Here is an 87,864-nt window from a genome sequence, read left to right as displayed (position 1 = left end):
CATCGCTGTTGGCGGCCAGTACGGAACCCGGCACATTGACACTCCAGGTTTTACCGTCGGCATTCACCGTCGTCTGGTAGGTCTCGCTGCCGACTTTGACCGTCACCGCGTCGCCCGCGTTGACGTCATTGCCCACCTGACCGGTAACCGCAATCATTTGTCCGGATTCACTGGCATTAATCACGTTGTCGCTGGTGACATTATCGACAGTAATCGAGGCCGTTGGTGCCTCGGTGTCGACACTGTAAGCGTGAGTCGTGTTCGCAGTCGTAACGTTACCCGCCGCATCGCGGGTGGTGACCGTGGCAGAGATATCGCTGTTGGCGGCCAGCACCGAACCGGGAACATTGACGCTCCAGGTCTTACCGTCGGCATTCACCGTGGTCTGGTAGGTCTCAGTACCAACAGTCACGGTCACGGCATCGCCCGCGTTGACGTCATCACCCACCTTGCCAGTGACGGCAATCGTCTGCCCGGACTCGGCGGCATTAATCACATTATCCGATGTGACGTTATCGATAGCGATCGACGCTACCGGTGCAACGGTATCGACACCGTAAGCATGGGAAGTACTGGCGGTGGTGACATTGCCTGCCGCATCGCGGGTGGTGACCGTGGCACTTACATCGCTGTTGGCGGCCAGCACCGAACCGGGAACATTGACGCTCCAGGTTTTGCCATCGGCATTCACCGTGGTCTGGTAAGTCTCGGTGCCGACGGTTACGGTAACTGAATCACCCGCTTTAACTTCATTGCCGACTTTACCGGTGACGGCAATCGTCTGGCCGGATTCACTGGCATTAATCACGTTGTCGCTGGTGACATTATCGACAGTAATCGAGGCCGTTGGTGCCTCGGTGTCGACACTGTAAACGTGAGTCGTGTTCGCAGTCGTAACGTTACCCGCCGCATCGCGGGTGGTGACCGTGGCAGAGATATCGCTGTTGGCAGCCAGTACCGAACCCGGCACATTGACACTCCAGGTTTTACCGTCGGCATTCACCGTGGTCTGATAGGTCTCGGTGCCGACGGTCACGGTAAGGGCATCGCCCGCGTTGACGTCATCACCCACCTTGCCGGTGACGGCAATCGTCTGGCCGGATTCACTGGCATTAATCACGTTGTCGCTGGTGACATTATCGACAGTAATCGAGGCCGTTGGTGCCTCGGTGTCGACACTGTAAACGTGAGTCGTGTTCGCAGTCGTAACGTTACCCGCCACATCGCGTGTGGTGACCGTCGCGGAGATATCCCCATTGGCGGCCAGTACCGAACCCGACACATTGACGCTCCAGGTTTTGCCATCGGCATTCACCGTCGTCTGGTAGGTCTCGGTACCAACAGTCACGGTCACGGCATCGCCCGCGTTGACGTCATTACCTACCTGACCGGTAACCGCAATCATCTGACCGGACTCGGCAGCGTTAATCACGTTATCTGACGTGACATCGTCAATAGAGACAGAAGCCGTTGGTGCCACCGTATCGACACCGTAAGTGTGAGAGGTATTGGCTGTCGTGACATTGCCTGCCGCATCGCGTGTGGTGACCGTGGCACTCACCTCACCATTGGCGGCCAGTACCGAACCCGGCACATTGACGCTCCAGGTTTTACCGTCGGCATTCACCGTGGTCTGATAGGTCTCGGTGCCGACGGTCACGGTGACGGCATCACCGGCTTTCACGTCGTTATCGACGTTACCCGTCACGGCAATCATCTGGCCGGATTCACTGGCATTGATGACGTTATCCGCTGTCACATCGTCAATGGAGATGGATGCCGTTGGTGCCACCGTATCGACGCTGTAAGCATGAGTGGTATTGGCTGTCGTGACATTGCCTGCCGCATCGCGGGTGGTCACCGTGGCAGAGATATCACCGTTGGCAGCCAGTACCGAACCCGGCACCTGCACGCTCCAGGTTTTACCGTCGGCATTCACCGTGGTCTGATAGGTCTCGGTGCCGACGGTCACGGTGACGGCATCGCCCGCGTTGACGTCATTCCCAACCTGACCGGTCACCGCTACCGTCTGGCCAGACTCCGCCGCATTAATCACATTATCCGATGTCACATCGTCAATGGAGACAGAGGCCGTTGGTGCAACGGTATCGACACCGTAAGCATGAGTCGTATTAGCGGTGGTGGCATTGCCTGCGGTGTCGCGGGTGGTTACCGTGGCAGAGATATCACCGTTGGCAGCCAGTACCGAACCCGGCACCTGCACGCTCCAGGTTTTACCGTCGGCATTCACCGTGGTCTGATAGGTCTCGGTGCCGACGGTCACGGTAACGGCATCGCCCGCGTTGACGTCATTCCCAACCTGACCGGTCACCGCGATAGTCTGGTCGGACTCGGCGGCATTAATCACGTTATCTGACGTGACATCGTCAATAGAGATGGATGCCGTTGGCGCAACGGTATCGACACCGTAAGCGTGAGAGGTATTGGCCGTGGTGACATTGCCTGCGGTGTCGCGGGTGGTCACTGTAGCGGAGATATCGCCGTTTGCAGCAAGAACAGCGCCCGGCACCTTCACGCTCCAGGTTTTACCGTCCGCATTCACCGTGGTCTGGTAGGTCTCGCTACCGACGGTCACGGTAACGGCATCGCCCGCGTTGACGTCATTCCCAACCTGACCGGTCACCGCGATAGTCTGGCCAGACTCAGCCGCATTAATCACGTTATCGCTGGTAACGTTATCGACAGTAATTGAGGCCGTTGGTGCAAGGGTATCGACGCTGTAAGCATGAGAAGTACTGGCGGTGGTGACATTGCCTGCGGTGTCACGGGTGGTGACCGTGGCACTCACCTCGCTATTTGCTGCAAGAACAGCGCCCGGCACATTCACACTCCAGGCTTTACCATCGGCATTCACCGTGGTCTGGTACGTTTCCGTACCGACTTTAACGATAACTGAATCACCCGCTTTAACTTCATTGCCGACTTTACCGGTGACCGCAATCGTCTGGCCGGACTCGCTGGCATTGATCACGTTATCGGACGTGACATCATCAATAGAGATAGACGCGGTTGGCGCGACAGTATCCACGCCATAAGTGTGACTGGTGTTCGCGATAGTGACATTGCCTGCCGCATCACGGGTGGTGACCGTGGCAGAGATATCGCTGTTGGAGGCCAGCACCGAACCCGGCACATTGACGCTCCAGGTTTTACCGTCGGCATTCACCGTCGTCTGGTAGGTCTCACTGCCGACGGTCACCGTCACCGCATCGCCGGCTTTCACGTCGTTATCGACGTTACCGGTGACGGCAATCATCTGGCCGGATTCACTGGCATTGATGACGTTATCCGCTGTCACATCGTCAATGGAGATGGATGCCGTTGGTGCCACCGTATCGACGCTGTAAGCATGAGTGGTATTGGCTGTCGTGACATTGCCTGCCGCATCGCGGGTGGTGACCGTAGCAGAGATATCACCATTGGCAGCAAGAACAGCGCCCGGCACGTTGACGCTCCAGGTTTTGCCATCGGCATTCACCGTCGTCTGGTAGGTCTCGGTGCCGACGGTCACCGTCACCGCATCACCGGCGTTGACGTCATTCCCAACCTGACCAGTAACCGCTACCGCCTGGCCAGACTCCGCCGCATTAATCACATTATCCGCTGTCACATCGTCAATAGCGATGGATGCCGTTGGTGCAACCGTATCGACACCGTAAGTGTGAGAGGTATTGGCGGTGGTGACATTGCCTGCCGCATCGCGTGTGGTGACCGTGGCACTCACCTCACCATTGGCGGCCAGTACCGAACCCGGCACATTGACGCTCCAGGTTTTACCGTCGGCATTCACCGTGGTCTGATAGGTCTCGGTGCCGACGGTCACGGTAACGGCATCGCCCGCGTTGACGTCATTCCCAACCTGACCGGTCACCGCTACCGTCTGACCGGACTCGACCGCATTAATCACGTTATCGGATGTGACATCATCGACAGTAATCGAGGCCACCGGTGCCACCGTATCCACACCGTAAGTGTGAGAGGTATTGGCCGTGGTGATATTGCCTGCTGGATCGCGGGTGGTCACGCTGGCGCTCACATCACTATTCGCCGCTAACACCGAACCGGGAACATTGACGCTCCAGGTTTTGCCGTCCGCATTCACGGTAGTCTGGTAGGTCTCGGTGCCGACGGTCACGGTAACGGCATCACCGGCTTTGACGTCATTACCCACCTGACCGGTCACCGCTACCGTCTGACCGGACTCGACCGCATTAATCACGTTATCGGATGTGACATCGTCAATCGAAATTGACGCCAGCGGAGGTAAAGTATCGACCGTGACCGAATCACTCCCACCGATACCAGGAATCCCCGCAGCATCGGTGTAGCTGCCATCCGGGATGCTGACGCTGACTTCGCCCTCAAAATTGTCGGCAGGCGTCAGTGTCGCCGTCCAGCGTGTAGGATCGTTAGGATCCTGCACCAAATTCGTTACAGAGCCATTAACTACGGTGATATCGCTGAGATCAAAACCAACAGGCGGTTTTGTAAAAATGAAGCTGATTGTGCCATCACTATTAATAACAAGGGTGACAGAAGGCGGTGTGGTATCAGTGGTGTTCGTCGTCGTAACAAGCAACGGGGATGCATCTGCCCCTTCCAGTACAGATAAGGCTCTATCAGTAAAGGAGATGCCAGCGGTATCGTAACCAATCGGAGCTGTCACGACATCAGCCGTTAAATCCAATATTACCGTTGAATCGAAATGTCCGCCGCCGCCATCTCCCGCTTCTCCGACGTCATCATTACCTGCGGCAGTGGCTTCTAACACTTGCGTTGGGTCGGCGCCCTGAGCGATCGCATCTTGGATAGCCGCAACATCATCGGCAACATCCGCGTTGTTCTGAGAAGATGCGCTGCTTACATCACTCCAGCGGCTATCACGCCCTATATCTAATGTTTTACCATCCGGTAATGTGATTGAAACTGCGCCATTGGCACCAGTCACCACTTCCTCACCGCTGTAAACACGGTCACCAGCGACCAGCAGCCTTTGGCTCCCATCAAGCGCGACGATAAACACTTGTCCGATAACGAATTTAATGATGCCAATCACACCGTTCAAGATTCTTTCTCCTTGATATCTATAATTATTTTTATAATGAGGCGATATTGCGGCTATAGCTTTTTGCTATCATCCTGATAGGGTTGATTTGCTGTGTGTCGTCCTGACATGTTATTAAAAAAGCGTTACGATAGTGTTGTGATGCGTCAAACGCTTGACTCAATGGCCGATATAATAAAAAATTCGGAATATTCTTTCCAGAACTTTACTCATTTAGAGTAACTCTTATTTTTCTCGTATTGGCGCTCTTCTGGAATGAAATTAACATATTGATATTAAATTAATAAAATAAAATAAATTCGCTAAGCGTTTATATAACACTCAAACACTTTAATAGGAATAATCACAAATAAAGTTTTTGTGAAGGAAAACTGCTGATGATGCGTAGATACCATTTTGCTTTATTACCTTTTATTACCCTTTTTTCCACAGCGACACATGCCGAGACGATCCAGGATGCGATAAAAAGCACGCTCTATACGCATCCTGAAGTGAGTGCATCCATTAATAGTCGTTTTTCTGCCGAACATGATTTACGTGCAGCAGAAGGGGGATATCTTCCTTCCATAACCCTAAGTGCAGGCGTAGGCCGCGAAGAAACCGATAGCCCCTCAACGCGTGCCAGCGCGAATAAACGCGTTGAACTCAGCCGTCAGGAATCGAGTATTAATCTAAGCCAGACGGTGTTCGATGGTTTCGCCACCTCAAGTGAGGTCGGCAGACAACGCGCCACCGTCAATTCACGCGCCTATAAAGTATTAAATACCAGTGAGTCGACGGCGTTAGATACGGTTCAGGTCTATCTCAATGTTCTGCAACGTCAGGAATTTGTCCGTCTGGCACAAGCCAATCTGGCAAGCCATGAACGCATTTACGATCAAATTAGGTTGCGCAGCGAACAGGGCGTTGGCCGATTGGCCGATTTGGATCAGGCCGAAGCACGTCTTGCGCAGGCTCGTAACAATGTACTGACAGAACAAACCAATCTGGACGATGCCAAAATCAACTACATGAGCATTGTGGGCAAAGTACCGGAAAATTTGGTGATGCCTGATGCTTCTGTGATAAAGCTCCCCGCTTCATTGGAGGAAGCGCAGCGTATCATGCTGGCTAACAGCCCGGCGCTGAAATCCGCAGAGTCAGATATTGAAGCCACACAGCAGCAATATGAGGCTTCAAAATCAACGTTTTATCCACGCATCAACATTGAACTCTCTCGTACGATGGATAACAACGTTGACGGGACGCGCGGCCAGAACAATGAATGGCAGGCGATGTTGCGGATGCGCTACAACCTGTATGAAGGCGGTAGCAGCAAGGCCAATATGGAATCAAAAGCCTATCAGGTAAAAGAAGCGCAGGATGTGCGAAATAATGCCCTACGCCTGCTGAGCGAAGAGCTAAAACTAGCCTGGTCAGCGTTAAATAACTCGCGCCAACAGTTGCCGATCGCCGCAGAGTATGCCGACCGCAGTATGAAAGTGCGTACCGCCTATCAGAAGCAATTTGGCCTGGGGGAAAGGACGCTGTTGGACTTGCTGGACAGTGAAAACGAGTTATTCACCGCACAACGCCGTCTGGTCGAGGTTCGCTTCACTTCGCTCTACACCGAATACCGGATCGCATCACGCATGGGAGAGCTATTAAACCGTTTGGCAATCCCTGCGCCTGATGCTGGTACCAGCTTGACAAACGTAACCCCCCACACAGAGTTGCCGAGCCTTAATTAATATATTTCATTGGTCAGACGGCGATAAATTATGGTTTATATGCGAGGGAATTACGTTGCGTAAGGGAACGTTCCGTTAAATGAAGTTGCATTCAGTACAAGAGACTCAGGGTTTTGATAAATCAGTTGCCCAGGAGCCTATCGCCCATGAGTCTACTGTTGCTCATGAATCAACGATCGTTCATGAAGCGACTACCTCGCATGAAACCATCGTTCATGAAAATAATAGTGACCCTCGCAGCCGTCATGACGACCCGTTATTGGATAGTTTGCTGATCCTCTGTGCCTTGCAAGGGAAATCGGTCAGCCGTACCACCCTCACCGCAGGGCTGCCGTTAGCTAACCAACGGTTATCCGTCGCGTTGCTTCCAAGAGCGGCTGCGCGTGCGGGATTGCAAGGACGCGTTCTCAAACGTTCTCTGAATAAAATCTCTGAGATGTCACTCCCGGCAATGTTGCTGTTGCGGGAAGGACGAGCGGCGATTTTGTTAGGCTGGAACGCTGACGGCAGTGCACGCCTGATGCCGAGTGAAACGGAAGGCGGGGAAATTTCCGTCGAGCACAATACGCTGCAACAAAATTATCTGGGTCTGGTGATGTTCGCCCAGCCTCGTCACCAGTTCGATCTGCAAAATCCATCGCTGATCCCCCGTACAAAATCCTGGTTCAAGGATACGCTTAAGCTTTCACATTCGCTCTATCTTGATGCCATCCTCGCCACGCTGCTGGTGAACATTATCGCGCTTGCGACGCCACTGTTCGTGATGAATGTCTATGATCGAGTTGTACCGAATCAGGCAACGGCGACCTTGTGGGTGCTAGCGATTGGCGTTACCGGTGCTTTTGTTTTCGATTTGATACTCAAAACGCTGCGTGGCATTTGCCTTGATATGGCGGGCAAAAAAACCGATCTGATTATTTCCGCCACGCTATTCGAACGCATTACCGGTATGTCGATGAAGGCCCGACCACCGAGGGTCGGTAGCTTTGCGCAGAATATTCATGAATTTCAATCGCTCAGAGATTTCCTTTCCTCGCTGACGCTGACGACGCTGATCGACTTTCCTTTTACGCTACTTCTGCTGTTGGTTATCGGCATCATCGGCGGTCCGCTGGTCTGGGTTTCTATCCTCGCTTACCCTATCGCCCTGTTGGCGAGTTGGGCAATGCAAAAGCCCCTGTCCGACACCATTGAAAAAACGATGCACCTTGCCAGTGAGCGGCAGGCTACGCTGATCGAAACGTTGAGCTGTCTGGATGCAATCAAGGTCAATAATGCGGAAAGTGAACGTCAGCACCAATGGGAACAGACCATTGGCAGCCTGAGCAAGCTGGAAATGCGGGCCAAGGCGCTGTCTTCATTGGCGGTAAACCTGACGCAGTGGTTCCAGCAATTTGCTGGCGTTGCCATGATCATTGTCGGCGTCTACATGCTGATTAACGGTAAACTCAGTATGGGTGGGCTGATTGCCTGCTACATGCTGAACGGCAGAGCGCTTATGCCGCTGGGCCAACTGTCTGGTCTGGTCAGCCGTTACCAGCAGGCGCGTTTGACAATGCAAACCACCGAACAAATGATGCAATTACCGCAAGAGCGTAGCGATAACGAACGCCCACTGAAGCGTGAGAGCATCCGAGGTGGTATCGAATTTCGCGATGTGACGTTCAACTACCCGGAACAAAAAACCAGTTCGTTGCAAGGCATCAGTCTGACCATCGCTCCTGGCGAGAAAGTCGGCGTTATTGGCCGTAGCGGTTCCGGCAAAAGCTCGCTGCAAAAACTGATTGTTAACCTCTATCAGCCTAACACCGGCAATATTCTGATCGACGGCGTCGATGCCCGTCAGTTGGATGTCAGCGATTTACGCCACAATATCGGCTATGTTCCTCAAGATATTCAGCTATTTAGTGGTTCACTGCGCAATAACCTGATTAGCGGCGCACGCTATGTCGAAGACGAAGCGATGCTGCGCGCCGCAGAAATTTCAGGGGTGAATGAGTTTGCTCGTCTGCACCCAGATGGCTATAACCTTCAGGTTGGCGAACGCGGTCAACAACTCTCCGGCGGGCAGCGTCAGGCTGTCGCGATAGCCAGAGCGCTATTGCTCGATCCGCCGATTTTGGTGCTGGATGAACCCACCAGTTCGATGGATAACACCAGTGAAGATCGGTTAAAGCAGGCTCTGGTTCCCGTCATTGCGGAGAAAACACTTTTGTTGGTTACCCATCGGGTTTCCATGTTGGCACTGGTCGAGCGTTTAGTGATTGTCGATAAAGGAAAAATTATCGCGGATGGGCCGAAAGCAATCGTGATGGATGCGTTGAAGAAGGGGCAGATCAATGCATCTCGGTAAATATATCAAACGAATCAAACGGTATTTCGTTGGCGGAGATGAAGAAAGCCTGCAAACGATGCCTGAAGTGAGCCGGGCAATGGCTGAGGATTCGCCACGCTCTATTCGCTTTACGCTATGGGCTATCGGCGCTTTTTTCCTATTTTTCATCCTGTGGGCCGGACTGGCGGATATTGATGAAGTCACCCGGGGTGACGGTAAAGCCATCCCCTCTTCCCGATTGCAAAAAATCCAAAATCTGGAAGGTGGCATCGTCACGGAAGTGTTCGTTCGTGAAGGGCAGGTCGTTAATGCAGGCGATCCTTTACTGCGCCTTGATGATACACGCTTTTCTTCCAACGTTGGAGAAACCGAGGCCGACCGGCTTGCTCTGCTCTCGCGCATTGAACGTCTGAACGCTGAAATCAACGATAGAGAACTCGTGCTTTCGGAAGAAATTACGACGCAAGCGCCCAAAATCGCGGCAGGAGAAAAAGCGCTTTATAACAGCCGCCGCCAGCAGTTCCACAATGAGGTGTCTGGTCTGGAAGAGCAATTGATCCAGCGTCGCCAGGAGTTGAGAGATTTCTCTGCCAAGGAAATTCAGTTCCGCAATAGCCTGAGCCTGCTCCAGCAAGAAATTAAAATGTCAGAACCGCTGATCGCGGAAGGCGCCATTTCTAAAGTAGAAGTGTTACGCCTGCGCCGCGCAGAGGTCGAAACTCGGGGCCAGCTTGATTCGATCAAACTCTCGATTCCTCGGGCAGAGTCTGCGATTAAAGAGAGCGAGAATAAAATAGAGGAAACGCGCAGTCGTTATAAAAGCGAGGCGTTATCTCAGCTGAGTGAAGCACAAACCAACCTGAACAAAATTGAAGCCACGGGCAAAGCACTCGAAGACCGGGTAAACCGAACGCTGGTCGTCTCCCCCGTTCGCGGTATCGTGCAGCAGGTTTTGGTGAATACGATCGGCGGAGTGATTCAGCCGGGTAGCGACCTGGTTGAAATTGTCCCACTGGACGATAACCTGTTGGTGGAAGCTAGGATTCGTCCACAGGATATTGCGTTTTTGCACCCAGGTCAGGATGCCGTAATAAAATTAACGGCCTACGACTACACTATTTATGGTGGTTTAAAGGGCCAGTTGGAGCAAATCAGCCCAGACACCGTAACCGATAAAGAAGGGAACAGCTTTTATATTATTCGTTTACGGACTGATAAGAATTATTTAGGCTCAGCCGATAAACCACTTCTTATCATTCCGGGTATGGTGGCCTCTGTTGATATAATAACGGGAAAGAAAACGATTCTCAGCTATTTGTTAAAGCCGATTATTCGAGCAAAAGCAGAAGCACTACGGGAAAGATAATAAAAAAGGCGCTCAATAGAGCGCCTTTTTTATACTCGATCCATCAATGATCGTTCATATTGTGATAAATCTGAGTTTGACTGCGTCCTATGGCTTTAGCCTGATACATGGCAGAATCGGCATTAATTGCCAATGTCAGCGAGTCAGTGCCGTGCTCTGGATACAACGCAATACCGATACTGCATGATATATCCAGCGTTTTCCCATTGATATCGAAAGGCTTGTTCAACGCGTTATGGATTTTATCTGCAACATAAAGCGTATTGTCAATTTCCTTAATTCCCTGAAGCAAAATAATAAATTCATCACCGCTACGGCGATATACCGTATCCGAATCACGGACCGCACCGCGCATACGCGCCGCCGCTTCTTTCAATAACAAATCGCCAACAGCATGTCCGAACGAATCATTTATCTGTTTGAATTTATCGAGATCCAGGAACATCAGCGCGATTTTCCTGCCCGTTTGTTTGGATAACAGAATCGCCTGTTCCATTTGTTCGGCAAATGTCAGGCCATTAGCCAATGACGTTAATGAGTCATAGTGCGCCAGTTGACGGTAGTGTTCCTCACTACGCCGCAACATATCAATGGCATGATACCGCTCTATAGCGATCGCAATCAGCTGTGCTGATTTCTCAATAGAGAAAATTTCCTCTTCGGTCGGCACATATACTTTGCGATGGTAAACGCTCAAAACACCTAATATTTCTTTGTTCTGCCCGATAATAGGTTCAGACCAGCAGGAACGCAGCCCGGCATATAATGCGAGCCCTTTATATAACGACCAATGCGGATGGACAGAAATATCGTCAGCAATGACGCGCTTTCCGGTATAAGCCGCGGTACCAAAAGAAGCCACGCCATCGGCAATTTTCACGTTGTGAATGGCATTCTTATAGAAGCCAGGCAGGCTCGGCGCGGATCCCAGCGTCAGACATTTTTTGTCTTTATCAACCAGTAGAACCGAGCAAACGATACGACCTGGATTTTTTTCCTCAACGCTGAAAATGATCGCATCCAGGATATCTTTCAGCGGCGCGCCGCTTGATAACAACTCCAGTGCACGATTGTATGAATTATCATGATGTTCCTGCGATTTTCGTTCCGTGATATCTAACTTAATGCCGACATACTGAGTTGTATTACTCGCTTTATTATATATTTTAACGATATTGGCTTTTTCCCAATATAGTTGTCCATCTTTACGCCGGTTAACGAACTCGCCACTCCAAACATTACCCTTATTGATGGTAGACCACAGATCTTCATAGACGCTGGCGTTAGTCATACCAGAATTTAATATATTCGTTTTTTTGCCGATAACCTCATCTGGCATATAGCCTGACATGGTAATAAACTGACGGTTGACGTAAATGATTTCACAATTTTCATCTGCGATCATTATTGAAGCAGGACTATATTCCATCGCAAAGAAAGTCATGTTGAGAAAATCTTGTTTTTTCTGCTCATTTTTAGACTTTTGTTTAATTTTTCTATTTTTCACAGAAGAAAACAATAACATCATCAAAAGTAAGGTTATTATAATTTCATACACAATAACACTCTCCTCAGGCCCGAGTGGTCCTGATCGTACAAATCACAACGCTGATGACGAAAAATCCCGGTAACAAACCCCTATCCCATCGATTTTCGGGACTGGCGCACTTCCGGAGAGCAGAAAGGATGAAAGAAAAAACGCTGCATGAAGCAGAAGTATTTAGAAACATAGCAACGTCAGCATAAAGCCCTCGCATATGACTGTGCGCAGATAAAAACAACAAATTCAAAAGAGTATCTTAATTTAAGAGTAGTATTTGTTCGGCTTATAAGTTTCTCTAATGGAATAAAAGAATATCCCTAAGGTACATGGCAATATATTCTTAACATCAATTTTTTGTAAGCAAATCAATTATACCAATAAGTATCATTGTTTTAATCAGAAAAATCTATCACAAAATGATTTTCGATCGTTAACAGTAAACATTATATTTTTTTACCATTAAAAATCAAATAATTAAAATAAAAAATAAAATCATTAACGCAAATGTTTGATTATATAAGTCATAATTTGATGCAAAATCAGCAGATTCCCTTCTTATCATTTTATTGAAATTAAACATCGCCATAACAAATAAAATAAGAATAAAATAAGAAAATAAAAACAAAATACAGCACTATACGTTGCAATATAAAGCAGATGCTGAGCACGAAAGAGACAACATTTTTGTACGACAACAAAACATTAGGAAATATAATGAATGAATATGGCGGAGAAGAATGGAAGGATATATAGCAGTACGTTAATACAAAAGTGACAGCTTAAACAATATGTTACCATCTACAGTTCAAGCTTCAGCGCCTCAAAACGCTCAAATGGTTGAGGGCGTGAGAGGTAGTACCCTTGGGCGGCGTAAGCATGCGATGCCTGAACAATTGCCCACTCCTCCTTGGTTTCAATCCCTTCAATCACGACATAATTGCAAAAACGCGACAGCAAAGCGATCAAGGCAGGAAATACGGTCCGCCCTTCATCACTCTGTTGCAGGAGAATAAAGAGCTCGCGCGCCACTTTAATGCAATCATACTGGGCCAGTATAAGTGATGAAAAATTCGCCATACCGCAGCCAAAATCATCCAACCATAGTGTTTGCGCTTCAGGGAGTTTGGTTAATATTTCTTTTGGTAATCCTCCCTGATTTTCGACCATTTCAAAACGAATCCAGGGCATTGCAGCGATCAGGCGTTTGGCTTCAAGATTATTTTGCAGAGCCAGTAGCGTCATACCATCAATATTGACGGAGGCAAAAAGATCGTCGCGAATAAATCGAAAACTCCACTGAGATAAAAGTTGCAGTTGTTCTACAATAATTAACAGACGGGTTTCAACATCAATATTCGCGAAGTATTTTTCAGGAGAGATGAATTTTTGCGGCAGGGTAGGAGAAAAAACGGAAGTCAGTAACTCAATAGCCATTAATTTACCTGATGTTCGATAAATTGGCTGAAAAGTATACCGCCGTTGACATTGATGCCAATAATCAGCGCTTAATGACTCCTCGCTTCCCTGTTGGAAAAATCCTGCCCCAACCTGATTAAGATGACCTTCCTGCTGCACTATGAGTTCCGCCATTAAACTGACACTATTAGTTATGAAATTATATCATACGGACATGCATCGTCATCGACTCTTCAGATGCAAACTTCATCGGCAATATCGGTTAAATCAATGTCCATGATTTTACAAAAATACCTGCTTCAATATCACAACTAAATTTATTTAAACTGTAAATCAATAAATTAAAATCCAAGAAACACAGCCACACTGGCTGATTTATACAGTCTAAAGCATGCGTATGAAACCAATTTAACGAACAGATGGTAATTTTACCCTGTAACCTCACTATTTATGCAGCCAATCGATAACATGCTGAGGATGCCCGAAAACACGTAAACCACCACAGTAAACTGTCCGGAAAAAGGGTAGGTCAAAAACAACCAGAACCGATTAGCCAGTATATTCTGCATCCATGACAGTTACGCGTGTTTAAACTCGCCTCAACGGGTATAATCTGCGCCCTGTTTGTAAGGTAGAAGAACATCATGGCGTTACTCATCACCCATAAATGCATCAACTGTGACATGTGCGAGCCCGAGTGTCCTAATCAGGCCATTTCCATGGGCATGGATATTTATGAAATTGATACCACTCGCTGCACTGAGTGCGTTGGCCACTATGACACACCGACGTGTCAGAAAGTCTGTCCGATCGACAACACGATCATCAAAGATCCAAACCACGTTGAAGGCAATGAGCAGTTGTGGGAAAAATATGTGCTCATGCACCATGCCTACAGGATTTAAACATCCATTTGTAGGTAATCAGCTTTCGACAATCACCGTCGCACAGGCATAGCGTCTTTCGTCAGCCAGCGTCACATGGACGTGTCTGACGCCCATCTGTTCAGCCAGCTCTGCCGCTTTAGCAAAAAATCGCAAACAGGGTTTTCCCAGTTCGTCATTAAAAACTTCAAACTGGTTAAACGCGAGCCCGTTGCGAATTCCGGTTCCGAAAGCTTTTGCCGCCGCCTCTTTCACGGCAAAACGCTTGGCAAGGAAACGGACAGGTTGCTGATGCTGCTGATAATGTTCCCATTCATCATCCGTCAGAACGCGGCGAGCTAATCGCTCGCCTGAACGTTCAATCACCGCTTCAATACGGGCGATTTCGACAATATCCGTTCCGAGCCCAAGAATCGCCATCAGCGACGCGCTTCCCGCATCAAACTCTTCATTTCGGCAACAGCATCCTTCAACCCGCTCATCACCGCACGTCCGATAATCGCATGCCCGATATTTAATTCGTGCATTTCCGGCAACGCTGCAATCGGCAGAACGTTATGGTACGTCAAACCGTGGCCGGCATTGACTTTCAGCCCTTTCGCCGCAGCGTAAGTCGCCGCATCACGAATGCGCTCGAACTCATGTTGACGCGCTTCATCATCTGGCGCATCGGCATATGCCCCGGTATGAATTTCGATATAAGGTGCACCGCTAGCCACGGCGGCATCAATTTGCCGTTTATCCGCATCAATAAAGAGTGAAACCAATATGTTAGCCTGGCTAAGTCTGGCAACCGCGTTATTGATTTTTTCCTGCTGCCCTGCGACATCCAGCCCACCTTCTGTTGTCACTTCCTGACGTTTTTCCGGCACCAGACAACAAAAATGCGGCTTTACCTCACAGGCAATGTTCAGCATTTCTTCCGTAACCGCCATTTCAAGGTTCATGCGAGTTTGGAGCGTTTCTCTCAGGATCCGCACATCACGATCCGTAATATGGCGACGATCTTCACGTAAGTGCACCGTGATGCCGTCCGCTCCCGCCTGCTCAGCGATAAAAGCCGCCTGAACGGGGTCGGGATACGCCGTTCCACGCGCATTGCGCAGCGTTGCAATATGATCGATGTTAACGCCAAGCAGCAGTTCAGCCATGATAAATCCTCGGTAAAGTCATGCACGATATGTGGCAGTTTACACCGATGTCACAGCGTCAGGGTACTGAGGAGACGGGATTATTTATCAGAAGACGTGGGTTTGGACAAATTAGCAGCAGGAATAAACTGGCGGAACAGTTCACGACTTTTCAGCGGTTTTCCCCCCAGATAGGGCTTTAACGCGATGCGGGTGAAACGCTTTGCCGCCTTCAGTGTGCCACTGTCAGGAAATTCACGCGATGCCAGCGAACGTAACTCATGCCCGGTAAAACTTTTATTATCGACCACCAGGCTGGCAATAAACCCCTTTTCCTCTCGATATTGATAGGTCATGGTATCTGCCACAGGTTCACCACTACCGGCACAATGCAGGAAATCCACACCGTATCCCAGATAGCCAAGCAGTGCTAACTCAAAGCGTCTTAATGCCGGTTCAGGGGAGGCATCCTGTGCAGCAAGATGTTGTAAACAATGGAGATAATCGAAGAAAAGAGCGGAGTAGTTGGTTTCATGCTCCAGCACGCGAGCCAGCAGTTCGTTAACGTATAAACCGCTATAAAGCAACGTGCCAGTCAGTGGTAGCGAAAGCGAAACAGGCTCGGCGCTACGTAACGTTTTCACTTCACCCCGGCCGCTCCAGCGCACCAGCAGCGGGGTGAAAGGCTGTAAACAGCCTTTCAGGCTAGAGCGACGGGCTCGCGCGCCTTTGGCAAGCACGCGAACGCGGCCATCGCTTTCGCTAAACAGGTCCAGCAATAAGCTGGTTTCACTATAAGGTCGCCCATGTAAGACAAATGCGCGCTGCCAGCCTTCCATCGGCGTGAACCTTACAGGTCTTCGCTATAACCCAGGCTGCGCAGGGCACGTTCGTCATCTGCCCAGCCGGATTTCACTTTAACCCACAGCTCAAGGTGCACCTTGGCCTCGAACATCTCTTCCATATCCTGACGAGACTCGATACCAATGGTTTTAATTTTGGCACCTTTATTGCCAATGACCATCTTCTTCTGGCCTTCACGCTCAACCAGAATCAGGCCGTTGATATCATAACCGCCACGTTCGTTCGTCACGAAGCGCTCGATTTCGACCGTTACGGAATACGGTAATTCTTCACCCAGGAAGCGCATCAGTTTTTCACGGATAATTTCCGATGCCATAAAGCGCTGTGAACGATCGGTAATGTAATCTTCCGGGAAGTGGTGCGTTGCCTGCGGTAAGTGTTTACGCACAATGCTGGCAATCGTATCGACATTCGTGCCCTTCTCGGCAGAGATCGGAACGACATCAAGGAAATCCATCTGCTGACTGAGGAACTGGATATGCGGCAGCAGCTTGGTTTTATCCGTGACGTTATCGACTTTATTGATCGCTAACAGTACGGGGAGTTTTTGATCGCGCAGTTTATTCAATACCATTTCATCGTCGTCGTTCCAGTGTGTCCCTTCAACAACGAAAATGATCAGCTCAACGTCACCAATTGAACTGCTGGCAGCACGGTTCATCAGGCGGTTAATCGCCCGTTTTTCTTCAATGTGCAGTCCCGGCGTATCCACATAAATAGCCTGATACGGCTCTTCAGTGTGAATGCCCATGATGCGGTGCCGTGTCGTCTGGGGCTTACGTGACGTAATGGAGATCTTCTGCCCCAGTAATTGATTCAATAACGTCGATTTACCGACGTTTGGCCGACCAACAATCGCGATAAAACCGCAGTATGTCTGTACTTCGCTCATTCAAGCTCCAGTTTTTTCAACGCTTGTTCAGCCGCAGCCTGTTCGGCTTTACGACGGCTCGATCCTGTACCAATGAGCGACTCGCTAAAGCCGCTCACCTGACAGTGGATAGTAAACTCCTGATCGTGTGCTTCCCCACGAACCTGCACCACCAGATAGGTCGGCAGAGGTAAGTGACGTCCTTGCAGAAATTCCTGCAACCGCGTTTTCGGATCTTTTTGCTTATCGCCGGGACTGATTTCATCCAGACGCGTTTGATACCAGTTCAGAATCAAACGTTCGATGGTCTGAATATCGCTGTCGAGGAAAATGCCGCCGATCAGCGCTTCGACCGTATCAGCCAGAATCGATTCACGGCGGAAACCACCGCTCTTTAATTCACCAGGGCCGAGACGCAGGCACTCTCCTAGTTCGAATTCACGTGCGATTTCCGCCAGCGTATTTCCCCGAACCAGCGTCGCCCGCATCCGACTCATATCCCCTTCATCAACTTTGGGAAAACGATGATACAGCGCATTGGCGATCACAAAACTCAGGATAGAGTCACCCAGGAATTCGAGTCTTTCATTGTGTTTGCTGCTGGCGCTACGATGCGTCAACGCCTGTAACAAAAGCTCGTACTGCTGAAAAGTATAGCCCAGCTTTCTTTGTAAACGATTTATCAGGATGGGATTCATGTGTTACCAATAGATCAACGATGCGTCAAAAACAGCAGCATACGGAACAGCCCTGCTTACCAACTCGGTCAAAACTGTTTCGTTTGCATTGGCTCCCGTAAGGGAGCCTGCCTTTCTGCCCATCATACTTTGCGTTGCCTGTGCGTTAGCGTTGTGCGAACGGACACGTTTTTTTCTGCAACTCGCATTATTTAGGGCATGTTCTTTTAAAAAGTGCGCTTCATAAAATATTCTACACCGGACAGCATCAGAATGCTGCCTGTATCTTATTTTGGTGAATGCTTACTTCGATTAATGCTTACTTTGGTTAATGGATAGCACCGATGCGACTCAAACGTACGCCGGTAGGCCATTCACCTTCCTGTTTCTCAAAACTCATCCAGATAGCGGTGGCTTTACCGACCAGATTTCTTTCCGGCACAAAGCCCCAATAGCGGCTATCCAGACTGTTGTCACGGTTATCTCCCATCATGAAGTAGTGCCCTGCGGGAACCACCCATGTTGCAAGCTGCTGTTGCGATTGCTGGTAATAACCACCTAGCTGATCCTGTTGGCCCGGCACCAGAAGAATATTATGCGTTACGTTGCCCAGTGACTCTTTGCGCGTACCCATACGGACGCCCTCGACGCTGTTGTCGTTGGCAGGAACCTGATAAAAACCACTACGCGACTCCAATCCAGGCTGATTGAAGGTCTGAACAAAATCACTAGGCTGTACATTACTGTATGTAACCGCCAGCGCCATATCGCACGCCTGTTGTCCCTGACAGGATGGACGAATCGTCACCTGCTTGGTCATCGGGTTATAACTGACGCGATCGCCCGGTACGCCCACCACACGTTTGATGAAGTCCACTTTAGGATCGGACGGATATTTAAACACCACCACGTCGCCACGCTTCGGGTGCCCCGTTTCGATCAGCGTTTTTTGCGTGAAGGGTTCTTTAATGCCATAGGCAAATTTTTCCACCAGAATAAAATCACCGATCAACAGCGTCGGCATCATCGAACCAGATGGAATTTGAAACGGCTCGTAAATGAAGGAGCGCACAACCAATACCAACGCTACGACCGGGAATACGGACGCGATCGTTTCAATCCAGCCAGGTTGTTGAATGACTTTCGATGAAACCTCACCATCAGCCAGATCGGCACCGCTCATGGTGGCAAACTTTTTCCGGCGAGCAGGTGCCCAGACAAAGCGCTCTAAACACCAGACAATCCCCGTGACCAGCGTCACCAATGCCAGAATTACGGCAAACATATTGGCCATGCCAACTCCTCAGAATTTATTTACTGTCTTTGCCGACGTGCAGAATTGCCAGAAACGCTTCTTGCGGCAGCTCGACGTTACCAACCTGCTTCATACGTTTCTTACCATCTTTCTGTTTCTGCAACAGTTTCTTCTTACGGCTGACGTCACCACCATAACACTTGGCCAGTACGTTTTTACGCAATTGCTTAACCGTAGAACGCGCAATAATATGGTTACCAATCGCAGCCTGAATCGCGATATCAAACTGCTGACGCGGAATCAGATCTTTCATTTTCTCGACCAGTTCACGGCCACGATATTGTGAATTATCGCGGTGCGTGATCAGAGCCAACGCATCTACACGTTCGTTGTTGATCAGCACATCAACACGCACCATGTCTGATGCCTGGAAGCGTTTGAAGCTGTAATCCAGCGATGCATAACCACGAGACGTTGATTTCAGACGGTCAAAGAAATCGAGCACTACTTCCGCCATCGGAATTTCATAGGTCAGCGCAACCTGATTACCGTGGTACACCATGTTCGTCTGTACGCCGCGCTTCTCGATACACAGCGTAATCACGTTGCCCAGATATTCCTGAGGCAGCAGCATGTGACATTCGGCAATCGGTTCGCGCAGTTCCTGAATGTTATTCAGAGGCGGCAGCTTGGATGGGCTATCGACATAAACGGTTTCTTTAGCCGTCGTCTCAACTTCATACACCACCGTCGGTGCCGTGGTGATCAGATCAAGATCGTATTCACGTTCCAGACGTTCCTGAATGATCTCCATGTGCAGCAGACCCAGGAAGCCGCAGCGGAAGCCAAAGCCCAGTGCGGTAGAACTTTCTGGCTCATAGAACAGAGAGGCATCATTGAGGCTCAGTTTGCCCAGCGCATCGCGGAACGACTCATAGTCATCGGAACTAATCGGGAACAGGCCGGCGTAAACCTGCGGTTTGACTTTCTTGAAGCCTGGCAACGCTTTTTCAGCTGGTTGACGAGCCAGCGTCAGGGTATCCCCTACCGGAGCACCCAAAATATCTTTGATAGCGCACACCAGCCAGCCTACTTCGCCACAGTTTAAGACATCGCGGTCAATCTGCTTCGGTGTAAAAATGCCAAGACGGTCAGCGTTATAAACCTGCCCCGTACTCATCACCTTAATTTTGTCGCCTTTGCGCATCGTGCCGTTTTTGATACGAACCAGCGACACAACGCCAAGGTAGTTATCAAACCAGGAGTCAATAATCAGCGCCTGTAGCGACTCATCCGGGCTACCTTCCGGCGGAGGAATATCACGCACCAGACGATCCAGAACGTCCGGCACGCCAATCCCCGTTTTCGCAGAACAGCGCACGGCGTCGGTCGCATCAATGCCGACAATGTCTTCAATTTCCTGAGCGACACGATCAGGGTCAGCGGCGGGCAAGTCGATTTTGTTCAGAATCGGCACCACTTCCAGATTCATATCCAACGCGGTATAGCAGTTAGCCAACGTTTGTGCCTCAACGCCCTGCCCGGCGTCAACGACAAGCAGTGCGCCTTCACAGGCAGCAAGCGAGCGAGAAACTTCATAAGAGAAGTCAACGTGCCCAGGGGTATCGATAAAATTTAACTGGTAGGTTTGGCCATCCTGCGCTTTATAATCCAGCGTTACGCTTTGCGCTTTAATCGTTATTCCACGTTCACGTTCCAGATCCATGGAATCCAGAACTTGCGCAGCCATTTCACGTTCGGTCAAACCGCCGCAAATCTGGATAATACGGTCAGATAACGTTGATTTACCGTGGTCGATATGGGCAATAATGGAGAAATTTCGTATGTGCTTCATTATAAAAATTTTTCTACCTTGATATTCCTGAAATTCTTGCCGATGGGCATGCGCATAGGTGAAAACAGCAGCGATGTTATTCCACCTGAATCGCAGCATTCTACATGCGAGAAGCGTGAAAACCTAGTCATGTCCGGTGCATTCCCCTTGATTATGACGGTTTTATTTGGAATAGCAGAACAACAAGAGGAAAGCAGGAAGTAAAGTGTCATTACGTGGCAACATCGTGTCGAAAAATCACAAACGTGTGAACAATGTTTCCGCACCGTGCGCCATTTACGCCCGGTTAAGCGGGTCAATTTTGTAAGAGAGTGCCAGGTAACGCAATTTGCAGGATTACGGGCTCATAACGTTTATTTTTACCCAACTGCTTCGCCCAGCGTTTCACGCCGATAAACGCCAGCCCTCCCCCCAGCAGCGCGCCAATGACAGCGGCCAGATCGGTACCGAATAACGTTTGACAGATCGCCGCACCAATAAGCAACCCAACCAGCGGAACGAAGTAAACCAGAGCAGCAGAGAACAACAATCGCCCCTCAGAAATCCCCAATTCGACTTTTTGCCCGACTTCTAAAGGCCGATTGTAAGGGACATACAGCGTATTTTCGGCAGAAAGCCCAAGCTGACTTAATAAGCCTGTTCCACACGACGAGCGGGATTTACAACTGCCGCACCCCGCGCTCGGTTCACAGCGCAGCTCTGCGACGCCATCCTGCCATGAAACCACTGTCGCCCACTCTTTGATCACGGTTGTCCCTTCAAAATAATGCTGTCAGCCACCCGGTTAGCCGTAGAAAGTGGAATGTCACCGACGACGGTGATCTCGCGGTTACCTTTCATGACAGTGTGAATGGAGCGTCGCCCCGTAAGCAGCGACTGTTCTTCACTCACATCAGAAGACGGGCTAATGTTAATGGAGAAACTGAATAAGCCATCGCTATAAAGACGAGTCTCGATCGGAATGGACGAACCTGGCAATATTTTTTTGTTGCGTGAACGTTCTTTCATCCCGGCAGGCAGCCATTCCGGCTCCCAGGAAAAATCACCTTTTTCCGCGGCAGGCGTGGGTAAAACGGGAGGCAGTTTGATCCCTTCCAGCGGACGCATCACGCTCACCACATCATCATCAACAATCAGCGATGTCGTTAAGAACTGTTCCAACCGCTTGTCACCATTGCGATCCTGTAAATCAATACGCAATGGAAGTTTCGATTCCGCATCAATCCACACCATATAACTGTAGCGTGTACCATCGCGTGAAATGACCCGAATGCCTGATGCCAGACGATCGGCAATGCGCACACGTCCATCCGCAGGGATAAAATCATAATAAGGCGATAGTTTCTGAAAATCGGCAAAAACCAGAGCAGGGAGAGAGTCTACGATATGATCGCTGGTGAGCGTAAATGGTTCAAAACCGGGATCGAAGTAGCTGACTTCATTACCACGCAGTACGATTTCGCGTCGCGGTCCGTCCATAAACAACAGCTGCGCCAAGGAACGGTTGTTGAGTACGGCATGACGATACCGTACCGACTCGAATCCTTGCAGGGTAATGTTGATAAAGGAAATTTCGTAATTCAGAGAACGAACGGCGTTATTCATCTGTTGCAGCAACGCGCTCGGCTCAACATTGTGAGCCGGGGCAAAAGTAGAATAAAACAGACTGCCAATCAGAAAACAGGCGGCGGACCAAACACGCTTCATTACCGGGGCTGCGTTCCTAATGATTGAGTGCCGGGAACCTGAATGGCCGCTTGCTGATCGTCCTGCGGCAGAGCGTGTTCGGCATGCAACCGACGCTGTAATTCGTAGTCCTGCAAAATAGCGTTAAGACGATTGCGCTGCATATCGGATTTCTGCTGGCCGTTGTGAGGGGCAACATTTTCTGACGGCACGCCCAGACTCACAGGAGAGGCGGTGCCCATCGCAGGTAAGGTGCTAAACACGCCGGATTCCACCCCGTGTTCGGATGCATTGCCTTGCTGGTAATTTTGTACGCCGACAATCACCGCTAAAGATACGCAGGCAGCAACACCGACTTGCGTCAGTTGGCTGCCCCACGGGCGGATTTTGTGCCAGAACGGCATCTTCGTCCATTCGACAGGTTGTGGCTGAGATTCAGGCTGCGCTTGTGGAACCAGACGAACAGGTTCTTTCTCGATTGCAGCGGCAACACGAGAAGCAATGTCCAAATGAATCACGTTTTCACTGACATCACCACGCAACGTATCACGAATTAGATGATAACTTTGCCAACTTTGCTGTAACGCATCATCCCGTGACAATGCGCTTAGCAGTTCGGAATCTACTGCTTCGCCATCCATTAAAGCGGAAAGTTTCTCTTTCTGCATACCGACACCCTTATCTTGTCAAATCCATCATTAGTCATGCGGATAGCTGAAATGCTCGCTAACGCTGAATAAGCGGTTGTACTTTATTATCAATCGCTTCCCGCGCCCGGAAAATACGAGAACGAACAGTGCCGACGGGACAATCCATAATCACGGCAATCTCTTCGTAGCTTAAACCGTCCAATTCGCGCAACGTAATCGCTAAACGTAAATCTTCCGGCAAAGACTCGATAGTGCGGAAAACAATGCTTCGTAATTCTTCTGACAACATTAAATTCTCTGGGTTCGATATTTCTTTCAGTGCACCCGCATTTTCATAGTTTTCCGCGTCATTCGCATCAATGTCGCTGGAAGGCGGACGGCGCCCCTGAGCCACCAGATAATTCTTGGCCGTATTCACTGCAATACGATACAGCCACGTATAGAACGCACTATCGCCGCGGAATGACTCTAACGCGCGATAGGCTTTAATAAACGACTCCTGTACCACGTCTGGCACGTCTCCCTGGGGAACATACCGCGATACCAGGTTCGCTACCTTATGCTGATAACGAACGACCAACAAGTTAAACGATTTTTGATCGCCTTTTTGGACTCGCTCGACCAGAACCTGATCTGCCAGTTGCTCGCTCATCCGAGGTAATCTCTACTCAAACCGTTCTCCACACGTAAAATAGTACTGCCAGCTATATAAATCATGTTTAGAGCAAGCTCCTCATTAGAACCAAGACATCCAATAAAGTTCCGGGTCATCATTTTTCTTTTGTTTAGCGCCGTTACTTATCTTTGCGATGCGCATCATGACGCATTCTCTTCATCAAAAAGGGTCTTCATTTGAGGCTCAACGCACTTCTGGGGGATAATACGATAAATTGGAGGTATTCGCACGATTCACCCTGCTCCGTCATGCGCTTAATTTATAGCGTAAAGAGGGAGCTAAAAACCAATACAGCAATCAACCATTGGTGCTAACATCGGATTTCCTCTTCTTTTTGCATCCACGACACGACCATGCAAACGACCACTGAATACGTCTGTGATGTTTTAATCATTGGCAGCGGCGCTGCCGGGCTTTCACTGGCGCTGCGTCTGGCTTCTCAGGCCAACGTGACGGTACTAAGCAAAGGCCCACTCAACGAAGGCGCGACGTTTTATGCTCAGGGCGGCATCGCAGCCGTTTTCGATGAAACTGACACGGTTGACTCCCATATTGAAGATACCCTGATCGCTGGCGATGGCCTGTGCGAGCGAGAAGCCGTTGAGTTTATCGCCAGCAATGCCAAACATTGCGTGCAATGGCTTATCGAACAAGGCGTGCTATTCGATACCGAAACCAGCACCAGCGGTGAAGAACGCTATCACCTCACGCGCGAAGGCGGGCATAGCCATCGTCGAATTCTGCACGCGGCGGATGCAACCGGAAAAGAAGTGGAAAACACGCTGGTGCAGAAAGCACTCTCCCATCCGAATATTCGGATTATGGAACGCTGCAACGCCGTCGATTTGATTACCTCAAATAAGCTGGGTTTGCCCGGTACACGTCGTATTGTCGGTGCTTATATCTGGAACCGTGAACGAGAGCGCGTAGAATCTTGCCGGGCAAAAACGGTGGTACTGGCGACGGGTGGGGCGTCCAAAGTTTATCAATACACCACGAATCCTGATATTTCCTCTGGCGATGGCATAGCCATGGCCTGGCGCGCGGGTTGCCGCGTAGCGAATCTGGAATTCAATCAGTTTCACCCGACCTGTCTGTTCCACCCACAGGCGCGAAATTTCCTGCTGACGGAAGCGCTGCGCGGTGAAGGCGCATACCTTAAACGTCCCGACGGCACGCGTTTTATGCCCGATTTCGACGCCAGAGGCGAACTGGCTCCGCGCGACGTCGTCGCCCGTGCGATTGACCATGAGATGAAACGGCTTGGCGCAGACTGCATGTATCTGGATATCAGCCACAAGCCAGAAGCGTTCATCAAACAGCACTTTCCAACCATTGATGAAAAGCTACAGTCTCTCGGCATCGATCTGACGCGTGAACCGATCCCCATCGTCCCTGCGGCACACTACACCTGCGGTGGCGTGATGGTCGATCAACATGGCCGTACCGATCTTGACGGCCTGTATGCGATTGGCGAAGTCAGCTACACCGGATTGCACGGTGCGAACCGTATGGCGTCCAACTCATTACTGGAGTGTCTGGTTTACGGCTGGTCCGCCGCGGAGGATATCTTGCAGCGCTTACCGCAAATCAAAGCGGTGAAAAAATTACCGGATTGGGATGAAAGCCAGGTCGACAACTCCGACGAACAGGTGGTGATCCAGCATAACTGGCATGAACTGCGTCTGTTTATGTGGGATTACGTTGGGATCGTGCGGACGACGAAGCGGTTGGAGCGAGCACAGCGCCGTATCCATCTGCTTCAGCAGGAAATCAATGAGTACTACGCCCACTTCCGTATTTCCAACAATTTACTGGAACTGCGTAATCTGGTGCAGGTCGCCGAACTCATCGTCCGCTGTGCACTGGAAAGAAAAGAAAGCCGCGGGCTGCACTATACCCTGGACTATCCAGAGCAGTTCGACGCACCAACGCCCACCATTCTGGTGCCGTAGTTTATAAAAATAAGTAGTTTATAAAAAAAGTAGTTTATAAAAATAATTTGCTCAGCAAAGGCAGACGCAGCAACAAGGCGTCTGCCATCTACATAAAGAGATAAAAATCTTTTGTCAGTTGTTGGAAAGCCGTCGAGTAACGTCTTTCTCCATCACGAATTGCCAGCGAAGCATTCACACATTCTCTTTCCTGCCGAGACAGCACCAGCAAAACGCGGTGAGCGGGTTTATCTTCCTGTTCCGATACGCGAAGCTGCTGGTGAACGTACCAGTTATGCTGCTGTGCCAGTGGAATAAACGTCTCCGCAACATGAACGGGCAGCACCACGCAAAAAAGCCCTTCAGGCATCAGCAGTTGATGCGCACAGCGCAGCAGTGCTTCATGGGTTAACAAAGTGGTATAACGCGCCCGCTCACGCTCGGCCGAGCCACACGCGTTACCCGGTGGGAAATAAGGCGGATTGCTAATAATTAACGAATAGTCGGCGATTCGTGTCTCCGCAAACCCCACAATATCCTCAGCATAGACCGTAATTCTGTCGGCCCATGGCGAGGCGGCAACGTTTTCTTTCGCCTGATCGCTGGCGGCGCTATCCAGTTCGACGGCATCAATCTGAACATGTGGTTCGGAACGTTGCGCCAGCATCAGCGCGAGCAGACCGGAACCACTGCCGATATCCAGAATCCGCGTGACTGAGAGCACTGGCGTCCAGGCTCCCAGCAAAATACCGTCGGTTCCCACCTTCATGGCACAGCGATCGTGCGCCACAAAGAATTGCTTGAAGGTAAATCCATTCCGACGCAATGTCAGTTTATTATCAGCCTGATGACTCATGAAAATAAGATTCCAAATACAAACCGCAGTAGCATAGGTGAAACGTCAGTACAGGAAAAGCGCCGTTGTCTGCTTAAACAGGTGAAGAAGCCGGCCAATGCGTCTATAATCGGCGCCCCAAACAGAGGTAGACCATGACTGTAACCAATTTTTCCGAGCTCGATCTTGATGAAAGCCTGTTAGACGCCCTGCGTGACATGGGCTACGAACGCCCGACCGCGATTCAGGCTGCGGCAATCCCATCGGCGATGGAAGGCCGCGACGTACTGGGTTCTGCGCCGACAGGAACCGGTAAAACTGCCGCCTATCTGCTGCCGATTTTGCAGCATCTTATCGATTTTCCTCGTAAAAAATCAGGTCCGCCTCGTATTTTGATCCTCACGCCAACTCGTGAACTCGCCATGCAGGTGGCCGATCAGGCGCGCGCGTTTGCGGCGCATACACATTTGGATGTGGCCACAATCACTGGCGGCGTGGCCTACATGAACCACGCTGAAATCTTTAGTGAAAATCAAGATGTCGTTGTCGCGACGACCGGCCGTCTACTGCAATATATTAAAGAAGAAAACTTCGATTGCCGCGCGGTAGAAACACTGATTCTGGATGAAGCGGACAGAATGCTAGACATGGGGTTCGCTCAGGACATTGAACACATCGCTGGGGAAACCCGCTGGCGTAAGCAAACGCTGCTGTTTTCTGCGACGCTGGAAGGGGACGCGATCAAAGATTTCGCCGAGCGTCTGCTCAACGATCCGGTTGAAATCGAATCCGATCCATCTCGTCGGGAACGCAAAAAAATTCTGCAATGGTATTACCGCGCCGACGACGTCAAACACAAAACCGCCCTGCTCTGCCATCAGCTAAAACAGCCTGACGTAACGCGTTCTATTATCTTTGTGCGTAAACGTGAGCGAGTGCATGAGCTGGTTGCTTGGCTGCGTGAAGCGGGCATTACTGCTTGCTATCTCGAAGGCGAAATGGTGCAGGCCAAACGCAATGAAGCGATCAAACGCCTGAGCGACGGGCGCGTCAACGTGCTGGTGGCTACGGACGTGGCGGCACGCGGCATCGATATTAACGATGTCAGCCACGTCTTTAACTTCGATTTACCACGCACATCGGACACCTACCTACACCGTATCGGCCGCACTGGTCGCGCGGGTCGTAAAGGCTGTGCTATTTCTTTCGTCGAAGCGCACGATCATCTGCTGCTGGGAAAAATCAGCCGCTACCTGAATGAACCGCTAAAACCGCGCGTTATTGATGAGCTCCGCCCAACGACCAAAGCACCAAGCCCTAAAACCACGGGCAAACCATCGAAAAAAGTGCTGGCTCAGAGAAAAGAGAAGAAAGCAAAGGAAAAAGAAAAAGTTAAGGTGAAAATTCGCCATCGCGATAGCAAAAATATCGGTAAGCGTCGTCAGCCAACGCAGAAAACCGATGAGCCGTCTGGCGAATAATATTGTCGATATAAGATGTTATAAAACAGAGATGTAAAAAAGGGAGCCTTAGCTCCCTTTCTGTTAATGCTTATACAACAGTTACAGACTTTCGGTAAACGTACGGGCGATAACATCGCGCTGCTGTTCTGGCGTCAGTGAATTGAAACGCACAGCGTAACCAGATACACGGATGGTCAACTGTGGATATTTCTCTGGATGCTTAACGGCATCTTCCAGCGTCTCACGGCGCAGAACGTTCACATTCAGGTGCTGACCGCCCTCCACGCGCACTTCAGGTTTGATTTCCAGCGGAATTTCACGATACTCGATCTGACCCAGATCGCTCACTGAAACGATTTGATCTTCGCTATAACCTGATTTAGCACACACGCAACGCGCCTGCGATTTTTCTTCGTCCAGCAACCAGAAAGAATTGATCAGCGCGCTGTCGTTAGCCTTGGTGATTTGAATACCAGTAACCATAATTGCCTCCGTAAAACGGCGTGTTATTGTCTTAATTAAAAACAGACTTAAGTTAAAAACAAACTTAGTAAGCATCGCTATCGGCAAAAAAATGCCACATTTCGTCACGATCGTATAAAACCGTTTGTATCTACCCTCTTATATACCAGCCTGATAACCAGACATCCTTGACTTAAATCAATTTTAAAATCCCACACCCTCATCAGATGAAGGCAATTTATTGTTTTATATCAATTTTACCAGAACACCAAATTGCAAATATTTTTGTAAATTTTCAATTTTTTTTCAAAATAAGCCCTTTTCATCCAAAGAACAACGGTTACGGTTTTACCTCGGCACGATAGATCGGTAAGCTATCCACAACACCATTAAATCTGTAAAAAAGAGTGCATGATGGCGACCTCTCTCACCTGGCATGACGTGCTGGCACAAGAAAAGCAGCAGCCTTACTTTATCAATACCCTTGAATTCGTTGGGAAAGAACGAGCGGCAGGTAAGACGATATATCCTCCACAAAAGGATGTGTTCAACGCATTCCGCTTTACCGAACTGTATCAGGTCAAAGTCGTCATTCTGGGGCAAGACCCCTATCACGGCCCAAATCAGGCGCATGGGCTGTCATTTTCTGTCCGCCCGGGCGTACCCGCACCGCCTTCTCTGGCCAATATTTATAAAGAATTGGCGAGCGACATACCTGGATTTGAAATTCCACGACACGGTTTTCTGCAAAGCTGGGCAGAGCAAGGCGTTTTACTGCTCAATACGGTATTAACCGTTGAAGCCGGACAGGCGCATTCGCACGCCAATCTGGGCTGGGAAACGTTTACCGATCGCGTCATTACGGCACTCAATGAACAACGGGAGGGTCTGGTCTTTCTCCTGTGGGGTTCGCATGCCCAGAAGAAAGGCAACATCATTGATCAACGGCGCCATCATATTCTGAAATCGCCGCACCCTTCCCCGCTGTCTGCACACCGTGGTTTTTTGGGCTGCAAACATTTTTCACGGGCTAACCAGCTTCTTGAGCAGCAAGGGCTATCGCCAATAGACTGGACGCCAAGACTCCCGGAAGAAGCCTAAGCCGTAACGGTTTGGTTGCCTTCAAAGCGCGAGGGCAGCCAGCGATCTTTTACAAAGCACCATTTACAAGCAATCGTTGACGAGCGTATTGAGCCCAAAAATGTTGATTGGATAATGAATAAATATCGACAGAAAAAATAAGAAGTACTGCGATGATCTGGTGGAGCTAAGCGGGATCGAACCGCTGACCTCTTGCATGCCATGCAAGCGCTCTCCCAGCTGAGCTATAGCCCCACAACGTGTGGAATGTTCGTGACAATCAACCAAACAGAGGGAGTGTTTGGTGGAGCTAAGCGGGATCGAACCGCTGACCTCTTGCATGCCATGCAAGCGCTCTCCCAGCTGAGCTATAGCCCCGTATCTTACAGCATCGCCGTTAAGGCAAGTACCGTGCGAACGGGTCGCATAATATGAAACCCAATTAACAGTGTCAACGGCTAAATCTGGTTATCCGATTAACCGCTGAAAAAGACGCCAAAGGTAAGCAAAAACAGGCGACAATTTCGATATTGTTCCATCACAAGCACAATAAAAAGCTGCCAACGATAACGCGATTTATTATCATCACTCTACGTTACGCTTGCCTCCTAATATAAGCCCCATCACATGCGCTATTTTCCTATGATTATATTTTCTCTGATGGTATCTGCATCTGGTATTTTACCCGTTCGGGCACAGCCAACCATTCCTGATATAACCGAGCAAGCAAAAGCTCAATTTGAGATCAGGCAAGTCGAGATGAAAAGCAATGCACAGCATGCTTATCGGCTTTTCATCGCACTTCCCCGCCACCCCACACCAGAAGGCGGTTATCCGGTTCTGTATATGCTAGATGGCAATGCCCAGTTTCCTATTGCCGTAAATCGCTATAACGCCAAAAACGGCACAGCACCGCTGATTGTCGCCGTCGGTTATCCGATCGATAAACCTTACGATGTCCCCGCCCGCACGCGCGACTACACGCCGCCAACCACCGTTACCGACCCGGATTTTGCGGCAGGCGGCGAAGCGGAGGCGTTTTATCAATTCCTGCAATCCACATTAAAACCGTGGGTTGAGGCAAATTACGCCGTAAATAAGCAAAAACAAACGCTTGCCGGGCACTCTTTCGGTGGTCTGTTTACGCTCTATACGCTTTTTAACCACACCGAGTCCTTCCAGCGTTATGTTGCCGCCAGCCCATCAATCTGGTGGGGAAATGGGGTTGTGATTCCAGCCAGAACACCGCTGTTCAATATCCTGCCGCAATCAATTACCGTCACCGCAGGGGGAAATGAGGATGATCCCGTCAAAACGCAGGAGGGTAAACCTGTCGATGAAAAGCGGGCAGAACGACTCAGCCAAAGAAAAATGGTGGAAAGAGCAAAAACACTAGTCGCACAGCTCAACGAACAAGGCGCCAACGCCAACTTTATTCTGTTCCCCGGCAAAGGGCACGGTGACGTGATCCCCGATGCCATCGGTAAAGCCGTCGCTATCGCCGGCCAATAAGCTTTATTCCATATAATAAAAAACCCCGACATGTTGCCGGGGTTCATTTTATAACATACGGTAATTACTGCTGCGCTTCACGTTCGCCGATGAATGCAAGTGCTTTATCAATACGCGTCAGCGAACGCTGCTGACCAATTGCATGCACCGTAACATCAACACCTGGAGACTGACCTGCGCCCGTGACCGCAACGCGCAACGGCATACCAACTTTCCCCATGCCTTGACCCAGTTCGTCCGCGGTGCCCTGAATGGCGTGGTGGATGTTCTCCGCCGTCCAATCGGCAATCGCTGCCAGCTTCTCACGTACCAGCTCAAGCGGTTGACGTGCAACCGGACGCAGATGTTTCTTCGCAGCATCAGCATCAAACTCAGCAAAATCTTCATAGAAATAACGGCAAGAATCCGCCATTTCTTTCAGCGTTTTGCAACGTTCGCCCAACAAGCCAACCAGTTCGCTCAGTTGCGGTCCGGTACGGGTATCAATTCCAGCCTGCTCAATATGCCATGACAAGTGCGTTGCCACGTATTCTTCTGGTAAGTGATTGATATAGTGATGGTTCAACCATTGCAGCTTCTCAGTATTGAACGCGCTCGCGGACTTGCTAACGGCATCCAGCGAGAACAGAGACTTCATCTCATCAATAGAGAAGATTTCCTGATCGCCAGATGACCAGCCTAAACGCACCAGATAGTTCAGCAGTGCTTCTGGCAGATAGCCGTCATCACGATATTGCATCACCCCAACCGCGCCATGGCGTTTGGACAATTTCTTACCATCATCACCCAGAATCATCGACACATGCGCATATTCCGGCACTGGTGCCCCCAGCGCTTTCAGAATGTTGATCTGGCGCGGCGTGTTATTGATATGGTCTTCACCACGGATAACATGCGTGATTTCCATATCCCAGTCATCGATAACGACACAGAAATTGTAGGTTGGTGAACCGTCGGTGCGGCGGATAATCAGATCGTCGAGTTCCTGATTGCTGAATTCGATCGGCCCACGAATGCGATCATTGAAGATGACCGAACCTTCCTGCGGGTTAAGAAAGCGTACAACGTGCGGCTCATTATCAGCATGATGTTCGTGAGAACCACGGCAATGGCCGTCATAGCGCGGCTTTTCGCCATTTTCCATCTGCTGTTCACGCAGCGCTTCCAGACGCTCTTTAGAACAGTAGCATTTATATGCCGTGCCGTTTTCCAGCATCTGGTCAATAACAGCATTGTAACGATCAAAACGTTTAGTCTGGTAGTACGGGCCTTCATCCCAGTTCAGGCTCAGCCAGTTCATACCATCCATAATGGCATCAATCGCGTCCTGAGTTGAACGCTCCAGATCGGTATCTTCAATACGCAGTACGAATTCGCCGTTCTGATGACGGGCAAACAGCCAAGAGTAAAGCGCGGTACGTGCGCCGCCGACGTGAAGATAGCCAGTAGGACTAGGGGCAAAACGGGTTTTGATTTTCATTTGGGATTACAGCCTTATTACGCAACGGCTGTCGGCATAAACCGACATAAGCTCAGAGAACAAAAGTGGGCAACATTCTATCACTCTGCTTCGATTCCTCAACGCCGTAACATGCCACCCGAGATTTTATTGTGGCGGAAATAACAAGATAGCAGGCTAAATTGTGCAAGGATGCAGCACCAACGGCGATAAATACGACGCCTTGCCTAATTTTGCAACGAACAATCATTTTAGTTTTAAAAAGCGTTGACTCACATTCAAGTATCCCTATAATGCGACTCCACACAGCGGGGGTGATTAGCTCAGCTGGGAGAGCACCTCCCTTACAAGGAGGGGGTCGGCGGTTCGATCCCGTCATCACCCACCACGCCTTACGAAGGTTAAGTAAGAGTTGCTCGCTGTGTAGAGTAAGAAGATTTGAGATTGGGTGATTAGCTCAGCTGGGAGAGCACCTCCCTTACAAGGAGGGGGTCGGCGGTTCGATCCCGTCATCACCCACCACTCTCACACCAGCTGGTCTTCTTATTAGAAGTTGAAATAAACCTAAGCGTTGAAATAAACGTAGTACAGAAGTGGGTGATTAGCTCAGCTGGGAGAGCACCTCCCTTACAAGGAGGGGGTCGGCGGTTCGATCCCGTCATCACCCACCACTTCTGCGGGTCGTTAGCTCAGTCGGTAGAGCAGTTGACTTTTAATCAATTGGTCGCAGGTTCGAATCCTGCACGACCCACCACTTCCGCAAAGTGTGCATCTCTGAAATAAACCCACCAAATTTTATCTATTGTACGTGTCGTGCAGGTGAGACAAAACCATTTATAATGTTTTTGAACAACGCTTACATTGGCTCTGCAAGGGTGCAACTTGGCGCATTGCTCACGCAGGCACCATCGCGGAACTGCGCAGCTGTACAAAATCAAAGCGATTTCATGGGGAACACTGCACGATTAAATCGCCGCTACCCGCTTCACGTAATTTTTTGACAGAAAATATCAAATTTATTGGTTTTCTATTCTGCCTCTAAATCGACAACACTGCCGCACTATGTAAAGCATTTTCAATAAGCTCTTTTTGCTCACTTATGAGGTTGTCTATTATGATTTCTCAGTTGAATCAGTGGGTCACGCGTTTAACCGATCATCCTGATGTCGGTAAACTTTTACTGCGCTTAACCATGGGTATTCTGCTGCTGTTTCACGGCGTAGCAAAAATTGAGCACGGTGTGGGTTGGATCGTACAAATGCTGCAAGGCGCTGGTCTGCCAGGTTTTATCGCTTATGGCGTTTATGTCGGCGAAGTCGTTGCCCCGATTCTGATTATTCTGGGCGTATTTACCCGCCTTTCCGGCCTGATTGCCGCGCTGACGCTGGTTGTGGCTACGCTGATGGCTGGCACGGGTAAATTCTTCACCCTGACGGAAGTAGGTGCCTGGGCACTCGAAGTGGAAGCGTTCTATTTCTTCGCTGGCATTATCATCATGCTGGTGGGCAGCGGTCGCTACTCTGTTGCTTCTAACCCCGCTTACCGCTAATCCGTGCCATCCGGCAGGCATTTCCACAAAAGCAAAAACCCGCGAAACTCGCGGGTTTTTTGTTTCAATCCACTACCGTTCAGATTTCCCAATCGTGGTTGTAACGTTTGGGTTTGAACTGAATCACATCACCTTTCTGTAGCCCTTGCAGGCTTGCATCATCTTTTACGACTTCCGCTTCGATCAATTCAGACTGTTCACCCAGCTTCAGCGACAGGCGCGTTAAGGCACCAAGTGGGCGAATATCACGCACCGTCACCGCCTGATAACCTTCCTGCGCCTGAACAGATAGCGACACTTCATGCGGACGGAACAAAATCGTCTCTTCCGTCTGCGCCACTTTCAACCTGTTGCTGTCGCCAAGGAAATGGTAAACAAATTCGCTGGCCGGGTTGTTATACACTTCCGCTGGCGTGCCGATTTGTTCTATTACCCCTTTGTTCATCAGCACAATGCGGTCAGCCACTTCCATCGCTTCTTCCTGATCGTGCGTCACAAATACCGACGTCAGATCGATATCTTCATGCAACTGAGACAGCCAGCGGCGCAGCTCTTTACGCACCTTAGCATCCAACGCGCCAAAGGGTTCATCCAGCAGCAAAATACTCGGCTCGACGATCAGTGCACGCGCCAGCGCAATACGCTGCCGCTGACCGCCGGAAAGCTGCTCAGGATAGCGATCCCCCAGCCAGTCCAGTTGCACCAGATTCAGTAGCTCATGCACTTTCTTTTCGATATCACTCTTTGATGGCCGGATATTTTTCGGCTTCATGCGTAGCCCAAACGCCACGTTATCGAACACCGTCATGTGACGAAACAGCGCGTAGTGCTGGAATACAAACCCTACGTTACGTTTGCGCACATCGTGGACGGACACATCCTGACCGTGGAAGATAATGCTGCCACTATCGGGCTGTTCCAGCCCGGCGATAATACGCAGCAGCGTGGTCTTACCGCAGCCAGATGGCCCCAACAGCGCAACCAACTCACCGCTGTGGATCGACAAATTAATCTCGTTCAGCGCCCGAAACTGGCCAAATTGTTTATTAATATTGCGAATCTCAATGCTCATTTTTGGCCAACTCCTGTTGTTTCTGTATTTGCTTCGTCAATCGACCTTCACTCCACTGGCGCAGTAACAGCACCACCAGCGACATCACCAGCAGCAGAATCGCCACGCTGAAGGCCGCAACGATGTTGTACTCGTTATAAAGAATTTCGATATGCAGCGGCAGCGTGTTCGTCAAGCCGCGAATATGGCCGGAAATGACGGAAACGGCGCCAAACTCCCCCATCGCGCGCGCGGTACACAGCACTACGCCGTAGATCAGCGCCCACTTCACATTCGGCAGCGTGATGTGCCAGAACATTTGCCAACCGTTCGCCCCCAGCAGACGCGCGGCTTCCTCTTCCTGCGAACCCTGTTCTTCCATCAGCGGAATCAGCTCACGGGCAACATAAGGCAGCGTGACGAAAATCGTCGCCAGCACGATACCCGGCACGGCGTAAACAATTTGCAGATCGTGTTCAAGCAAGAAGGGATAAATCTTGCTTTGCGCCCCAAACAGCAGCACATACACCAACCCCGCCACAACAGGGGAAACAGAAAATGGCAGATCGATCAGCGCCAGTAGGAAGCTCTTGCCACGAAATTCGAATTTCGTCACACACCACGCCGTCGCCAGCCCGAACACCACGTTTAATGGCACGGAAATGACAGTCGCAAGCAGCGTCAGCTTAAGTGCGGAGATCGCATCCGGTTCGGTAATTGCGTCCCAAAATGCATCGATACCCTTATCCAGCCCCTGAGTCACCACCATCATCAGCGGCAGTACCAGAATCAGAAAAAAGACGATCCACGCCAGTGAAACCAGAATGTAATAGGCTGCGGGCTGCTTTTTTCTTTTAGCCGCGCTGGCCTGAGCGGAAATAACCTGTTCCATGACGACCAGCCCTTACAGTTTCGGTTGAATGCGGCGCTGCAACACGTTAATCAGCAGCAGCATAATGAAAGAAACCAGCAGCATGAACACGCCGATCTCAGTGGCTCCTTTATAGTCATACTGATCGAGTTTGGAGACGATCAGCAGCGGCAGGATTTCAGTTTTAAACGGAATGTTCCCCGCGATAAACACCACGGAGCCATATTCCCCGACACCGCGGGCAAAAGCCAGCGCAAAGCCCGTCAGCCACGCCGGCAACAACGCAGGCAGCAAAACATGGCGAAAGACCTGTAGCGGACGCGCGCCCAGACAGGCGGCGGCCTCTTCGACTTCTTTAGGAATATCCGCGAGCACCGGTTGCAGCGTTCTGACCACAAAAGGCAGCGTAACGAACATAAGCGCCAGCGTGATGCCAATGCCGGTGTAGGCAATTTTGAACGGAAACAGCGAGCCAATCAGGCCATTCGGTGCATACAACGCCGTCAAGGCAATCCCCGCCACCGCCGTCGGCAGCGCGAAGGGCATGTCGATCATGGCATCGATCACTTTACGGCCGGGAAAGGTATAACGCACGAGCACCCAGGCCAGCAGCGTCCCGAGAATACCGTTAATAAAAGCCGCCGCCAGCGCCGTACCAAACGAAAGCCGCAGGGAGAAAAGCACCTGACGGCTGGTTATCAAATCCCAAAACTGACCGAACGTTAGTTGGCTGGCATATAAAAACATCCCCGCCAACGGAATAAGGACAATTAATCCTAAATAGCTCAGGCTAAACCCTAACGTTAGCCCGAAACCGGGAATCACTGAGGAAGAACGCTGTGACATACCGTGCCTTTAATTTTCATACTCACTACCCAGCCAACAACTGCTTGCCGACGCGCGCTACCTGACGGAAGGTTTCAGGCTGCTATCAGCTAATGCCGATCATTTAAGCATCAAGATACATTGGGGCGACCACAGGAGTGAGGCCTCCCTGCGGGAACCTCCCCCCTGTATTTCCCCTAATAACGGGCTTAAGTGACCAGTATTACGCTGTCGCCAGCCTTTTAACCTGAAAAAAGCCGCTAGGTGATAGCGGCCTTAATCCGTCAGACGTTAAAACTTACTTATTGATCTCTTTAAAGATTGCGTCGAACACGCCGCCATCGTTAAAGAATTTTTCCTGTGCCGCTTTCCAGCCGCCGAAGTCCTTATCGATTGTCACCAGATTCACTGGCGCAAACTGATCTTTAAACTCTTCGGCAATCTTGGCATTACGTGGGCGGTAGAAATTTTTACCAATGATGCGCTGTGCTTCATCGCTGTAGAGGTATTGCAGATAGGCTTCAGCCTGTTTCTGCGTTCCCTTGCGCTCAACGACCTTGTCGACAACGGCAATCGGCGGTTCAGCCAGAATCGACAGAGACGGTGTAACGATCTCCAGTTGATCGCCGCCCTGCTCTTGCAGAGACAGGTACGCTTCGTTTTCCCACGCCAGTAGCACATCGCCTAACTGACGCTGTACAAAACTAATGGTTGCCCCACGCGCCCCGGTATCCAGAACCGGCGCATGACGATACAGTTCAGTCACAAATTTCAGTGCGGTTTCATCATTGCCGCTCGGTTGCGCTTTCGCATAAGCCCAGGCCGCCAGGAAGTTCCAACGCGCGCCGCCAGAGGTTTTCGGGTTTGGCGTGATCACCTCAACGCCCGGCTTCACCAGATCGTTCCAGTCTTTAATTTGCTTTGGATTACCTTTGCGTACCAGAAAAACGATGGTGGAAGTGTAAGGGGTGCTGTTGTCAGGCAGACGCGCCTGCCACTTAGGATCGATCAGCTGTTGATTCAGATTTAATGCATCAATATCACCAGCCAGCGCCAGCGTCACCACGTCAGCCTGCAAGCCGTCAATCACTGAACGCGCCTGCTTTCCAGAGCCGCCGTGCGAGTTTTTGATAGTAATATCTTCACCAGTGGTCGCTTTCCAATGCTTAATAAATGCCGCATTGTATTGCTGATACAGTTCACGCGTCGGATCGTAAGACACGTTTAATAATTCAGTAGCCGCCGAGGCCACACCGGAAAACAACAGTGCTGCCGTAGCAACAGATAACCCCAGACGACGTATTGACATTCTTATCACTCCCTAATGCTCGAAAGTATCAGATAAAATCATGACGGATGTGACTGATTAATAAATTAAATAATTCGGTTTGCAGGACAAGACGTTATCGTTTTGCACCGCGAGCATGCAGCTTGAAATAGGATGGATATATCAGGCTGACAACATGGAAGTGACAATAGTGGATATAAGGAGGGGGCAAAAATATTGTTTCGCGATAATTTATGCTATCGCGTTATATTGTTAATGGTTATGTAATAGTTTTCAATCTAAGCAATTTTGTCGCCGTTGGCGTCGTTTGGCGAGGGAAGATGAGATAACCCCGATGCCTTGCGGCATCAGGTGATGTGCGGTGGAAAACCAGCTTGAGTCACGGTAGACGTAAGCGACGTTTCTTTCCGCCCTACTCTTCTTCATCGAGTTGCAAAGCCACGTACAGCAGCAAACGATCGTCGAAATTCCCCAGATCTAACCCCGTCAGTTCAGAGATACGGTTGAGACGATACTCCAGTGTATTACGGTGAATAAACAGCGCTTTCGCCGTCGCACCGGGCTGAACGTTATTACGGAACCAGGCCCCCAGCGTCCGACGCAACAAACCATTTCCGTCCATTGCTTTCAGCTTCGAGAGCGGCCGCACCAGCTCGTTTGCCTGCCAACCGCCACGCAGACTGTCCAACAAGACGGGCAACATCAGATCCTGATAGTAATAACAGCGCTGAGCGGGCATACGCTGCTTGCCCACGCTCATAGTCGTACGCGCCGTGCGATAAGAACGCGCAATACTGCCAGGGCCAGCAAAATAGTTCCCCAGCGCCAACCGTACCCGCAGCCGACTGCTTTCCGCCATGCGCGACATCAGCGTATCCACCCGACGCCGGTGATCTTCTGCATCCCAGCGCCCGTGGCTGTTCAACGCCGGTTTTAACACCACCATTTCCGTCAGCGAAACGATAGCGATCAGGTTGTCACGTTCCGGCGTGGTCAGCAACGTCTGCAACTGCTGTAGTTCCGCCATGGCCGAATCCACCCCAAGCTGCCCGCTGTCCACTTCAATCACCGCCGCGACGCGGGGCTTATTCAGATCAATGCCCAAGCGCTGCGCCCACTCCATGAGGGCGGGAGAAAGATCGTCGGTGCGAATCAGGTTCAGTACCAGCTCTTCGCGCAGGCGACTATCCTGCGCCAGCATATGCAACAGCCTCGCCTGTTCCAGCATCATTTCCGCCGTCATGCAGACCAGTTCGCCGTATTGCCGTAGCTGACTGGGGTTACCCGTCAGGCCGATAACGCCAACGATTTCACCGTCGATGCGCAAGGGTAAATTGATGCCCGGACGAACGCCGTGCAGATGGCGCGCCACGGCATCATCAATATCGACAACCCGTCCTTGCGAGAGCGCCAACAGCGCCCCTTCGTGTAACTCCCCCAAACGTTCCTGATCGCCACTGCCGATAATCTTACCGCGAGCATCCATCACGTTGATATTGCTATCAATGATCTGCATAGTTCGCGCGACAATATCCTGTGCCATCTTGGCATTGAGATGATACGACGCCATTTTTACCTCTGAGAGGAACATTGACAATTGCACCAGCATACCGCCACACAGTGCGCCACACATTGTGCAAATTAACAAAGAAACGGGAATTAGATTAAATCTGTGGAAGAACTCACAAAAGCACGTTCATGAAAAAGCGAGAAATGGTTGGGCACCTAAGTGCCCAACCAATCAATCAACGTAACAAATTGTCTTGAAAGGTAATTATCAGCCTACATGCTGAACGGTTCGGTTATTGGGCCAGCAGATAAATCGTGCTGTCACCACGACGCACATTCAGCGCCAAGACTGCCGGTTTGCTGTCCAGAATTTTACGCAACTCGCCAATATTCTGAACCGCCTGCTGGTTAACACCGAGAATAATGTCGTCTTTCTTCAGACCAATTTTTGCTGCGGCGGAACCAGGTTTGACGTTATCCACCTTGACGCCTTTTTCGCCGTCCACCTGCGTGTTACTCAGCTCGGCGCCTTCAATACCAGAGTAGAGATTGCCAGAAGCCACCTGAGCCTGATTGCTCTGTTGCAGCGTTACACTGACCGTCAGCGGTTTGCCCTCGCGCAACAGCCCCAGTGCTACTTTGCTGCCCACCGGTAGCGATCCGACCTGAGCCCGAAGTGCGGAAAAACTACTAATCGCTTTACCATTCAGCATCACGATCACATCGCCCGCCTTGATGCCCGCTTCATCGGCTGCCGATTTCGGTCTAACCTGACTCACAAACGCGCCACGCTGGGCATCCACCTTCATCGCCTGCGCCAGTTCAGAATTCAGCTCCGTTCCGGTAATGCCCAGCTCGCCGCGTTTCACTTCGCCAAATTCGACAATCTGTGCCACGACGCTTTTCACCATATTGCTGGGGATAGCGAAACCAATCCCGATATTACCGCCATCTGGGGCAAGAATCGCAGTATTCAGACCAACCAGTTCTCCATGCAGATTCACCAGTGCCCCACCGGAATTCCCCCGATTGATCGCCGCATCGGTCTGAATAAAGTTCTCGTAGTTTTCAATATTCAACCCACTGCGTCCCAGTGCGGACACAATGCCCGAGGTCGCCGTTTCGCCCAGACCATACGGGTTACCAATCGCCACCGTATAGTCACCGACCCGCAACTGGTCAGAATCCGCGACCTTGATTGCCGTCAGATTTTTGAAATCTTTCAACTGCACCAGTGCGATATCTGAACGCGGATCTTTACCTAACATCTTGGCGTCATACTTGCGGCCATCGCTGAGTCGAATCTGAATCTTGTCGGCGTTCTCCACCACGTGGCTGTTGGTCACCACATAGCCTTTCTCTGCATTAATCACGACACCTGCACCCAGCGCCTGAAAATTTTCTTGCTGCGGCGCGTCGCCGTCATCGTCGCCTTCTCCCTGACACACCGGCGATGACTGGAACGGCGATCCTTCCTGACAGAAAGGCGAGTTTTCACCAAAAAATGGCTGAAGTTGCGGTGGGATACCTTCTTTTCCCGCATTGGTGGTATGCCCTTCCACATAGATGCTCACCACGGAAGGCATGACCTTTTCCAGCATTGGGGCCAGGCTAGGAAGTTGACCCGATGACGCGGCAGACGCCGCTGACTCAGTTGCATTCGCCGTGGTAGAGCCCATTGCCATCGCCAGACTTAACGCCAGCGCACTCAGAACCAGTGATTTTCTTTTCATAGGAATCTATCTCATAGTAACCAACACGCAAGTCTTACGGCCCGTGTACCCGACACCGGGTACACTTAGTGGTCGTGCTGTATGAGATAAATATGAACCAACAATGTTCCTAAGGGGAAGATCGTGAAGCGTAAGGAAATATTGAACGGCTTTACAAAACTCGCGATTTCCATTGCCGTCTGTTCGTCGTTAATCTGCCGCCATCAGCTTGCGGTATTCGTCGTAGGCGTATAAATCCGTCATGCCGCTGATGTAATCCTGAATCAGACGCGCTCGATAATAGTATTCACAGACGATTCGCTCGCTTTCGGGTAATCCTTCCAACTCAGTAACTGCTTCACAATAGGCTAAGCAATACTTCCTGGATAACTTGTGATAAAGCCGCGTTTCAATCGGATAGCGTCTGTGTGTATCTTCGCGAACAAGCTGGCTGAAATCCTGATAGGGCATTTCGAGCAGCGGGCTATAAATATCCAGCAGACCTCGAATCACACGATCCCCCTGTAACTCCAGTTGCTCAACTTCATGATGATTAAAAACGTGTTTTAAGGCGACGCGTTTGAAAATCCCTAGCAGGCGATTCTGTGGACTATCGTCTTCAAGCAACGCCTGATTGAACGATCCGGCATAGACCTCCGGCAGATTGTCAATAAAACGCAGCGCGGCATGCGGCACCATCTGCCCCACGGTATAAACGCGGAGATTCATGAAGAACTGATCGTCGTGGCTACGCCATTGAAAGCGCTCACGCTCTTTGTAGGCCCGTTCAATCGTTTTCGCGAAGATGTCTTTCTCTGCCCCTTCGCCCCAATTCTCACGCAGACGATCGTAAAGTTCTTCGATCGTGAGAATCTCTTTCTCGACGGCATCTTCCAGATCCGCGATGCAGTAGGAGACATCATCCGCCGCTTCCATAATGTAGCTCAGCGGATGGCGATGAAACTCCCCCATATCGAGCTCTTCACGCAGTCTGGCGACAAACGCTTCTTCTGCCAGATAGTAGCCGGGCTTCTTCATCAAATAATGGTAATCCGCCGGCAGCTCGCCGTGCCAATACGCTGGGCGAGTATATTTCAGGATACAAGCTACCTGTCCGTAGGTCAGATTGAGCTTCAGCAACGTATGCACTAGACGAATCGCCTGCGCGTTACCTTCAAAGTGGCTCAGATCCTGCCGAATCTGCCCACGCAATTCGTCCAACCCGTCCCGCTGCATCCGCAGCACAGGGACGTTACAGTTATCGACACGTTCCGAGGGCTCACTGTCCAGATAATGGCTATCCAACAATGTTCTGAACCATTGGTTAATCGCGGATTCGCCAAAATGCCCAAACGGCGGATTGCCGATGTCATGCATCAGGCACGCCATTTCGACCATGCTTTCAAACGGCGTTTGTCTGTCGTCCAGACCCAGCGATGCCAGCCGTCCATCCGTTTGCAGGCGGTGCAAAATCTCTTTGGCGATATAGCGCCCCACCTGCTGAACTTCCATCGAATGGGTCAGGCGGGAACGGACGGCCGCATTGCGTTCCAAGGGGAAGACCTGCGTTTTTTGCTGTAACCGGCGGATGGCGGCGGAGTTAATAATACGACCACGATCGCTCTCAAATTGGCGCACAATCGCATAAGCATCATCAGCCGTTTTAGGCCGACTGAAATGTCGCTGAAAGCTCATTTTTTTGGCGAAATTGATATCAGACATACGGTTCTCCATGTCATCCCGCTACAGCACAATGATGGACACTCCATCTCATCCTGCTAGCCATGATAGACTAACGTCCGCGATATACACCTTCCATTTATAACAGAATTTGCGGGGAACCTTATGAAAGTCGGTATTATCGGCGCGATGGAACAAGAAGTAACGCTGCTGCGCGATCGGATTGAAAACCGTCAAACCTTCCAGCGCGCGGGTTGCGAAATTTACACTGGACACATCAACAGCGTGGATGTCGCGCTGCTGAAATCCGGTATCGGCAAAGTTTCCGCCGCGCTGGGCACCACGCTGCTACTGGAGCACAGCAAGCCGGACGTCGTGATTAACACTGGTTCCGCTGGCGGATTGGCGCCCACCTTGAACGTGGGTGATATCGTGGTGTCTGATGAAGTACGTTACCACGATGCCGACGTCACGGCCTTTGGCTATGAGCCCGGCCAGATGGCGGGCTGCCCTGCCGCTTTCCTCGCCGATGAAAAACTCATCGCGCTGGCACAGGAAACCATTGCCGACTTACAACTGAACGCCGTGCGCGGTCTGGTTGTCAGCGGTGATGCCTTCATTAACGGCGCAGAACCATTAGCCCGTATCCGCACGACCTTCCCGAACGCCATTGCCGTGGAAATGGAAGCGACGGCAATCGCGCATGTCTGCCACCAGTTCACCGTCCCGTTTGTGGTGGTGCGTGCAATCTCAGATGTAGCCGATAAAGCATCACACCTGAGTTTCGATGAATTCCTGAACGTTGCCGCACAGCAATCCACGCGGATGGTGGAAGCGATTCTGGCCAAACTGGCCGCACGCTAATCGTGACACTCAGGTTCTTCTGCTGGCTGACCGGGCTACTGCTCTGTACCGCCGCTTATGCCATTCCGCAGCGCGTCATTAGTCTCGCACCACACGCGACGGAAATGGCCTATGCGGCAGGCATGGGAGAACAGCTGATTGCGGTCAGCGCCTGGTCAGATTACCCGCCAGAAGCAAAGAAACTGGAGCAGGTCGCTTCCTGGCAGGGAATCAATCTGGAGCGGATCCTCGCCCTTAAGCCCGATCTGATTCTGGCTTGGCGCGAGGGTAACGCACAGCGACCGCTGGAGCAGCTTGCCAACTTCTCGATACCCATCATTTATCTGGATGCGAAAACGCTGAAAGATATCCCATCATCATTGCGACAACTGGCAGTATACAGCCGCCATCCTGAGCAAGCCGAACGGGCCGCGACAGATTTTCAGCAGCAAATAAGTCGTCTCCAGCATGCTGGCAAGAGGCAGAAGGTAACGCCACTACGGGTGTTCATTCAATTCGGCACTCAGCCGCTGTTTACCTCTTCGCAAACGACGCTGCAAAGCCAGATCGTTTCACTGTGTGGCGCAGAAAATATCTTTAGCGATAGCCCCGTGCCCTGGCCGCAAGTAAGCCGAGAACAGGTATTAAGGCGGCAGCCACAGGCCATAATTATTTCAGGAGCGCCAGATAACGTATCCAGCGTGCAGGCGTTTTGGCAACCGCAGCTAGCCGTGCCAGTGGTGACCGTTAATGAAGACTGGTTTAGCCGCAGTGGCCCACGTTTGTTACTGGCAGCACAGCAAATTTGTTCTCAATTAGAGGAATTACGATCCACATCTTCGTCAACGAAGTGATTGTTAATTAACACTGTGAAATCATTCAGATAACAATAGATTCATTAATATACAAGTTGTAACACTAGTAGACTTTTATTTCGCCAATACCTGCCGATAATCTGAGCGTGACGGTGGAATCATAGACACCAATAAAAGGTGTTGCTACCGCTCGGCAATAAAGCCAAAGCAGTACGAAATGAGAACATTTTTGAACCGATATCGGTTCCTTTAACACCAGGTAAAATAAACATGAAAAGTGCGTTGCTTTGCGCAAGCCTGCTGATCGCAGCTTGTGGGACTGCGTATGCAGGAAGTAGCGGCGGGCAAATTAATGCCCAATTGACGATATTGCCGTCGTGTGGCGTAACACCACAATCCGGTCAATATCAAATGACATGTAACGTAGCCTCTGTACCTCAACCTAACATTACTGAGTCACGTATTCTGGTCGATCAGGCAAAATATTCTACCGCTGCGGCAAAAACGACGCAGGGTACGGAAACGCGTTTGATTACAGTCGAATGGTAATCACAGTAAAAACACGAAGCGTATTCTTTTAATTAACGCTTATTGTGGCAGGTTACTTGCTCACTATGCCCTAAATAATTCGAGTTGCATGAAGGCGGCAACTGAGCGACAAATTCGTCGGGAACGAATTTGACCAGCCAACGGCTGGCCTTCGGTGAGAGACAGGATGTCTCTCATTTCATTCCCAGTCACTTGCCTGAGTAAGGACAAATTGGCTAAGCCCATTTGAACGCCGTTTATGGCGGCCCTTCAGGGCGAGGCTCAGAGATGAGCCGGGTATTGCCAACGCACAAGCAGCTTGAAGTATGACGGGCATATAAAAAAACCGTGTCTTGTTATCAGGACACGGTTTTTATTTTTTAGTTGGTCAATAACCGCAACGCAGGATTAAATGCTGAAAGAGGAACCACAACCACAGGTGGATTTCGCATTCGGATTCGTCACGACAAAGCGAGAACCTTCCAGCCCTTCGGTATAATCCACCGCACCGCCAACCAGATATTGCAGGCTCATTGGGTCAACCACCAGCGACACCCCTTGTTTCTCAATGGTCATATCGCCGTCGTTGATTTGATCATCAAAGGTAAAACCGTACTGGAAACCGCTACAGCCGCCACCCGTGATGTACACACGCAGTTTCAGCTCTGGGTTTTCTTCATCAGCAATCAGGTTTTTCACCTTGGTTGCCGCTGCATCGGTAAATTGCAGAGGCAATGCTGCTATATCGTCGCTCATATTTTTACTCCCAACTCAGGGCTTATCAGGTGATAAACCCACATTCATACGCTTATTATCCGGCAGGATGAGAAAACGTTCAAGATTTGACAGTGGTTGTTGAATTCATCGCCGCCTCAGCCTGTAACTGGCGCTGTAACGTTCTGGCTAAAATGGACGAATACAACGGCTTGCCCCCCAAGAACTGAGCTAACAGCGTTGCCCCCAGACAGGTCACTATCATCGGTAAAATCAGTTGATAATTATCCGTCATTTCCAGCACCAGCACGATCCCAGTCAATGGCGCACGTACGGAGGCCGCGAACAGCACCCCCATTCCCGCAATCGCAAAGGTACTCGCATCAATCGCATAATCAGGAAACAGCAACGCTGACGTCATACCGAATGCCGCCCCTAATAGCGTTCCCAATGCTAACATGGGGGCAAAGATGCCGCCGGGAGCTCCGGAGCAAAAACACAGTAATGTCATCAGCACACGTACAGCAAAAATAACGAGCAGCATGCCAATGCTATAATGCGCGGCCGCCGCAGAAGGAATTAACGCAAAACCACCGCCGGTTGCCTCATTGAATACCAGAGACAGTACGCCATAGACGCCGCCAGCCAGCGCGCCAACCAGTAAAAATCGAGATAAATGCTGACCGTGAAAGCGTAAAAAAACAGCCTGAGCCCGCAGCACGAGTTGGTTAAAGACCACGCCGACCACACCAAAGATCATGCCGAGCAGCAAATAGAGCCACAGCGTATTCAGCGGCGCAGAAGCAAGCTGCCCAACATCGATCACCGCCCGCTCGCCGTTAAACACGCGGAAGACAATGCTCGACATAATCACACCGATAAAGACAGCTTTGATCGAGATGGGGTTATAACGAAACTGAGGACGCATTTCCTCAATAATAAAAAGAATGCCCGCCAGAGGCGCATTAAACGCGGCGGATAACCCCGCCTCCGCTCCTGTGGCCAAAAGCGTATGCCGCCCTTCCTGTCGTTTTCGGAGAAATAAATCGGCAATCATTCCCCCAACATTACCGCCGAGCTGAACCGTTGGCCCCTCTCTGCCCAGCACCATGCCCGAGCCGAGCGTTCCAATGCCGCCAAAGAATTTTACCGGAATCACGCGCCACCATCGCACAGGACGCAGCTCTTCAAGCGCCCCTTCAATTTCAGGAATCCCCGAACCGCCTGCTTCCGGCGCAAAGTAACGCACCAGAAAGTAACCGAATAGCGCCAACAGCGCTGAAATCCCAAACGCCAGCACCCAGATAAAACTTCGGTCCGAGAATTCAGCAAGCGCAGTCATACGGAGCGTCATAACCCCATTAACTGCTTTTTCAAACGCGACCCCGAGTAATCCCACCAGAGAACCGACAGCGGCAGCTAGCAGTAAAATCAATACGGGCGTTTTATCCTGCCGCATAAACTGTTTTATTGCGGCTTTGCGCGTTGCAGAGAAAGAAGACGGGGAAGCGGTAGATAATTTAACCACAGGTCGTACTGCCACATCAGAATGAGAGAGAAGTAAATCTTACTCCTTTTCAGGTCATGGTGCCCATGATCGCCCAGAGTAAGACAAAGAAAGTTCGGTGGTATTCGCACAGTGATTTCATAACGACGGTCAGTTCATTAGAATACCCCTACATTTTACGACCAAGACCAGTCAGGACTGCGTAATGAACAAATCTGAAAGCCTGTATGCTGCTGCACAGCAACTTATTCCCGGCGGAGTGAATTCACCCGTTCGTGCTTTTAACGGCGTCGGCGGTACCCCGCTGTTCATCGAACGAGCTGATGGCGCTTATCTCTACGATGCTGACGAGCAGGCGTACATTGATTACGTGGGATCATGGGGCCCGATGGTGCTGGGGCACAATCACCCAGCGATTCGTGATGCGGTGATCGCCGCCGCAGAACGCGGCTTGAGCTTTGGCGCCCCGACAGAGATGGAAGTGCAAATGGCGCGTCTGGTGACCTCGTTGGTACCCAGTATGGATATGGTACGAATGGTCAACTCCGGTACGGAAGCCACCATGAGCGCAATCCGTCTGGCACGGGGTTACACTGGCCGCGATAAGATCATCAAATTTGAAGGCTGTTACCACGGTCACGCCGACTGCCTGCTGGTGAAAGCCGGTTCCGGCGCGCTGACGCTGGGCCAGCCGAACTCTCCCGGCGTTCCGGCTGATTTCGCCCGTCATACGCTGACCTGCGTCTATAACGATCTGTCACCTGTACGCGCCGCATTTGAACAATATCCCGACGACATCGCTGCGATCATTGTCGAACCCGTCGCCGGTAATATGAACTGCGTCCCGCCGCTGCCTAATTTCCTTCCCGGCCTGCGCGCCCTGTGCGACGAGTTTGGCGCCTTGTTCATCATCGATGAAGTGATGACCGGCTTCCGTGTCGCGCTGGCAGGTGCACAGTCGCACTACGGCGTGGTACCGGATCTGACCTGTCTGGGAAAAATCATCGGCGGCGGTATGCCGGTCGGCGCATTTGGCGGCAAGCGTGAAATCATGCAGGCGCTGGCACCAACTGGCCCGGTTTATCAGGCAGGAACGCTGTCCGGCAACCCCATCGCGATGGCCGCAGGCTTTGCCTGTTTGACAGAAGTCGCAAAACCCGGCGTACATGAAAAGCTGACCGCATTGACCAATCAACTGGCTGAAGGTTTGCTAGCCGCCGCAAAAGCCGAAAATATTCCGCTGGTCGTGAATCAGGCGGGCGGGATGTTCGGCCTGTTCTTTACCGATGCCGAGAGCGTCACCTGCTATCAGGATGTGATGAAGTGCGACGTCGAGCGCTTTAAATTGTTCTTCCACATGATGCTGGAAGAAGGGATTTATCTCGCGCCGTCCGCATTTGAAGCAGGCTTTATGTCAGTGGCACATACGCCGCAGGATATTGACCGCACGATCGAAGCCGCACAGCTCTGCTTCTCTCGTCTGTAAAAACCGGCCTAATACACGATGGCTTCTATCAATTGATATTTTCAGGGACGAAATGGCACGCCATAAGCTATGTTCCTATAAGACTAGGTTGTGCTACCCGGTCCGATACCGCTCATTTCACACGCCAGCGCCCCCGCGCGCTTAAGCGCATACGTGTAGCGTTCATCAAACGGGTAGCAGCACGATAGCCGCAGCGCATGCTTACAGCGTCCACTCAAGGTATAAAGCTCGCCGGGCGTGACGCAAATTCGCTCTTGCAGCAGGCGATGGAATAACTCAACCCCATCCACATTACCCGGTAATTCCAGCCAAAAGACGAAGCCGCCCTGCGGCTGCGTTGCCCGTGTCCCCTGCGGAAAATGCCGGGCAATCAGCCCACGCGCTTCATCCATCTGCGCGGCATAGCGACGACGCAACGTACGCAGATGGTGATCGTAACCGCCGGATTCCAGAAATTGCGCCAGCGTTTCCGATAGCAGCGCCGACTCCGCCATTGACGATACCGCTTTCAGGCGCGCGACGTTGGCACGGAAACGGCCCGACGCCATCCAGCCGATGCGAAAATCGGGCGCCAGCGTTTTCGTGAAGCTGGAGCAGTAAATTACCCAGCCTTCGCGATCAAAGGCTTTCACCGTCGGCGACAGCGGCCAGGTAAATTGAAGTTCGCTGTATAACCCATCCTCGATAAGCGGCACCTGATAATCGTTCACCAGCTTTGCCAGCCGCTTTTTATCCGCCAGCGTCATGCTGCACCCTAACGGATTCTGCGCGTTCGGCATGGCGATAATCGCCTGTAGCCGTCCCTCTGATAGCAACAACTCCAACGCATCCAGCGCGAGGCCACGTTGCGGATCGGTGAGAATTTCCACCGTTTTCAATCCCAGACTGGCTAGCAGAGGGAAGAGATAAAAATAGGTTGGCGTTTCCAGCCCGACACAGTCACCCGGCTGCGTGACGGTACGCAACGCCAGTTGTAGCGCCTCTATGCAACCGTGAGTAATCGTGATGTCATCAAGGGTTAATGTCATGCCGAGATCCATCGCACGCCGCGCCACTTCGCGCCGCAGCCGCTCGCTGCCGGGCGGTAGCGCATAGCGGCCAATCAGGTCAGGCTGTCGCCGCAGCAAGGAAGCAGTAATCCGGCTGATCTTTTCGGTAGGGTAGAAATCGGCATGCTGCGGGCACGCCAGAGAAATGTTGGTGTAATCCGGGTGCGTCTGAGCAGCAAACACCGTATCAATCAGGTCCAGTTTCTCACTGCCCGGCACAATCACCTGCGCACGGTGAGGCTTACTTTCCGTTAGCGACGGCAGACGCCCTCGCACAAAATAGCCAGACTGCGGCCGAGCTTCGATTAACCCGCGATCTTCGAGAACACGCCAGGCATTCAACACCGTGTTCACGCTCACCTGATGCGATCCGGCGACGCGACGAATAGAGGGTAAGCGACTTCCCGGCGCTAGCGTCCCTTGATGAATGGCGGTGGCGAAGGTTTCCGCGAGCTGTTGGTAAAGCGTACTTTCTTGTGAGTCGATAATGGACACAGTTCCCCCGCTAGCCGACGAGTACAGTTAACGATTAATGCATTCTGTACCCATCACAATAATCGTTTTGTGTATCTGTAACCATTTATTTTTTCTGCCTACCATAGTGTTCTTCCCCCTCATCAGGATAACACCATGCTCGACCCTTCTTTTTTCAGCTACGTCACGGTGATGTCAATCACGCCGGGCCCTAATAACCTGCTGCTGGCAACGTCAGGCGTCAATTTTGGTCTGCGCCGCACACTACCTATGCTAATGGGAATTTTCCTGGGCTGTGGGATACAAACGGGGCTGATGGGCGTGGCATTAGATCTTTTATTGAACTGGATAAGCATGATTCGCCTCCCGCTTACCGTGTTGGGGTGCCTCTATCTGCTGTGGCTGTCGTGGAAAATCGTGCGTTCATCGGCACCAGAACTACAGGGGCGAGAACAACCAATGACCGTGCTGCAAGCCGCATTATTTCAGGCGGTAAATCCGAAAGCCTGGCTGATGTCCAGCAACGTAGCACTGCTCTATACCGCCAGCAACGGCGTCTTCACCATTATGCTTGGCTTTATGGCGTTGAATCTACCTTGCATTTTAGCCTGGGCGCTACTTGGCGATCGCATCGGTAGACATCTTCAGGAACCGTGGAAACTGAAAGCCTTCAACGGCGTCATGGCACTTTCTCTGGTACTCACCACGTTATGGATGCTGGCTGAAGCCATCAAGCTCTCCAGCTAATCACACACCTGCAGCGGGTTTCCCTTCCCGCCGACGCTCGCGTTATTTCACCTGCTTACGTAGCAGATAAACAAAATAAGGCGCGCCGATAAACGTCGCCAGTAACCCAGCCGGAACCTGTGCTGGGAAGAGGATCATGCGGCCAAACCAGTCAGCAATAACCATCAGCGCGCCGCCAATCAATGCCGAACTGGCGATTTGCGGCAACACGCGGTTAAAGCCCAGCATTCGTGCCATATGCGGTGCCATTAGGCCGACAAAACTCATGGGCCCGACCATCAGGGTTGCCATCGCGGTCAGCACCGATGCCAGCAGCAACACCAGCAGACGAACTGGAGTGACGGCCACGCCGAGCGTTCTAGCCGTTGTCGTACCCAGTGGCAGGATACGCAGCCAGCGCTGGCACAGCGGGACAATCAACAGCAGGAAAATGGCAATTACCGCCGTGCGTATCGCGTCTGCCGGTTCGACCGCGTAAGTTGAGCCTGACAGCCAGGTCAGCACCGTCCCCATGCGTGGATCGCCACTGGCCAGCAACAGTGCAATACCCGTGGAGAATGCCATACTCAGCGCAATACCCGCCAGCAGCATACGCTGTGTGGAGAAACCACCGCGTCCGGCGATAATCACCATCACCAGCAGCGTCAATGCCGCACCCGCGCTACCGGCAGGAAGTAGCCACACGAACGCATTACCGGGAACGAAGAACAGCAAAATAATGACGCCAAACGACGCGCCGGAACTTATCCCCAGCACTTCCGGGCTACCCATCGGGTTACCCGTCAGTTTCTGGATTAGCGTTCCCGCCACCGCCAGCATCACACCGGCCGTTAACGCCGCCAGAACCCGAGGCCAGCGCCACGAAAGCAGTTGCGCGAACACATCGCCACCGCCCCACTGCCAACCTTCGGCATCCTTCCCTAGCACCAGAGCCGCAAGCACCACCATGCCCAACAGCCCAAGACCGAGTACCAGCCATATTCCCCACAGACGGCGTTCAGTCGTTGGCGTGCTGTTACTGTCGATCATTGCGGGCTGGCCGCTATTGCGCAGGTGCGGCAGCAGCCACAGTAGCAGCGGCGCACCAATCAGCGCCGTCGCGGCACCCGTTGGAACCTCAAGCCATACACGGCTCAGCCAGATAACCCCTTGATCGGCGACGCCAAGCAGCAGCGCCCCCAACAGCGGCGCGAGCAAAAGGCGGTGAAGCAAGCGCCGTGCGCCCAGCATTTTCGCCAGCAGCGGTGCAAACAGGCCGATAAAACCAATAATGCCCGCAGCATTCACCAACTGGGCACACAGGAAAATCCCCAGTCCTAACGCACTCAAACGCGCCAACGACAACCCAAGCCCCAGATTACGCGCGACGCCATCATCCAACCCCAGCAGCGTTAACGGACGAATCAGAATCAGCGCCAGACAGAAACACACCAGAAGACGTGGGAGAACAAACTGCACATTGCTCCAGTCCTGCTGATTCAGCACACCACTGCTCCATAGGAACAAGCCCTGAAGCTGCTCATGATGGAAGAGCACCAGCAGTTGATTGACCGCGCTACAGTAGAAATTCAGTACCAGACCCGCCAGTATCAACGTTACCGGCGATAAACGCTTGCCCCAGGCAACGCCAAAGACCAAGACACCAACCACCAGCGCGCCGATCATCGCCGCAGCCTGCTGGAGCCATGCGTCGCCGGGTAGCGACCACAACGTTACCACCGTGATCCCGAGCTGCGCGCCCGTGGCGATCCCCAATGTTGACGGTTCGGCCAGCGGATTGCGTAAGACCTGCTGAAACAGTACGCCGCATAACCCTAACCCCGCGCCTATCAGCAGCGCCAGCACCATGCGAGGCAACAGGCTGTAGTAAAACAGAAGCGGCTGCATCGTGTTCGAGACCGGTTGGGTCAGCGCGTCAACCCACTGTGATACTGGTAATTGCTGCTGCAAATTGTAGCTGCCCATCCCCAGCATCACGATCAGTAGAAAACCCATCACGACCACCGGCAGCACCAGCGGATGACCCACGCGTTGATGCGCGGGCGAGGCACCGACAGACAGAGGATTAGCCATGATTTCTCGCCTCCAAAGCCTGATTCAATACGCGGCAGAAGCGCATCGCCGAGAGCGTTCCACCATACAGCCAGACGGCCGGCACGCGCTGCACACGCTGTTGACGCACAAACGGCATGGCCTGCCAGATCGGATTGTTATCCAGTCGATCGAGCGCGGCACTATCGCCGTGTTCGAAACAGAGCACATTGGCATTGCCGATCTCTGCCAGACGCTCAATGCCCACAATCGTACTGCCCCAGAAGCTGGTTTCACTACGCCAGGCATTCTCTATTCCGATGTGATCCATCACTTCCTGAAACAGACTGTTCTTGCCAATCACCAGCACATGGCGATGGTCGACCAGCGTGATCAGCAGCAGAGGTCGCTGGGTATACGGCTGAAGGGTGATTTTTTCCTGCTGGAGAAACTGCGCCAGTTCCGTCAGATGTCGCTCCCCGGCAGCTTTCAAATTTAACGCATCAGCCAATTTCATGACCGAGGCCCGTGCCGACGTCAGCGGTTTCCCCTGTTCGCTGCTGAAACCAAAGCCCAGCATCGGCGAAATTCGGGACATTTTCGCAACCGAAGGACCATACCCTTCAGAATAGAGAATCATGGACGGACGAATCTGCGTCAGCAATTCCAGATTAGGCTCAGTACGCAGCCCCACATCGATCACCGATTCAGGTAGCGCAGGCTCTTTCACCCACAGGTTGTAGTTATGCTTATCCGCGATCCCTAAGGGCGTGACGCCCAACGCCAGCAACAACTCAACAGGCAGCCATTCCAGCGCCACAATACGTTGCAAATCAGGGAAGTTGGCAGACGCCCCTCTGCTCGCCGCCGAATAAGCCAACGGCGACAGCAGCAACGCCGTCAGCAAACGGCGACGTAGCGGATCGGGAGAATGCGGGGAAGAAAAAAATTCAGGCATCATGAGCAGGTACACCGAGTTAACAAACGAAGCTGACCGGTGCACCACCAGCCGGATGAGGCAAAATGCCCATGGGAATACCGTAGATGTTTTCCAGTACGTCCCCTTGCATCAGCGCGACAGGCTCACCCTGCGCAATCATTTTGCCGCCTCGCAGTGCCACCAGATGATCGCAGTAGCGAGCAGCCATGTTGATGTCATGCAATACCGCAATGACAGTGATGCTCCGCTCGCGGCTCATACGCTGGATCAGTGCCAGCACCTCTACCTGATGCGCAATATCCAGCGCGGAGGTTGGTTCATCCAGTAACAGACAGCGGCTATCCTGCGCGACAGTCATCGCCAGCCAGGCTCGCTGCCGTTCACCGCCAGACAAGCTATCCACCAAACGGTTAGCAAATGGCGTCAACCCGACCAGCGTGATGGCTTCTTCGACCTTTTCCCGATCGGCACTGCCGAAACGGCCTAATGCGCCATGCCATGGGTAGCGACCCAAGGCAACCAGCTCACGCACGGTCATCCCTTCGGCGGCGGGAAGCTGTTGCGGCAAATAGGCAACCTGACGGGCGAACAATTTGCTGTCCCAGCTTTCGGTCGCCTGTTCCCCCAACAATGCGGTTCCGCTGCTGGCAGCCTGATGACGACCCAGAATTTTCAGTAAGGTCGATTTGCCGGAACCGTTGTGCCCGATCAGACCGCACACTTTTCCGACGGGGAACGTAATAGAAAGTGGGTGTAGCAGCGTGCGCCCGGCAACGGAAAAACTCACGTCGTCCAGTCTGAAGGTGGTATCAGGCAGTACAGTTTGATTTTGCATAGCGTTTTTGATTTTTAAGGCCACCGAAGGAAGGAGCTGAGCAGCGATCACAATGCCCGTAACTATCGATTTCACCCTGTAATAATCGGGCTAAAAGAGAACGATAATGATTACGATAAAGGCAGCATGATAGGCGCAACAGAATGCCAATCGCAAGACTTTTACCTGCCAGCACAGAGTGATCCGGCGTAAAAAATTATGCTGAGGAGATAGCGGGCTTAGGATGAGCCGCATGGATGCGGCGAAAGCTTGCGCCACGTCGGACAAAAACGTCAGAGACGTTTTTGAACAGCACTTGTGCTGGCCCGAAGGGCGAGCCCCATTTATGGGGTGAGTAAACGTGTCGCAAGCGGTCCGTTAAGCCTGATACCGACGAAGGAACCGCGTCAGCGGCATAATTTCCGCCAAAAGCCTAGGGGTCACGGGGCGAGCGGCGCTTGAACCGCCCCGTGTCGGGCGCGTGCTACGAAATAGCATGGAATAATCGTATTGTAAGCGCACGAAACCGTCTCTCAGTCTGCATAAAAATCTGTCCAAGAGACAGTAACTCCCTGGAGCCGTGAGAGCTTATTGACCAAACATTTGTTTGATCCAGTCAGCAACGCCATCGCCGTTCTGCTGATCCTGCTGCGCGGAAGGCTGCGGCTGGCTGGCCTGACACAGCGCCTGCGGGTTATCCGTCCAGACTGGCAATACCCGTCCGGCACTGCTGCCGTTGCAGACAACGTTACCGCTGGCATCCGCTGTCATGGTCGTAATGCCTTCCGGCGGCGTCAGCATCAGCGGCAGCGGCGTTTGATTTTCCAGATAGCGACGATAAATCGTCAGCGCACCGTTCGCCCCGGTCAGCTTGGCCGGACCGTTGTTATCGCGCCCTACCCAGCTAATCGCCACTTCTTTACCGTCGATCCCGGCAAACCAGCTGTCGCGCAAATCGTTAGTCGTACCCGTTTTAGCTGCCAGATGATAATTCGGGAATTTCACCGCCAGCGAACGCGACGTACCGCGTTCAACAACCTGCTGCATGCCATATAGCGTCAGGTAGGCCGCCTGTGCAGGAACCGCACGTTCAGCCTGCGGGAAGCTCTGGTACAGTACCGTACCATCTTCCGCAATCACCGAACGCAGTGAGGAGAGCGGTGCACGGTTACCGCCACTGGCGATCGTCTGGTATTCCTGCGCCACTTCCATCGGCGTCAGACTGATCGCACCCAGCAGCATAGCCGGTACAGGTTGAATTACGCTTTCAGGAATGCCCAAACGCTTCAACGTTTCCGTGATCTGATTCAGCCCCACGGCCATCCCCAGATTGACGGTCGGGACGTTCAGCGAGTTCGCCAGCGCATCGACCAGCATGACGCGGCCACGGAACTCACGATCGTAGTTCTTCGGCTGCCATAGCTGTCCGTTAGGCTGTTTGATCGACAGCGGCTCATCCGCCAGCAGGGTATTCAGACGATAGGTATCCGGCTGACTCAGCGCGGTCAGGTACGTCGGCGGCTTCGCCAGCGACCCGACAGGACGACGCGCCTGTAGCGCACGGTTAAACCCAGCATACTGCGTTTGAGAACCGCCCACCATCGCGCGAATTTCGCCGCTGAAGCGATCGACAATCACCATCGCCGCTTCCAGATCGCTCACGTTACGGCCTGCACGCAGCGCCGGCACGCCCACTTCCACCGCTTTTTCCGCCGCATCCTGCGAGACCGGATCGAGCGTGGTAAAGATCTTCACGCCGGAGAGATCGTTAACCTTGTCGCCAAGCCGCTGTTGCAGTTCTTGACGCACCAGTTGCATAAACGCCGGCTGAGGGCTGATCACGCCGCCTTTTGGTTGCACGCCCAGCGGACGCGCACTCAGCATGTTATACAGATCGGCATCAATAACTTGCTGATTCTGCAACAGGCGCAGTACCAGATTACGTCGTTCTAACGTAAGCTGCGGGTTACGCCATGGGTTATACAGCGATGCTCCTTTCACCATCCCCACCAGCAATGCCTGCTGATCGAGGCTCAGTTCATTCACTGGGCGGCCGAAGTAGTACAGGCTGGCAAGCGGGAAACCGCGGATCTGATCGTTACCGCTCTGACCGAGGTACACCTCGTTGAGATACAGCTCAAGGATACGATCCTTGCTGTAGCGGTAATCCATGATCAGCGCCATATAGGCTTCATTGGCTTTACGCCACAGCGAACGCTCGTTAGTCAGGAACAGGTTCTTAACTAACTGCTGCGTCAGCGTACTGCCGCCCTGTACCGCGCGTCCCGCCGTGATGTTGGCTAAAAACGCACGGCCAATGGAATACAGGCTGATACCGTCGTGCTCATAGAAATGACGGTCTTCGGTCGCGACCAGTGTATCAACCAACAGATCGGGGAAACCGGAACGCGGCACGAATAAACGCTGTTCGCCATTCGGCGACTGCATCATGGTGATCAGTTTCGGATCGAGACGGAAAAAGCCGAATTTGCGCTGGTTGTCCAGATTCTGGATCTGCGACAGTCGATCGTTGGCAAACGTCAGGCGCGCCTGAATCTGCCCTTCTTTCCCATCAGGGAAATCAAACGGACGGCGCAGCATATCAATGCTGTTACCGCGCACGCTGAATTCACCCGGACGGGTAATGCGGCTTACCTGACGATATTGCATGCCTTCCAGCAGGCTAATCATCTCTTTCTGGCTGTAGGCCATGCCAGGTTCAAGGTTGACCATACGGCCATAGACGGCGGCGGGCAACTGCCAGACCTTGCCTTCAATACGGCTGCGGATCTGGCTGTCGAGGTACACGCCATAGATCGCCATCGCCACGGCAAAGATCAGGAACAGCTTAATCGCCAGCCCTAGCCAACGTCGCCTTCTCTGCGATTTACGCGTCATGGTTTCGTCGCCGTCGTCATCATCATCATCGTCGTCATAGTCGTCCTGATAATCATCGTAGTCATCATCATAGTCGTCATCCCTGCGACGTCGTATGGCCTGTTTGCGTTCAGGTTTACGTTTTGGCGCTCTCCCTTTGCGTCCGATAGGTTCGCGGTCATCCCGAGACATTACAATAACTTCTCCATCAGGTTGTTCACGGCTATCTGCTCTGCGCTCAAGCCGCCTACTCTGTTTCCAGCCCCTTTTTGGGGAAAGCGGAAACGTCTGAAATTAGTGATTCTGATATTTCTTGGTACGTCTCGTCGGCGCCGTATTCGCCGGATCGTCCGGCCAGACATGCTTGGGGTAACGCCCCTTCATCTCTTTTTGCACCTCACGGTAAGCACCTTGCCAGAATGCCGCTAAATCCCGCGTAATCTGTAATGAGCGCTGCGCTGGCGATAAAAGTTCCAATACCAGCGCGACACGTCCCTCTGCCAGCATCGGGCTCTGCTGCTCACCAAACATTTCCTGCATCCGCACCGATAGCACCGGTGGCTTATCGTCATAATAGGCGATAGGCAGGCGACTGCCGCCGGGTGCCGTGTAGTGCGTGGGCAACGCGCTATCCAACCGCTGACGCAGCGACCAGTCCAACAACCGCAGCAGCGCCTCACTCAAATTAATCTGGTGCAGCGCGCGTAAATCACGCACGCCAGACAGCGACGGCTGTAGCCAGATTTCCAGTGTTGCTAACAACGTGTCGTCATCCACCTGCGGCCAGTCAACCTCGGGCAACCACTGGTGAGCGCACTGTAGCCGGGCGCGGAGCTGTAACGCCGCAGCATCCCAGTTTAATGCCTCCATCCCCTGTTCCCGAATCCAGGATAACAGCGCCTGCTGCAATGCCTCATCGGATGGCTTATTCAGCGGACGCGTTCGCAGCGTCAGACAACCTATCTGGTCGAGCTGGCTGGCGCGCAGAGTACCCTTTTCTTCGTCCCAGCGCACCACGTTATGTTCATTTATTAATCCGGGTAGCCGCCGTTCCAGCCGTTCAATATCCAGCGGCAACGCCAGCAGGATTCGTGCATCCGCGCTTTGCTTGTTTTGCACTAATCGATCGTTCTGTAAGAGCGCTGGAGCCAGCAACCACTCCGTACCTGACAGCGCGTCATCAGCCGACATCATCGCGCCGCTTCCGTTAGCAAGCTGGTAGCGCCCATCCTGACTGCGTCGCCGGGCGATGCGGTCTGGGAAAGCCTGTGCCAGCAGCCAATCAGCCTCTCCGCCGTCAATTTGTCCCGAAACCGCCGATAAACGACGCGTCAGCTGTTTTGCTCGCCGCAGCCAATGTGGAAGTGGACGATGCAACCAATCGCCCAGATTGATCGACCCGCTACGCGGCGGCTCTTCCAGTATCGCCGCCAGACACCCGGCGGTAGCCAACGACGCAGAACTTTGCTGTGACGCGGCATATAACATCGTCGCCAAACGGGCATCGCAACCTAACGCGGCAATCTTTCGCCCCTCAGCGGTCAACCGATGCTGTTCATCGGTAATGCCAAGCTGGCGCACTAGCTGGCTGGCAGCATACAACGCAGGGGCAGGCGGCGTGTCCAGCCAGGTTAACTGCGCCACATCGGCACAGCCCCATTGTAATAAATCCAGCCAAACGCTGCTTAAATCACTGTTCAGTACCTCTGCATCGCTTTGCGCTGCCGCGCGTTCGGCCTGTTCACGAGAGCACAGATGCCAGCAAATACCGGGACTTAAACGTCCGGCACGTCCGGCACGCTGCACCATAGAGGCTTGACTGATTCGCTGTGTCACCAGTCGGGTGATGCCACTTTTCACATCAAAGCTGGCGATACGTTCAAGGCCGCTGTCCACCACCAACCGGATTCCTTCAATCGTCAGGCTGGTTTCAGCAATATTGGTAGCTAACACCACCTTGCGACGCCCCGGTTCGGCAGGCAGAATCGCCTTTTGCTGTTCCGCCAGCGTCAACGCGCCGTATAACGGGCAAAGATCCGTCTCGCCCGACACACTATCTTCCAGCAGCGCCTGCACACGGCGAATCTCCGCGACGCCGGGCAAAAACAGCAGCAGCGAACCATCTTCTTCACTGAGCACACGTCGCACCTGTCGCGCAACGCCCTCTTCCAATCGTTCCTGATGATTCAACGGTGCGTAACACCGCTCAACCGGATAGCTGCGACCTTCTGACACCACACAGACGGCTTCCGGCAACAGCGCCGCCAGCCGCGCATTGTCGAGCGTCGCGGACATAATCAGCAGTTTTACATCGTCACGCAGCCCTTGCTGCACATCAAGCAGCAGCGCTAGCGCCAAATCAGCCTGCACGCTGCGCTCATGAAACTCATCAAGGATAACCAACGCCACGCCTTGCAATTCCGCATCCTGTTGCAACAGACGAGTCAGCATCCCTTCGGTGACGACTTCCAGCTTCGTTGCGTCACTCACGCGGCTTTCTGAGCGCATGCGATAACCTATCGTCTGTCCCGGTTCCTCACCCAGTTGCTGCGCCAACCGCCAGGCCACACTCTTCGCCGCCAGACGACGCGGCTCCAACATGATGATGCGCCCGTTTAACCTACCCTGTTGCAGCAATTGCAACGGCAGCCAGGTCGATTTTCCCGCCCCAGTTGGGGCATTGAGCAGCACCTGAGGCGCGGTATGTAGCGCCGTTATGACATCATCCAGCACGGCGCTGACGGGCGGTAAAATCACAGACATCTCCGTATAAGGTTAACTTTCAGCGGCGAGCATTGTAGCATCATGATGAATGTAGCATCGGATGGAATCAGAACAGAGAGATCGCCATGTCAGCCCCTCGCCGCCTGTTTTTTGCCCTATCACTACCGGAAATCACACAGCAAGAGATTATCCGCTGGCGTGCCGAGCGCTTCCCCCCGGAAGCCGGTCGCCCGGTCGCGGCAGCCAACCTTCATCTGACGCTGGCTTTTTTGGGTGACGTTAGCGAACAAAAAACGCAGGTTCTACAGACATTGGCAGGCCGCATTCGTCAACCCACCTTTTCCCTTACGTTGGATGACGCCGGACACTGGCCGCGACCCGGCGTTGTCTGGCTGGGCTGCCGCCGTGCACCGAGGGGGCTGCTACAACTGGCGGAATTGCTGCGTTCTCAGGCCGCGCGCAACGGCTGCCATCAAACGGCATTACCTTTTCATCCGCACATTACGTTACTACGCGGCGCAACTCGTCCCGTTGCCATTCCCCCCGCGACCTTCAGTTGGCAGGCCGAGATGACGTACTTTTCACTTTACGAGTCGCTATTCGACAACGGCAAAACGCGCTACCAAGAACTGGAAAGCTGGTCATTTAGTAAATAAGAACAGGATTCTCATGGACTATACCCCACGTTTACAACCTGCCCGGCTGATTAAGCGTTACAAACGCTTTTTGGCCGATGTCGTGACCCCGGAAGGCAAGGAGCTCACACTGCACTGCGCCAATACGGGGGCGATGACGGGCTGTGCCACGCCCGGCGATACCGTCTGGTATTCAACGTCTGATAATCCTAAGCGTAAGTACCCGCAGAGCTGGGAACTGACGGAAACACAACAACATCACTGGATTTGTGTCAATACTCTGCGAGCCAACACATTATTGTACGAAGCCTTATTGGAAAATCGCATAGAAGAGCTGGCGGGCTACCCGGTTATAAAAACGGAAGTGAAATACGGTACGGAAAATAGCCGAGTCGATTTGCTTTTACAGGCGCCGGGTAAGATTGACTGCTATATTGAGGTGAAATCCGTCACATTATTGCAACATGAATGTGGTTACTTTCCCGATGCAGTTACACTCAGAGGGCAGAAGCATCTTCGTGAGCTGCAACAGATGGTTTCCAATGGAAAACGCGCGGTGCTGTTTTTCGCCGTGCTCCATTCAGGAATCCAGCAGGTTTCTCCCGCCCGGCATATCGATTCACGTTATGCGGAATTATTTACAGAAGCGCAGCGGGCAGGGGTTGAAATTTTATGTTACGGTTCCACATTATGCCCTGACGGTATTACATTGACGCACAAGCTACCGTTGTTGGGATGAAGTAAAAGCATTGCATAACACGCCAAACGCACCATAAACGGCGTAACACATTGTTTATTATTTAATGTATACCCTAAATAATTCGAGTTTCAGGAAGGTGGCAAGAGAAGGAGTCCCGATGAGCTTACTCAAGTAAGTGATTCGGGTGACTGAACGTAGCCAACACACATGCAACTTGAAGTATGACGGGTTAAGCAGGTTGTTCCTCACACTTTATCAGGCCGGTGTCAGGAAGCATTGCCAACCCCATCTCCATCTGCTATTTATAGCGGCCTGTTTTTTCCCCCTTTGGGGGCCGATATACCCAGATAGCTGAAGTTCTGGTCAACAACGCCGCAACTTCACTGCATAAAAGGGTATTATGCGTGTCGTGTTATGTAGGAGAAGCAACATGCAAGAAGGGCAAAACCGTAAGACATCTTCTCTGAGCATTCTCGCAATTGCCGGAGTAGAGCCGTACCAGGAGAAGCCGGGCGAAGAGTATATGAACGACGCTCAGTTGGCTCATTTCAAGCGTATTCTTGAAGCATGGCGCAACCAACTCATGGATGAAGTGGATCGTACTGTATCGCATATGCGCGATGAAGCCGCTAACTTCCCCGATCCCGTGGATCGTGCGGCTCAGGAAGAAGAGTTCAGTCTCGAACTGCGTAACCGTGACCGTGAGCGCAAGCTGATCAAGAAAATCGCCAAAACGCTGGTGAAAATCGAAGAAGAGGATTTCGGATTCTGTGAATCCTGTGGCGTCGAGATTGGCATCCGTCGTCTGGAAGCACGTCCGACTGCCGATCTGTGTATCGACTGCAAAACCCTGGCTGAGATACGCGAAAAGCAAATGGCAGGATAATCTTCCTGCTCAGAATCGGCTCCTGCCCGTTGCAGGGGCCGACTCCAGGCACGCTACCGCTGATGAATAATGATGTTCATCACGCTATCTTCTGTCTGGATAAAACGCTGACGAGATAGCACTGACCTCTTATGTCTGGAACAGCTTGTTTTATACAAAAAATTAGTTTTACCGAAAAAAACAGTTTTACTGAAACTACGCCTTCTCCTGAAACGAATCCCTTTACTGAAACCAACCGCTACGTCGGGCGTTTTGCCCCTTCTCCCTCTGGGGACCTGCATTTTGGCTCACTGATCGCCGCACTGGGTAGTTATCTTCAGGCACGTTCCCAACAAGGTCGCTGGCTGGTACGTATTGAAGATATCGATCCGCCACGGGAAATTCCCGGAGCCGCCTCCCGCATACTTGCACAGCTAGAACACTACGGCCTGCACTGGGATGGCGATGTGGTTTACCAGTCACAGCGTCATGCGCGTTACCGTGAGATCCTTCAGCATCTTCAACAGCAAGGTATAAGCTATTACTGCACCTGTACGCGTAGCCGTATTCAGCAGTTGGGCGGACACTATGACGGCTATTGCCGGACGCGCAACCTGCCCGCCGATAATGCGGCGCTGCGCCTGCATCAGACGACGCCGGTATTTCACTTTCACGATAGATTGCGTGGCGATCTGTATGCCGACACGGCTCTCGCGCAGGAAGATTTTATTATCCATCGTCGCGACGGGCTGTTTGCCTATAATTTGGCCGTCGTGATCGACGATAACGATCAGGGAATTACGGAAGTCGTGCGCGGTGCCGATCTTATCGAGCCGACGGTGCGGCAAATTTCGCTCTATCAGCAGTTAGGCTACGCGATCCCCACCTATGTGCATCTGCCGCTGGTTCTGAATACCGAGGGAAATAAACTTTCCAAACAGAATCATGCACCGGCGCTGCCGAATAGCGATCCGCGTCCCGTGCTGCTTGCCGCACTGAAATTTCTGAATCAACCGCTGCCGGAAAACGGGCAAGACATGACGCTTTCCGCACTGCTGGCATGGTCTGTCGCGCACTGGTCCCTTGATATCGTCCCGTTACAGGCGGCAATAAACGCGTCCGCGATCACATCAGCATTCTCAAAGGGACATTGGTGAGCTATGATTAGCCGCTATTTTTCATGGCGCGCCATCCTTAGCCGCCCCTTTGGGGGGCGACGCCAATGCTGTGCTGTTGATCTATCCATCACTATCGAGGTGTATTATCTTTTCCCGAGTTGCTAATTTTTGTCGTAAAGTACTGAACCGTGAGAACGAAATGGTCGAATCAGAGGAAACGCGTCAGAACCTGACGGTGATCCCGCGTGACCAACACACTATTTCACGCAGCGACATCAGCGATAACGCGCTGAAAGTACTTTATCGCCTGAACAAAGCGGGCTACGAGGCTTATCTGGTTGGCGGCGGCGTACGCGACCTGCTGCTGGGTAAAAAGCCAAAGGATTTTGATATCACCACTAACGCTACGCCCGATCAGGTACGCAAGTTGTTCCGCAACTGTCGTTTAGTTGGACGTCGTTTCCGTCTCGCCCATATCATGTTCGGGCCAGAGGTGATTGAAGTTGCCACGTTCCGTGGTCACCACGATCAGCATCAGGAACAGCAGGAAAGCAAGAATTCTTCTCAGCAGGCTCAGAGCGGCATGCTGCTGCGCGACAATATTTTCGGCTCGGTTGAAGAAGACGCCCAGCGCCGCGATTTCTCGATCAATAGCCTCTATTACAGCATTTCTGACTTCACCGTTCGCGACTATACCGGAGGCCTGAACGACCTGCGTCAGGGCGTCATCCGTATGATTGGCGATCCTGAAACGCGCTACCGTGAAGATCCGGTGCGCATGCTGCGCGCCGTCCGTTTCGCGGCCAAGCTGAACATGACGGTCAGCCTAGAAACCGCCGAACCCATTCCTCGTCTGGCTTCGCTGCTGCACGATATCCCTGCGGCGCGTATGTTTGAAGAGTCACTGAAACTGCTTCAGTCAGGCTATGGCTATCCAACCTATAAAATGCTGTGTGAATATCAGTTGTTCCAGCCGCTTTTCCCGCTGTTGAGCCGCCATTTCACACCAAATGGCGATTCCACGCTGGAGCGCATGATTGCACAAGTGCTGAAAAACACCGATCAGCGTCTGCAAAACAATATGCGGGTCAATCCGGCATTTTTGTTCTCCGCCATGCTGTGGTATCCGCTGATTGAGCATGCACAAAAGCTGGCTCAGGAAAGCGGTTTGGCCTACTTTGATGCCTTCTCGCTGGCAATGAACGATGTGCTGGATGAACAGTGCCGTTCTCTGGCGATTCCTAAGCGTATCACCTCTTTAGTTCGCGATATCTGGCAACTGCAAATGCGCCTGTCTCGTCGTCAGGGGAAACGCGCTTATAAGCTGATGGAACACCCTAAATTCCGCGCCGCGTATGACCTGCTTTGCCTGCGTGCCGAAATTGAAAACCATCAGGAACTGCTGCGTCTGGCGCAGTGGTGGGGAGAATTCCAGGTTGCTGCACTGCCTCGTCAGCAAAACATGCTGAAATCGCTGGATGACGGTCCAATGCCACATCGCCGTTCCCGCCCTCGCCGTCCGCGTAAGCCAACAGCGGCACGCAGGGATCAAGCCTGATGACACGCGTGTATCTGGCGCTGGGCAGCAATCTTGCTCAGCCTTTACAACAGGTGCGTGCGGCGTTGTCTGCGCTGGATGCGATTCCCCATACTCGCGTCGTTTGCTGTTCCTCGTTTTACCGTAGTCGCCCGCTCGGCCCACAGGATCAGCCAGACTATCTCAACGCCGTCGTTGAACTGGAAACCGGGCTTGCAGCCGAATCGCTGTTGGATCGCACACAGGCCATCGAGCGGGAACAAGGCCGTGAACGCAAGGAACACCGCTGGGGCCCGCGCACGTTGGATCTGGACATTCTGCTGTTCGGCGATGACCAGATCCAGACTGAACGCCTGACCGTACCGCATTACGATATGAAACATCGTGAGTTTATGCTCTATCCGCTGGCGGAGATCGCCCCAGAACTGGCGTTCCCTGACGGCGAAACACTTGCCCAGCGGCTAACCCATGTCGACCGCAACGGCCTGACATTATGGGATAGACAATAAACAGGTGGAATAGCAAGTCCAACTGACCGCACCGCTTATCGATACCTCTCACACATCTGCAACTTGAAGCATGACGGGTATATCGCTACACGTCAGCTTACATTAGAATGTCCCCCTTAATTCTTCGCCCTATTGACATAGGAAGACCGTCATGAAACCGACGACTATCTCCCACTTGCGCCAATGGAAACAAGAGCAGCGAAAATTCGCTACGATTACCGCTTACGACGCCAGCTTTTCTCGCCTGTTTTTTGAACAAGGTATTCGCGTGATGCTGGTGGGTGACTCTCTGGGAATGACCGTACAAGGTCACGACTCCACATTACCCGTGACCACAAACGATATCGTTTACCACACACAGTGTGTCCGCCGCGGTGCCCCGCTGGCGCTGGTTCTCTCCGATATGCCTTTTATGACCTATGCCACGCCAGAACAAACATTCAGTCAGGCCGCGGAACTGATGCGTGCAGGCGCGAATATGGTGAAGCTGGAAGGCGGAAGCTGGCTTGCCCCAACGATAAAAATGCTGACTGAACGCGCTGTGCCGGTCTGTGGTCATCTGGGCTTGACGCCGCAGTCTGTTAACATCTTCGGCGGCTATAAAATTCAGGGCCGGAGCGAAAGCGATGCCAATCAACTCCTGGCCGATGCGCTTGCGCTTGAAGAAGCGGGAGCACAGTTGCTCGTGCTGGAATGTGTGCCGGTTGCACTGGCTAAACGTATTACGGACGCGCTGTCGATTCCGGTGATCGGCATTGGCGCTGGCAACGTGACCGACGGGCAGATTCTGGTCATGCATGATGCTTTCGGCATTACCGGTGACAACACGCCTAAGTTTGCCAAGAACTTTCTGGCGCAAAGTGGGGGGGATATCCACGCGGCTGTGCGTTTGTATGCACAAGAAGTCGAACAGGGTGTCTACCCAGCCGAAGAACATTCATTTCATTGAGAACACTCGTTTCATTAAAAAACGAGCATTCCGTTAATCGGACTTATACCTTAAATAATTCGAGTTGCAGGACAACGGCAAAGCATTTTTGAACAGCGTTTGCGCTGGCCCCAATGGGGCGAGGCACACGCCAGTGTGCCGAGTAACGTAGCCAACGCACATGCAGCTTGAAGTATGACGGGTATATTTTTTAGGAGTACGAGTGTGTTAATAATCGAAACCCCTCTGCTGCTGCGCCGCGAAGTCCGTCGCTGGCGTCAGGAAGGGAAACGTATTGCTTTGGTTCCCACCATGGGTAATTTACATGACGGGCACATGACACTGGTCGATGAAGCCAGGGCACTCGCCGATATCGTTATTGTCAGCATTTTTGTCAATCCCATGCAGTTTGAGCGGCCAGATGATTTAGCCCGCTACCCCCGGACATTGCAGGAAGACTGCGAGAAATTGAATCGTCGCGGTGCCGATCTGGTTTTCGCTCCTAGCCCGAATGTGATATACCCAAATGGACTGGAATCGCAAACGTTTGTCGATGTGCCAGGGCTGTCTTCCATCCTGGAAGGCGCCAGCCGTCCCGGCCATTTCCGAGGCGTAGCCACCATCGTTAGTAAGCTGTTCAATCTGGTACAGCCGGATTTAGCCTGCTTCGGTGAGAAAGATTATCAGCAGCTAGCACTGATTCGACAACTCGTCCGCGATATGGGTTATGACATTGATATCATTGCCATTCCTATCGTGCGTGCAAAAGATGGGTTGGCATTGAGTTCACGCAATGGCTATCTTAGTGCCGAAGAACGCCAGCTGGCACCGAAACTTTATCAGTTGATGATGGATCTGTCGGCACAGTTGGACAACGGCGATCGCCAGATAGACACATTACTGGAACAAACGGCAGAGAAGCTGCGCGATGCAGGCTTTACGCCTGATGAGCTATTTATTTGCGATGCGGATACGCTACAACCGCTGAACGCTGCCAGCACACGCGCTGTGATTTTGATGGCTGCCTGGTTAGGCAAGGCCAGATTGATTGATAACCACCAGGTCGATTTGACTGTATGAACCGAGGTAACAAAGCGATGATACGTACCATGCTGCAAGGCAAGCTGCACCGGGTGAAAGTGACTCAGGCTGACTTGCATTATGAAGGCTCTTGCGCCATCGATCAGGATTTTATGGATGCCGCTGGCATTCTGGAATACGAAGCGATTGATATCTACAACATTGATAACGGTCAGCGTTTTTCGACCTACGCCATTGTGGGCGAAAGAGGCTCACGGATAATCTCCGTGAACGGTGCCGCCGCACGCCTTGCCTGCGTAGGCGACAAACTGATTATCTGTTCCTACGTGCAGATGTCTGACGAAGAGGCCAAAAGCCACAGCCCGAAAGTGGCCTATTTCTCTGGCGATAACGAGCTGCAACGTCAGGCCAAAGCGATTCCGGTTCAGGTCGCCTGATCGCTAAGCTTCTGACGGAATACCCGGCGGTAGTAATGGATAGATCGTAAAGACGCTGCAAGTACGTCCTTGTAAGCTCGAGCCGCGCAGATAGGCATCTCATCCCTGAGATTCCCCCTTTAGGGCCGTCGCAAGCGACGTTCAAAAACGTTCCTGACGTTTTTGTCCCTGGCGCGGACGCTTTACTCTTCTATTCCATTACTGCCGTTTTCATTTCTTAAATCGGTTTTCCAAAAGGCTAACACGGTGCTACCACCGCCTTCTCATTCACATACTACGTCCGCAGCCCACGTCCGCGCTCAATCAGCCACCAGACCAGTAGATAAAACACCACGATAAAGGCAATCAGCACCGACATCGTAAACAGTAGCGGTACGTCCTGAATGCCGAGAAAACCGTAGCGGAAGCCACTGATCATGTACACTACCGGGTTCAGTTTAGAAACAACCTGCCAGAACGGCGGCAGTAACGTCAGTGAGTAAAACACCCCGCCCAGATAGGTCAACGGCGTTAACACAAACGTCGGAATCAGACTGATATCATCAAAGGTTTTCGCAAATACCGCATTCAACAGACCCGCCAGTGAGAACAGCGTCGCCGTCAGCAACAGCGTCAGAACAATGATCCACCAGGCATGAATATGCAACGGGACGAAGAGCAGTGACACTGCCGTCACCAGAATCCCCACACACAGGCCACGCGCGATACCACCGCCAACATAGCCCGCGATAATCACATGGGTCGGCACTGGCGCAACGAGCAGTTCTTCAATATTGCGCTGAAACTTGGCGCTGAAAAAGGAAGACGCTACGTTGGCATACGCGTTGGTGATCACCGCCATCATGATCAAACCCGGCACGATGAACTGCATGTAGGTAAACCCGTACATCTCACCGATACGTGAACCGATCAGGTTGCCAAAAATAATAAAATACAGCGTCATGGTGATCACTGGCGGCACCAGCGTCTGAATCCAGATCCGCCCAAATCGAGTGACTTCTTTCATCCAGATACTCTGTAGCGCCACCCAATACAAATGCATCATGCCTTTTCTCCTTTACCGCTTGTCCCATTCACCAGCGTGACAAACAGCTCTTCCAACCGGTTCGCTTTATTACGCATACTCAATATCGTTATCCCCTGTGCGTTGAGCTGGCTGAATAACGCATTCAAACCTTGCTCACGCATGACATCGACTTCCAGCGTTGACGTGTCCGTCAGGCGGAATGTGTAACCTTCCAACTGCGGCAGTGGGCTTTTCGCCGCCAGATCGAAAATAAACGTTTCTGACTTCAACTTGCCAAGCAACTGCTTCATTGAGGTATTTTCCACCAGTTCTCCGTGCTGGATGATCCCAATATTACGGCATAGCATTTCCGCTTCTTCCAGATAGTGCGTCGTCAGGATAATCGTAGTACCTTGCGCGTTCAGCGCTTTCAAAAAGCCCCACATGGAACGACGTAATTCGATATCCACGCCCGCTGTCGGTTCATCAAGAATCAGCAGTTTAGGCTCATGCATTAACGCACGCGCAATCATCAGGCGACGCTTCATCCCACCGGACAACATCATCGCCTTTTCGCTACGTTTCTCCCACAGATCGAGCTGTTTCAGGTATTTTTCCGCACGCTGCAAAGCATCCTGACGCTTCACGCCATAGTAGCCCGCCTGGTTAACCACAATCTGTAATACCGTTTCGAAGTAGTTGAAGTTAAATTCTTGCGGAACCAGTCCCAGTTGGCGCTTCGCATTCACTTTATCTAGCTCAAGGTCATAGCCGAAGACGCGAACTTTACCGGCGGTTTTATTCACCAACGAGCTGATAATGCCAATCGTCGTGGATTTCCCCGCACCATTCGGCCCCAGCAGCGCGTAGAAATCCCCTGCTTCCACGTTCAGGTCGATCCCCCGTAACGCCTTGACGCCTCCTGGATAGGTTTTGGTTAATTGCGCCAGTTCCAGTGCATATGTCATAAGAAATGGATTACCTTATTATCAGTGAGTTCTACAGATTCAACGTGTGACAAAAATATACTCTAAATAATTCAATTTTCAGGCAGGCGGCACGAGAAGGACCAATTCGTCGGGAACGAATTTGACCAGCCAACGGCTGGCCTCCGGTGAGAGACAGGATGTCTCTCATTTCATCCCGATGAGCTTACACAAGTAAGTGATTCGAGTGAGTGAACGCCGCCAACGCACATGCAACTTGAAGTATGACAAGTATAAACTATCGTTTTTCAAACGACGCGTGTTGCCTTATATTACTCCCCACTGCCCCTTGTTTGTTACAGGTCATTTACTTTCATGAAAGAAATTGAAACGCTCATCGCGAACAACCAGCTTTGGTCTAACACGATGGTGGAAGAGGATCCTGGCTACTTTGAACGTCTGGCGCAGGCACAACGCCCCCGTTTTCTATGGATTGGATGCTCGGACAGTCGCGTACCTGCGGAAAGTCTGACCAGCCTTGAGCCTGGTGAACTGTTTGTTCACCGCAATGTCGCCAATCTGGTTATTCACACAGACCTCAATTGCCTGTCTGTCGTGCAATATGCCGTCGAAGTTCTCGAAGTCGAACACATCATCATCTGCGGCCACTACGGCTGCGGCGGTGTTCAGGCGGCGGTGGAAAACCCGGAGTTAGGTTTGATTAACAACTGGCTACTGCATATCCGTGATTTGTGGTACAAGCATAGTTCGCTGCTGGGGGAATTGCCTCCTGAACAGCGCCTGAACACGCTCTGTGAAATCAACGTTGTCGAGCAGGTGTATAACCTCGGCCACTCCACGATCATGCAGTCCGCATGGAAGCGTGGGCAAAAAGTCACGATCCACGGTTGGGTGTACGGCATTCAGGATGGCCGTCTGCGCGATCTGGAAGTAACGGCGACCAACCGGGAGACGCTGGAACAGCGTTATCGCCGCGCGATTTCCTCTCTGCCTTGATTCGCAGCCTGACGCCCACTCGCTGGGCGTCGCTTACGGCATCAGCCTTATCTTCATTATTCCTGTGGAACAACCTTGCCGACGTAAGGTAAATGGCGATAGTGCTGGGCATAGTCGATGCCGTAACCCACAACGAACTCATCAGGAATTGAGAACCCAACCCATTCGACTTTTACCGCCACTTCACGGCGCTCCGGTTTGTCCAGCAGCGTACAGATAGCCAGCGATTTCGGCTCACGCAGTTGCAGAATTTCCCGCACTTTGCTCAGCGTATTACCTGAATCGATAATGTCTTCAACGATCAGCACGTCTTTACCGCGAATATCTTCATCCAAATCTTTCAGGATCTTCACATCGCGCGTACTGTTCATACCGCTGCCATAGCTGGATGCCGTCATGAAATCCACTTCGTGAGGGACGTCGATCGCCCGGCATAAATCGGCCATAAAGATAAACGATCCGCGCAATAGCCCCACCAGCACCATATCGCTGCCGCTATTACGGTAGTGTTCGCTGATCTGTTGCCCCAGTTCGGTAACCCGCGCCATCACTTCCTGCTCAGAAATCATGACTTCCACGGTATGTTTCATCATACTGATAACTCTTTGAAGTAAGGTATTCAGCACCATCGGAAAATAACAGACTCATTATTGATGATGCGCCAATGCTGATGTTTGAAATAAAGACGTTTACATCAGTCTGGGCAATGCCCAGGCGCGCGAAGTATATCAGAAACCACACCACGAAGGAGACATCATGAGCACAGCATCCGTGGATGTTTGCTACAAAGTGAATGCCCCACTTTCCAGTCAGCAGTTCATTGAGCTGTTGGCGAAAACCTCATTGGGGCCACGCCGTCCGCTGGATGATGAGACAGCGATTGCAGGTATGCTTAAGCACGCCAACCTGCTGGTTTCCGCCTGGCAAGGGGAGACGCTGGTGGGAATTGCGCGTAGCGTGACCGATTTTCATTTTTGCTGTTATCTGTCCGATCTAGCGGTGTCAGAGGACTGTCAGCATGCGGGAATAGGCAAGAAGCTGATTCAACAAACCGCTCAGCAGCTTGAAAAAGGCTGCAAAATCATTTTACTGGCCGCGCCGCTGGCGGTGGATTACTACCCGAAATTAGGATTTGAAAAGCACAACAGCACATGGCTCATGCCAGCGGCAGATCTACACGAGGCGTAATCATTGCTTTTCAGGGCCGTCAGTCGGACTGCTGACGGCAAGTAAAGCAGGATACAAGACCGGTGGATCCGTTTTAATGCTTAAACGCACCTGCTGCCCCGGTTCAAACCAGTTGCCGGTCTGCACTAACAGCATCAGTTCCCCTAACTTTACCCGATACAAATTGGATGTGCCCATAAACAGCCGATCTTCGATTGACGCCGGACCGTCGGGGTCAAGCGCCAGCGCGATGTCTGCCGGGCGCACCATCCAGTCGCACGGCGAATCGATCGGCTGATTGAGCGGATGTGTCGCATGGTGATCGCCCAATGGGCTCTGCCATTGGTGGTCGCTCATAATTTTCACGGGCAAATAGTTGGTATTCCCCATAAAATTAGCCACAAAACGGCTATTCGGGCGATGGTATAGTTCGGAGGGATAGCCCTGCTGCATAATCCTCCCTTCATCCAGCAGGATCAGGTGATCGGCACAAGCAAAGGCTTCCTCTCGGCTATGGGTAGCGAAAACCGCCGCGACATAACGCTGTTTGAGCACCTGCCGCAACTCGGTGATCAGGCGATAGCGAGTTTGGCTGTCCAGTCCGGGAAACGGTTCATCCAGCAACAGCAATTTCGGCTCGCAGGCCAGCGCGCGGGCAATCGCCAGACGCTGTTGCTGTTCATTCGATAGTTCGTGTGGATAACGTGCGGCGACATCTTCCAGGTGTAAAAGCGCGAGCATCTCCGCACAGATTGGTTTTACTTCACTTTCGGGGCGGCCATATAACCCAAACGCAATGTTGCCTTCCACCGTCAGATGCGGAAAGAGCGCATAATCCTGAAAAATCAGTCCAACCTGACGCCGCTCCGGCAAAACATACTCTTGCGGTGAGCTGATGGGCTCGCCTTCCAGCAGAATCTTGCCCTGAGTGATCGGCAGCAGGCCCGCTATCACCTGTAATAGCACCGTTTTGCCGCAGCCGTTTCGGCCCAACAGGCAGATCGTCTCATCGTCACGCACGGTAAATGAAATATTCTCCAACACGGGAGACTGTTGCAACGTACAACTGACTGCCTGAACGCTCAGAATATTTATCGACGCGGCCATGTGATTATCCTTTTATATTCAGTACGCGATGCAGCCAGAAAACCGGTATCAGCCCCACAGCGACTAACACCAGCGCTGGAAAAGCGAATGACGCAATCTGCTCACTCGCCGTAAAGCGAAAAACATACATTGCCAACGTATCAACGCCAAAAGGACGCAACACCAGCGACACATTCAGCTCTTTCATGCTTTCCGTGAAAATCAGCAGCGCCCCGATGAACAAGCTGCGGCGCAACAGCGGAATATGCACGCGTGACCAACGACTAAAGGGAGAAGCCCCCAGCACAAGGCTCGCACTGTCCAGCGACAGTGGAATAGCCGCCATGCTGCGCTCCAGGCTGTCCAGCATCAGGCGTCCAAATTTAACGCTATAGGCGAGGATGAGAATAAACAGCGATCCCGCCAGAAAAGCATCCGCAGTGGGTAACCCTACGGTACTGGCAAACAGATTAATCCCGTTATCCACCAGCGACAGCAACGCAAAAAGCCCAACGGCCAGTACCGCGCCTGGCAAGGCAAAGCTCAGGCTGACTAACCGAATCGGCATCTGATTGACCCCTCCCCCAGCCATGCGCGTGTAGAAGATAAACGACAACGCTATCAGCGTGATAATGGTTGTCGCCGCAGCAGACGCCAACAGGCTATTCATCATTGCATGGAGGAACGCCATATCCCATACTGACATCATGTGGCGGAGAGTCTGAAAGAGTAGATACATAACCGGGAACAGGAACGACAGACAAACGATTCCCCAGCAGTAGACACGCACCACCCTGCTACGCCATCCATTCAACTCGGGCGGAACCACCGGAGTAGTCGTGGCTTGTGCCTGATAAATTCGTTGCTTCCGACGCCAGAAATTAACCATAAACATCAAGAGAAAGATCGCGGGCAAAATCAACACGCCAAGACGCGCCGCCGCCCCTAAATCGCCTTGCGCCTGCCAGATATCTAGCACCTGTGTTGTCATGGTGGGAATACCAAGGTAAGACGCGGTGCCATAATCCCCCAGCGTCTCCACAACCACCAGCGCGCCACCACAGGCGATCGCAGGTAGCGCAAGAGGTAAACATAAGCGGCGGAATACCTGAGTGCGCGTCTGATTCAGCAAACGAGCAGAATGGATGAGGCTCGCAGGCTGTTTTACCAGCGCTTCACGCACCAACAGATAAATGTAGGGATACAATACCAGCGCCAGTATCAGACTTACGCAACCCAGCGAAACGGGTAGCCCAGCAACGTAGGATGTTACCCATGATGAGACTATCGGCAGCCCACCTTCTTGCAACAACAGCGAAAAGTGCCGTAATACATCGGTATAAAGATAGGCAAGCAGGAACGCGGGCATCGCGAGCGGTAGGCAAAGCGCCCATTGCAACACGCGATGGCCGGGAAAGCGGTACATGGCGATAAACCAGGCTGAAGTCAAGCCAAACAGTAAGCTGAAGAAAAGCGTACCCAGTACGATAACCGCTGAATGTAGTAGGTAGGTGGGTAACCCGATTTGCCACAGTTGGGTAAATCCCATCCCGTTGACGAAAAAAGCCTGATAGAAAACCGTTGCTAAAGGAAGCAGCAACAGTCCCGCCAACAACCAACTACTGACGCGCCAGACACCGGAGAGCATAGAATAAAAACTGTGTTAGATGAGATCGTTGTTATTAATAACAGAGCCTGACGGCGGCGTCATCGTATCAAACAGCGATAAATGCGCTTTAATTCTGCGATTAACACGAAATGATTTTCATCACCGGGCAGAAATAAAATAAAAAATAGTGATTTCAGTGCATTACACTTCTCACTTTCTCACTCTTTCCAGTGCCATTTTTTATCGCAATCAGAGGTTTCCCGTAAGAAAACTTGGAACCTCATGGAATATCTGTGATAACGTCATCTAACAACATTTAGAACAGGTTCAACCATGAAAAACTCTGCGCTGGCTCTGCTCCTGCTAAGCCTGATGAGCTTCTCTTCCGCCAGCAAGGCGCTGAATGAATTTGAAGCGGAAGATCTCGCCGATCTGACCGCGATCTTTGTTTATCTGAAAAACCACTGTGGCTATCAGGATCTGCCGAATGAGCAGATTCGTCGGACGCTGGTCGCCTTTGCTCAGCAGAACCGCTGGGATCTCAGCAACTACAGCGCTTACAACATGAGCGCGATGGGTGAAGACAGCTATCGCGACCTGAGTAACATCGCTATCCCGACCCCGAAAAAATGCCAGTCTCTGGCACGTAATTCGCTCGGTTTACTTTCCTACGCGCAGTAACGCCCTTCATCCTCCTCCGCGCTGACTGAAATTTGACCGTGCAAGCGGTAAAAGAGTCGGCTATGATGGCGCGCCAATTTTCATGGCTGTTATCGCGGAGGAGGCCCTAACATGTCCCAGAAAGAAATTTGGTATGAAACCCTGCATGCCAACTTTGGCCAGTACTTTTCGGTTGATCGCGTGCTGTATCACGAGAAGACCAATCATCAAGATCTCATTATTTTTGAAAACGATGCATTGGGCCGCGTGATGGCGCTCGACGGCGTGGTACAAACCACTGAACGCGATGAGTTCATCTATCATGAAATGCTCACCCATGTCCCCCTTCTGTCACACGGCAACGCCAAACGCGTCCTGATTATCGGTGGCGGCGATGGCGGGATGCTGCGGGAAGTCAGCCGACACCGCAGCGTCGAACATATTACGATGGTGGAAATCGATGCGGGCGTGGTGGAGTTCTGTCGTCAGTACCTGCCTAATCACAGCGCCGATAGCTATGACGATCCCCGTTTTACTCTGGTGATTGATGACGGCGTTAACTTCGTCCGACAGTGTAGTGAAAAGTTTGACGTCATCATTTCCGACTGTACTGACCCCATCGGCCCCGGCGAAAGCCTATTCACTTCCGATTTCTATCAGGGCTGCGCCCGCTGCCTGAACGAAGGCGGGGTTTTCGTTGCGCAGAATGGCGTGTGTTTCCTGCAACAGGATGAAGCCGTCGGCAGCCATAAAAAACTCAGCCACTATTTCAGTGACGTCAGCTTTTATCAGGCGGCGATCCCGACTTACTATGGCGGCATTATGACGTTCGCCTGGGCCAGCAATAATCCAGCGCTGCGCTCGGTAGATGCCACCACGCTACGCCAGCGTTTTACGCAATCCGGTATCGTCTGTCGCTATTACACGCCTGATGTTCACCTCGGCAGCTTTGCCCTGCCACAGTATCTGTTGAGTGCGCTACAGAATGCGCAATAATCCATCACTTAGGATAATCACACAACCACAAGGGGGTGACTTAAATTGCACAAGCTGAAACTACACGGCTTTAACAACCTGACGAAAAGCCTGAGTTTTTGTATTTACGATATCTGTTACACCAAAACGGCCGACGATCGTGACGGTTATATCGCCTATATCGACGAACAATATAACGCTAACCGTTTAACAGAAATCCTCACTGAAACCTGCTCAATTATCGGCGCCAACGTCCTGAACATCGCACGTCAAGACTATGAACCACAAGGCGCCAGCGTGACCATTCTGGTCAGCGAAGAACCTATCGATCCGCGAGATGTCGATACCTCCGAACACCCAGGGCCGCTACCCCATTCCGTCGTCGCGCATCTGGATAAAAGCCATATCTGTGTTCATACCTATCCAGAAAGCCACCCGGAAGGCGGGCTTTGTACCTTCCGCGCAGATATCGAAGTGTCTACCTGTGGCGTGATTTCACCGCTCAAGGCGCTTAACTACCTCATCCACCAGCTTGAATCCGATATTGTGACCATCGACTATCGCGTGCGGGGATTTACCCGTGATGTCAATGGCATAAAACATTTCATCGATCACCAGATCAACTCGGTTCAGAACTTCATGTCCGAGGACATGAAATCGCTCTATCACATGATGGACGTGAACGTGTATCAGGAAAATATCTTCCATACCAAGATGTTATTGAAAGACTTCGACCTGAAACACTACTTGTTCAACGTCAGCCCAGAAGAACTCAGCGCTGCCGAGCGGAAAAGAATCACCGATCTGCTGTATCACGAAATGCAGGAAATCTATTACGGCAGAAACCTGCCGGTCCTGTAATCGATGGCCTCAGGCAGCGTTGCTGCCTTTGATAAACCGCACTCCCGAGATACCCGGGGCTATCACGGTGCGAGGTATCCCTGCGGGAACCTCATCACCGTGCTTCCCCTAATATCAGGCATTGCCATCAACCAGACCGACCTTTATCTTCTCGCCGTCTTTCCCTTTTATTTTTTCGCACACTATTTCGTCAAAAATGATGCGACTCACATTTATTTCTTTCTGCATTTTTTACTTGCATTCTCTACCAGCCTTGCTGCATCTGGGTTTGCGTCAATTTGTATAAGGTCAACAAAAAATCATATATCTTGTGTGGTTGAAATTTAAAACACCCACATCTAGTATTATTTGTGTGGCGCTCGCATAACGAGTCGCTACCCAGTGGATCGGTTCGGGTGCACATACCCTGAGGATAGCCGCTCCGACATACTTCCTTCACGCCAAAAGGTAAATACGAATCATGCGTATTACTATTTTCACTAAGCCAGATTGTGTTCAATGCAACGCCACATGCCGCGCACTGGATAAACAAGGAATTCACTATCAACTGGTGGACTTAACTGAAGATCAACAGGCGTTACAGCAGGTAAGAGCATTGGGCTATCAGCAGGTGCCCGTCGTGATGACGGCCGACGATCACTGGAGCGGCTTCCGCCCGGATAAGCTCAGTACTCTGAACACTGCCTTGCAATTGCAGTAAGGGGGCAATATGAACCCGCTGGTCTATTTCTCCAGCCAGTCGGAAAACACGCATCGCTTCATTTCTAGGGTGGGTTTACCCGCCCTGAGAATCCCGATAGCGACAGAACAGCCTGCATTGAAAGTTGATCGCCCCTATATTCTGGTTGTCCCCAGCTACGGCGGAGGCAGCACGAAAGGGGCTGTACCGCGCCAGGTCATCATCTTTCTCAACGATCCGCACAATCGCGCTTATCTGCGCGGCGTGATTGCCGCAGGCAATACCAATTTCGGTGCAGCGTATTGCATCGCCGGCGACATCATTGCGCAGAAATGTCAGGTGCCTTACCTGTACCGCTTTGAATTGCTTGGCACGGCAGAAGACGTTGCAAACGTGCGTAAAGGAGTAACTGAATTTTGGCAACAACAGACCACGTGAGTGCAAAGGCAACCAAGACCGACTCGGATGCCCACTCGCTTGATTACCATGCGCTAAACGCGATGCTGAATCTCTACGACACAGAGGGGAATATCCAGTTTGAGATGGATAAGCTCGCAGCTCGCCGTTATTTCCTGCAACATGTAAACCAGAACACCGTGTTCTTCCACAATCTGGAAGAAAAGCTGCGTTATCTGGTGGAAGAAGGCTACTACGAAGCAGACGTGCTGGACCAATATCAGTTTGATTTCATCAAAAGCCTTTTCCAGCAGGCTTACGCTCACAAGTTCCGCTTTCAGACTTTTTTAGGCGCGTTCAAATACTACACCGGCTATACGCTCAAAACCTTTGATGGCAAACGCTATCTGGAACGGTACGAAGATCGCGTCTGCCTCGTGGCATTGACCCTAGCCAAAGGGGATACCGCACTGGCTAGTGCGCTGGTCGACGAAATTATCAGCGGACGCTTCCAGCCGGCCACCCCTACCTTCCTCAACTGCGGTAAAAAGCAGCGCGGCGAACTGGTCTCCTGCTTCCTATTGCGTATTGAAGATAATATGGAGTCGATTGGTCGAGCGATTAACTCTGCGCTCCAACTCTCAAAACGCGGCGGCGGCGTAGCTTTCATGCTCAGTAACATCCGCGAAACCGGTGCGCCGATCAAGCGTATAGAAAACCAGTCGTCCGGCATTATCCCGATCATGAAAATGCTGGAAGATGCGTTCTCCTATGCCAACCAGCTTGGGGCGCGTCAGGGCGCTGGAGCGGTGTATCTCCATGCGCATCACCCAGATATTCTGCGTTTTCTGGATACCAAGCGGGAAAATGCCGATGAGAAAATCCGTATCAAGACCCTGTCTCTGGGGGTCGTTATCCCCGATATCACATTCCAGTTGGCGAAGAACAATCAGGTGATGTACCTGTTCTCGCCCTATGATGTTGAGCAGGTTTACGGCGTGCCGCTGTCAGAAATCAGCGTCACCGAAAAATACCACGAGATGGTCAACGACAAGCGCATCCGTAAATCCCAAATCAAAGCGCGCGAGTTTTTCCAGATTCTCGCCGAAATCCAGTTCGAGTCCGGTTATCCCTATATGATGTTTGAGGATACGGTGAACCGCGCGAACCCGATTCACGGCCGCATCAATATGAGCAATCTGTGCTCAGAGATTTTGCAGGTCAACGATGCCAGCCTGTACAACGACGATCTCGGTTATCGCCACATCGGCAAGGACATTTCCTGTAACCTCGGCTCAATGAATATTGCCAACGCGATGGCCTCGCCTGATTTCGGCCAGACGGTTGAAATGGCGATCCGCGCCCTGACCGCCGTTTCCGACATGAGCCACATCCGCTCTGTGCCCTCTATCGAAAAAGGCAACGACGAATCACACGCCATTGGTTTAGGCCAGATGAACCTGCATGGCTATCTGGCGAAAGAGCGTATTTTTTATGGCACAGAAGACGCCATCGATTTTACCAACATCTATTTCTACACCGTCGCGTTTCACGCGATTCGGGCATCGAATGCGTTAGCAGTAGAGCGGAATCAACGCTTCTCAGGCTTCGAGCATTCCAAATACGCCACGGGCGAGTATTTTGATAAATACGTTGAGCAGCGTTGGGAACCGACAACGGCACGCGCACGCGAGCTGTTTGAACAGGCCGGCATCCACATTCCTACTCAGCAGGATTGGGCGGCGCTACGCGAATCCGTGATGGCGCATGGCATTTATAATCAGAATTTGCAGGCAGTTCCGCCGACCGGTTCGATTTCCTATATCAACCACTCGACGTCCAGCATTCATCCGATTGTGTCACGTATCGAAATTCGTAAAGAGGGCAAGATCGGCCGCGTCTACTACCCTGCCCCTTACATGAATAATGACAATCTGGAGTATTACCAGGATGCCTATGAGATCGGGCCACAGAAGATTATCGATACCTACGCCGCCGCGACACAGCACGTCGATCAAGGGCTGTCGCTGACGCTGTTTTTCCGCGATACCGCCACCACGCGTGACATCAATAAAGCGCAGATCTACGCCTGGACCAAAGGTATTAAGACTATTTACTACATTCGCATACGGCAGATGGCGCTCGAAGGCACCGAAGTTCAGGGCTGTGTGTCCTGTTCGCTATAAGCCATCGCGGAAGGAAATCGAAGCATGACCGCACTCACTCGCGTCCAGGCGATTAACTGGAACAAAATCGAAGACGACAAAGATTTGGAAGTCTGGAACCGCCTGACCTCTAACTTCTGGCTGCCAGAAAAAGTGCCGCTTTCCAACGATATTCCATCTTGGAGTACGTTGAATGCCCGCGAACGTCAGTTGACGATTCGCGTTTTCACCGGGCTGACGCTGCTGGACACCATCCAGAATACGCTGGGGGCGCCGACGCTCATGCCCGATGCCGTCACGCCGCATGAAGAAGCGGTGCTGTCTAACATCAGCTTTATGGAAGCGGTACATGCCCGCTCGTACAGCTCGATTTTCTCGACGCTGTGCCTGACCAGCGAAGTGGATGACGCCTATCGCTGGAGTGAAGAGAATCCGGCGCTACAGAAGAAGTCCGACATTATTCTGTCACACTACCGCAGTGACGACCCACTGATGAAGAAAGTCGCCAGCGTGTTTCTGGAGTCGTTCCTATTTTACTCCGGCTTCTACCTGCCGATGTACTGGTCGAGCCGCGCCAAGCTCACCAACACAGCGGATTTGATCCGGCTCATCATCCGCGACGAAGCGGTACACGGATACTATATCGGCTACAAATTCCAGCGCGGGTTGGCGAAGGCCGATCCCGCTCGCCAGCAGCAGGTGAAAAATTTTGCCTACGACCTGCTACAGGATTTGTACGACAATGAGGTGTTGTATACGCAAGAACTCTATGACGGCGTCGGCTGGACGGAAGATGTGAAGAAATTCCTCCACTACAACGCGAACAAAGCGCTGATGAATCTGGGCTATGAAGCGCTTTTCCCCGCCAGTATGACAGATGTGAATCCCGCGATCCTCTCAGCGCTATCGCCAAACGCGGATGAGAACCACGATTTCTTCTCTGGCTCCGGTTCATCTTATGTGATCGGTAAGGCCGTCAATACCGAAGATGAAGATTGGGATTTCTAAAAAATGGCCACCGCTTTTCGTGTGGCCACATTTTTTCTACTACCCTTTATTGCCGGGCTAGAAATGAAAAAACCCTGAACCATTGCTGATTCAGGGTCTTCATATAAGTGGCGGAACGGACGGGGCTCGAACCCGCGACCCCCTGCGTGACAGGCAGGTATTCTAACCAACTGAACTACCGCTCCACTCGTGCTCACTGAGCGGGATGAATACTAAGATGATGGTACTATTACGTCAATGCTTTTTATAACTAATCGTTTCTGTTTGCTTATAATTTCATCTTACTGATTATTCTCTCACCCGCAGTGTGAGCAAACTCTCCATTTCGCTACGTCAAGGTCGGTACTTCGACGATATTATTCAGCCCGCCACAGGCAGCTACCACCTTTTTTCGCAATCAAATCCAGACGCTGTTCATGTGCTAACAGTTCAGCCTCATCTGCATAAAGCACCTTTAATGCCGATTGAGGGCGAACAATTCTCTGGATTGTTTCGGTATTCTCACTCTTCTGCTGCGTTTCACTTTCCATCGAGAAAGTCAGAGACGTTTGACCACCGGTCATCGCCAGATACACTTCTGCCAGAATCTCGGCATCGAGCAATGCACCGTGCAGCGTACGCTTGCTGTTGTCTATCTGGTAGCGGTCGCAGAGCGCATCCAAACTATTGCGCTTGCCGGGAAAGATCTTCCGCGCCATCAACAGGCTATCGGTGATCTTACAGAACGTCTCCGTCTTGGGAATATCCCGGTTCAGCAACCGAAATTCGTAATCCATAAAGCCGATATCAAACATTGCGTTATGAATGACCAGCTCCGCTCCACGGATAAAATCGAGGAAATCATCCACAATATCGGCATACGTCGGTTTATCAGCAAGAAACTCATCGCTGATACCATGTACGTTATACGCTTCGGGATCCACTAAACGATCGGGTTTGATGTAGACGTGAAAATGACGGCCTGTCAGGCGGCGGTTAATCACTTCAACCGCACCGATCTCGATAATTTTATGTCCCTCGTAGTGAACCCCCAGTTTATTCATACCGGTGGTTTCTGTATCTAGGACGATTTGTCGCGTAATTTCAGTGCTCATCGTTTTCGTTTATGTCAGACTTGCCGTTTTTACCATAAGCGAGAGTCTACCAGAGATGCGTAAACAGGTAGAAATTTTCACCGACGGATCGTGCCTCGGTAATCCCGGCCCCGGCGGTTATGGCGCCCTGCTGCGCTACAAGCAGCACGAAAAACCGTTAAGTGCAGGCTATCGTCTTACGACAAATAACAGAATGGAGCTGATGGCCGCTATTGCAGCACTTGAAACGTTGACGACCGCGTGCGATGTGGTGCTCTGCACTGACAGCCAATATGTTCGTCAAGGGATAACCAGTTGGATTCATAACTGGAAAAAACGGGGTTGGAAAACCGCCGACAAAAAACCGGTCAAAAACGTCGATCTTTGGCAAAGGCTGGATACCGCGATTCAACGCCATTCTGTGCGCTGGGAGTGGGTAAAAGGACACGCCGGGCACCCTGAAAATGAGCGCTGTGATGAACTCGCTCGCGCCGCCGCGAGTGCGCCAACGCTTGATGACACGGGTTATCAGGCAGAGTAAATCACCGTAGGCGTCAGCCTCATCTCCGATATATCTTTGTTGCGCCCACCGTGCGGCGCACTGATGCTTTACGCAGTCGTGCTCTCATCGGTGTAAATGTCAGCGGAATCGTGCGCTTTCGGGCAATAATCAGCGTCAGACATCCCAGCATCGGAATATGTTTATTCAGCTTCCCTTTATTTCTTCGCCATGGCGTAACGTGAAAATGCGTCTGATGGATCACCTCGTAGTTCAATAGTCCCAGCCAGTCCCTGATACGCATTTGCGTAAACATGCGACTACAATAGGGATGCTTTTTATTGAGTCTGGGAATCAATTTACCCAGTCCGACCAGGCTGATCGGATTAAATATGCTCAGGATTAGCCAACCATCATCGACCAAGACACGATCCACTTCCCGCAAAATACGATGCGGATCAGATGAATAAGACAGCGTTTGGGCTAACAAACAGGCATCTATCGACTTTTCAGAGAAAGGCAACTGATGAGCATCGGCAACGACCTGAAGATTCTCACCGTGGGGAGCAACGTTAACCTGATGCGCGATAGCACACTCTGCCACGTAGATTTCCGCGCTCAGGGCCCCTATCTTGAGGAGATGAAAACCAAAGAGTTTTGGCCACCATGGTAACAAAGCCAGTTCAAGCGACTCGCGATAAAATTGCCCACAGGTGATATCATCCCATGAATCAGGTGCAACAATGGTCTGAGGGATTTGTGCCGATTTCATCTTATGTTCTCGTCCTCAGGCTGCTAGCAAAAAGAGGTGATGAATGAATCTTATCAGTATCCCCGCACTTCAGGACAACTACATTTGGCTATTGAGCAATAAAGAAAATCGCTGTGTGATCGTCGATCCTGGTGAAGCGCCACCAGTGCTTGACGCACTCGCTCAACACACGCTTTTTCCTGAAGCCATCTTGCTCACTCACCACCATAACGACCACGTGGGGGGCGTCACTGAGATCCTCAAACATTATCCTAATCTGCCTGTTTTTGGCCCAAAAGAAACCGCTAAATGCGGCGCAACCTGCCTAGTAGGGGAAGGAAATACCGTCTCTTTGTTAAATTCGGAATTTTCTGTGATAGAGGTTCCAGGGCACACATCTGGTCATATTGCTTACTATAGCGCGCCATTTTTGTTTTGTGGCGACACACTGTTTTCAGCAGGATGTGGTCGAATTTTTGAAGGCACACCAAATCAAATGTATGAATCAATTCAGAAAATAGCAAATCTTCCTGATGATACTGTGGTGTGCTGTGCCCATGAATACACACTATCAAACTTAAAGTTTTCTAATGACATATGGCCCGAAGATCAAAGTATTGAAGTTTATCTCCATAAAATCAGCCAGATACGAGAAAAATCACAGTCTAGTTTACCAACAACATTAGGGCTGGAGAGAAGAATCAACTTATTTCTCCGCTGTCATGAAATTGATTTAAAAAGGAAATTATCAAAGGAACCTGAAAATATAGAGAATTGGCAAGTTTTTCAGATGCTACGCAGCAAGAAAGACTGCTTCTGAAGGTTTAGGTTGTGCTATTCACCTAATCAAAGTATCCTTGCTCGTCTTTTAAGCAACTATTGACCAACATATGAAGGCTACAGCGATAATCATCGCCTCAGTCTTGCTGGCGGGTTGTCAGGTCTCACCCCATGACACCTCGCAACCTAAACAGCATGCACAGAGTTTGTCTTCGGCAAGTCAAAGTGAAGCAGGAAAGTACACAGATGACCGAGAGGCCTCCGCGCGATGGCTAGATGACGATAGTCTCGCGCAACGAGATCTGTGGAACTTCATTGGCGACGAGCTGAAGATGGAGGTTCCGGATAACGCCCGGATCCGCAAGCAAAAAATGCGTTATTTGAAAAATAAGAGCTATCTCCACGATGTAACATTACGGGCAGAGCCGTACATGTACTGGATAGTCGAGCAGATTAAGCAACGTAAAATGCCGATGGAACTGGTACTACTACCCATAGTGGAGAGCGCTTTTGATCCAAGTGCCACATCATCCGCCAATGCCGCTGGGCTATGGCAGATTATCCCTGGTACAGGACGTAATTATGGTTTGAAACAAAATCAATGGTACGACGGGCGTCGCGACGTGATTGCGTCTACGACGGCTGCGCTGAATATGATGCAGCGGCTCAACACCATGTTTAATGGCGACTGGTTATTAACTGTTGCGGCTTATAACAGTGGTGAAGGTCGTGTCATGCAGGCGATGAAAGCGAATAAAGCGAAAGGAAAATCAACCAACTTCTGGGCACTAGCGTTACCACGTGAAACGTCAATTTATGTCCCTAAGATGCTGGCCCTGAGCGATATTCTGAAAAACAGTAAGAAGTACGGCGTAAGCCTGCCGCAACCCAATGAAAACCGGGCATTAGCAAAGGTTGAGCTGGGGCAGCAGATAGAGCTGACGCAAGCCGCTGAGATGGCTGGTCTGTCGTTGAATAAGCTGAAGAGCTATAACTCGGGCTATAAACGTAATGTTACCGCACCAAACGGGCCACATTACATTATGGTTCCTAAAGCTCATGTTGAGCAGTTGAAAGACTCACTGGCTGATGGAGACATCGCATCGATTCAGCCAACACGCTTAGTGCAAACGCAGCCAACGCCAGCGTCACAGCAATATAAGGTTCGCTCAGGTGATACTTTATCAGCAATCGCAGCGCGGCTTAATGTCAGCACGAAAGATTTGCAAAGCTGGAACAATCTGCGTAGTGCTGGCGTGCTCAAGGTTGGTCAAACGCTGCAAGTTGCCAAAGTTTCAGGCAATAGCAGCTCTATCACCTATCAGGTACGGAAAGGTGATTCACTAGCTAGCATCGCTAAGCGCCACGGCGTAAATATTGCTGATGTGATGCGGTGGAATACTGTGATCAACAAGAATGCCAACATCCAGCCAGGCGATCGTCTGACACTTTATGTTAGCAGCAATATAAAGCCTGATTCTTAACGTCATATCTGAATCAGTAACGAGAAACAGCCCTCCTACAGATGTAGAGGGCTGTTTTTTATGGCTATTAGATCAGGCTAAACTCGACGAGCAATGGGTTATGATCAGATGCCTGAGTCACCAATACGGAAGATTGGTTAACGGCCAGTTCACGATAAAAGACGAAATCCAGCGGTCGACCAAACCCCTTGCGCCGCCGATCATCAACAAAATGTACCTCCTGCAATCCCATCCTTGTCGCAAACCGATTAAGTGCGTTGATACGCTGCTGACTCCATGCATTAAAATCCCCAGCCATGATTGCTGGCCCTTGATGGTGTACGAGCTGCTCCCCAATTGCAGCCAGCTGCTTGGTATACACCTCAACGCCAAAACTAAAGTTAACAGCATGGATATTGATAACCATCAGCCTTTGCCCATTCTGAAGCGCATAGACCGTCACCAGAGAGGACTTGGCCAAACGCAACAAGGGCTCTCTTTCACGTAAAGGACAGCAATATACCGGCTGAGCAGCTGACAGCGTCATCACACCAGATGGATGTTGCGGGAGAATAATGGCGGGCACCTGATCGGCAGAGAGGTAGTTACTGGTTGCAAAACGGATGAGGTCTGGCGTACTTTGCGCCTCCTGCAACAGGACTAGCTGAGTACCTTTACCGAAATTCTGTAGAACAGAAAGCCAATTCATTCGTTGTTGCTTGAAAATATTCCACACCATGACGCGCAAAACATCTCCCTCCAGCAACAATGAGCCTGTCGGTAGCGCTTGCCCCGGATAATGCATTTCCCCAGGAGGAAAGATACGCTCAACTGGTTGGCCAGCAACATACCTCATTGCATAGGTTTTCTTCCGCACGCCTTATCCACTATCAGTTTTAATACACTAAATACCCTATCAAAAAAGAACGCTCTTTTGTTATAAGAATTTTATCGCAGACTTGCAATGTACGCCTGGAAATAGAGAAGGGAAAAACGAAATGGTGAGCAAAAACAAAAAGTAAGAGGAAGATAAAAAGAGGAATTCATCTAAAAGATTCTAATATCTAAATATGCAAAAAGCCCTAAGCTAATGCTTAGGACTTTTTGCATAATAAGTGGCGGAACGGACGGGGCTCGAACCCGCGACCCCCTGCGTGACAGGCAGGTATT

76 protein-coding genes and 7 tRNA genes are annotated in these 87,864 nt (G+C 51.5%); 40 read left to right on the top strand and 43 right to left on the bottom strand.

The window, feature by feature from the left end:
• On the bottom strand, positions 1 to 5,077 hold a 5,077-nt coding region (locus tag ACKQAD_RS15850), incomplete at its 3' end, for a retention module-containing protein (RefSeq protein WP_409161036.1).
• Positions 5,078 to 5,463: 386 nt separating this feature from the next.
• On the opposite strand from ACKQAD_RS15850, the gene ACKQAD_RS15845 reads away from it, so the two are divergent.
• The 3 genes from ACKQAD_RS15845 (at position 5,464) to ACKQAD_RS15835 (ending at position 10,517) form a co-directional block, all read left to right on the top strand.
• Positions 5,464 to 6,816, top strand: a complete 1,353-nt coding sequence (locus tag ACKQAD_RS15845; RefSeq protein ID WP_409161028.1) for a TolC family outer membrane protein — start codon at positions 5,464 to 5,466, stop codon at positions 6,814 to 6,816.
• A gap of 79 nt (positions 6,817 to 6,895) precedes the next feature.
• A complete protein-coding gene (locus ACKQAD_RS15840) occupies positions 6,896 to 9,169 on the top strand; it encodes a type I secretion system permease/ATPase (RefSeq protein WP_409161027.1) in 2,274 nt (757 codons plus the stop codon).
• On the top strand, positions 9,156 to 10,517 hold the full coding sequence (locus ACKQAD_RS15835; RefSeq protein ID WP_409161026.1) for an HlyD family type I secretion periplasmic adaptor subunit: 1,362 nt from the start codon (positions 9,156 to 9,158) through the stop codon (positions 10,515 to 10,517). The genes ACKQAD_RS15840 and ACKQAD_RS15835 overlap by 14 nt, the downstream gene beginning before the upstream one ends.
• Before the next feature lie 43 nt (positions 10,518 to 10,560).
• On the opposite strand, the gene ACKQAD_RS15830 is transcribed toward ACKQAD_RS15835, so the two are convergent.
• Entirely contained in the window at positions 10,561 to 12,075 is a 1,515-nt protein-coding gene (locus tag ACKQAD_RS15830) for a sensor domain-containing protein (RefSeq protein WP_409161025.1), read from the bottom strand.
• Positions 12,076 to 12,858: 783 nt separating this feature from the next.
• Positions 12,859 to 13,650 carry a cyclic-guanylate-specific phosphodiesterase gene (gene pdeH / locus ACKQAD_RS15825; RefSeq protein ID WP_409161024.1) on the bottom strand — a complete coding sequence of 264 codons (792 nt, stop codon included), beginning with the start codon at positions 13,648 to 13,650 and terminating at the stop codon, positions 12,859 to 12,861.
• A gap of 470 nt (positions 13,651 to 14,120) precedes the next feature.
• Here pdeH and ACKQAD_RS15820 point away from each other — a divergent pair, with 470 nt between their 5' ends.
• Entirely contained in the window at positions 14,121 to 14,381 is a 261-nt protein-coding gene (locus ACKQAD_RS15820; RefSeq protein ID WP_409161023.1) for a YfhL family 4Fe-4S dicluster ferredoxin, read from the top strand.
• A gap of 18 nt (positions 14,382 to 14,399) precedes the next feature.
• Here ACKQAD_RS15820 and acpS read toward each other — a convergent pair whose 3' ends face one another.
• The 7 genes from acpS to lepA form a co-directional block, all read right to left on the bottom strand.
• Positions 14,400 to 14,780 carry a holo-ACP synthase gene (acpS, locus tag ACKQAD_RS15815; RefSeq protein ID WP_409161022.1) on the bottom strand — a complete coding sequence of 127 codons (381 nt, stop codon included), beginning with the start codon at positions 14,778 to 14,780 and terminating at the stop codon, positions 14,400 to 14,402.
• Positions 14,780 to 15,511 carry a pyridoxine 5'-phosphate synthase gene (pdxJ, locus tag ACKQAD_RS15810; RefSeq protein WP_409161021.1) on the bottom strand — a complete coding sequence of 244 codons (732 nt, stop codon included), beginning with the start codon at positions 15,509 to 15,511 and terminating at the stop codon, positions 14,780 to 14,782. Before pdxJ ends, acpS begins: the two co-directional genes overlap by 1 nt.
• Before the next feature lie 80 nt (positions 15,512 to 15,591).
• Positions 15,592 to 16,329, bottom strand: coding sequence for a DNA repair protein RecO (recO, locus tag ACKQAD_RS15805; RefSeq protein WP_409161020.1), 738 nt, complete (start codon positions 16,327 to 16,329; stop codon positions 15,592 to 15,594).
• Positions 16,330 to 16,340: 11 nt separating this feature from the next.
• Complete coding sequence (era, locus tag ACKQAD_RS15800; protein ID WP_409161019.1) at positions 16,341 to 17,246, bottom strand: GTPase Era; 906 nt, start codon at positions 17,244 to 17,246, stop codon at positions 16,341 to 16,343.
• The gene (gene rnc / locus ACKQAD_RS15795; protein WP_409161018.1) at positions 17,243 to 17,923 is read right to left on the bottom strand and encodes a ribonuclease III; all 681 of its coding nucleotides are present in this window, start codon (positions 17,921 to 17,923) and stop codon (positions 17,243 to 17,245) included. The genes era and rnc overlap by 4 nt, the downstream gene beginning before the upstream one ends.
• Positions 17,924 to 18,230: 307 nt before the next feature.
• Positions 18,231 to 19,196, bottom strand: coding sequence for a signal peptidase I (lepB, locus tag ACKQAD_RS15790; RefSeq protein WP_409161017.1), 966 nt, complete (start codon positions 19,194 to 19,196; stop codon positions 18,231 to 18,233).
• A gap of 16 nt (positions 19,197 to 19,212) precedes the next feature.
• On the bottom strand, positions 19,213 to 21,012 hold the full coding sequence (gene lepA, locus ACKQAD_RS15785) for a translation elongation factor 4 (protein WP_409161016.1): 1,800 nt from the start codon (positions 21,010 to 21,012) through the stop codon (positions 19,213 to 19,215).
• Here lepA and ACKQAD_RS15780 point away from each other — a divergent pair.
• Positions 21,004 to 21,216, top strand: a complete 213-nt coding sequence (locus ACKQAD_RS15780; protein WP_047710066.1) for a hypothetical protein — start codon at positions 21,004 to 21,006, stop codon at positions 21,214 to 21,216. The genes lepA and ACKQAD_RS15780 overlap by 9 nt on opposite strands.
• A gap of 91 nt (positions 21,217 to 21,307) precedes the next feature.
• On the opposite strand, the gene rseC is transcribed toward ACKQAD_RS15780, so the two are convergent.
• From rseC to rpoE, 4 genes are read right to left on the bottom strand one after another with little or no spacing between them, the layout of a single operon-like run.
• On the bottom strand, positions 21,308 to 21,760 hold the full coding sequence (gene rseC / locus ACKQAD_RS15775) for a SoxR-reducing system protein RseC (RefSeq protein ID WP_409161015.1): 453 nt from the start codon (positions 21,758 to 21,760) through the stop codon (positions 21,308 to 21,310).
• Positions 21,757 to 22,719, bottom strand: coding sequence for a sigma-E factor regulatory protein RseB (rseB, locus tag ACKQAD_RS15770; RefSeq protein ID WP_409161014.1), 963 nt, complete (start codon positions 22,717 to 22,719; stop codon positions 21,757 to 21,759). Before rseB ends, rseC begins: the two co-directional genes overlap by 4 nt.
• Entirely contained in the window at positions 22,719 to 23,366 is a 648-nt protein-coding gene (gene rseA / locus ACKQAD_RS15765) for an anti-sigma-E factor RseA (protein WP_409161013.1), read from the bottom strand. The genes rseB and rseA overlap by 1 nt, the downstream gene beginning before the upstream one ends.
• A 58-nt stretch (positions 23,367 to 23,424) precedes the next feature.
• The gene (gene rpoE, locus ACKQAD_RS15760) at positions 23,425 to 24,000 is read right to left on the bottom strand and encodes an RNA polymerase sigma factor RpoE (RefSeq protein WP_409161012.1); all 576 of its coding nucleotides are present in this window, start codon (positions 23,998 to 24,000) and stop codon (positions 23,425 to 23,427) included.
• Positions 24,001 to 24,377: 377 nt separating this feature from the next.
• Here rpoE and nadB point away from each other — a divergent pair, with 377 nt between their 5' ends.
• The gene (nadB, locus tag ACKQAD_RS15755) at positions 24,378 to 25,979 is read left to right on the top strand and encodes an L-aspartate oxidase (protein WP_409161011.1); all 1,602 of its coding nucleotides are present in this window, start codon (positions 24,378 to 24,380) and stop codon (positions 25,977 to 25,979) included.
• 88 nt (positions 25,980 to 26,067) lie between these two features.
• On the opposite strand, the gene trmN is transcribed toward nadB, so the two are convergent.
• Positions 26,068 to 26,814, bottom strand: a complete 747-nt coding sequence (gene trmN / locus ACKQAD_RS15750) for a tRNA(1)(Val) (adenine(37)-N(6))-methyltransferase TrmN (protein WP_409161010.1) — start codon at positions 26,812 to 26,814, stop codon at positions 26,068 to 26,070.
• Positions 26,815 to 26,948: 134 nt separating this feature from the next.
• On the opposite strand from trmN, the gene srmB reads away from it, so the two are divergent.
• Complete coding sequence (gene srmB / locus ACKQAD_RS15745) at positions 26,949 to 28,274, top strand: ATP-dependent RNA helicase SrmB (protein WP_409161009.1); 1,326 nt, start codon at positions 26,949 to 26,951, stop codon at positions 28,272 to 28,274.
• Between the two features lie 81 nt (positions 28,275 to 28,355).
• On the opposite strand, the gene grcA is transcribed toward srmB, so the two are convergent.
• Entirely contained in the window at positions 28,356 to 28,739 is a 384-nt protein-coding gene (gene grcA / locus ACKQAD_RS15740) for an autonomous glycyl radical cofactor GrcA (RefSeq protein WP_409161008.1), read from the bottom strand.
• Between the two features lie 393 nt (positions 28,740 to 29,132).
• Between grcA and ung the strand changes: the two genes are divergently transcribed.
• A complete protein-coding gene (ung, locus tag ACKQAD_RS15735; protein WP_409161035.1) occupies positions 29,133 to 29,819 on the top strand; it encodes a uracil-DNA glycosylase in 687 nt (228 codons plus the stop codon).
• A gap of 158 nt (positions 29,820 to 29,977) precedes the next feature.
• Here ung and ACKQAD_RS15730 read toward each other — a convergent pair.
• A tRNA-Ala gene (locus ACKQAD_RS15730) sits at positions 29,978 to 30,053 on the bottom strand.
• 47 nt (positions 30,054 to 30,100) lie between these two features.
• Positions 30,101 to 30,176, bottom strand: a tRNA-Ala gene (locus tag ACKQAD_RS15725).
• Between the two features lie 381 nt (positions 30,177 to 30,557).
• Here ACKQAD_RS15725 and ACKQAD_RS15720 point away from each other — a divergent pair.
• The gene (locus ACKQAD_RS15720) at positions 30,558 to 31,310 is read left to right on the top strand and encodes an alpha/beta hydrolase (protein WP_409161007.1); all 753 of its coding nucleotides are present in this window, start codon (positions 30,558 to 30,560) and stop codon (positions 31,308 to 31,310) included.
• A 64-nt stretch (positions 31,311 to 31,374) separates the two neighbouring features.
• Here ACKQAD_RS15720 and gltX read toward each other — a convergent pair whose 3' ends face one another.
• Positions 31,375 to 32,790, bottom strand: a complete 1,416-nt coding sequence (gltX, locus tag ACKQAD_RS15715) for a glutamate--tRNA ligase (protein WP_409161006.1) — start codon at positions 32,788 to 32,790, stop codon at positions 31,375 to 31,377.
• Between the two features lie 291 nt (positions 32,791 to 33,081).
• Between gltX and ACKQAD_RS15710 the strand changes: the two genes are divergently transcribed.
• The 5 genes from ACKQAD_RS15710 to ACKQAD_RS15690 all read left to right on the top strand — a co-directional run bounded on the left by ACKQAD_RS15710 (position 33,082) and on the right by ACKQAD_RS15690 (position 34,318).
• Positions 33,082 to 33,157 (top strand) — tRNA-Val (locus ACKQAD_RS15710).
• Between the two features lie 58 nt (positions 33,158 to 33,215).
• Positions 33,216 to 33,291, top strand: a tRNA-Val gene (locus tag ACKQAD_RS15705).
• A gap of 73 nt (positions 33,292 to 33,364) precedes the next feature.
• Positions 33,365 to 33,440, top strand: a tRNA-Val gene (locus ACKQAD_RS15700).
• A gap of 7 nt (positions 33,441 to 33,447) precedes the next feature.
• Positions 33,448 to 33,523: transfer RNA gene (locus ACKQAD_RS15695), tRNA-Lys, on the top strand.
• Between the two features lie 360 nt (positions 33,524 to 33,883).
• On the top strand, positions 33,884 to 34,318 hold the full coding sequence (locus ACKQAD_RS15690; RefSeq protein WP_409161005.1) for a DoxX family protein: 435 nt from the start codon (positions 33,884 to 33,886) through the stop codon (positions 34,316 to 34,318).
• Positions 34,319 to 34,397: 79 nt separating this feature from the next.
• On the opposite strand, the gene ACKQAD_RS15685 is transcribed toward ACKQAD_RS15690, so the two are convergent.
• The 7 genes from ACKQAD_RS15685 to dgt all read right to left on the bottom strand — a co-directional run bounded on the left by ACKQAD_RS15685 (position 34,398) and on the right by dgt (position 43,296).
• Positions 34,398 to 35,390 carry a sulfate/molybdate ABC transporter ATP-binding protein gene (locus ACKQAD_RS15685; RefSeq protein WP_409161004.1) on the bottom strand — a complete coding sequence of 331 codons (993 nt, stop codon included), beginning with the start codon at positions 35,388 to 35,390 and terminating at the stop codon, positions 34,398 to 34,400.
• Positions 35,380 to 36,261, bottom strand: coding sequence for a sulfate ABC transporter permease subunit CysW (gene cysW / locus ACKQAD_RS15680; RefSeq protein ID WP_409161003.1), 882 nt, complete (start codon positions 36,259 to 36,261; stop codon positions 35,380 to 35,382). Before cysW ends, ACKQAD_RS15685 begins: the two co-directional genes overlap by 11 nt.
• A gap of 12 nt (positions 36,262 to 36,273) precedes the next feature.
• Entirely contained in the window at positions 36,274 to 37,086 is an 813-nt protein-coding gene (cysT, locus tag ACKQAD_RS15675) for a sulfate ABC transporter permease subunit CysT (RefSeq protein ID WP_409161002.1), read from the bottom strand.
• Positions 37,087 to 37,363: 277 nt separating this feature from the next.
• On the bottom strand, positions 37,364 to 38,368 hold the full coding sequence (locus tag ACKQAD_RS15670) for a sulfate ABC transporter substrate-binding protein (RefSeq protein WP_409161034.1): 1,005 nt from the start codon (positions 38,366 to 38,368) through the stop codon (positions 37,364 to 37,366).
• 397 nt (positions 38,369 to 38,765) lie between these two features.
• Positions 38,766 to 39,923, bottom strand: coding sequence for a CdaR family transcriptional regulator (locus ACKQAD_RS15665; RefSeq protein ID WP_015841264.1), 1,158 nt, complete (start codon positions 39,921 to 39,923; stop codon positions 38,766 to 38,768).
• A 232-nt stretch (positions 39,924 to 40,155) separates the two neighbouring features.
• Positions 40,156 to 41,595 carry a serine endoprotease DegP gene (degP, locus tag ACKQAD_RS15660; protein WP_409161001.1) on the bottom strand — a complete coding sequence of 480 codons (1,440 nt, stop codon included), beginning with the start codon at positions 41,593 to 41,595 and terminating at the stop codon, positions 40,156 to 40,158.
• 189 nt (positions 41,596 to 41,784) lie between these two features.
• Entirely contained in the window at positions 41,785 to 43,296 is a 1,512-nt protein-coding gene (gene dgt / locus ACKQAD_RS15655; protein ID WP_409161000.1) for a dGTPase, read from the bottom strand.
• 123 nt (positions 43,297 to 43,419) lie between these two features.
• On the opposite strand from dgt, the gene mtnN reads away from it, so the two are divergent.
• The 3 genes from mtnN to ACKQAD_RS15640 all read left to right on the top strand — a co-directional run bounded on the left by mtnN (position 43,420) and on the right by ACKQAD_RS15640 (position 45,461).
• Complete coding sequence (mtnN, locus tag ACKQAD_RS15650; protein WP_409160999.1) at positions 43,420 to 44,118, top strand: 5'-methylthioadenosine/S-adenosylhomocysteine nucleosidase; 699 nt, start codon at positions 43,420 to 43,422, stop codon at positions 44,116 to 44,118.
• Between the two features lie 2 nt (positions 44,119 to 44,120).
• Positions 44,121 to 44,951 carry a vitamin B12 ABC transporter substrate-binding protein BtuF gene (gene btuF / locus ACKQAD_RS15645; RefSeq protein WP_409160998.1) on the top strand — a complete coding sequence of 277 codons (831 nt, stop codon included), beginning with the start codon at positions 44,121 to 44,123 and terminating at the stop codon, positions 44,949 to 44,951.
• Between the two features lie 231 nt (positions 44,952 to 45,182).
• Positions 45,183 to 45,461, top strand: a complete 279-nt coding sequence (locus tag ACKQAD_RS15640) for a hypothetical protein (RefSeq protein WP_409160997.1) — start codon at positions 45,183 to 45,185, stop codon at positions 45,459 to 45,461.
• 387 nt (positions 45,462 to 45,848) lie between these two features.
• On the opposite strand, the gene erpA is transcribed toward ACKQAD_RS15640, so the two are convergent.
• Both erpA and clcA read right to left on the bottom strand, forming a co-directional pair.
• The gene (gene erpA / locus ACKQAD_RS15635; protein WP_409160996.1) at positions 45,849 to 46,196 is read right to left on the bottom strand and encodes an iron-sulfur cluster insertion protein ErpA; all 348 of its coding nucleotides are present in this window, start codon (positions 46,194 to 46,196) and stop codon (positions 45,849 to 45,851) included.
• A 79-nt stretch (positions 46,197 to 46,275) separates the two neighbouring features.
• The gene (gene clcA / locus ACKQAD_RS15630; RefSeq protein ID WP_409161033.1) at positions 46,276 to 47,613 is read right to left on the bottom strand and encodes a H(+)/Cl(-) exchange transporter ClcA; all 1,338 of its coding nucleotides are present in this window, start codon (positions 47,611 to 47,613) and stop codon (positions 46,276 to 46,278) included.
• 253 nt (positions 47,614 to 47,866) lie between these two features.
• On the opposite strand from clcA, the gene hemL reads away from it, so the two are divergent.
• On the top strand, positions 47,867 to 49,147 hold the full coding sequence (gene hemL / locus ACKQAD_RS15625) for a glutamate-1-semialdehyde 2,1-aminomutase (RefSeq protein WP_409160995.1): 1,281 nt from the start codon (positions 47,867 to 47,869) through the stop codon (positions 49,145 to 49,147).
• Positions 49,148 to 49,230: 83 nt separating this feature from the next.
• Here the strand turns inward: hemL and ACKQAD_RS15620 are convergent, their stop codons facing one another.
• Positions 49,231 to 50,691, bottom strand: a complete 1,461-nt coding sequence (locus ACKQAD_RS15620; protein ID WP_409160994.1) for an aminotransferase-like domain-containing protein — start codon at positions 50,689 to 50,691, stop codon at positions 49,231 to 49,233.
• A gap of 135 nt (positions 50,692 to 50,826) precedes the next feature.
• Here ACKQAD_RS15620 and ACKQAD_RS15615 point away from each other — a divergent pair, with 135 nt between their 5' ends.
• The gene (locus tag ACKQAD_RS15615) at positions 50,827 to 51,417 is read left to right on the top strand and encodes a LysE family translocator (RefSeq protein ID WP_409160993.1); all 591 of its coding nucleotides are present in this window, start codon (positions 50,827 to 50,829) and stop codon (positions 51,415 to 51,417) included.
• Between the two features lie 42 nt (positions 51,418 to 51,459).
• Here ACKQAD_RS15615 and fhuB read toward each other — a convergent pair whose 3' ends face one another.
• The 5 genes from fhuB to hrpB all read right to left on the bottom strand — a co-directional run bounded on the left by fhuB (position 51,460) and on the right by hrpB (position 60,836).
• Positions 51,460 to 53,412 carry a Fe(3+)-hydroxamate ABC transporter permease FhuB gene (gene fhuB, locus ACKQAD_RS15610; RefSeq protein ID WP_409161032.1) on the bottom strand — a complete coding sequence of 651 codons (1,953 nt, stop codon included), beginning with the start codon at positions 53,410 to 53,412 and terminating at the stop codon, positions 51,460 to 51,462.
• Between the two features lie 70 nt (positions 53,413 to 53,482).
• The gene (gene fhuD, locus ACKQAD_RS15605; protein ID WP_409160992.1) at positions 53,483 to 54,409 is read right to left on the bottom strand and encodes a Fe(3+)-hydroxamate ABC transporter substrate-binding protein FhuD; all 927 of its coding nucleotides are present in this window, start codon (positions 54,407 to 54,409) and stop codon (positions 53,483 to 53,485) included.
• Positions 54,410 to 54,425: 16 nt separating this feature from the next.
• Positions 54,426 to 55,223 (bottom strand): Fe3+-hydroxamate ABC transporter ATP-binding protein FhuC, encoded by a 798-nt coding sequence (gene fhuC / locus ACKQAD_RS15600; RefSeq protein WP_409160991.1) that lies wholly within the window; start codon positions 55,221 to 55,223, stop codon positions 54,426 to 54,428.
• Positions 55,224 to 55,790: 567 nt separating this feature from the next.
• Complete coding sequence (gene mrcB, locus ACKQAD_RS15595; protein WP_409160990.1) at positions 55,791 to 58,271, bottom strand: bifunctional glycosyl transferase/transpeptidase; 2,481 nt, start codon at positions 58,269 to 58,271, stop codon at positions 55,791 to 55,793.
• A gap of 102 nt (positions 58,272 to 58,373) precedes the next feature.
• On the bottom strand, positions 58,374 to 60,836 hold the full coding sequence (gene hrpB, locus ACKQAD_RS15590) for an ATP-dependent helicase HrpB (protein WP_409160989.1): 2,463 nt from the start codon (positions 60,834 to 60,836) through the stop codon (positions 58,374 to 58,376).
• A 92-nt stretch (positions 60,837 to 60,928) separates the two neighbouring features.
• On the opposite strand from hrpB, the gene thpR reads away from it, so the two are divergent.
• The 9 genes from thpR (at position 60,929) to panD (ending at position 68,573) form a co-directional block, all read left to right on the top strand.
• On the top strand, positions 60,929 to 61,459 hold the full coding sequence (gene thpR, locus ACKQAD_RS15585) for an RNA 2',3'-cyclic phosphodiesterase (protein WP_409160988.1): 531 nt from the start codon (positions 60,929 to 60,931) through the stop codon (positions 61,457 to 61,459).
• Positions 61,460 to 61,472: 13 nt separating this feature from the next.
• Positions 61,473 to 62,177 carry a DNA/RNA nuclease SfsA gene (sfsA, locus tag ACKQAD_RS15580; RefSeq protein WP_409160987.1) on the top strand — a complete coding sequence of 235 codons (705 nt, stop codon included), beginning with the start codon at positions 61,473 to 61,475 and terminating at the stop codon, positions 62,175 to 62,177.
• 391 nt (positions 62,178 to 62,568) lie between these two features.
• Complete coding sequence (dksA, locus tag ACKQAD_RS15575; RefSeq protein WP_010280759.1) at positions 62,569 to 63,024, top strand: RNA polymerase-binding protein DksA; 456 nt, start codon at positions 62,569 to 62,571, stop codon at positions 63,022 to 63,024.
• 131 nt (positions 63,025 to 63,155) lie between these two features.
• Entirely contained in the window at positions 63,156 to 64,160 is a 1,005-nt protein-coding gene (gluQRS, locus tag ACKQAD_RS15570; protein WP_409160986.1) for a tRNA glutamyl-Q(34) synthetase GluQRS, read from the top strand.
• Positions 64,161 to 64,266: 106 nt separating this feature from the next.
• A complete protein-coding gene (gene pcnB, locus ACKQAD_RS15565; RefSeq protein WP_409161031.1) occupies positions 64,267 to 65,679 on the top strand; it encodes a polynucleotide adenylyltransferase PcnB in 1,413 nt (470 codons plus the stop codon).
• The gene (gene folK, locus ACKQAD_RS15560) at positions 65,679 to 66,167 is read left to right on the top strand and encodes a 2-amino-4-hydroxy-6-hydroxymethyldihydropteridine diphosphokinase (RefSeq protein ID WP_409160985.1); all 489 of its coding nucleotides are present in this window, start codon (positions 65,679 to 65,681) and stop codon (positions 66,165 to 66,167) included. The genes pcnB and folK overlap by 1 nt, the downstream gene beginning before the upstream one ends.
• Before the next feature lie 151 nt (positions 66,168 to 66,318).
• Positions 66,319 to 67,116 (top strand): 3-methyl-2-oxobutanoate hydroxymethyltransferase, encoded by a 798-nt coding sequence (gene panB / locus ACKQAD_RS15555; protein ID WP_409160984.1) that lies wholly within the window; start codon positions 66,319 to 66,321, stop codon positions 67,114 to 67,116.
• A gap of 204 nt (positions 67,117 to 67,320) precedes the next feature.
• Positions 67,321 to 68,175: a pantoate--beta-alanine ligase gene (panC, locus tag ACKQAD_RS15550; RefSeq protein WP_409160983.1), complete on the top strand. Its 855-nt coding sequence runs from the start codon at positions 67,321 to 67,323 to the stop codon at positions 68,173 to 68,175.
• A 17-nt stretch (positions 68,176 to 68,192) separates the two neighbouring features.
• Positions 68,193 to 68,573, top strand: a complete 381-nt coding sequence (gene panD, locus ACKQAD_RS15545) for an aspartate 1-decarboxylase (RefSeq protein WP_409161030.1) — start codon at positions 68,193 to 68,195, stop codon at positions 68,571 to 68,573.
• Positions 68,574 to 68,847: 274 nt separating this feature from the next.
• On the opposite strand, the gene ACKQAD_RS15540 is transcribed toward panD, so the two are convergent.
• Positions 68,848 to 69,618: an ABC transporter permease gene (locus tag ACKQAD_RS15540; protein ID WP_409160982.1), complete on the bottom strand. Its 771-nt coding sequence runs from the start codon at positions 69,616 to 69,618 to the stop codon at positions 68,848 to 68,850.
• Entirely contained in the window at positions 69,615 to 70,547 is a 933-nt protein-coding gene (locus ACKQAD_RS15535; protein WP_409160981.1) for an ABC transporter ATP-binding protein, read from the bottom strand. The genes ACKQAD_RS15540 and ACKQAD_RS15535 overlap by 4 nt, the downstream gene beginning before the upstream one ends.
• A gap of 333 nt (positions 70,548 to 70,880) precedes the next feature.
• On the opposite strand from ACKQAD_RS15535, the gene can reads away from it, so the two are divergent.
• Entirely contained in the window at positions 70,881 to 71,522 is a 642-nt protein-coding gene (gene can, locus ACKQAD_RS15530; protein WP_039360896.1) for a carbonate dehydratase, read from the top strand.
• Positions 71,523 to 71,578: 56 nt separating this feature from the next.
• Here can and hpt read toward each other — a convergent pair whose 3' ends face one another.
• Positions 71,579 to 72,112: a hypoxanthine phosphoribosyltransferase gene (gene hpt, locus ACKQAD_RS15525; protein ID WP_409161029.1), complete on the bottom strand. Its 534-nt coding sequence runs from the start codon at positions 72,110 to 72,112 to the stop codon at positions 71,579 to 71,581.
• Positions 72,113 to 72,278: 166 nt separating this feature from the next.
• On the opposite strand from hpt, the gene ACKQAD_RS15520 reads away from it, so the two are divergent.
• On the top strand, positions 72,279 to 72,710 hold the full coding sequence (locus ACKQAD_RS15520; RefSeq protein WP_409160980.1) for a GNAT family N-acetyltransferase: 432 nt from the start codon (positions 72,279 to 72,281) through the stop codon (positions 72,708 to 72,710).
• Here the strand turns inward: ACKQAD_RS15520 and ACKQAD_RS15515 are convergent, their stop codons facing one another.
• Together ACKQAD_RS15515 and ACKQAD_RS15510 are read right to left on the bottom strand one after the other, a co-directional pair.
• On the bottom strand, positions 72,711 to 73,796 hold the full coding sequence (locus ACKQAD_RS15515; protein ID WP_409160979.1) for an ABC transporter ATP-binding protein: 1,086 nt from the start codon (positions 73,794 to 73,796) through the stop codon (positions 72,711 to 72,713).
• A 4-nt stretch (positions 73,797 to 73,800) separates the two neighbouring features.
• A complete protein-coding gene (locus tag ACKQAD_RS15510) occupies positions 73,801 to 75,423 on the bottom strand; it encodes an ABC transporter permease (RefSeq protein ID WP_409160978.1) in 1,623 nt (540 codons plus the stop codon).
• 294 nt (positions 75,424 to 75,717) lie between these two features.
• On the opposite strand from ACKQAD_RS15510, the gene ACKQAD_RS15505 reads away from it, so the two are divergent.
• From ACKQAD_RS15505 to nrdF, 7 genes are all read left to right on the top strand, one after another.
• Positions 75,718 to 76,065, top strand: a complete 348-nt coding sequence (locus tag ACKQAD_RS15505; RefSeq protein WP_409160977.1) for a YacC family pilotin-like protein — start codon at positions 75,718 to 75,720, stop codon at positions 76,063 to 76,065.
• Between the two features lie 111 nt (positions 76,066 to 76,176).
• On the top strand, positions 76,177 to 77,040 hold the full coding sequence (gene speE, locus ACKQAD_RS15500; RefSeq protein WP_409160976.1) for a polyamine aminopropyltransferase: 864 nt from the start codon (positions 76,177 to 76,179) through the stop codon (positions 77,038 to 77,040).
• Positions 77,041 to 77,085: 45 nt separating this feature from the next.
• The gene (speD, locus tag ACKQAD_RS15495) at positions 77,086 to 77,880 is read left to right on the top strand and encodes an adenosylmethionine decarboxylase (RefSeq protein WP_409160975.1); all 795 of its coding nucleotides are present in this window, start codon (positions 77,086 to 77,088) and stop codon (positions 77,878 to 77,880) included.
• A 460-nt stretch (positions 77,881 to 78,340) separates the two neighbouring features.
• Complete coding sequence (gene nrdH, locus ACKQAD_RS15490; RefSeq protein ID WP_409160974.1) at positions 78,341 to 78,580, top strand: glutaredoxin-like protein NrdH; 240 nt, start codon at positions 78,341 to 78,343, stop codon at positions 78,578 to 78,580.
• 9 nt (positions 78,581 to 78,589) lie between these two features.
• Entirely contained in the window at positions 78,590 to 78,997 is a 408-nt protein-coding gene (gene nrdI, locus ACKQAD_RS15485) for a class Ib ribonucleoside-diphosphate reductase assembly flavoprotein NrdI (RefSeq protein WP_010280810.1), read from the top strand.
• Positions 78,976 to 81,141, top strand: coding sequence for a class 1b ribonucleoside-diphosphate reductase subunit alpha (gene nrdE, locus ACKQAD_RS15480; protein WP_409160973.1), 2,166 nt, complete (start codon positions 78,976 to 78,978; stop codon positions 81,139 to 81,141). Before nrdI ends, nrdE begins: the two co-directional genes overlap by 22 nt.
• Before the next feature lie 24 nt (positions 81,142 to 81,165).
• Complete coding sequence (nrdF, locus tag ACKQAD_RS15475; protein ID WP_015841298.1) at positions 81,166 to 82,128, top strand: class 1b ribonucleoside-diphosphate reductase subunit beta; 963 nt, start codon at positions 81,166 to 81,168, stop codon at positions 82,126 to 82,128.
• 108 nt (positions 82,129 to 82,236) lie between these two features.
• Here nrdF and ACKQAD_RS15470 read toward each other — a convergent pair.
• Both ACKQAD_RS15470 and dnaQ read right to left on the bottom strand, forming a co-directional pair.
• A tRNA-Asp gene (locus tag ACKQAD_RS15470) sits at positions 82,237 to 82,313 on the bottom strand.
• A 171-nt stretch (positions 82,314 to 82,484) separates the two neighbouring features.
• On the bottom strand, positions 82,485 to 83,222 hold the full coding sequence (dnaQ, locus tag ACKQAD_RS15465; RefSeq protein ID WP_409160972.1) for a DNA polymerase III subunit epsilon: 738 nt from the start codon (positions 83,220 to 83,222) through the stop codon (positions 82,485 to 82,487).
• On the opposite strand from dnaQ, the gene rnhA reads away from it, so the two are divergent.
• On the top strand, positions 83,176 to 83,742 hold the full coding sequence (gene rnhA / locus ACKQAD_RS15460) for a ribonuclease HI (RefSeq protein WP_409160971.1): 567 nt from the start codon (positions 83,176 to 83,178) through the stop codon (positions 83,740 to 83,742). The two genes, dnaQ and rnhA, sit on opposite strands and share 47 nt — an antisense overlap.
• Before the next feature lie 19 nt (positions 83,743 to 83,761).
• On the opposite strand, the gene ACKQAD_RS15455 is transcribed toward rnhA, so the two are convergent.
• Positions 83,762 to 84,472 (bottom strand): class I SAM-dependent methyltransferase, encoded by a 711-nt coding sequence (locus tag ACKQAD_RS15455; RefSeq protein ID WP_409160970.1) that lies wholly within the window; start codon positions 84,470 to 84,472, stop codon positions 83,762 to 83,764.
• Positions 84,473 to 84,515: 43 nt separating this feature from the next.
• Between ACKQAD_RS15455 and gloB the strand changes: the two genes are divergently transcribed.
• Together gloB and mltD are read left to right on the top strand one after the other, a co-directional pair.
• Positions 84,516 to 85,271 (top strand): hydroxyacylglutathione hydrolase, encoded by a 756-nt coding sequence (gene gloB, locus ACKQAD_RS15450; RefSeq protein ID WP_409160969.1) that lies wholly within the window; start codon positions 84,516 to 84,518, stop codon positions 85,269 to 85,271.
• 70 nt (positions 85,272 to 85,341) lie between these two features.
• Complete coding sequence (gene mltD, locus ACKQAD_RS15445; protein ID WP_409160968.1) at positions 85,342 to 86,715, top strand: murein transglycosylase D; 1,374 nt, start codon at positions 85,342 to 85,344, stop codon at positions 86,713 to 86,715.
• 67 nt (positions 86,716 to 86,782) lie between these two features.
• On the opposite strand, the gene ACKQAD_RS15440 is transcribed toward mltD, so the two are convergent.
• Positions 86,783 to 87,571, bottom strand: coding sequence for an endonuclease/exonuclease/phosphatase family protein (locus ACKQAD_RS15440; protein WP_409160967.1), 789 nt, complete (start codon positions 87,569 to 87,571; stop codon positions 86,783 to 86,785).
• Between the last annotated feature and the right edge of the window lie 293 nt (positions 87,572 to 87,864).

The organism is Pectobacterium artocarpous, from assembly GCF_046159765.1.
In the GTDB taxonomy this organism is placed as follows: domain Bacteria; phylum Pseudomonadota; class Gammaproteobacteria; order Enterobacterales; family Enterobacteriaceae; genus Pectobacterium.
Note: the sequence above shows the minus strand (reverse complement) of the source record. Positions and strands in the feature narration are given on the sequence as shown.

What these genes read in the sequence shown, in the direction of transcription:
- ACKQAD_RS15845 (WP_409161028.1), top strand. Translation starts at nt 5,464, where the DNA reads ATGATGCGTAGATACCATTTTGCTTTATTACCTTTTATTACCCTTTTT.
- ACKQAD_RS15840 (WP_409161027.1), top strand. Translation starts at nt 6,896, where the DNA reads ATGAAGTTGCATTCAGTACAAGAGACTCAGGGTTTTGATAAATCAGTT.
- ACKQAD_RS15835 (WP_409161026.1), top strand. Translation starts at nt 9,156, where the DNA reads ATGCATCTCGGTAAATATATCAAACGAATCAAACGGTATTTCGTTGGC.
- pdeH (WP_409161024.1), bottom strand. Translation starts at nt 13,650, where the DNA reads ATGGCGGAACTCATAGTGCAGCAGGAAGGTCATCTTAATCAGGTTGGG.
- ACKQAD_RS15820 (WP_409161023.1), top strand. Translation starts at nt 14,121, where the DNA reads ATGGCGTTACTCATCACCCATAAATGCATCAACTGTGACATGTGCGAG.
- acpS (WP_409161022.1), bottom strand. Translation starts at nt 14,780, where the DNA reads ATGGCGATTCTTGGGCTCGGAACGGATATTGTCGAAATCGCCCGTATT.
- pdxJ (WP_409161021.1), bottom strand. Translation starts at nt 15,511, where the DNA reads ATGGCTGAACTGCTGCTTGGCGTTAACATCGATCATATTGCAACGCTG.
- recO (WP_409161020.1), bottom strand. Translation starts at nt 16,329, where the DNA reads ATGGAAGGCTGGCAGCGCGCATTTGTCTTACATGGGCGACCTTATAGT.
- era (WP_409161019.1), bottom strand. Translation starts at nt 17,246, where the DNA reads ATGAGCGAAGTACAGACATACTGCGGTTTTATCGCGATTGTTGGTCGG.
- rnc (WP_409161018.1), bottom strand. Translation starts at nt 17,923, where the DNA reads ATGAATCCCATCCTGATAAATCGTTTACAAAGAAAGCTGGGCTATACT.
- lepB (WP_409161017.1), bottom strand. Translation starts at nt 19,196, where the DNA reads ATGGCCAATATGTTTGCCGTAATTCTGGCATTGGTGACGCTGGTCACG.
- lepA (WP_409161016.1), bottom strand. Translation starts at nt 21,012, where the DNA reads ATGAAGCACATACGAAATTTCTCCATTATTGCCCATATCGACCACGGT.
- rseB (WP_409161014.1), bottom strand. Translation starts at nt 22,719, where the DNA reads ATGAAGCGTGTTTGGTCCGCCGCCTGTTTTCTGATTGGCAGTCTGTTT.
- rseA (WP_409161013.1), bottom strand. Translation starts at nt 23,366, where the DNA reads ATGCAGAAAGAGAAACTTTCCGCTTTAATGGATGGCGAAGCAGTAGAT.
- rpoE (WP_409161012.1), bottom strand. Translation starts at nt 24,000, where the DNA reads ATGAGCGAGCAACTGGCAGATCAGGTTCTGGTCGAGCGAGTCCAAAAA.
- nadB (WP_409161011.1), top strand. Translation starts at nt 24,378, where the DNA reads ATGCAAACGACCACTGAATACGTCTGTGATGTTTTAATCATTGGCAGC.
- trmN (WP_409161010.1), bottom strand. Translation starts at nt 26,814, where the DNA reads ATGAGTCATCAGGCTGATAATAAACTGACATTGCGTCGGAATGGATTT.
- srmB (WP_409161009.1), top strand. Translation starts at nt 26,949, where the DNA reads ATGACTGTAACCAATTTTTCCGAGCTCGATCTTGATGAAAGCCTGTTA.
- grcA (WP_409161008.1), bottom strand. Translation starts at nt 28,739, where the DNA reads ATGGTTACTGGTATTCAAATCACCAAGGCTAACGACAGCGCGCTGATC.
- ung (WP_409161035.1), top strand. Translation starts at nt 29,133, where the DNA reads ATGGCGACCTCTCTCACCTGGCATGACGTGCTGGCACAAGAAAAGCAG.
- ACKQAD_RS15720 (WP_409161007.1), top strand. Translation starts at nt 30,558, where the DNA reads ATGAAAAGCAATGCACAGCATGCTTATCGGCTTTTCATCGCACTTCCC.
- gltX (WP_409161006.1), bottom strand. Translation starts at nt 32,790, where the DNA reads ATGAAAATCAAAACCCGTTTTGCCCCTAGTCCTACTGGCTATCTTCAC.
- ACKQAD_RS15690 (WP_409161005.1), top strand. Translation starts at nt 33,884, where the DNA reads ATGATTTCTCAGTTGAATCAGTGGGTCACGCGTTTAACCGATCATCCT.
- ACKQAD_RS15685 (WP_409161004.1), bottom strand. Translation starts at nt 35,390, where the DNA reads ATGAGCATTGAGATTCGCAATATTAATAAACAATTTGGCCAGTTTCGG.
- cysW (WP_409161003.1), bottom strand. Translation starts at nt 36,261, where the DNA reads ATGGAACAGGTTATTTCCGCTCAGGCCAGCGCGGCTAAAAGAAAAAAG.
- cysT (WP_409161002.1), bottom strand. Translation starts at nt 37,086, where the DNA reads ATGTCACAGCGTTCTTCCTCAGTGATTCCCGGTTTCGGGCTAACGTTA.
- ACKQAD_RS15665 (WP_015841264.1), bottom strand. Translation starts at nt 39,923, where the DNA reads ATGGCGTCGTATCATCTCAATGCCAAGATGGCACAGGATATTGTCGCG.
- degP (WP_409161001.1), bottom strand. Translation starts at nt 41,595, where the DNA reads ATGAAAAGAAAATCACTGGTTCTGAGTGCGCTGGCGTTAAGTCTGGCG.
- dgt (WP_409161000.1), bottom strand. Translation starts at nt 43,296, where the DNA reads ATGTCTGATATCAATTTCGCCAAAAAAATGAGCTTTCAGCGACATTTC.
- mtnN (WP_409160999.1), top strand. Translation starts at nt 43,420, where the DNA reads ATGAAAGTCGGTATTATCGGCGCGATGGAACAAGAAGTAACGCTGCTG.
- ACKQAD_RS15640 (WP_409160997.1), top strand. Translation starts at nt 45,183, where the DNA reads ATGAAAAGTGCGTTGCTTTGCGCAAGCCTGCTGATCGCAGCTTGTGGG.
- erpA (WP_409160996.1), bottom strand. Translation starts at nt 46,196, where the DNA reads ATGAGCGACGATATAGCAGCATTGCCTCTGCAATTTACCGATGCAGCG.
- clcA (WP_409161033.1), bottom strand. Translation starts at nt 47,613, where the DNA reads ATGCGGCAGGATAAAACGCCCGTATTGATTTTACTGCTAGCTGCCGCT.
- hemL (WP_409160995.1), top strand. Translation starts at nt 47,867, where the DNA reads ATGAACAAATCTGAAAGCCTGTATGCTGCTGCACAGCAACTTATTCCC.
- ACKQAD_RS15615 (WP_409160993.1), top strand. Translation starts at nt 50,827, where the DNA reads ATGCTCGACCCTTCTTTTTTCAGCTACGTCACGGTGATGTCAATCACG.
- fhuB (WP_409161032.1), bottom strand. Translation starts at nt 53,412, where the DNA reads ATGGGTTTTCTACTGATCGTGATGCTGGGGATGGGCAGCTACAATTTG.
- fhuD (WP_409160992.1), bottom strand. Translation starts at nt 54,409, where the DNA reads ATGATGCCTGAATTTTTTTCTTCCCCGCATTCTCCCGATCCGCTACGT.
- fhuC (WP_409160991.1), bottom strand. Translation starts at nt 55,223, where the DNA reads ATGCAAAATCAAACTGTACTGCCTGATACCACCTTCAGACTGGACGAC.
- mrcB (WP_409160990.1), bottom strand. Translation starts at nt 58,271, where the DNA reads ATGTCTCGGGATGACCGCGAACCTATCGGACGCAAAGGGAGAGCGCCA.
- thpR (WP_409160988.1), top strand. Translation starts at nt 60,929, where the DNA reads ATGTCAGCCCCTCGCCGCCTGTTTTTTGCCCTATCACTACCGGAAATC.
- sfsA (WP_409160987.1), top strand. Translation starts at nt 61,473, where the DNA reads ATGGACTATACCCCACGTTTACAACCTGCCCGGCTGATTAAGCGTTAC.
- dksA (WP_010280759.1), top strand. Translation starts at nt 62,569, where the DNA reads ATGCAAGAAGGGCAAAACCGTAAGACATCTTCTCTGAGCATTCTCGCA.
- gluQRS (WP_409160986.1), top strand. Translation starts at nt 63,156, where the DNA reads ATGTCTGGAACAGCTTGTTTTATACAAAAAATTAGTTTTACCGAAAAA.
- folK (WP_409160985.1), top strand. Translation starts at nt 65,679, where the DNA reads ATGACACGCGTGTATCTGGCGCTGGGCAGCAATCTTGCTCAGCCTTTA.
- panB (WP_409160984.1), top strand. Translation starts at nt 66,319, where the DNA reads ATGAAACCGACGACTATCTCCCACTTGCGCCAATGGAAACAAGAGCAG.
- panD (WP_409161030.1), top strand. Translation starts at nt 68,193, where the DNA reads ATGATACGTACCATGCTGCAAGGCAAGCTGCACCGGGTGAAAGTGACT.
- ACKQAD_RS15540 (WP_409160982.1), bottom strand. Translation starts at nt 69,618, where the DNA reads ATGATGCATTTGTATTGGGTGGCGCTACAGAGTATCTGGATGAAAGAA.
- ACKQAD_RS15535 (WP_409160981.1), bottom strand. Translation starts at nt 70,547, where the DNA reads ATGACATATGCACTGGAACTGGCGCAATTAACCAAAACCTATCCAGGA.
- can (WP_039360896.1), top strand. Translation starts at nt 70,881, where the DNA reads ATGAAAGAAATTGAAACGCTCATCGCGAACAACCAGCTTTGGTCTAAC.
- hpt (WP_409161029.1), bottom strand. Translation starts at nt 72,112, where the DNA reads ATGAAACATACCGTGGAAGTCATGATTTCTGAGCAGGAAGTGATGGCG.
- ACKQAD_RS15520 (WP_409160980.1), top strand. Translation starts at nt 72,279, where the DNA reads ATGAGCACAGCATCCGTGGATGTTTGCTACAAAGTGAATGCCCCACTT.
- ACKQAD_RS15515 (WP_409160979.1), bottom strand. Translation starts at nt 73,796, where the DNA reads ATGGCCGCGTCGATAAATATTCTGAGCGTTCAGGCAGTCAGTTGTACG.
- ACKQAD_RS15510 (WP_409160978.1), bottom strand. Translation starts at nt 75,423, where the DNA reads ATGCTCTCCGGTGTCTGGCGCGTCAGTAGTTGGTTGTTGGCGGGACTG.
- ACKQAD_RS15505 (WP_409160977.1), top strand. Translation starts at nt 75,718, where the DNA reads ATGAAAAACTCTGCGCTGGCTCTGCTCCTGCTAAGCCTGATGAGCTTC.
- speE (WP_409160976.1), top strand. Translation starts at nt 76,177, where the DNA reads ATGTCCCAGAAAGAAATTTGGTATGAAACCCTGCATGCCAACTTTGGC.
- nrdH (WP_409160974.1), top strand. Translation starts at nt 78,341, where the DNA reads ATGCGTATTACTATTTTCACTAAGCCAGATTGTGTTCAATGCAACGCC.
- nrdI (WP_010280810.1), top strand. Translation starts at nt 78,590, where the DNA reads ATGAACCCGCTGGTCTATTTCTCCAGCCAGTCGGAAAACACGCATCGC.
- nrdF (WP_015841298.1), top strand. Translation starts at nt 81,166, where the DNA reads ATGACCGCACTCACTCGCGTCCAGGCGATTAACTGGAACAAAATCGAA.
- dnaQ (WP_409160972.1), bottom strand. Translation starts at nt 83,222, where the DNA reads ATGAGCACTGAAATTACGCGACAAATCGTCCTAGATACAGAAACCACC.
- ACKQAD_RS15455 (WP_409160970.1), bottom strand. Translation starts at nt 84,472, where the DNA reads ATGAAATCGGCACAAATCCCTCAGACCATTGTTGCACCTGATTCATGG.
- gloB (WP_409160969.1), top strand. Translation starts at nt 84,516, where the DNA reads ATGAATCTTATCAGTATCCCCGCACTTCAGGACAACTACATTTGGCTA.
- mltD (WP_409160968.1), top strand. Translation starts at nt 85,342, where the DNA reads ATGAAGGCTACAGCGATAATCATCGCCTCAGTCTTGCTGGCGGGTTGT.